We start from the raw sequence: 113,832 nt of genomic DNA, 5'->3' as shown, positions 1-113,832 counted from the left end.
AGACCTCCACGCGGATATTCTCAAAGTCATTCTCTGGCTGATACTGGCAATGCATGTCGCTGGCGCACTGGCTCATCATTTCTATTGGAAAACCAATGTGCTGCGGCGCATGACGATAGGTTGACCGATCGAGCAATTACACAGCAACGAAACGCCCGGCTCATCACCGGGCGTTTTTGATGTTGATGTCACCGCCGCTCAGGCTGCTTCAGTCTTGTCGAAATCCGTCGACACGGAGATCGCCCTTACCCGTGCCAGCAGCGCAGTGTCGGAGGCGATCTTGGCTTCGATGGCGGCGACCGTGTCGCTGCCGAGCGGCAGGCGGACGGGCGGATTTTCCATGTCGACGAAATCGATCAGCAGCTCGGCCAGTTTCTGCGGATTGCCGGGCTGGTTGCGGCTGATGTGTTTTGCCTTTTCGCGCACCACGCCGGCAGTTTGCGCATAATCGGCGATTTCGACCGGGCTGATGCTGAGCGAATTGCCTTCGAGGAAATCGGTGCGGAAATAACCGGGTTCGATGGCGGTGGCATGGATGCCGAGCGGGCTAAGTTCGTCAGCCAGCGCTTCGGTCAGGCCTTCGACGGCGAATTTTGCCGAGCAGTAGACGCCGAAGCCGGCTGAACTGCGATACCCGCCGATGGACGAGAAGTTGAGGATATGGCCCGAGCGCTGGCGGCGCATATGCGGCAGCACGGCGCGGGTGACGGAGAGAAGCCCGAAGACATTGGTGCGGTAGATTGCCTCGACCTCCTCAGCACTCGCTTCCTCGATGGCGCCAAGCAGGCCGAAACCGGCATTGTTGACCAGAACATCGATGCGGCCGAAGCGGGCAATCGCGGCCTTGGCGGCATCATGGGCCTGGCTCTCGTCGTTGACATCGAGTGCGACGGCTAGAAGGTTCGGATGATCGTCGAAACGTTCCGTCACCGATTTCGGATTGCGGGCGGTGGCGACGACGTTATCGCCCTTTGCCAAAGCCTTTTCGGTGATCAGGGCGCCAAAACCGCGGGATGCACCAGTGATGAACCATGTACGCATTTTGAAATCTCCTGTTGGTTGATGCCTTTCCGTTGATCGGCGGCTGAGGAGATTTTTACGCCAGCATGGCTGGTGAGATAATCGACTGGATTCTCTTCGAGTTGATGAGTAGAATTCAGTAATGGCAATCTTCTCCCCCACCGATCTGTCGCCGTTTCTGGCGCTGGCGCGACACAAGAGCTTTCGGCGCGCGGCCGACGAACTTGGCTGCACACCGTCTGCGCTCAGCCATTCGTTGAAGGCGCTGGAGGAGCGGCTGGATGTGCGGTTGTTCAACCGCACGACGCGCAGCGTGGCACTGACGGAGGCCGGCGAGAGGCTGCTTTCGCGCGTTGCCCCCGCCTTCCGCGATATCGAGGATGCGCTGGACGACCTCAACAATTTTCGCGGCACGCCGGTCGGGCGGTTGCGGATCAATGCCTCGCGGCCTTCGGCGCGGATGGTGCTTCTGCCGCTCGTCGCGCGGTTTCTGGAGGCGCATCCGAGGGTCGGCATCGAAATCGTCATCAACAACGAACTGGTCGACATGGTGTCGGAAGGGTTCGATGCCGGCGTGCGTTTCGGCGAGATCATCGCGCAGGACATGATCGCCGTGCCGATCGGTCCAAGGCAGCGGACCGCGATCGTCGCGACGCCCGCGTTTTTCGAGAAACATCCGAAGCCGGTAACGCCGGAACAGTTGAAATCCCTGCCCTGCATCGGCTTTCGTTTCGGCACCGGGCGGCTTTACGCCTGGGAATTCGAACGCGGCGGCGTGGAATTGTCGGTGGAGGTGGATGGCGCCCTTGTGCTCGACGATCAGGACATGATGGTGGATGCAGCACTTGCAGGTGCTGGCATTGCCTTCACCTTCGAGGATCAGGTGAAGGACCTGGTGTCGGATGGCCGGCTCACGCGCGTGCTCGAAGACTGGTGCCCCTATTATTCTGGCTTCTATCTCTATTACCCGAGCCGTCGCCAGATGCCGGCGGCCTTGCGCGCCTTCGTCGATTTCGTCAGGGCGGACAGAAATGGGCAATCCGCATGATACGCGGCAAACGCGCATAATTGCCGCAGATATCAGTTAATCTTGATTTCAACACAATCATGGATTACATAAGCTTCATCGGCATTGCTGATGAGCGCTTAACCCATGTGCTGCTCGCAATTGCCGCCGCTGCTTACAGCTTTTGACCACGGATGTACTGGCACTGGTGGATAAAGCGGCGATGAGAGAGGTCGGAGCAATATTGCCCCGGCCTTTTTTCGTTTTTACACCCGACGTTCTGAGGCCGATCAGGGCTTGATCACCGCCGCTATGCGTGGATCGTCAGCAAAATCGGCAATTGAAAATCCCATTCTCAGTAGCGGATGATTGCGGATCGCCTGTACGCCTGCCCGTGACAGGCGAATTCGCCATGTCTGCCGTTCTGATGGTTCAGGCGCAGCAAAGGCGGAGGCCATCAGCAGCGCGATATTCAACCCGCCCTCAGGATCGCGAACAGAACGGTAGACGATCGCTTCGGCATCGGCGCTGCGGGCGGTTTCAGCGAAAGCCTGGCAGGCAGAGTAGTCCTGTCGATCTTCCCAGGCCGCACGATCCCGATCGAATGGGGCTGTGGTGAGGTCCAGGATTTTGGCGCTGTCGATCAAGACCGCAAAGGCCGTATATTCGGCGGGATTGGACGGCAGCGGCGTGGCCGGAGATTCTGCGAAGAACAACAGCCGGTAAAACGCCATTTCGGCAATCGCGGTGGAAATCTCGAAGGCCGCGTAAAAGACTCCCGGTGTTTTGCCGGCGCGGCGAAAGCGAGAGCCATGCGGATAGGCCGCGCCGTAACGGAACGGCGTCTTCAAAAGATAATCCAGCCCTTCGCATTCCGGCGGATAGGCAGGCTTGGTTTCTTCCAGAAGGTTTTCCAGAAGCGCCTGCTCATCGACATGATCGACCAGCTTCATCGTCGAGACACGATGCTGCGCCTCGACGAGACGCCAGACAGTCGTGCTCAGCCGTCTGAACTCAGACGAGAGCGCGGCGGGCATCCAGATAGGCAAGGACATCAGTCAGACCGGAAATGGAGAGGATCTTGTCGGCGGGAATACCGGAGAGAGCCGTATTGTGGTTCTTCAGCCAGGCGCGCGCCACCTGCTCGTCGCCGCCGGTGATGGCATCGAGCGAGCGGAAAAGGCGGATCAGCAACAGCGCCAATTCAAAGGGTTTCGTCCCCTTTTCCAAGAGATGGTCCAGTCGCTTCATGCGCGACACGGATGCTTCCGACACCCCGACAATGCCGGCGAGCGTGCGGGCGCTGAGGCCAAGCCGGTCGGCAGCCGCAACAGTGGCCTTGGTCACCACCTGCGCTTCAGAGATGACGAGATCCGGCGTTTTCGATGCGTAAGCCATGGCATTTTTCCTTTCTCAAGAAATAATATAAACGATATCTTTCCAAAGACAATGGATTTGCAGATTTTCGCATGAGATGACCCGATGGCTTTTGGCTGGAGCAGCGAATAGTGTTTCGCCTATTATTCTAGCCAAGGATCAACCGATGCCATCTGTCGAATTGCTGATCACGTTCTTCATCACGACCGCGGTGTTTGCCTATATTCCGGGGCCTGCGATGCTCTATGCCGCCGCCCAGACGATGGCGCGCGGACGTAAAGGCGGGCTGATGGCAACGCTCGGCATTCATCTGGGCTGTTATGTGCATGTGGTGGCTGCCGCGGCCGGGCTTTCCGTTCTGTTTCATGCGGTGCCGACGCTTTATCTTGCGGTGAAGATGATCGGAGCGGGATATCTGATCTGGCTCGGCATCTCACTTTTCCGGGCGAAGACGAGTGGTGATCCTTCACTGCCCGTGATCGGCCAGAAATCTGCCCGCCGTGCCTTTCTGGAAAGCATCACGGTCGAGGTTCTGAACCCGAAGACGGCAATCTTCTTCATGGCCTTCCTGCCGCAATTCGTCGATGCGTCGGCCGCCTTTCCCGTCTGGCTGCAGTTCCTGATCCTCGGCGCGGTGGTGAACTTGACGTTTTCTTCGGCCGATCTCGTCTGCGTGTTTCTCGCAGGTGTCGTCGTCAAGGGCCTGAAGAAATCGGCTGCGGCACAAAGGATGATGCAGCGGGCCGGCGGGGCGGTCCTGATCGGGCTTGGTGCTCACCTCGCTCTGCAGCGGAATTGAAATGACAAAACGGCCGGAAGCCCCGAGGCTTCCAGCCGTTTTGAGAACATGGCCCGGATGCCGCCCGAAGACGGCACCCTACAGGCCTATGATGTTCAGGCAACCGTGACCGGAACTTCCGTGGCGGTGCGCATGGCGTGGCTGTAGGGGCAAACGATATGCGCCTTGGCGACCAGATCTTCGGCCTGTGCCTTGTCCATTCCGGGGATCGAAACGGAGAGCGAGACTTCGATACCGAAGCCGGTGCCGTCTTCACGCGGGCCGATGCCGACCGTTGCCGTCACCTTGGCGTCTTCCGGGATCTTCACCTTTTCCTTGCCGGCAACGGCCTTCAGCGCGCCGAGGAAGCAGGCGGAATAACCGACTGCGAAAAGCTGTTCGGGGTTGGTGCCGGTTGCGCCGTCGCCGCCGAGTTCCTTCGGGACTGTCAGCGTGACATCGAGAACGCCGTTTTCAGAGGCGCCGTGGCCTGCACGGCCGCCGGTGGCAGAACCCTTGGTGGTATAAAGAATGGGCATGTTCGTACTCCCTTCGGTTAAATCGTTCGCAATTCAATTGCGTGCAATAGATTTATGCGCATTGCATTCTGACGTCAAGCCTGCGAGAATAGATTATGAAAGAGATAGAGCACGGTTTCGTGATGACAGGGGCAGAGCCGAATAAAAACGATGAGGTCGAAAGCCGCGAGGCAGCAGCCGGCGGGCTGGATGCGATGCTGTGTTTCGCCATTTATGGCGCGGCGCATGCGTTTACGCGCGCATACAAGCCCCTGCTCGAACCGCTCGGACTGACCTATCCGCAATATCTGGTGATGATGGCACTCTGGGCGGAAGATGGTCAGAAGGTGAAGGCGCTCGGCGACAGGTTGGGGCTCGACTCCGGCACGCTCTCGCCGCTCCTCAAGCGACTGGAGCAATCCGGCCTCGTCAAGCGCAAGCGCGATGCGGAAGACGAACGGCAGGTGAAGATCACGCTGACGCCGCAGGGGCTGGAGCTGAAGGATCGGTCAGCCGGCGTGATGCAAGCCATCGGCAAGGCGACAGGATGCAGCCTCGAAGAGGTGGGAACGCTGAGGGCCGCGCTGGTGGGGCTGAAGGATCGGCTTGAGGGGGCGGAGGAGCGGTAGCACCGGCCCCTGACCGGGCCATCCAACCGTATCTTTGCGAACCGGATTTGACGACCAAGCTCGACCGATCCGTCCCTGGGGAGCTTGAACAGACCATCAAGTACGGGCGCCAAGCTTGCCGAGGGATATCTGCATATGTCGCGGACGGGTCGATTATTTGAGCTACTCGGCATACTGCGAGCACGCAGGATACCCGTGACCGCCCTCGATCTCGCGGATCGGCTGGGCGTGTCGGAGCGGAGCATATACCGGGATATAGATACGTTGCGCGCTTTGGGAGCGCCGATCGATGCACAAGCGGGCATTGGCTTTTGTCTGAGAGATGGCTACTTCCTTCCAGAATTCGCATTTTCACCGGACGAACTGGACGCGATCAAGCTCGGCTTGAGTTGGGTGCAGCAACGCGCCGATCCGGCGCTGGCACATGGCAGCGAAAGCGCATTGGCAAAGATCCTTTCCGTTGGAAAGGCAGCTTCTGCGACGAGCGATGAAGCGTCTGGCCTTATAACGGCGGCGCCATCGTCGGAGCTTGTCGACCCTCCACACGCCGCATCATTGCGAGAGGCCATTCGTCGGCAGCGCAAAGTCGAGATCAGCTATGAAGACGCTCATGGTTCATTGTCGGATCGCACCATCTGGCCGATAGCCATCGTCTATTTCGACGGTGTGCGGGTACTCGCCGCATGGTGCGAACAGCGATCGGCCTTCCGTCACTTCCGCATAGATCGGTTGCAACTGACAACCGTTTTGCAGGAGCGTTATCCCGGCCGACGACAATCGATCGTGAAACAGTGGCACGAACAGGATCGCGACTGGCGTTCACTCCTGACAGTTTCTGACAAATGAACACGCTATTCGTTTGCCGGGTGCACGCCCTCCGAGCAAAGTGTTTAAGAAAGATAAGCGAATGGCTGAATTGTCCCCAGCTGCAGTCGAGGTCTTCCTGAGTGAAGCCGACGACACGCCCATCGTGATGCTGAACCTGATCAACTTCAAACCCGATGGCGGACGGGAAAGGTATCGCCAATACCATAAGATGGCCAAGCCGATTTTGGCCCGCTTTGGCGCACAAATCCTGTTTGGCGGTGACGGCCTGCCTGTGCTCACCGCAGGGCCGGCAGCAGGGTGGGATGCTGCCGTGCTGGTTCAATATCCAAATCGGTCGGCATTCAAGAATATGGTCGCCGATCCTGAATATCAGGAGGCATTCAAGGTCGGAATTTCGGCCATTGCGGATATCGTGCTGCAGCCCATGAAGCAGATGCACGGCCTCATATAAGAGGAGCATTTGCGGTTGGCCCGGTTGGCTGCCCGCGCGGCTCAATCACCCTCCGGCATCCGCTTCGCCCGCAAGTCAGCCGTGATGCAAAGCCTGCATCACGGCTCGACCAAGTCATCACGCCGAAAATTTTACCATCACGCCGCGCTGGCGAAAATAGGCCTGCATGAGTTTGCGGCCGGAACGGTTGTTCTGCGAGATCTTGGCCGGATCGAAGACGGCTTCCTTCTGGCCGGCCTTTGCCAGAGCAGCTTTCAGAGATGCGATGTGGGTGTCGATATCGGCATTGTCAGCGTGGAGCGATTCATAGATGCGGTCGGTTGCGTCTTCTACGGTCAGTTCGGTCATGTTGCGCTCCTGCTTTTATTCGGCTGGCGCTTAACACATGTTTCGGTGCGATCCTAGAAATGTTCGCGTCGACTGACGTGCCGGAAAGAAAATCCCCGGCACGAGGCCGAGGATAATATCCTGAGAAGAGTTCCGTTATTGCCAGACCACGATGCGTGTCTTGGCGGGAACGCGTTCATAAAGGTCTACGATGTCCTGGTTCATCAGGCGCACGCAGCCGGAGGAGACGGCCTTGCCGATGGAGTTCCATTCGGGCGAGCCGTGCAGGCGGTAGAGCGTGTCCTGGCCGTTCTGGAAGATGTAGAGCGCGCGGGCGCCGAGCGGATTGTTGAGGCCGGGAGCCATGCCGCCGTTTTTGGCGGAATATTTGACCAGTTCCGGCTGGCGGGCGACCATCTCATCCGGCGGGGTCCATTTCGGCCATTTCTGCTTCCACTGGATGACGCCCTCGCCTGACCAGGAAAAGCCTTCGCGGCCGATGCCGACGCCGTAACGCATGGCAGAGCCACCCGGCTCGACCAGATAGAGGAAGCGCGAGGGCGTATCGACGACGATCGTGCCGGGGCGCTCGCCGGTCGGATCGACGACGCGCTGGCGATAATAACGCGGATTGATCTTCTGATAGGGGATGGCCGGGATGACGAAACCGCCATCTTGCACGCTGCCATACATCTGGGCCGCATCGGCATCGTATCCGGCCGGCTCCGGCGGCTGTGTGCTGATGCCGTCTCGATAGGTGATGACCTGCCCGCCATATGGCGTGGTCGAGGCACAGCCGGCAAGCGTCGAGGCTGCGCCCGCGCCGAGAAGAGTAAGGAAGCTCCGGCGAGAGAAAGAAGTGTCGAATGTCATGTCAGGGAGAACCATCCAGAGGAACGCGATAACGCAAAGCTTAATCGAACGATCTCGAAGGCGAAAGGTTCCAGCAGCATATGCTCCACCTCTAAGAGACGGGTCTGCGGCAAATCGGCAACGTTTACATTGACCGAAGGAACGCAAGAAGCCGCCTTGCGGGCGGCTCCAGGCTTATAATCAACGGATAATCGGTCAGGTAACGACGATCGGAGTGCCGTTCGGAACACGATCAAAAAGATCGATGACATCCTGATTGAACATGCGCACACAGCCCGAAGACGTGGCCTTGCCGACAGACTGCCAGTCCGGCGTTCCATGGACGCGATAGAGCGTGTCCTTGCCATCCTTGAAGATATAGAGCGCGCGGGCACCGAGTGGATTGTTGAGCCCTGGGGTCGCGCCGCCCTCGGCGGCAGCAAACTGGCGCAGGCCTGGATCACGGGTCACCATCTCATCGGGCGGCGTCCAGCGTGGCCATTTCGCCTTGCGCTGGATCACGCCGCGACCGGACCATGCGAAGCCGGCCTTGCCGAGCCCGACGCCATATCGCATCGCCTTGCCGCCCGGCTGAACCAGATAGAGGTAATGTGCACGGGTATCTACGATGATCGTGCCCGGCGCCTCGTTGGTGCGATAGTCGACTTGCGACCTCAGGAAACGCTGATCGACGCGCGAATAGGGGATCGCCGGAAGCGTGTGGTCGGCGTCGCGCGTGACGTCGTACATGGTTCGATAGACGGGGTTGGAAACAGGCAGGCCGTAGGTCGCGCCGAGATCGTATTTCTGGTGGAAATCCGACGGGTAGAGCTGACGCTTCTGCGGGATGGCGCCCGGCATTGGCGGCGGCTGGTTAGACGGAGGATCCTGATAGGGCGGGACGTGGAAAACCGGAGCCGTTTCCTGAACGAAAACATTCGGGTTCACGCGGCTGGTATCGGTGACGAACGGAACCTGGCAACCGGCGAGCGCCGTCGTTGCAATCAGTGCGGCCGCAAGACCGGTGGCGCGGCGAAACGATGAAAATGTGTTCGGCATAAAGACCCGCTCGAGCAGATGACGTCTATGTACACTCTGGCAGGTGGCGCTGGCGCGAAGCTGGTGTGTCTGGCGCAGCGCGCATTCCCGCGATCAGGAACGGTTCGAAACATGTTTAATCAAATTTAAATGCGCCCAGGCTAGATCTCACACGACGGTGCAAGAGGTTCAGCCGCGATGGGAGCGGTGGTGATCGTCATGTAATCGGTTCAGACAGCATCCCTGCGTATGACAGCATTTTCGCACGGGATCGCCCTTTCCCAATAGGAAGCGAAATGCAGTTCCTCGAAAATGCAAAAATCCGCACGAAGATCGTCGCGGTCATCGCACTGATGGGTGCAATCGCACTCATCGGGCTTTTCTATGTCAGCATGCAGTTCAAGAATGCCGACGAACGATACTCCTATTTCATTTCGCACGAGAGCACGGCTGCAACGCTGAATGCGCGCGCAACGGCCGGATTGCTGCAGATGGGCCTGCAGCTCGGCCTGATGCAGGTCAATGATCCGGCCTCGCCGGAATTTGCAGCTGCCGTGAAAAAATACGAGGGCGACCGCGACCTGATGAAGCAGCGCGTCGGCATGACCGTGGATCTCGTACCCACACGCCGCGCTGCCGCCGACGCCATATTGAAGGCAGTCGATGAATTCGACCAGCTGGGTCAGCAGGTCATCACGCTCGCCAAGAACGGCCAGGCGATCCAGGCACGCGCTGCCATGCGCGATGCCGGCGCCAAGGTCATGCAGGTCCTGCCGCTTTTCGCCTCCGGTAATGACGAGTTGATGAAGACGGTCGATGCCGGCACCGCCGAACTTCAGGCCGATACCAACGACACGATCATCACCGGCGTGATTGCATTGGGCATTTCGCTTGCCGTGCTTATCCTGCTTGGCCTCTACGTCGCCTCGCGCGGGATTACCGGCCCGATCGCTCGACTGAGCGACCGCATGGCGGAACTTGCTTCGGGAGAAACCAATCGCGAGATCCCTGGTCTCGACCGCCGCGACGAGATCGGCACGATGGCGCAGGCGGTTCAGGTGTTCAAGGACAACGCCTTGAAGACGCAGGCGCTTGAAAGCGAAGCGGAAGCACAGCGTAGCCTCACAGAAGAGCAGCGCCAGCGCAATGCCGAGGATGCCCGCATCCGTGCCGAAGCGATGGCTGAAGCCACGAATGGCCTTGCCACGGGTCTCAAGCACCTCTCCTCCGGTGATCTGACATTCCAGCTCAACCGGGCCTTCGCCCAGGAATTCGAAAGCCTGCGCGCAGATTTCAACGCCACAGTTTCGCAGCTGCGCGGAACGCTCGGTTCGGTCGCCCAGGCGACAAGCTCGATCGATTCGGGCTCGCGCGAGGTCAGCCAGAGCGCCGACGATCTTTCCAAGCGGACCGAACAGCAGGCCGCTTCACTGGAAGAAACCGCCGCTGCCCTCGACCAGATCACGACCAACGTGTCGAACTCGTCGAAGCGTGCGGAAGAAGCCCGCACCGTTGCTATCCAGGCAAATGAAAGCGCCCGCCAGTCCGGCGTCGTCGTTGCCAACGCGGTCAACGCCATGGAACGGATCGAGGAATCGTCCGGCCAGATTTCCAACATCATCGGCGTGATCGATGATATTGCCTTCCAGACCAATCTTCTGGCACTCAACGCCGGCGTCGAGGCCGCGCGTGCGGGTGAAGCGGGCAAGGGCTTTGCCGTTGTCGCACAGGAAGTGCGCGAACTGGCACAGCGTTCCGCCCAGGCCGCCAAGGAGATCAAGGACCTCATCGGCAAGTCGTCCGTCGAGGTCGAGACCGGCGTCAAGCTGGTCAGCGAAACCGGCACGGCGCTGAAGACGATCGAGACCTATATCGTCACGATCAACCAGCACATGGATTCGATCGCCACCTCCTCGCGCGAACAGTCGGTCGGCCTCGCGGAAGTCAACACCGCGGTCAACCAGATGGACCAGGTGACCCAGCAGAATGCAGCGATGGTTGAGGAAGCCAATGCCGCAGGCGCCACGCTGGCCACGGAATCGGGTCGCCTGCGCGAACTTGTATCGCAGTTCCAGCTCGGCCAGGGCTCGAGCGCAGGCTTCTCGCAACAGACAGGTGCACTGCGCCAGACGGCCTCGATGATGGCAGCGCCGGTGAAAGCCGCCTCGCGCGGCACGGCACCGGTCGCCTCGCCAGCACGCGGCATGGTCGGCAAGCTTGCCCAGGCCTTCGGCGGCGGTCGCAGCGGCGCTGCGGCGGCACCGGCAGCGGACAACTGGGAAGAGTTCTGATCATCAGATCAGCGACATGAAAAGAAGAGGCGGGATCAAGATCCCGCCTTTTTTATTGGCTCGACAAACGGCCCCGGCAGCACCCGCGATCAGGCAAACTGGTTGAAAAAATGGATGCTTTCGACAATGGCACCGGGGACGACACCGTTATGCGTGCCCGGTAGCAGTTTCTTTTCGATCGAGACGCTTGCCGATCTGGCCCGCTCCATCAGCAACTCATGGTCCTTGTCAAACGGACGTTCCTCGGAGCCGCGCAGCAGATATGTCGGGCATTTGAGGCTGGCGCCGAAACAGGCGGAGGAGCGCATGACGAATTCCGTCGGATCCTCAGGATCAAACGGCATTTCGTTCGAATATCGACCAAAATAGCGCCAGGCGCTGACACCGGCCGAGATCGGCGCGGCGGCGCGGAATTTGCGCGTCATCGAGGCCAGCAGCGCCAGCGTGCCGCCATTCGAATGACCGGCGATGAAGAAGCGATTGCGGTCTATTCCGGGCAGATTTTCCAGATAGGTCGCAGCCGCCAGCGCATCGGCGGTTTCATCGTAGAAGCCGGAGTAATAACCGGCCTGTCCGTTCTCCCCACGGAAGGACGGCAGAAGAACAACAAAGCCTGCTTCCCAATAGGGCTTCATCAGTTCCCAATGGCCGTCGCCGGTGGCATTTCCGCCGTGAAGGAAAAGCACTGCGGGTTTCAGTGTCTTCGACGGCTCGTAATGGGAAAGCCAGGCGATCAGCTGGATCGAACCATCCGGGCCGCCCGGATAGGTAACGCGTGTTGCACCCGGCGGTGTGCCGAGCGGCGGCGAGACTTCCGGCGACGGCCCCTTGCGCAGGAGAGAGGTGCGAAAATGTTTGCGCGCCTGCGCATAGTCCCGGTTTTCAAGCGGCGGGATATCCGGCGTCGGGAAGGGAGTGGCAGCGAGAGCACTTCTGGAAAGGGCACCGGCGGCGATGCCGGCAAGCACGAGGCGGCGGGTCACGATCATGGGCGAAACATCCGGAAGCGGAACGAACACATGGCACTCTTAGCAGACGATAAAATGCTGCGTGTCACATGTTCGTCAATGGGGCCGGAGGCGTTCAAGAAAACGAAAGCCGGACTGCCGCCCTATTTCCAGCTCAGATGATCGGCAGCCGAGCAGCCACGCGGTGCGCGGTCATCGCCAAAACGCTTCTGCAACTGGCCGCAGCCCCACTCGTTGAGCGGGCCGGGCATGACGTTATTGATCTCCATGCCGATCTGGTCGAATTGCGTCGGCGACGTGGTGACATACCAGGCCCAGTAACCGAGCGCAGCGACCACGACGAGAATGATGCCGACGAGAAGCGTCTTGAAGCCCTGCATCCATTGAAGTTTCTTCTTCGGTGCGGCTTGCGGCTCGATTTCATTGGCATCCGCCTCGGCGGCACGAATCGAAGCGAGTGCCGTCTCGCGCTCTTCTGCCGTCAGGTCAATGCGCTGAAGTCCGGCATCTATCATCACCGGCAGGGCCGTCTTTCCATGGCGGACGGCGGCACCGACCGGATTGCCCTGCGGATCAGTCAGGAACAGGGGCTCCTCATCGCGCCCAAACAGCGTGTAGGCCGTGCGCTTGGTCATGCCGGGCGCGAGCTTGTCCACATAGGTGACGAACAGGCGTTTGCGGCTCTTCTTCGCGGCAGTGACCGCGACCGGGATCAGCGTCAGTTCCGCCGGCCTGCATATCTGGCCGCGCACGCGCCAGACGCGGATCGCCAGAAACACCATTGCGCCGCTGAGAAGCACCATCAGGCCTCCAAGGACGGCGAAGGAGATGGCCCGGTTCCAGAGCTTTTCCAGGCCGAGTGTCAGCGTGGCGAGTTCGGGGCGATCGGCGGCGATGACGAGTTCAGTCATGTAGTCGCCGGAATGGATATCGACAAAGAAGAAATGCGTCTCCGTCTCATAAGCTCGCCCCTGGTAGCTATAGGCAAGCTTTGCCTCGCATTCGGTCATCACGCCCTTTCGCGTGGTGCACTTGCCGTTGCGGATGTCTCCATCCTGCAGCACGAGCGGGTTGCGGCTGATCTGATAGTCACGCCAAAGGCCCAGCCCCTGCCACCAGATGATGAAACCGGCAAGCACCATGATGACCGGCACGAACCAGAAGAAGCCGCGCGGCAGGGAAACCGCGCTGGACTTGAGAGATAGCGGGCGGCGAGGCAGTGCAATTTCAGGAATGGACATCGTATTTCTCAAATATGCGCGTTGGCGATCTCGCCCACGGGGCTTTGAAAATGCAAGGCGACACGGGAAAGCCGCCGGGCGGGACAAGCGGATTGGTGCGTCGCAGAAGGCGCAACCGCTGCGGCCAAAATAATCACCTTGGCGTGAGAGGCATCCGCTAACTGACGTCATGCACAATTTAAGCATGATCGAAAATTTCAGGTTTTCGCCTCGCGTGTCTCGATCATTGCGACAAGCGTTTCCAGCCGGTCGGCATCGCGCGGCAGCTTGTCCTGCCTGAGCCTTGCGATACGGGGAAAACGCATGGCGACGCCGGATTTGTGGCGGGTGGAGCGAGCGATGCCCTCGAAGGCGACTTCCAGCACGAAACCGAAATCGGGCGTTGCCTTGACCGCCCTCACTGGGCCGAAACGGTCGATCGTGTTGTCGCGGACGAACTTGTCGAGCACTTCCAGTTCCGCATCGGTGAAGCCGAAATAGGCCTTGCCGACGGGCACAAGCTGCTCCCCCTCATCCGTCACCGTCCAGACGCCGAAGGTGAAATCGGAATAATAGCTCGACCGCTTGCCGTGACCGCGCTGGGCGTAAAGCATGACGGCATCGATATTATAGGGATCGCGCTTCCACTTGAACCACGGCCCCTTGAGACGACCGGCCTGATAGGGACTGTCCTTGCGCTTGATCATCACGCCTTCGATGACCGGATCGGGCGGATCGGCTCGCAGACGGTCGAGTTCGCTCCAGTCGGTGAAAGGCACGAGATCCGAGAGGTCGAACCGATCGTGAGGGGCGTTTTCGATTACCTGCGCAAGACGATCGCGGCGGGTGAGAAAGCCCTGATCGCGAATATCCGCCTCGCCTTGAAACAGAAGGTCATAGGCGCGGACGAAGGCGGGATATTCGTCCATCATCTTTCCCGTCACCGTCTTGCGGTTGAGGCGCTGCTGCAGATCGGAGAAAGTTCGGGTCGGAGCGTTGGTCCGCTTCGTGCCGCCGACGAGCAATTCGCCATCGATGACGCCATCGAAATTGATCGCCTCGACGACATCCGGGAAAGCGTTGGTAATATCATCGCCCGAGCGGGAATAGAGTTTCTTCGTGCCACTGTAACTCGACATCTGCACACGGATGCCGTCCCATTTCCATTCGGCGGCATAGTCGGCAGGATCCAGCTTTTCCAGATCGCCGTCTTCCACGGGATTGGCGAGCATGACGGAATGGAAGATCGCCGGGGTGGCGAGAACCGGCTTGTCCGCCCTGCCCTCCAGCCAGGCGAACAGGCTTTCGTAGGGTGGTGTCAGGCCATGCCAGAGCGTTTCGATCTCGATGATGTCTTTACCACTCATATCGGCCAGCGCCTGTTTGGCAAGACGCGCGGAGACGCCAATGCGCAGCGACCCGGTGGCGAGTTTAAGGAAGGCGAAGCGGCCTGATGTGTCGAGCTGGTCGAGAAGATCGCGCACGGCCCCACGGACTTCGGTGCGGCCGAGCGAGTTCATCCGCTTGACGACCTCCGACAGACGGGGCTGCGGAGCGTGATCAGCAACGTCCTTGGCACCGCCATCCCAGACGAGCGAGATGGTTTCGGCGAGATCGCCGACATAGTCGTAGGAATAACGGAACAGGACCTCGTCCATCCGCTCCATGACCAGTTCGCGCAGCATCGCGGGCTTGACGCTTTTGAGATCCAGCGCGCCTGCAAGGGCTGCAAGGCCATAACCGCGATCGGGATCGGGGTTGGTGCGGAAATAATCGACGAGCAGGGTGAGCTTGCCGTTGCGGGACGGGGTCAAGACGAGGCGATCGAGGAGTGTGGCGAAGGGTTTCACGGGGAGGTTTTCCCATTCGCTGACGTCTTGCGGTTACGGCCCCCCTCTGGCCTGCCGGCCATCTCCCCCACAAGGGGGGAGATCACAAGTGGCTGACTCCTTGCCCAGCCCGAGTGCTTACGGGTGAAGGCCCGAATTGGCCGTCTCTTCTTTCGCTGATTTTGTTTAAGGCAAGCCAGTGCGCCCAGCTGATCTCCCCCCTTGTGGGGGAGATGGCCGGCAGGCCAGAGGGGGGTGTGCGCGTGGCAAGCGGCAGCCATCAATCTCCCTCATCCTCATAGCCCACCAGATGCAGCGGCCGGGCCGGAATGCCCTGTAGCTCGCACCACCTCACCAGCGCCTCCTCGCGGCCGTGGGTGACCCATACCTCCTCTGGCGCGATCTCCCTGATCGTGGACAGAAGTTCCGGCCAGTCACAATGATCCGAGACGACCAGCGGCAGCTCGACGCCGCCCTGTTTGGCACGCTGGCGGACCATCATCCAGCCGGAGGCAAAGGCGATCAAAGGTTCGTTGAAACGGCGCGCCCAGCGATCCTGAAACGCGGAGGGTGGCCCCACGACGATGGCGCCGGCAAATTCGGTCGGCTTGCTCTTTTCGATCGTGGCCGGACGGATGTCTCCAAGCTCGATCCCCTGCCCCTGATAATAGTCGCAGAGCCTAGCCAATGCGCCATGAATATAGATCGGGTCGGAATAGCCGTTGTCGCGGATCAGGCGGATGACGCGCTGCGCCTTGCCGAGCGCATAGGCGCCGACGAGATGGCTGCGCTCGGGAAACTGTTTCAGCGAGGTGAACAGCTTTTCGATCTCGACCTTCGGATCCGGGTGATGGAAGACCGGCAGGCCGAAGGTTGCCTCGGTGATGAAGACATCACAGGCGATCGGCTCGAATGGATCGCAGGTCGGGTCGATGCCGCGCTTGTAGTCGCCCGAGACGACGATGCGCATGCCGTCCTTTTCGATGAGTATCTGGGCCGAGCCGAGAACATGGCCGGCCGGCCTGAACATCACCTTGACGCCGTTGACGAAAATCTCCTCTCCCCATCCGGCCGCCTGTTCACTGCCTGCGAAATCCTCGCCGTAACGGATCGCCATGATGTCGAGCGTCTGATGGGTGGCAAGCACATGGCCATGGCCGGAGCGGGCATGATCGGAATGACCATGGGTGATCAGCGCCCGTTCGACGGGGCGGACCGGATCGACGTGGAAATTTCCGATGGGGCAGAACAGCCCGGCGGGGGTCGGATGAAGCAGAGCCTCGGGTTTCATGCCTATCAAGATAGGCGACAACCCGAGACTTTCGAGAGGCGTAGTTTCGAGGACCTCAGGCCGCAGCCTTTTCCTCTTTCGGCTGGCTTGCTGCCTGCATCGTCGGAAGCTGGATCGGCTTGAGGCAGAGGGCAGCGACGAGGCCGATCAGGGCGATCGATGCGGCCACGAGGAAGAGCGGCGAGAAGACATCGTGATAGACGGCCGCGACGGCCTGGCGCGATGCCTCGGGCAGAGTTGCCAGGATCTTTGGCGTCAACGTCTCGATATCGGGCAGGCCGGGGATTTCAACAGGATGGGCCTTCAAACCCGTGCCGATGATCGCACCGAAGAGCGAGATGGCGATCGAGGCGCCGCCCATGCGCATCAGCGCCACGGCGCCGCTTGCCGCGCCGACATCGCCACGTGGCACGGCATTCTGCACACCGATGATCGGCGCCTGCTGGCCGAAGCCGACCGACAGGCCCTGCAGGAACATGATCAATGCCACCATGACCAGAGAAACATCGTGGCCGATCTGCGAGAAGCAGAACAGCATGACGACGCTCATGGCGAGGCCGATGACAGTAAAGGGCTTGTAGCGCCCGGTAATCGAGATAAGCCTGCCGGCCGAGATCGAGCCGGTGACGATGCCGCCTGTCAGTGCGATGAAAAACAGTCCGGCGGCAGAGGGTGAAAGGCCGGTCGTCGTCTGCAGGAAGAGCGCATAATAGTTGACGAGGCCGATGCCGACCGAACCGGCGCAGAGCGAGATGATGAGGTAGAGCGAGAACGTGCTATCGCGGAAAAGCTTGAGCGGCACGATCGGTTCCGGCACCCGGCTTTCGACGAAGACCCAGAGGCAGGCGCAGACGATGCCGCCGGCCAGAAGAGCGAGCGACGCGGGTGCAACAAGCGAGCCGAAAATCTGGCGGCTGTCGGCAAAGGCGACGAGGCAGGTGATCGTCGCGGCCAGAACAGCTGCACCGATATAGTCGATCTTCGGCTGACGCGTCGGGCGGCGATAGGGCAACATCAGGACGAGACCGGTGATGACGATGACGCCGAGCGGCAGGTTGATGAGGAAGATCGAACGCCAGCCGAACAGATCGCTCATCGTGCCGCCGAGAACCGGGCCGAGGCTACCCGACGCCATGATCATCAGGCTGGAATAGCTCTGGTATTTGGCGCGTTCGCGCGGCTCGAAGAGATCGGCATTGATCGAAAAGATCGACACCATGATGCCGCCGCCGCCCAGTCCCTGAAAAACGCGGGCGGCAATCAGGCTGTCCATCGACCAGGCAAAACCGCAGGCAAGCGAACCGAGCGTGAAGATGACGATCGCCGCCAGCATGACGTATTTGCGGCCGAAGAGATCGCCCAGCTTGCCATAGATCGGCATCACCGCGCTGGTGGCGAGCAGAAAGGCGGAACTGACCCAGCCGAAACGTTCCATCTGGCCGAATTCGCCGACGATCGTCGGCAATGCCGTGGAAACGATCTGGTTGTCGAGCGTCGCCATGAAAAGCGCCGCCATCAGGAAGCAGAAAACGATCAATCGCTGGCGGTGGCTGGCAACCAGCGGGACGACGGGGGATGCGGGAGGTGTCATGGCGTATCCAGTGTGATCCGAATTTATGTGCCTTTAGCATATAATTGTCAATCGCACCCAGATGCGGGCGGCAGATAATTCTTGCCCGGATATACAGCTCTGCTATTTTCCTTCGCCATGACAAAGACAGTGACCGAAGAACACTCCTTTCAAGCCGCCGCCGATATTGCCCATATCAGCGAGGTGATGGGTAGGATGCGGCTGCTGATCGGCCGCAGGGTGATCAGCCGGACGCTGGTCGACAATCTTGCTCCAAGCCTCGAAATCTCACACCTGGATGCATTACGGGCAATGAACCGTATCGACGGCGAGGTCACGGTCGGTGCGATCGCCGATGTGATGCGGCTCGATCCTTCACGCGGGAGCCGGCTGGTCGCGGAACTGGTGACACAAGGGCTTTTGCGACGTGATGCATCGCAAGCTGACGGACGCCGGTCGATCGTCGTGCGCACGGAACTCGGCGACCAGCTGATGGCACAGGTCGACGCGACCAAACGACGGCTGCTTGCCTCCATGCTCGATGGCTGGAGTGAAGAGGAACTCAACGTCTTCGCCGGGCTGTTCGACAAGTTCGTCAGCAAGTTCGAGGAAACCTATCCGAACGAGAAGGCCGGCAGCCCGAGTGCTGCGCGTATCCTCACCAGCGCCTGACAATCACCCACAGATAGTCAGCCTGTCGCGGCCGAGTTCCTTGGCTTCGTACATGGCGCGGTCAGCGCTTGCCAGGAGATCCTCTGCAAGCTCGCCGTCCTCGGGATAGAAGGCGACGCCCATGCTGCAGGTCGCGCCGATGCTTTCTCCCTCAACCAAGACAGGTTCGGCAATGAGGGCCCGCAGCTTATCCAGACGCCGCAACACGCCGCTGCGGTCGCCATCCGGATTTGAGAAGACGATGGCGAATTCATCGCCGCCCAGCCTGACGATGAGATCGCTCGCACGGATACAGTGAGCCATGCGATCCGAAAGCGTCTTGAGAACTGCATCACCAGCTGCGTGGCCGTGGGTATCGTTGATCGCCTTGAAATTATCGAGGTCTATATAGGCAACCGTCACCTTGCGGCTTTCGCGCCGCGCCTCGTGCAGGCTGCGATTGAACTGGCTCCAGAAAAGCGTGCGATTGGGCAGGCCGGTGAGCGGATCGTGATGCGCCAGATGACGGATGCGGCGTTCGCTTTCTGAACGTTCGATCGCAATGCCGGCAAGATCGGTGGCGATCGCCATCAACTCCAGTTCAATCGTCGTCGGCTCGCGCCTTGTGGGCGAATAAAGCGCAAATGTGCCAAGCACGCGCGCCTCGGCACCGATGACGGGCGTCGACCAGCAAGAGCGAAAACCGAACAGGGAACCAAGCTCACGATACGGCTCCCAGAGCGGGTCGGCCTCTACGTCCGCGACTGTCACGAGCGTACCGGTCCAGGCCGCCGTACCGCAGGAACCACGACTTGGACCGATTTCGATGCTCTCGATGAGCTGCACATAGGAAGGTGAAAGACCGGGGGCCGCGCCTCCTGAGAACCGCTTGCGGTCCTCGTCAAGCAGCATTACGGCGCCCTTCACATCATGAAGCTGCGCCTCGATAAGCCGGACGATCGCATTCAGCACCACATCCAGCGGCTGACCACGCGCGATCATTTCCAGCAGGCGCGCTTGGCCGTGGCGCAGCTCTTCCTGCCGTTTTCGTTCGCTGATATCGCGCGAGATGCTGACCAGACCGACGATCTGCCCGGCAGAGTTCCTGAGCGCAATTTTCGAGATGGACAGCCAGAACGTCTTGCCGTCATGGCGGACGAGATATTCGTCCTGCTTCTCAACGGCCAAACCACTTTCCATCACCAGCTGCTCCATGGCGAAAAGCCGGTTGGCGGTCTCTCCGATGAAGACATCGAAATCGGTCTTGCCGATCAGGCTGGAGTAATCGCTGATATCGGCCGCACGGCAGGCTGCTTCGTTGGCGAAGACAAACCGGCTGCGGCGGTCCTTGATCGAAATGAAATCGGGCAACTGATCCAGCACCCTCAGCGCCGTCAGCTCCTGCAACGCCTCCGCAAGGTCCAGCGCGCAACCGCTGTCCATAACGGTGCGTCGCAATCGCTCGCACGCATCTTCCAATGCTTCCCTCGGTGTTTCCACCGTCATCTCATATGATAGGGGAATTACCATGTCCGTCTCCAAGCCCCCGAAACGTCCAGAAATTGCATGCCCCACGCAATACACCTTAAAAAGCAATTACTACCCCTTGCTTAATAAAATCGTGCGATGACATGTCTTGTTGAGATGATTGCAAAGTTTTTACCCGGATACGCAAATATTTGTGACGCAGGTCGATCACAGATACTGCAATGGGAAACTATTTATTGACGTGGTGAGGCAAGCTGGATGATTTCGAAACGTCGACTGTTGGCAGGGCTGGTCGCAGCAGCCTCGACTGCTGTTCTTGCACGGTCGGCGGCAGCCCGATCACCGGCCATCTCCAGCGGCGAATTGCGTGGCTCCATCGATGCAAGCGCCCATGGCGTCGCGCCGGGCGGAGGGGAAACGACGCGACGCAATCTCCAGCGGCTGCTCACCGAGGCTGCAGGGCGCAACATGCCTGTCTATCTGCCGCCCGGCGATTATCCGATGTCAGGCATCGATCTGCCCGATGGCACCCGCCTGATCGGGATTGCGGGAGCAACGAGCCTGATCCTTTCCGGCTCCGGCATCTTGTTGCGAGCCGAAAACGCCCGTCACATAGAACTATCAGGCCTGATCATCGATGGCGCGGGACGTGCGATTGCCGGAGACGCGCCAGCGCTTGCGCTGTTTCGCAACGTGGCGGACCTCGTCATCGAAAATTGCGACGTGGCAAATGGGGGCAAGACGGGGCTGCATCTGGAGGCATGCGGCGGCAGAATTACGCGCAACCGGATGACGCGCGCTGCCGAATACGGGCTTTATGCGGTCAATAGCGCCAATCTCACGGTCGTCGACAATATCGTCTCGGACTGCGGTAATGGCGGCATTCTCATTCATCGCTGGGAAAAAGGTCGGGATGGGACGATCGTTTCCGGCAATCGCATCTCGCGCACCGGCGCGGGTAATGGCGGCACCGGCCAGTATGGCAATGCGATCAACCTTTACCGCGCCGATGACGTGATCGTTTCCGGCAACCACATCGCGGATTCGGCCTTTTCCGCGATCCGCGCCAACAGCGCCTCGAACGCGATGATATCGGGCAATCACTGCAGCGCATCCGGCGAGACGGCGATCTACGCCGAATTCTCCTTCGAAGGCGCGATGATCTCGGGCAACTTGGTGGATGGCGCGGCCAACGGCATTTCGGTCGTCAATTTCAACGAGGGGGGACGGCTTGCCACCATCTCCAACAATATCGTGCGCAACCTGCGCCTGGTTGGCCCCTACACGGTCGAGGACCCGATCTTCGGCGTCGGCATCAGCGCCGAGGCGGATACGGCAGTGACGGGCAATGTGGTCGAGAACGCGCCCTATGGCGGCCTGGCATTCGGTTTCGGGCCTTACCTGCGCAATGTCACAGCGACCGGCAATATCGTACGCGACGCCGGGGTGGGCTGCGTCGTGACCGTGGTGGAAGGTGCAGGTGACACTATCATCGCCAACAACATCTTTCAGGGGGCGAGACGGGGCGCGATCATCGGGTACCGGTGGAGAGAAGCCTCGACCGGGGATCTGGCAAAGGGCGGCGCAGAGCGATTTTCGCATCTGACGATCGAGGGCAATCGGGTAAGCTAGAGATCGAGGTCGAACGTTTCGTCATCAGCATCGATATCGCGGCCGCGGTGATAGATACGAAGAATGGTGACCGTCTGTTTTTCGATATCAAACGCTATCGTCGCTTTATATCGATATCCCACCATGCGAATGCCGGGGCGAATATCGTCTCGCCGCATTCCTCGATGCGGGAAGGTAGCAAATCCCGCACAATAATTACGGATCTTGCCTACATATCCGCGCGCCGCAGCAACCCCCATTTCGGATGCCAGATATCGGAAAATTTCATCGAGATCTCTGATTGCCCGAGGCGAGAAAACGACGTCGTAGATCATGACTTCCGTTCTTCTTGAAGGAGTTGTGCCATTGTCGCATTGAGCCGGCGATCCACTTCTTCAATCGAAAGCGCTCGCTCCGGATGAGCTTTCATCTCATCGTATGCGGGTGCAACCTCCTCGACCAGCCACTTCTCGATTGCCGCGTCGCGGGCGATCAGGGTGCGCAGGCCGTCGCGAATGACTTCGCTTTCGGATGCGTATTCACCGGATGCGACCTTGGCCTTGACCATTTCCGCCATCTCGATCGGAAGCGTGATGCTGAGGGACTGGGTGGTACGCATGGAAGCTCCTTGAGGTTATCCGACACGATTTAATCCTATCGAAAACTTTCATGGGCGTCCAACGCAGGATGATCTTCCGTTCGTCACCGAACCTGCTTAGAGCACTTCTAGCGAAAATGAATTTCGCCAGAAGTGCTCTAATCATTTGTTTCACGCAATTCCGAACGCAAAACCGGTTCCCACTTTTGCTGGAATTGCTTTAGCTTCGCGCCAACTCATCAAGGAGATATCGATGCTGAAGATCTACGGGGTTTACCGTTCACGCGCGACGCGGCCACTCTGGCTTATCGAGGAAATCGGCCTGCCATTCGAGCTCGTGCCGATCATCCAGGCCTATCGCTTGGCTGACACGTCTGCCCCCGGCTGCCCGGTGCACACCCGCTCGGACGAGTTTCTTGCCGTCAATCCGATGGGATCGATCCCGTCGATGGACGACGACGGCTTCGTGCTGCATGAGTCACTTGCGATCTCGCTATATCTCGCCCGCAAATATGGCGGCGAACTCGGCCCGAAGAATGTCGAGGAAGAAGCACTGATGGTGCAGTGGTCGCTGTTTGCGGCAACCAGCATCGAGACGGATGCACTGAAAATCCAGTCGACCAAGGGCGACACGCCGGAAGGCATCGCAGCAATCGACGATGCGGCCGATTGCCTTGTCCGTCCTCTGGATGCGCTCGAAAAGCATCTCGAGACAACACATTATCTCGTTGGCGATCGGTTTACCGCCGCGGATATCAATGTCATCGAAATCCTGCGTTATGCACGCGGTTATCACCCGCTGTTCGACAACCGTCCATCGCTCAAGGCATGGTATGAGGCCTGCACCCATCGCCCCGGCTATCAGGCGATGTGGGCAAAGCGGAACGCCGAACCGGCAAATCCATAAGACTATTCAGGCTGCAAGGCCTCAAGCTCCTGCGTCAGCCATCGATGAAAGGCCTTGACCTTCGGTGGCTGGCGAATTCCGGCCGGCGTGACGAAATAATGGCCGAAGCCGGTCGCGGCGCGAACGGAAAAGGGCTCAACCAGCTTGCCCTGCGCCAGTGGATAATCGGCAAGCGTCTGCCAGGCGATCATCACGCCCTCGCCTCTTATCGTTGCGTCGAGGCAGAGCGAGGCCTCATTGAACACGTGACGAACCTGCATCTGCCGTCCCTCGAGACCCACACAACGAAGCCAGACATCCCAGGAAAACATCGCATGCCCGTCGATGATCGTGGGCAGTTCGAGAATGTCCTTCGGCTCGCGCAATTTCGCAGCAAGAGCCGGCGCACAGACGGGAAAAACGAGCTGGGGCAACAGCAGGTCCGCATCGACACCCTGCCATTTGCCGGCTCCTACACGAATGCCGATATCCACGCCATCGGTGATGAAATCCGCCAGGGCCGTGGTCGCATCGATGCGCAGGCGGATCTCGGGATGCAATGCCGTGAACCGGTCGAGCCGATGCACAAGGAAACGGGCTGCGAAGACCGGCGCCACGGAGATCGTCAGCAGCTTGTCATCCCGCGCTCGTCCGACGGCCACTGCTTCCGAAAGGCTGCGGAACCCGTCCGTCAATCGCGCCAGCATAGGCCTTGCCGTATCCAGCGGCATCATGCCTTTCGGCAGGCGTTGAAAGACAGGATGACCAAGCTGCGCTTCCGCCTTGATCACCTGCTGGCTGACGGCGCCGATCGAAACGCCAAGCTCTGCCGCTGCGGCCTGCAACGAGCCCAAACGCGCGACAGCCTCCAGTGCCCGGAGACCGTTCAGATGGACGAGATTCAGATTACTCATATAGAAAACCTATAACGAGTGCCTGATAATGTCGATTGTGGTGACGCCGAACGAAGCACATATTCAACCTGCAAATGAAACCACCATTTGCGAGGTGAATAATGAACCCCCTCAAGATTTTCTTGAACACGGTACTACAAACGATGTCGGCACGCTCGACGGTCGGGGCCTTCCGACCAGACGCTCTCGACCATCCTGACATTCGGGCGATGGATCTGCTGCAGCTCGCAGACCTGCCCATGCCCTATCTTCGGATGCCGGCACCGATGGTAGCCGATGCCGAAGCTCAGCCGGAAAGCATGCCACTCGCGCGCTGCGCATAAAGCGTTCACCGCAATTTGGGATGCAAACCGGTTGCTGCTTCTGCTTCAGGCTGCCTTTTCTTCCGCCAGTGCCTTCTGCACGGCGGGACGCTCCAGCATCATGCGGTAATGCGCGTGTACGCGCGGAAAATCCGCGATCTCCACCCGGTCGCTCTTCAGCCATCCGGACATCAGGAAGAGATAGGGATCGGCGGTAGAATAGTGATCTCCGAGCACATAGGGGCCTTCGAGCATGCCGTCCTCGATAATGCGAAAACACTCGCTCATCACCTGCGGCAGCTTGTTCTTCATGTCCTCGAATGAGGTTTCCTGATCGGCCCAGCGATAACCGCGCCGGCCATGTGCATGCGCAACATGCACGGTGGACGCCATGTAGGCGTTGAAGGCCTGCATCTTGGCAAAGAGGAAGGGATCGGCAAGCGGCGCAAGCCTCGCTTCCGGTGCCGCCTGGGCGATATAGCCGAGAATGGCAACAGTTTCCGTCACCACGCCCTTATCCGTGACAAGCGCCGGGACACGACCCTTGGGATTTATCGCCAGATAGGCTTCAGACCGCTGCTCGCCCTCCGCGAAGTTCAGCTTCTTCACCTGATAAGGCAGGCCGGATTCGGCGAGCGCAATGTGACTGGCAAGCGCACAACTGCCGGGCGAAAAATAGAACGTGTTCATCAACATCCTCCTGATCTGCAACAGTCATAACATGACAGGAGACGCAGACCAGTGCAGAGCGATGCCGATACGCTTCTATCAGGCGAACATGGCGTCGGTTACGCGGACATCACCGACAGGCATGCCGTTCCAGTTCTTCATCTGGCGGTTGGCCATGGCCATCAGCTTCGTCTGGGTTTCGCCACCCTTTTCGAAATAGCGGGAAATCAGCGCAAAGATCATCGCTTCGGCGGCGCGGGTCGTGCCGTCTTCGCATTTGACAGCCATGGCGAGGCCCTGGTCGGGAAGTGCTGCAACAAAAACGCCTTCGGCACCGGTCTTGGCAAAGATCTTGCCCGGAGCCACTTCCATCAGCTTCGTGCAGGCGCGATCAGTGCCGGCGACGTAAAAAGGCTCGGCCATGCAGGCATCGATCAGGCGTCGTGACGCCTTGGCACGCGATGCGGCAAGCCCTTCGCCGGTCAGCATTTTCGCGAAACCATGGGCCAGTCCCTTGAGCGGCACGGCATAGGTCGGGATGGAGCAGCCATCCGTGCCGCAATTGTCGGTGCCTAGCACTGCGCCCGTCAGGCTCTCCATGACATCGCGGATTTCGCGCTGCAGCGGGTGATCGTAACCGACATAATTTTCGACCGGCGCGCCGGAATGAACACAGGTGCAGACGAAACCGGAATGCTTGCCCGAGCAGTTGTTATGCAGCGCCGTCGGCTTATCGATGGTTCGCGCCTGATGGATCAGGGTTGCCTGATCGGAAGACCAGTGCGCGCCGCATTCGAGTGAAGAGACAGCGCGCCCGGCCTTCGCCAGCATGGATGCCGCCATTTCGACATGACGATCCTCGCCGGAGTGAGAGGCACAGGCAAAGGCGAGTTCGGCATTGCCGAAGCCATAGGCGTCCGCAGCACCGCTCTCGATCAAGGGCAGCGCCTGCATGGCCTTGCAGGAGGAACGCGGGAAGACGCCGGCCTCGGCATCGCCGAAGGAAAACACCGTCTTTCCGCTTCCATCGACAACCACACCCAATCCTCTGTGACGGCTTTCGACGGAAGAACCGCGGGTCACTTCAACGGTAACGGGATTTTGCATGGTCTGTCCTGATTTTGCTGGCTTCTATGGCAACAAGAGATTGGTGGCAGGCTCTTATCCTGTTCGCGGAAGACTTGCACGGGAAATGCTTATGAAATCGGTAAAACGTCTGCTGATCATCATCTTCATCGTCTACCTGCTGCCGACCTTCGCGTCTGCGGGGCTTTGGGCAATGAAGGATCATCCATCCGGGTGGAGTGCGGCGCGCTGGACCTCTGCGGGCATCCTGCCCAAGCCTGAGGATAACAAGGATGCGGCGATCTACATCTTCTCCGCCATGACGGGTGGGCTTAAAGGTTCTGTCGCCAGCCACGCCTGGATCGTCACCAAGGAAAAAGGCGCATCGGCCTATACCCGTTACGACAAGGTGGGCTGGGGATCGCCGATCCGGCGCAACCACCGGGCGCCCGACGCCTACTGGTATTCGAACGAACCGCAGCTGGTCGCCACGGTCACGGGATCGAAGGCCGAGTTACTGATCCCGAAGATAGAAGGCGCGATCGCGGCCTATCCTTATGCAGAACCCGGCGGCTACACGATTTGGCCCGGGCCGAATTCCAATACGTTCGTCGCCTATGTGCTGCGCACCGTGCCGGAAATCGGCGCCGTGCTGCCGCCGCATGCGGTGGGGCGCGACTATCTGCCGAATGGTGAATTCGTTCATCTGGACGAAGACCGGCGCGACCTTCATGTAACGCTGCGTGGACTTGCCGGTTTCTCGGTCGGCCAGCGCAGCGGTCTGGAAGTGCATTTTCTCGGACTTGTCGCGGGCTTCGATCTTGCCCGACCCGGCCTCAAGATACCGGCATTCGGGCGGATAGGCATCTGATCCGGCGAGTAATCCCACAAAAGCAAAACGCCCGCGTCATGGCGGGCGTTTTCATCGAAGTATTTGCCTGTTTTTCGATCAGAAACCGTGGGCGGTCCGAGCGAAGCTGCGGATCTCGTATTGGGTGATCCCGAGATCTGCCAGTTCGCGCGTCGTCATCCGCTCCAGTTCGGCAACCGTCCGACGGTAGTTGCGCCAATTCGTCAAAGTGCGTTTCACGTTCATGATGGTCCCCCTTTCCTGGGCTTTCGAAACGGCGGCCGGTTGGTGGCGCCCTCTTGTTTCGATGCGTTTGTTATACGCGCGAAGACCGTCTTGAAGTAGCACTCGATTAGCAGCACACCCTTGCCAAATGAGCAGGGATTTTTGTGATCTCGGTCAAAGCAACCGCGCTAAAAATAGGCATACCTGAAAGAATTAAGCTCAAAAAACTCGCATCAATTTTGCGAAGCCTCGCTGCGGGCATGCCGCGCGCGTATGCCTGCTGCAGAAAAGGAAAAGGGCCGCCGAGGCGACCCTTCCATGAAATCTGGTCCGTTCAACGAACCCGGCCCGTCTCTCGACAGTCCGAAAGAAGATGTGGTTCAGGCCGAGGGCTGCCCCGTCAAGACCGCCACCTTTCCATTGCCCGTTACGCAGACCGAAATCTCATTAGACATTGGATCACCTTCCTTTCACTACGTTGACGATGACTAGAAGGTAGGTGTCATACGCATGTCTTGCAAGGCAAGTTATGTAACGCTGCGCGAATATAAGTGCTTTGCAAAATCACCGATCCCGGCTTAGCATTCGCAAGCCTGAACCGGATTGTGATTCCTTCAAGCCACCTTTCCTTCCCCTATCTTCAGAACAATCTTGCCGATATGGCTGCTCGTTTCCATCAGCCTATGGGCTTGCGCAACCTGATCGAAGTCCAGCACCGAATGGATGACCGGGGCGATATCGCCCTGTTCCAGCAGCGGCCAGACTTCGGTGACGAGATCATCGCGAATGGCGCGCTTTTCGTCTGCGGTGCGCGGCCGCATGGTCGAGCCGGTCACCGTCAGGCGCTTGACCATGATGGGTCTCAGATCGATGGCGTCGGTCTTGGCTCCCCCTAAGAAAGCTATGATCGACAGACAGCCATCCTTGGCCAGCACGGAGAGATTTCTCTCGAAGTAAGCCGCCCCGATCATGTCGAGCACGACATCGACGCCCTGCCCTTCAGTCTCTGCCTTGATGACTTCGGCAAAGTCTTCCGACTTGTAGTCGATCGCTCTCGTGGCGCCGAGCTTTTCGCAGGCGTCGCATTTCTCCTTAGATCCGGCCGTTGCATAGACGGTTGCGCCAAAGGTCCTGGCAAGCTGGATTGCGGTCGTGCCGATGCCGCTTGAGCCGCCATGGATCAGCACGCTCTCACCCTCGGTCAGGCCGGCCATCTGGAAGAGATTGGCCCAGACGGTGAAGAAGGTTTCCGGCACGGCAGCCGCCTTGACCGCATCATAGCCCTTCGGCCAAGGCAGAGCCTGGCCGGCCGGCACTGCGCAATATTCTGCATAACCGCCGCCATTCGCAAGCGCACATACCTTGTCGCCTACCGAATATTCCGAAACGCCTTCTCCGAGGGCCACGACTTCGCCGGCGATCTCCAGCCCGAGGATCGGGCTTGCATCCTTGGGCGCTGGATAATTGCCCTGACGCTGCGCCACATCGGGGCGATTGACGCCCGCTGCCTCGACCTTGACCAGAATTTCGCCGGAACGCGGTTTCGGCAGCGGCCCGCGGGCAACCACCATCACGTCGGGGGAACCGAAGGACGGCAGGTCGATGAAACGCATCTCATTGGGAAGCGGCATAAAAGTCTCCTGTCAGCATGAGACCACTGACTTAGGACACGACCTCTGCCTTAGAAAGGGACCGGTGGATGTGGCCGGTCACTTTGTCTCACCAAAGGACGAGAAGACGAGACCGCCTTCGCTCTCCTTGGCAGTTGCCTTGACGGATGCGATCTCGACGCTGATGCGGCCGATATCATCGAGAAGCAGGCCCTTGGGCAGCTCCAGAACGCCGATAGAGCAGCGCAGCAGCGGGAAGTCCCGTTCGCGGCCCGAGCGGTCATGACCGCGGATCCTGCCGGAGGCTCGTTCTTCTTCGGAATAAAGCTCTATCACATCGCCGTGAAAATCCGACAGCAGGCGCTCGAGGATTTCGTCCAGCTCCTCGCGTGTCCAATCGCGGATGCCGATGAAGAAGTCGTCGCCGCCGATATGGCCAAGGAAGTCACCCTCCGAGAAGAAGTAACGCTTCATCAGCGCGGCAAACAGCGAGATTGCGTGGTCGCCCTTCTGGAAACCGTAGTGATCGTTGAACGGCTTGAAATTGTCGAAATCGCAATAGCAGAAAAAGCGGCTTTCCTCGTCGTCGCGGCCAGCTTCCTGCATGAAATCGCGTACCGCGCGGTTACCCGGCAGGCTAGTCAGCGGGTTCTGATCCTGCGCGATCTTCAGCTGCTTCTCGTTCACCACCTTGATGAGAGATGCGGCCGAGACGACGCCGGCATAACGCATGTTTTCGGTGAGGATGACGCAGGCACTGTTTTCCATGTTGGCAAACAGGCTCATCAGCTCTTCCGCCTCGGCATCCAGCCCGATGATCGGGGCGCGCTCGACGAAGTGAGCGATCGAGCGTTCATAGACCTTGTTCTTCAGAAGGTCGCGACCGAAGGGCTGATAGATGAATTCCTTCAGGTGGTATTCGTTGATGACGCCACGCGGTTCGCCATTGGCGTTCAGGACCGGAAAGAATGCCTGGCGCGGATTGCGGCGGAACAATTCGAATACAGAATCGATCGCGTCATTCTCGAAAACCGTCGGCAGTCTTTCGATCTGCTTGCGGATGAGGATCTCGTCCAGCGACTGGCTGGAACGGCGCGCACGGCCGATATCGGCAAGATGCGGAAAGGCCGGCTGCAGTTCGGTCAGGAAGGTCGTCGGCTTGGCGATGAAATAGCCCTGAACGAGATCGACACCATATTCACGGCAGGCCAGAAATTCGGATTCCGTCTCGATGCCCTCGGCAATGACCCGGATACCGAGCGTGTGGGCGATGTTGACGATATTCTTGACCAGATGGCGCTTGCGCGGATTGCGGTCGATAGCGGACACGAAATGCCGGTCGATCTTCAGGTAGTCGACGGGGAAGTCACAGAGCAGCTTCATCTCGCCGTGACCGACACCGAAATCGTCGATGGCGAGCTTGAAGCCCGCCTTGCGCATATCGGCCACCAGATCGGCAAATTCCGGTACGCTGGTGTTGTCGAAGCGTTCGGAGAATTCGAAACAGACCGAAGAAGGTGCGATCTCGGCCGCCCGCAGATGGTGCAGCACTCTTTCGAGGAATTCATGCCCCTGACGGATCAGTCGGACATCCAGATTGAGAAAAAGCGTGGCTGACGAATAGTCGGGAAGCGTCGCGAATTTGGCGAGCGCGCGGCCGGACATCATCTGCTCGAGCGCCAGAAGCTGGCCTGCCTGCTGGGCCTCGTCGAGCAATTCCGGCGGAGAGGAAAAGCCGATCCGTTCATGGCCACGCAGCAGGGATTCGTAACCGAAGACCGATCCTGTCGCCACTTCGACAATCGGCTGGAAGGCGTTTTCGAGAACTAGTTTCCCGAGGGTAACAAGCTGGTCGCCTGCATATCGCCGGACAACACCCGGTTCGAGAACAGCCGCAGACGACATACGCATTACTCCACTGCACGAGCGCTTTTCAAAATGCTCGAAAAAAGGCCTTAAATGACGTTGCGCAGGTTGCGGCGCTACCCGTCAACAATCCGTTGCTCCTCTATGAAAATCGCATGAAGGTTTTGTGACGACCTTCCGGTATTTGCTTAAAATTCAATGAATTACGAGGGATTATCCGATGTTTGGACAGTGTGCAGCAAGTGCCGGCGCGGAGGTTGACCAGTCTTGGACAACAGGTCCGACTTTAGGGAAATGCCAAGCACTGCCAAGCTGTTAACCGGCCAGCCTGACGCAATGACGGGACCGTCAAATGCCGCGATCACACTGATGGCAAACGCTACCCGCATTTCCGATGACTATCCAAATCTGCTGCGGCACTTGGTAGCGTCAATCGCGCGGATCAGACTGCATGATTAAGTGGCCGGGCGCGTTCAATGCGCTCTACGCATTTGGGATAGCGCGTTTCGCAATCATCGCTTGATCGAAAACAAGATCGAAAATAACTCCTTACATTGCCATTCCTGCCTACAGAGGTCCTGCCGCGATCATGTACCGCCCGAACTTTCTCATCATCATGGTCGACCAGTTGAATGGCACGCTGTTTCCCGACGGACCGGCGGAGTGGCTGCATGCGCCGCACATGAAGGCACTTGCCGCGCGCTCGGCGCGGTTTGCCAACAACTACACGTCCTCGCCGCTCTGTGCCCCTGCCCGCGCATCCTTCATGGCCGGGCAATTGCCGAGCCGGACGCAGGTTTACGACAATGCCGCGGAATATGTATCGTCAATCCCGACCTATGCGCACCATCTGCGCCGCGCCGGTTATTACACGGCACTTTCGGGAAAAATGCATTTCGTCGGGCCGGACCAGTTGCACGGCTTTGAGGAGCGGCTAACGACCGATATCTATCCGGCCGATTTCGGCTGGACGCCGGATTACCGCAAGCCGGGCGAGCGGATCGACTGGTGGTATCACAATATGGGATCGGTGACCGGTGCAGGTATCGCCGAGATTTCCAACCAGATGGAATATGACGATGAAGTGGCGTTTCTGGCCAACCAGAAGCTCTATCATCTGGCGCGAGAAAACGATGACGCGAACCGACGCCCTTGGGCGCTGACGGTCTCGTTTACCCATCCGCACGACCCTTACGTGGCGCGAAAAAAGTTCTGGGATCTCTATAACGACTGCGAGTATCTGATGCCGGATGTCGGGATGCTGGAGAGCCAGGATCCGCATTCGCAGCGCATCCTGAAATCATGCGATTATGCGAGCTTCGACATTACCGAGGAAAATGTGCGCCGCTCGCGCCAGGCCTATTTCGCCAATATCTCCTATATCGACGAGAAGGTCGGCGAGCTGATCGATACGCTGACCCGCACCCGGATGCTCGACAATACGTTCATCCTGTTCTGTTCCGACCATGGCGACATGCTGGGCGAGCGCGGATTGTGGTTCAAGATGAACTTCTTCGAAGGCTCCGCGCGTGTGCCGCTGATGGTGGCGGGACCGGGCATTGCCCCTGCCCTGCACAAAGCTCCCGTTTCCAATCTCGACGTGACGCCGACGCTTTGCGACCTTGCCGGGATATCGATCCGCGAGATTGCGCCGTGGACGGATGGCGAGAGCCTGAAGCCGGTGATCGATGGCGGTGAACGGACATCGCCGGTGCTGATGGAATATGCGGCCGAAGCGTCCTATGCGCCGCTCGTCGGCATTCGCGAGGGCAAGTGGAAATATATCCATTGCGAACTCGATCCAGAGCAGCTTTTCGATCTCGAAGCCGATCCGAAGGAGCTCACGAACCTTGCGGGCGACCCGGCTCATGCCGAAGTTCTCGCCGGTTTTCGCGCCAAGCGGGATGCCAAATGGGACATGGCGAAATTCGACGCCGCCGTGCGCGAAAGCCAGGCGCGGCGATGGGTAGTGTATGAAGCGCTGCGCAACGGCGCCTATTATCCGTGGGATCACCAGCCTTTGCAGAAGGCCTCCGAACGCTACATGCGCAACCACATGAACCTCGACAATCTGGAAGAGTCCAAGCGCTACCCCCGTGGGGAGTAAGGCGCATTGGGCGGAGACAAGAGTATGAAAGCACAGCCGAAAGCCAGCCACTTCATCGATGGCGAATATGTGGAGGATACCGCAGGCAGCGTCATCGAGAGCCTTTACCCCGCCACCGGCGAGGTGATCGCAAGGCTGCATGCGGCAACGCCGGCGATTGTCGAAAAGGCGATCGCAGCGGCCAAACGCGCCCAGCCGGAATGGGCGGCAATGAGCCCGACGGCGCGCGGCCGAATCCTCAAGCGTGCCGCCGAAATCATGCGAGAGAGGAACCGCGAGCTTTCCGAACTGGAAACGCTCGATACCGGCAAGCCGATCCAGGAAACGATCGTCGCCGACCCGACTTCGGGTGCCGACAGCTTTGAATTTTTCGGCGGCGTGATCGCGGCGGGCATGAACGGCCAATATATTCCACTCGGCGGCGATTTCGCCTACACGAAGCGGGTGCCGCTCGGCGTCTGCGTCGGTATCGGCGCCTGGAATTATCCGCAACAGATTGCCTGCTGGAAGGGTGCGCCGGCGCTTGCCGCCGGCAATGCCATGGTGTTCAAGCCGTCGGAAAACACGCCGCTTGGCGCGTTGAAGATTGCCGAGATCCTGATCGAAGCCGGTCTGCCGAAAGGGCTTTACAACGTCATCCAGGGTGACCGGACGACCGGGCCGCTGCTCGTCAACCATCCCGATGTCGCCAAGGTTTCGCTCACCGGTTCGGTGCCGACCGGCCGCAAGGTAGCGGCGGCGGCTGCCGGCCAACTCAAGCATGTGACGATGGAACTTGGCGGGAAATCGCCGCTGATCGTGTTCGACGATGCCGATATCGAGAGCGCCATCGGCGGGGCGATGCTCGGCAACTTCTATTCGACCGGACAAGTCTGCTCCAACGGCACCCGCGTTTTCGTGCAACGTAAGGTGAAGGACCAGTTCCTGTCGCGGCTGAAAGAGCGGACGGAAAAGATCACCATCGGCGAACCGATGAATGAGGCGACGCAGATGGGGCCGCTGATCTCTTTCGACCAGCGCCAGAAGGTGTTGAGCTATATCGACAAGGGCAAGACGGAAGGCGCGACGCTGCTTACCGGTGGCGGCATTCCGAACGATGTGACGGGGGAAGGTTATTACATTCAGCCGACCGTCTTTGCCGATGTGACCGACGAGATGACCATTGCGCGGGAAGAGATTTTCGGCCCGGTGATGTGCGTGCTGGACTTCGACGACGAGGACGAGGTGATCGCGCGGGCGAACGCCACTGAATTCGGCCTGTCGGCGGGGGTATTCACCGCCGACCTTTCGCGCGGGCACCGGGTGGTGGACCAACTTGAGGCCGGGACCTTGTGGATCAACACCTACAATCTCTGCCCGGTGGAAATTCCCTTTGGTGGATCGAAACAGTCCGGTTTCGGACGGGAAAACTCGCTTGCGGCGCTTGAGCATTATTCCGAGCTGAAGACGGTCTATGTGGGAATGGGCAAAGTCGAGGCGCCGTATTGAGGATTGAGCGGCTATTTGCTTGGTCGCTTACCCTTCTTTTGCAGCGTTTCCCCTAGCGGTGTGTCGGGTGACTTCGTCTTGCTCGGCTGCAAAGCTTTATGATCGGCGAAAAGCAACTGGCGCTCCGCCTGCACCGTGTCACCATCTGCGGCAATCGTATTGATCGCAATCCTCGCTCCGTGACGGCCGCGCCGATTAGATTGCGCTTTAAACAAAGGGATATTCTTTCGGGATGATTTGCTGTTCTCTCCGGAGTCGTTCCGGCCATCCTTCTCCAAAGACAATTGCTTGTCGCGAGGCGGCGACCGTCGCTCGCGTGTCTTCTGATCACTCATTGCATAACCTTCAGTTCAGCCCAACCTTGAAATCATACTGCCGCAATTGAAACAGCCAGGCCGCGTCAACCACTCTAGAACCGTCATCATAGCAGTTCGAGGATATTCATGCAGGCAGATTTCGTCATCATCGGTTCCGGCTCGGCAGGGTCTGCAATGGCTTACCGCCTCTCGGAGGATGGCCGGTATTCGGTTATCGTCATCGAGGCGGGTGGGTCGGACTATGGCCCGTTCATCCAGATGCCGGCAGCGCTGGCATGGCCGATGAGCATGAAGCGGTACAATTGGGGTTATCTCTCCGAACCCGAACCCAATCTCAACAACCGCCGCATCACCGCGCCGCGCGGCAAGGTTCTGGGCGGTTCATCCTCGATCAACGGGCTGGTTTACGTGCGCGGCCATGCGGAGGATTACAACCGTTGGGAGGAGCTTGGCGCGCGAGGCTGGTCCTATGCCGACGTGCTGCCCTACTTCAAGCGGATGGAGCACAGCCATGGGGGAGAAGAAGGCTGGCGTGGTACCGACGGGCCTTTGCATGTGCAGCGCGGGCCAGTGAAGAACCCGCTCTTTCATGCCTTCATCCGGGCGGGTGCCGAGGCAGGCTTCGAAACGACCGAGGATTATAACGGCTCGAAACAGGAGGGTTTCGGGCTGATGGAACAGACGATCCATCAGGGCCGCCGCTGGTCTGCCGCCAATGCCTATCTGCGGCCAGCGATGAAGCGGAAGAATGTCGAGATCGTCTATGGTCTGGCGCAGAAGATCGTCATCGAGAATGGACGAGCGACCGGTGTCGAGGTGTTGCGGCGCGGCGTGCCGGAAGTCGTTAAAGCCAACCGCGAGGTGATCGTGGCAGCCTCGTCGTTCAACTCGCCCAAGCTTCTGATGCTGTCAGGTATCGGGCCTGCGGCGCACTTGAAGGACATGGGTATCGAGGTGAAGGTTGACCGCCCGGGCGTCGGCGCCAATCTTCAGGACCATATGGAATTCTATTTCCAGCAGGTCTCGACCAAGCCGGTTTCGCTCTACTCCTGGCTGCCGTGGTTCTGGCAGGGGGTGGCGGGGGCGCAATGGGTGCTGTCCAAGGGCGGCCTTGGCGCCTCCAACCAGTTCGAAGCCTGCGCCTTCCTGCGCTCGCAGGCCGGCTTGAAGCAACCGGATATCCAGTATCATTTCCTGCCGGTGGCGATTTCCTACGACGGGAAAGCTGCCGCCAAGAGCCACGGCTTTCAGGCGCATGTCGGCTACAATCTTTCTAAATCGCGTGGCAACGTAACCCTTCGTTCGGCGGATCCGAAGGATGATCCGGTCATTCGCTTCAACTACATGAGCCATGAGGAAGACTGGATCAAATTCCGCCATTGCGTGCGGCTGACGCGCGAAATTTTCAACCAGAAAGCATTCGACGACTATCGCGGACCGGAAATCCAGCCCGGTGAAAACCTGCAGTCAGATGACGAGATCGACGCTTTCCTGCGCGAGCATCTGGAAAGCGCCTACCATCCCTGCGGCACCTGCCGGATGGGAAGCGCTGACGACCGACAAGCTGTCGTCGATGCGGAATGTCGCGTCATCGGAGTGGAAGGCTTGAGGGTCGCGGACAGTTCGATCTTCCCGCACATCACATATGGCAATCTCAACGGGCCTTCGATCATGACCGGCGAGAAGGCGGCAGATCATATCCTCGGAAAAGTTCCCCTGCCCCGGAGCAATCAAGAGCCCTGGGTCAATCCGCGGGCAGCACTCAGCGACCGCTGATGCAACCCGTCTCACCCTTTGGTTGCGCAGGAAATTGTTGCAATCTTAAATAGCGATAATATTCTCGCCTCAGTCAAAAGTTGGGGGCGAATCATGATGAGCAGGATCCTGGCGCTGGCGCCGGAAGAGTTTGTGCGTGCGCTTGCAAAGCAGTCGTACGTCTGGCGCGGAAGCGGCGGTTTTGCAGGAAAACGCCACCGGCGAGATCTCAGAAGGCGCTGGATCCGCCTTTACAAGAACAAGCGCGGCATCCAGTCGCTTGCCCGGTACAGTCGCCCGGAGATTGGTGGGCTTACTGCGGATATCGAGGTGTCGCCCAAATCGTCCGTGATCATTCTCCTTCCGGACAATCGCTATCTGGACGAACAGAGCGACAAGGCCGGTCCGGGTTCCGAGAACAAAATCATCTTGCCGCAAACGAGCCAGACGGATTCCCGCAAACAATTGCGGCGGCTGATGCATGTGGCGATGACGTCCCGATCGCAAACGACACTGGATCTCATCAACGCCTCCAACACCTATCGGCAGGCTCTGCCCGCGGTTGCGCGGGTTAGCCGCGGCGAGCGACTGTTTCTGCGCGGGGTCTATCTCGAAGCGCTGGGAGCGGTGATCCTGCCTCGACTGGAACAGCCGATGATCGATATCCTCGAGGAACAGGGCGTCGAGGTCGTTCCAAACTCGGAAATCCTGGTGCATCCGCCGGAGATCCGGGAGTTGCAAACTTCACCCGACTTCTGGCACCGTCGCATTCTTCCCAATCGAGGCGAGCTTCCCCAGGCATACCGGGGCAACGGCATCTCCATCGGCCTTCTGGACACAGGCATCGATGTCGATCATCCTGAATTTTCACACAGGAAAGGCGACCATATCGTCTACCGGCAGTTCGACCTCAACGGCGTCGAAGTGCCGGGCGCAAGCCCGCGGGATTTCGGCAGCCACGGAACACATGTGGCAGGCATATGCGCCGGCCAGAACGCCGGCATATCACCGCAGGTCCATCTCTCGGTTGCGGCCGTGCTGACGGAGCAGTCGGAGAACGGGGGATTGCGAGGCTACTTTGCGCAGTTGCTTGGCGGCCTGAACTGGCTCGTCAACGAAGCCGGCCCTCAAGGCGACGGCGTCCAGATCGTCAACGCATCGCTCGGCACACGAAACCTGACCCGAGAGGATATCAGCAGCCTTTACAAGGCGATCGGCAACGCTGCCGACCAGGGCGCGGTGGTCGTGGCGGCAATCGGAAACAACGGCAATCTGGGTATGGGCAACCATTGCTTTCCCGCCAAGCTTGAGCATGTCGTCGCCGTCGGGGCGATCGACAGGGACGATCGTGTCGCCGCCTTCAGCGACTGGGGGTATTCCTACGGCGATAGAGCGCGGCAAGCCCCGAGCAAACCGAATATCGTAGGACCGGGCGTGGATATACACAGTGCTCTGGCCGGCGGCGGCTACGCCTCCATGAACGGCAGCTCGCTCTCGGCGCCATGTATTTCATCAGCTCTGGCGCTCATTCTTGAGAAGTATCCGGAACTCACCGGCCAGCCTCGACGTTTGACGGAAACGCTGATGGAGTTTACTAGATGTAATCAAAATTGGGCCAATATAGCCCCAAGAGTGGGGCGTGGCTGCATTGACCTGGAAGGCCTGCTGCCATGACGCCGGCTCTTCCATCGAAAGGACTGACCATGCTGAATGCCAGAGTCAGGAATATCGTTTCGAACTCGTCGCCGCAGGACTCGATCGTTTTCATCGTCGAAGTGAATGCCGATCAGGAAATGTCTCAGGCCCGAGAGATATCGGATATCATGGCCCGCAAGGCGGCTTTGCGGGAAGTTTCATTGCGGGCCAAGGCACCGGTCATCGATGCCTTGAATGCCTATGAGCCGCTCGGACTGAAGGTCGTCAACCCCATGAACGGTTCGCTGCAATTGATCGCCCAGGGACCCGCAGCCGCCTGGGAACAGGCGATCGGCGAACATTCGGACCTGTTCGACGGACAGCAGGTCGATCTCCTGCCCAATGAAGCAAGCTTCGCGGCGATCTAAAGCACGCCGCGATGTTTCCGTTTCGCCTGCCGTGGCAACAACCGAATTTCACTGTCACATCACTGACAGAAGCTGGCTCAGTCGATCAACGATGAGTTGATTGAGCGCGCGGTAATCGCCGTCGAAATGATGACCTCCCTTGCGCGGCTGTATGTCGACACCCGGGATTTCACCCAAATCCGGGCAGGCCGTATCTTCTTCCTCAAGCCCATAGACGCACTGGATCTTAAGAGGCTCGATCGCTCTTAAGTCATCCACCGGATCACCATGCTTGCCGGCACCGGCATAACCGAGCCATCCGGTGACGGCGATTTCGAAATCGGCCTGATGCGACAGTGCCAGCAGCGACATGAGACGAACCGCATCCTGGTCATCTTTCGGCAACAGCCGGTAAGTGGCGGGCAGAATGTTGGCGCCGAAGGAATAGCCGATCAGAACGACATTCTCGACATTCCAGCGCTGGCGGTAGGTGGCGATGATGCGGGAAAGGTCGGCTGCCGTCTGTGCCGGCGTCTTTTCGTTCCAGAAATAGCGCAGGGCATCGACGCCGACGACCGGGATTCCCTCGTCCTTCAGATATGCCGCGAGTTTCTGATCGATATCACGCCAGCCGCCGTCACCGGAATAGATGATCGCCATCGTATTGCGGCGCGGCGCGGCCTCGATCGGCACAATCGGAAGGTCCAGCGGAGAACCGGTGGCCTCAGCGGCTGTCATCACGCTGCGTGAAACTGCAAGCAAAGCTTCCTCGGAAGCCTCGTCATCCGCAGTCACCTCGATGTCGGGGTGGGTGCGTTTCAGATCTTCGACATGCTCGCGCCCCGCCTTTGCGGCTTCGGGCGTGAATACGACGTCGATATCGTTCGGCAGCTCGCCTTCGGTCAGGCCATAGCGCATACCGCCATCGACCTGATTTTTCGGCGCCGGCGTGCAGAGTATTTTCGACAGGGCGATCGACGGATCCGGGTCGACCGCCAGCGTCGCGCCGATGGTGGAGAACGGTGTCTGGGCGGCAATCGCCAGAGCCAGTGATCCGCCGGCGCCGATGCCTGCCACAAGCGGAGCGCGATAGGTCGTCATGTCCCGGTCGCGATGGATCTGGCGGCTCAGTTCCTCGATATCGGAGACGAGATAGAGGCAGTCCCGCTTCTCTTCGCCAAGCCCGGCATAATAGTCGGGCAGATCGACGCCGACGACTACAGCACCATCGGCTGTCAGCGCATCCGACATGCGGTCTTCTTCGCGGCCCCAGCCATCGGCGTCCGACAGAAGCACGACGATGCCTTTTTCCTGCACCTGCGGGTCGCTGATGCGGGAGGTCGGCAGGCTGACGATTTCATTCTGAGCGAACTGCATGTGATAGAGTTCGACGGCACCGGCAACCAGCGTGAGCGCTGCAACGATAACCGGCAAAGCCCTCATCTGCGCAAGATCCCGCGCAACCCGCCGCCGATCAGCATCGTCACATCGAAGATGGAAGCGAGCGGAAGACCGCGGCCCGAAACGACGAGATAACGCGGCTGCCAGACCGGATCGAACTTCGACTTGAAAGCCTGCACGCCGCGGAAATTATAGAAACGCTCGCCGAACTCGAAGATCTCCCGGCCGAGCCGGTTCCACAGCGGCGCATAGTGATGATCCGCCAGGCCCGCGAGAGGCGCCATGCCGAGATTGAGCGTGCGGAAACCCCGCGCCTTCATATGCTCCATAATGCGCACGAAGAGCAGATCCATCATTCCGCGATGCGTCTCGGGAATGTGGCGCATGAGGTCGATGAAGGCATCGCCATGCTGCCCGGCTTCGAGAATGTTTGCAAAAGCGACGATGCGCCCTTCCAAGCGGATGATCGCCACCGGGCATGCCTTGACATAGGCTAGATCGAATGTGCCGAGCGAAAAACCCTTCTCCGAGGCATTGTGCGAGGCAAGCCAGGCACGCGAGACCGAGAGCAGCTCGTCTATGACCTCGGGCACCTCATCGGGTGAAAGCATGGAGAATTCCAGCCCGTCGCGTTCGGCGCGATTGATCGAGCGGCGCAGTTTCAGCCAGGCACCGCCCTTGAGGTCGAAACGGGTCAGGTCTACCACTGCCTGCTCGCCGAGCTTGTATGGACGCAGGCCGCAATCAAAGGCGTGCGGCAGGAAAGCTTTCGAAACCTGATAGAAGACCGGTCGGCTGCCTTGATGACGCGCCGTCGCCATGAACTTTTCAAGCAGGTTTGGCCACAGTTCCTGCGGGCCGACAGGATCGAACAGCGCGACCAGCGAGTGGCCGTGCCGGGCATACATGACAAACGCCTGCTCGCAATCGGAAAACAGGATCTGCTTGTCTCCGAGCCGGACAAGACCCGCGCTGGCATTCGGCTGGTTTGCAAGAATGGCCAGCGCCTTCGCCATATCTTCCGGCGGGGGGCCTTGCCGAAGGGCGCGCCCTCTGGATTGCGCTTGGCCAGCGCCGCGCAGAAAGCGCCCGAACAATGGCTGACGAGATGCCGAAACCGTATCGACTACAGCTTGGGATAGCAGCTCATGCTGCTTCTGTTGGCAGGTTTCATCGACATGAGCCGACATTTTAAGCCTATTAAAGACGTTGAACCGCAATTGCCTTAGCGTATTTGTATTTATCGAATCTTACGCCTTAAAGATGTAGCGGCTGCGACACATGAGCCGGATATACAAACCGATGCGGGCAAGACGACAGACGAAGCTTGGATGGAAATAGTATTCCAGCCCCTCCTTGCTCTTCGGACAGGGCTGGAACATCAACAAGCTCACGGACTCCGGCCGTAAACCGTCCGGCAGTTACTTGGTAAAGATCTTCCAGCGGGTCGGGCGGAAACGGGCTTCCGAACCAAGCTCGATCGGAGCATGCAATGGCACCTCCACTTCGACATGGAACGGATCGTGGCCGTTGTTGGCGATGTCGATCTCGGCAATACGGGTGCCGGCGAGACGGCGACAGGCAGTAACCTTGCCGAACAATGCGTCCTTCTCGTCGGTCAGGACCACGTCTTCCGGGCGGAAGAACAAGTCTCCGGCCGCATCGGTCTTTTCCGAAATGCCGATCGGCTCGCCCTGGAACAGAACCGTGCCATTCTTCACCTCGACCGGCAGATGCGAGGATTCGCCGATGAAGGAGAAGACGAAGGGCGACTGCGGGCGGTCGTAGACATCATCCGCTGAACCGACCTGCTCGATCTTGCCCTGGCTCATGACGACAACACGGTCGGCAAGTTCAAGCGCTTCTTCCTGGTCGTGGGTGACGAACACGGTCGTGTGGCCGGTGCGGTCGTGGAATTCACGCAGCCAGCGGCGCAGTTCCTTCCTGACCTTGGCATCGAGCGCGCCGAAAGGCTCGTCGAGCAGCAGGATGCGGGGTTCGATCGCCATGGCACGGGCAAGCGCCACGCGCTGGCGCTGACCGCCGGAAAGCTGGTTGGGATAGCGGTTTTCAAGCCCCGAGAGCTGCACCATGTCGAGCAGGTCGGAAACCCGCTTTTTGATCTCGCTTTTCGGCGGGCGGCTGGCGGACGGACGGACCTTGAGGCCGAAGCCGATATTCTGCGCCACGGTCATGTGACGGAACAGCGCGTAATGCTGGAAAACGAAGCCGACATTGCGCTCCTGAACCGAATGGCGGGAGGCATCTTCCTCACCGAAGAAAATCTGACCGGCAGTCGGGAAATCCAGGCCGGCGATCAGGCGAAGCAGTGTCGTCTTGCCCGAACCGGACGGGCCGAGCAGCGCGATCAATTCGCCCGAAGCGATATTGAGCGATACGTCATTCAGCGCGGCGAAACGGTCGAATTCCTTGCGGATATTGTTGATTTTGACTTCCATACGCGGGGTATCCTAGTGCCGGCCACCGGCAGCGCCGGCACCGAACCGAAGTTCGAGAAAGGTTTTCAAAGCGAGCGTGACGAGTGCCAAAAGAGCCAGCAAGGATGCCACGGCAAAGGCGGCGACCATGTTGTACTCATTATAGAGGATCTCGACATGCAGCGGCATGGTGTTGGTGAGGCCGCGGATACGGCCGGAAACGACTGAGACGGCGCCGAACTCACCCATGGCGCGAGCGTTACAGAGCAGCACGCCGTAAAGCAGGCCCCATTTGATATTGGGCAGCGTCACATACCAGAACGTCTGCCAGCCGGAAGCACCCAGAGACAGTGCCGCCTCCTCATCGCCGGTGCCCTGGTCCTGCATCAGCGGGATCAGTTCGCGCGCAACAAAGGGGAAGGTGACGAAGACGGTGGCAAGCACGATGCCCGGCACAGCAAACAGGATCTCGATGCCATAGCTTTTCAGCCAGGGGCCGAGAAGGCTGCCGCTGCCAAAGAGAAGAACATAGACCAGACCGGAGATGACCGGCGAGATCGAAAACGGCAGATCGATCAGGGTGATCAGAAACGCCTTGCCCTTGAACTCGAACTTGGCGATCGCCCAGGAGGCGGCCAGACCGAAGACGAGATTGAGTGGCACGGCGATGGCAGCCACGATCAGCGTCAGCCGGATCGCTGCCCAGGCATCGGGTTCCAGCAACGCTTCCTCATAGGTGACCCATCCTTCGCGAAAGGCTTCGTAGAAAACCGACACAAGCGGGAGGAACAGGAAGAAGGCGAGGAAGACGAGCGTCAGGGCGACGAGGATCAGCTTGGTGGAGAAGCTTTCGTCGGCCGGATTACGGAAGGAGATACGGCGATTATCAGACATTGCCATATCTCCTGCGGCTCCAGGCCTGGATGAGGTTGATCACCAGAAGCATGGCAAAGGAGATCAGAAGCATGATCGTGGCGATGGCGGTCGCGCCCGCATAATTGAATTCTTCCAGCCTGATGACGATCAGCAGCGGTGCGATTTCAGACACGTAAGGGATGTTACCGGCGATGAAGATGACCGAGCCGTATTCTCCGACACCGCGCGCGAAGGCGAGCGCAAAGCCTGTCAGAAGGGCTGGCGTAAGACCGGGCAGAAGCACATTGAAGATCGTCTGGAACCGGTTGGCGCCAAGCGTGGCAGCCGCCTCTTCCACCTCCTTGTCGATCTCTTCCATGATCGGCTGCACGGTGCGCACGACGAAGGGAAGACCGATGAAGATCAGCGCGATGACGATGCCGATCGGCGTGAAAGCGATGCGGAAGGGCATGAACAGCGAGCCGACCCAGCCATTCGGCGCATAAAGCGAGGCAAACGCGATACCGGCAACAGCCGTCGGCAGGGCGAAGGGCAGATCGACCATCGCATCGATCAGCCGGCGCCCGGGAAAGCGATAACGGGTGAGCACCCAGGCGAGCAGCGTGCCGAAGACGACATTGATCACTGCCGCGATAAAGGCCGTGCCGAAGGATACATAAAGAGCCCGGATCGTCCGTTCATCGGAGAGGATGGCAAAAAAGCCCGACCAGCCGAGTTCGGCCGTGCGCCAGAGCAGGCCGGCGATGGGGATGAGAATGATCAGCGACAGGTAGGCGAGCGAAAAGCCGAGCGTCAACCCGAAACCCGGGATGATGCTCGGCTGTTTCAATCTCCAGCCCGCCGTGGAAGCGGTAGCGGATGCGGTCATGCTTGGTTCCGAATTCTACGTTCAGGCCCGACATGGCAACGGTGCGGCAACAAACTACCGCACCGTGCCTCCAGTGTCACTTGAGTGATTATTTGGCGCCGGGCTTGTAGATCTGGTCGAAAATGCCGCCATCACCGAAGTGTTCCGGCTGCGCCTTCTTCCAGCCGCCGAAGAGCGGATCGTCAATGGTGACGAGCTTGATCGGAGGCAGCTGCTTCAACAGTTCCGGCTTCACCACTTCCGGCTTGGACGGACGATAGAAGTGCTTGGCCGCGATGTTCTGGCCTTCGTCGGAATAGAGATATTGCAGATAGGCTTCGGCGACCTTGCGGGTGCCCTTGGCGTCGACGTTGGCATCGACGACTGCGACCGGCGGTTCGGCGAGGATGGAGATCGGCGGCACGACGATGTCGAACGCATCCTTGCCGAATTCCTCACCGGCCAGATAGGCCTCGTTTTCCCAGGCGAGCAGAACGTCGCCGATCTGGCGCTGGGCAAAGGTGACGGTGGATCCGCGGGCACCGGTATCGAGAACCGGAGCGCGCTTGTAGAGGTCGCCGATATAGGCCTTGATCTTGTCCTGATCGCCCTTGAATTCTTCATTGGCCCAAGCCCAAGCAGCCAGATAGTTCCAGCGGGCGCCACCTGATGTCTTCGGGTTCGGCGTGACGATCTGCACGTCGCCCTTCACCAGATCGCCCCAGTTCTTAATGCCCTTCGGATTACCCTTGCGAACGAGGAAGACGATCGTCGAGGTGTAGGGCGAAGCGTTGTTGGGCAGGCGGGTGCGCCAGTCTTCCTTGATCTTGCCGGTCTTCTGGATGGCGTTGATATCGCTTTCCAGCGCCAGCGTCACGACATCGGCCTCAAGGCCATCGATCACAGAGCGAGCCTGCGCGCCGGACCCGCCATGCGACTGACGGATTGTGACATCCTCACCACCTTCCGCCTTCCAGTGCTTGGCAAAGGCGGCGTTGAAATCCTTGTAGAGTTCGCGTGTTGGATCGTAGGACACGTTCAGAAGCTGGCTCGCGGCAAAGGCCGGCGCTATGCTTCCTGCAGCGAGCGTCACGCCGAGCGCAAGCACTGCCAGCCGCTTTCCAATCCCATCGGTGAAGTTCAGCATAGAGTCTCTCCTGTGATCCTTGTCCCATGACCAGTGTCCCGTGATCATCGGGCCATTTGATATGGGCTAAACTCTATCGGTCAGGTCGTCTTAGTCAATTCACGGCGAAAAGAAGGCAAAACTGTTTCCCTCGGGCGGGTTCGCGCGACAAAGAATGCGTTCCATGAGCATGAGTTCACAGAACAGCAGCATCGGGAAAACACCGAACGGCAAAAACGCAATCCGGCCGAAATTCGTTCCGGAGGCTCGATTTCAACCCGGCGGAGCGTCGCGCCTGAGGAAAATCTCCGTATGGCCAACCGCTTTGGGCACGTCTCGGAAGGGTGGGCAGAAGTCGAAACCGCAGGCGCGATAGATCGAGATGGCATCGGTCATATAGATGGTGGTGTGCGCCAGCAGCGTGCTCTTCCGACGCGCTTCGACAGCATGGATGACCGCCCGCATCATTGCGCCGCCGATGCCTCTTTGCCGGAAATTGGGGGCCACGTAGAATTTGTGAAGTTCGTCGGCCGTATCGTCGAAGATGGAAAATGCCAAACATCCCGCCGGCTGGCCATCCCATGATGCCAGCAGCATTCCTGTCCCCGATTGCGCGTAACGCCGGGCAAGGCTTGCCGCAGTCTCACCGTGATAAAGATCCGTCACCAGTTGAGGATCGACGCCATGGGTCGCGGCCATGGCGATATCCCAATCCGCCAGTTCCCGGCATAGCGCCGCGGCGATCTCGAAGTCCTCCGGTGATTTTGCGATGGACACAGAAAACATGCCAGCCTCTCGACAAGGAGAGTACATTAGCATGCCCTGCTGCACGTAGGCAGACGCCAATATCAATTAAGCAAGAGGGCTTACGCCGTCAGAAGCTCTCTCACCTGAGCTGGCTTCTGTGTACCTTCGCCTGCCCCCTCGATCGCATCGGCAATCGTGGTGTTGAACAGAACGTCGCGGGTGGCGTCGGCTACACGGGCGAAGACATGGCGGATTTCGCACAGGTGTTCGCCATCGCAATCATCGCATTTGCGATAGGCGGTTTGCGACAGGCAGGGAAGCGGAGCGATCGGGCCGTCGACAAGCCGCAGGACTTCACCGAAGGAGATCGCGTCGGCGGGCTTCAGCAGTAGATATCCACCCTGCTTGCCACGGCGGCTCATGACGATGCCGGAGCGCTTCAGGTCGAGCAGGATCTGTTCCAGAAATTTCTTCGGAATGGACTGCTGGACCGCGATCTCCGAGATCAGCATCGGCTCATCCGGGTCGGCCTGCGCCAGAGCGGCCAAGGCTCGAAGCGCATATTTCGCTTTCTGGGATATCATCACGCAACCATCAACAGCAACGCCGCCGCGAGGCTTTTTTGCCCTCACGTCGCCGCTTCACACTTCGTATCCCTGCGCCTCGCGAATATCTTGGATGCGACATCCGCGGTCGCGTTCGTGCACACGGCTATGCCGCATCGCACACTCCGTTCTGGAGTACCGCAAACATGCAGAAAATACAAACCTATGCGGGCATCTGCTGCCGTAAAAACAGTCACATTTGGTTAAGGCGGCAGGTTTTCTGTGTAGGCCCGGCTTTCTAGAGATATTTGCTCCCCAGAACCGGCGGAAGAAACGGCTTTTCCTGTCATCAGCCCCTGCAAGTCGCAATACTACAGCACTTGCTGATGAAAGAAGAACCATGACCTCGCATGATGTGATTGAGCGTACCGCGTATGCAAAAGGCAACGAGAGCCTCGCCGAAGAATTGAACGTCAGACTTGCAAGCCTCGATCTTGCCGGCCGTCTTTCCGCTGCTGCCGAACTTGGCCACGCCGTTTTCACCACCTCGCTTGGAATAGAAGACCAGGTCATCACCGCCGCAATCGGTACGCATCGCCTTCCTATCGAAGTTTCCACGCTGGAAACCGGACGTCTGTTCCAGGAAACGGTCGCGCTCATCTCGGAAACCGAGGAGCGTTACGACATGACGATCCGGCGGTTTCATCCGCAACAGGACGACATCGATGCCTATGCCGCGAAATACGGCCTGAACGGTTTCTACGACAGTATCGAAGCACGGCACGCCTGCTGTCATGTGCGCAAGCTGATCCCGCTCGCCAAGGCGCTTTCGCAAGCGCAGGTGTGGGTGACCGGTTTGCGCCGCGGCCAGTCCGGCAATCGCGCAACCACACCGTTTGCCGAATATGATGCCGAGCGCGGCCTCATCAAGGTCAACCCGCTGGCCGACTGGGATATCGACACGATCAATGCCCATGTGACGGCTGAGCATATCCCGGTCAACCCGCTGCATGCCCGCGGTTACCCCTCCATCGGCTGCGAGCCCTGTACCCGCGCCATCAAGCCCGGCGAGCCTGAACGCGCCGGACGATGGTGGTGGGAAAACGACGAGAAACGCGAATGCGGACTGCATGTCCCGGAAAGCGCGTCTCAGCCGATACCGGCTTCAGCACCGCTCGCGAGTTCCATCGCCCGCTGAGGCCCAAATCCCCACTCTTTGTGTGTAACATTCAAAATCTACCGGAGACCGAAATGTCCCTGTCTGCACAGGAAACGGAAATCAGGAACCCACCCGTTTCCCGCCCGCCGCTCGATCCGCATCTGAAAGCCCTCGAAAACGAAGCGATCCATATCTTTCGCGAGGTTGCCGCGGAGTTCGAAAACCCGGTCATGCTCTATTCGATCGGCAAGGATTCATCCGTGCTGCTGCATCTGGCACGCAAGGCATTCTTCCCCGGCCGCGTCCCCTTCCCGCTTCTGCATGTCGACACGACCTGGAAGTTCAAGGAGATGATCGAGTTTCGCGACCAGATCGCCGAAAAATACGACCTCGATCTCGTGGTCCATACCAACAAGCGCGGCGCCGAAGAAAACATCACGCCGTTTACCCACGGATCGGCCTTCTATACCGACGTGATGAAGACAGAAGCGTTGAAGCAGGCACTCGATGCAGGCGGCTATGATGCGGCCTTCGGCGGCGCTCGTCGCGACGAGGAAGCCTCCCGCGCCAAGGAACGCATCTATTCCTTCCGCACGCCGGACCACAAATGGGACCCGCGCAACCAGCGGCCGGAACTTTGGAACATCTATAACGGCATGATCAAAAAGGGAGAGAGCGTTCGCGCCTTCCCGCTGTCGAACTGGACCGAGGTCGATATCTGGCGATACATCCAGGCGGAAGACATTCCGCTCGTGCCGCTCTATTACGCCGCCGAGCGCCCCTATGTGGAGCGCGACGGGATGATGATCCTGGCGGAAGATCCGCGGCTGGAACTCCAGCCCGGCGAAGAAATCCAGCACGGCATGATCCGCTTCCGCACGCTCGGCTGCTTTCCGCTCACCGGCGCGATCCGCTCGACGGCGTCCAACCTGGAAGAGGTGATCGCGGAACTGGAAATCGCAACCGTTTCCGAACGACAGGGCCGCGCCATCGACCGCGACCAGTCCGGCTCCATGGAAAAGAAGAAGCGCGAGGGATATTTCTAAGATGAGCGCCACAGCTACAGCCACAACTACGCCCGTCGCTGCTTCGGCGAATGTCATTCCCTTCGCCGAATCCGCCGCCCGCGTTTCGCGCGATACGCGGCCGCTGCGCCTCATCACCTGCGGCTCCGTCGATGACGGCAAGTCGACCCTGATCGGCCGGCTACTCTGGGACACCAAGGCGGTCAAGGAAGACCAGGCGGCGACGCTTGCACGCGACAGCGGCGCGCAGAACGATCTCGGCCTGCCCGATTTCGCGCTGCTGCTCGACGGCCTGCAGGCGGAACGCGAACAGGGCATCACGATCGATGTCGCCTATCGCTATTTCTCCACGGATCGCCGCTCCTTCATCGTCGCCGATACACCCGGCCACGAACAATATACCCGCAACATGGTGACCGGCGCCTCTACCGCCGATCTCGCCATCCTTCTGGCTGACGCCCGCGTCGGCCTGCTCGAACAGACCCGTCGGCACGCAACGATCGCGGCACTGATGGGCATCAGGCAATTCGTGCTGGCGGTCAACAAGATCGACCTGATCGGTTACGACAAGGCAGTGTTCGAAAAGATCGCGGTCGAATTCCGCGAATTCGCATTGGCACTCGGTGTGCGGCAGATAACGGCCATTCCGATGTCGGCGCTCAAGGGCGAGAATGTCGTTCTCTCCGGCGCTGACGCAATGCCCTGGTATGAGGGCCCGACGCTGATCGAAGCGCTGGAGCTTGCCACCAGCCGTTCCACCCAGGCCGGCGGTTTCCGCCTCCCCGTGCAACGTGTCGTGCGCCCCGGCGAGAGTTTTCGCGGTTATCAGGGTACGGTATCGGGCGGCGCGATCAAGCCGGGTGACTCGGTTGCGATCCTGCCTTCGGGCACCGTCGCGAATGTGAAGCAGATCGTCACCTTCGATCTCGTGCGCAATGCAGCGGTGGCCGGCGATGCGATCACGCTCGTTCTCGACCGGCAGGTGGATGTGGCGCGTGGCGACATCATTGTCTCCATCGACGGCCAGCCGATGACCGGCACATCCTTCGACGCGCAGCTCGTGTCGCTTCAGCCGGGCGGCATCGAGCCGGGCAAGCGTTACTGGCTGAAAAGCGGCTCGCGCCGGCAGCGGGTAACGATCGAACCCACTTCGCAGCTCGATCTTTCGACCGGCCAGTGGAAGCCGCATGCCTCGCTGCTTTCGATGAACGCGATCGGCAAGGTGCATCTTTCCTTCGAAGAACCGGCGGTGTTCGATGCCTATGAGCAGAACCGCGCCACCGGCGCCTTCGTCCTGATCGATCCCGACACGCTGAATACGGTTGCCGGCGGCATGGTTACCGCGAAGCGCGCAGATGTCGGCGGCATCCATCGCGGCAAGGAAGGTGAACAGCGCATCGTGCTTTCGCTGCCCGCGGATTTGGCCGAACAGCTGATGGCAAGTGAATTGTTCGCATCACGCCGCGACGAAGCGGAGATCAGGAGACTGACGGCCGCAGAAGCAGCCGAGTTCTTCTCCAATGCCGGAAGCGATATCTGACCGCAAGAATGTCATGAGGGCGGCGCAAGCCGCCTTCGTGTTACGACAAGTGCGTTGTAACTCTCAGCGCCAGTAGCTCTCAGATCACAAATTACGGAAACAAAAAAAGCCCGCGAAAGCGGGCCTTTTCATATGAGTTTGTTGTTTTGCAGCCGATAATGCTTCGGCTGAGCTGCTTCTGCTCAATGGCGCAACAAGTGGCTGCAGCTAGAAAACAAACATGTAGAGCAGAACGATTACAAAGATAGGAACTCCCATTGCCCACAATGCGATACCTTTAAGCATAGTCACCTCCATCGGTTTCGATGGGCTGATAACGCCGGCTCTCTTCAGCTGTTCCCAAAAATGAGAATACAGGACCTGCTGGTTCGAGATTAATCGATCTCGGACATGGTAATGGAGGCGGCAGCGAAAGGGTTTAAACAGACCGCACACATGCAAACTGGGACGTCCAGATCGCGCCGACAAATGCGTTCTTAAGCCCAAACGATAAAACAGTCCCCAATCGGTCCGTTTATCAGAAAAGGAATTCTGCGGAGAAAGTCTTTCGGGAGTTGAAACCTTTGCTCTGAAAGGCTTTTGACTGGTCGGAGTGGCAAGATTCGAACTTGCGACCCCCACGTCCCGAACGTGGTGCGCTACCAGACTGCGCTACACTCCGTGACCAGTGGCGCCTCTATAGAACAGCATTTTTCCTTCGACAAGCACCGTTTTCGAAAAAAATGTGACAAGGCTTAATTCGTTTGTCGCACCTCGTGGAACTGCCCTGAATCCGTTGCAAAAAAGCGGCGCTTCAAGAATTTGATGTCAAAGCCGTCCCGTGATCTCGCGGTGAGCCAGGAAAATCTGCTAGCTGGAACATGACATATGTCCCGCAGGCATTGCTTGGGGACCAGCCCATCACACAAGGATTTTCACGGATCATGAGCCGCCGCCTCATCGCATCGACCGCCCTTCTCGCACTTGCACTTTCCAGCTGCACGACCGTTACCATAACCGACAGCCCGATATCCAAGCGCTGGGTCGGCCACTCTGCCGGCGAGTTCTTTGCAAAATACAATCCGCCGCTCGATGACGTTACATCCGGTTCCAGCACAGTCTATAGCTGGCGCGGCGGCTACAAGCGCATCAAGCTGGAGAACGGCAAGAGCGCCAGCGTCAGCTGCTCAGCCAAGATCACCGTTTCCTCCGATTACACGATCCGCAATATCGAGATCACCGCCGACCGCCCCGGCGCAACCGGACCGAGCTACTGCGAGGAACTGTTGGCCGGCGCGTAACAGCACCTGTAGAGACTTGCGTAGCACCGCTCCCCGGACCGGTGCTACGCTTCAGAACACGCGCGATGGCTGCAAATCAGGGTAGCCGTCTGGAGCCGCCATTGACGGAATGCTTCTCTTCACGGTTTTCCCGGTTGCCCGGGCCCGCGAGTGAAACGTCGATGGCTAACGCCGGAAAATTGCCCTGATAAGTCCCATGGCGGACCTGCTGTGCGCCTGCAGGCGATAATTGATGACGCGCTTTGCCCGTTCGGATGAAAGCATGAAGGTTAGCGCAAAAAAGACTGTCATCGACAGTTTGACCTTGGCGGAATACGGATAGGTCCACAAAAGCGACAGCAGAAACAGGAGCTGGCGTAGCCCGACACGTGCGCTGTTTGCGATTGCCAGATAGAAGCTGCGTTCCTGATGAAAATAGGCGCGATTGGCGGTCACCAGGCGGGATCCGAGACCTGTCTTATCAAGAAGCGAGCGAAGATGCTCCAGCCGGTGCTCGAAACGCTCCGCCTCGCGCTTGAGCGGGATCGGGTTCAATTCACTGCTGAAACCGGAATCATTGCGGTCATGCACCCGGTAAAGGCCGAGCGGCCTCGAAAGACTTATGATGTCACCCATGAAAGGAGCCACGAACAGGATGACGCCATCGACAGCGCGTTCGTAATCCGCTCCTTCTATCAGTTGGCAGACATCCCTGCGAAACACATTTCCGGATGTCGGAGGGCTTGTGTAGTATCCGGTCTTCAGAACTTCCCGGACGAGCAGTTCCCTCTCACGAAAATCGGAAAGCGGTGGGACGGGACCGCTCATGATCCGCCGCCGCGCATCCATCCTCAGCAACGGGAACTGAAGTTTCGCCACATCCTTGTCGAGGTGCCAGAGGACTTCCGTCAGCGCGCCGGGCAACAATTCGTCATCGGCATCGAGAAACAGGACGAAAGGGGCCGTCGTCTCCTGTAGCCCGCGAAGGCAGGCGAGCCTTTGCCCGGCATTTTCGATATGGTACGCCCGGACGCCAGTTCGGCATATTTCGTCCCAGGAATTATCTGTCGATCCGTCATCGATGACGACCAGTTCACAATCCCGGCGACCCTGCCTCAAAACGCTTTCAATGGCATCGGTGACATAATCGGCATAATTCCAGCAGGTAACGATGACCGCCAATTTGGGAGAGCCGGCACCCCGCGTATCCATGGAGATGTTTTTGCCCTGACCCGCTACCATAGACTCAAGCGTTTTCAAGGCAATGTCGTCGGTCATGACCGTTGCCTGTTGATGATATAACCGACAAGATTGGCTCCGGCCCTGCGCAGCTGCTGCTCGGCGCTCTTGACGGCTTCCCGCGTCGTGCGACCCCACCGCGTCACGAGGACGACGACATCGGCTTGAGACGCAAGAGCCAGGGCGTCCAACGAACTATCCAATTCAGGAAGATCGATAATAACATCACCTTTCTGACGCGCCGCTTCAATGATCTCGCGGATGCGCGGGTGACGGAAATTGGAATAGATATTGGTCACCGCATCACGGGAGAGGACCGGCAAAATTGCAATCCCGTCCCGCTGCTCGAAAGTTATCTCCGCGATATCCGCTTCCGAAATTGCGGCATCTGCAAGCGATGCGAGCGGGCCGCCCGATACGCCCCTGGTCTGTTCACCGCACCAGAACACGGTTGCGGGACGTCCGCTGCGATTGAGCATATCTGCAAGGTTGAGCGCGAGCGCCGATCCGCCCGCGTCACGGGAATAGCCCGCCAGCGCGATCACGGCGTTCTTGTCGGCCTTCTTGTGGGTATAGGAGATATCGATCAAGGTACGCAGATCACGGATGGCCGCCGCGTGGCGCCGCATCCGCTGTCCGGCCCCGACCCGCGTCGCAAGCTGCAATCGGCCCCCGACCTCCGGTATCTGAGCCATGCAAGGCATCGTGGTTTCAGTTTCCAGATCCTTGGGACTGCGGACCTTGCGATCGAAAGCAATGCTCATGGCCAGCGCAGCCATACCGAAAAACAATCCCAGCACGCCGCCGAATGCCACGATAAGAGAGGTTTTTGGACTTGACGGAGCAAGAGGGGGAAGTGCGGCGCCAGTGATCTTGGCATCGGCATCCGGTGTCGCGGCCTTTGGCAGCGTGCCTTCCTTCATCGCCTGCGTGGCCGTCGCGATCTGGGCGGATAATGCATCAAGTCGCCCCTGCAGGGTTTCCGTTCCGGCGCTGGCAACCTGTTCCTTCGAGGTGACGGATTGCAGGATGTAACCGGAGATGATGGCATTGGCGACACGCGCGGGCTGGGTTGGGTCCGTGGACCAATAACCGACCGCAACAACATAGGACTGGCCGACGCGGCGTGCGGACACTCTCTCAACGAAGTTGGCGAAGGCAACACGCTTGAGATTTTCTTCCGGGCTTTGGGTGAGCGTGGTGGCGTTATTTTCCGCGGGCTGTCCCGAGAAAGTCGACCGGACCCACTCGATCGGGCCGGTAATGGCCGACTTGAGCAAGCTCACAGGCTGGGGCGCAAGCTCCGGGCTTTCATACAATTTCAGGCTTTCGAAAACTGCCGAGAGAAGCCGCTCCGAGAGAATGATCTGCAGTTCACTTTCGGCGCTGTTCAGATCAAGCCCCTGCTGCAATATCGAGCTGGCATTGGCGAACTGGCGCGGTTCGAGCAAGATCGTGGCTGTCGCATCATAGGTGCGCGGCAGAGAATGCGCGTAAAGCGCTGCGGCAATGACACCTGAAAACATGCAGGCAAGCAGGCGAAGCTTGTATCGCCACGCTATGACAAAAACCAGTTTAAGGAACATGACAGGGCCATCGACCCTGTTATCCTTTGCCACGTTATCTATAGGCCAGATGCGCGACGCTCGCTCGACGGGACCAGGTCTGTCAAAAGTCATCGTGCGGCACCTCCGCCAAGGCGCTCGAGTTTGGTGGGCGGAACATCCAGAGAGGCCGCTCTTTCCGGGTTGATTTTACCGCACAGAAGATCAGCCAAGGCTGCTAGATTTCCCTTTACCCTGCCACGCCGGTCGATAAACGGTTCCGGGGCCACGGACTTTGCGAAATTCATCGACATGTTGCGCCAGATCTGGCCGATCGCCTGTTTGGTCGTCATCGTTCCCTTCCGACGTAGATAAACGGGGTTTATTACCTGCGAATATCCCAAGCGCTGGCCACTGACCCGGCCGACCTTCACTCCCATGTGAACACCATAGGCTTCGGCGCATTTGACCAGGTCCCCGCCCTTTTTCGCCAGCGATGCACCAAAGTCGCGATCCTCCAGCCAGCCATAAAGAACGAGACGCTCGTCGAAGCGATTATCGCCTATCGCCGATACTCTGTACGCCATGTTGCAGCCGTAGGGGCTGAAGGGACGCTCCCAGACCGATCCCTCAGTCGCAGGGGCCTCTTCGACAAGCTTGACTGCCTCAGTAAAGGGTATGCCCGGCCCCTTGATACCATCGGCGACCACACGCCCGGTAAAGCCCACCACACTGCTTTCGTCCGCAAAGGCGCGCGCCGCGGTGGCAAGCCAGTTCGGGTCGGCAACGAAATCGTCGTCCAGAAACACGAGAACGTCAATTCCCGTTGGCAAATGATCCAGAGCGTTGTTGCGCTGGGCCGGCAAGCCCGCCTTCCCGGTGAGCACCTCTACACGATCATCATCGGCAAGATCTCCAGCATCACTGCTATCCACGCAGGAAAGGATTACCCGCTCGGGCGCCAATGTCTGCGTTTCCAGAAGGTGACGGACGGTCTGCGACACGACTGCCGGACGACCGCGGGTGGCGATGGCGACAGCAACCCTGGCAATGGGCGGCGCTGCCGGCGCAGGAGGCGCCAGGCGGACCGTCGGCTCGTCAAGCAGTTCGCAATATCCTGCAGCGGTCTCACGCCAGGAGAATTTCTGCATCTGGACGAAACCCTTCGCACGCAGGTCGTCCATCAGCGAAGCCGAGTTCCTCAGGGCCTCGACATAAGCTATCCATTGAGCCGGGTCGAAGGGCGAAGCCATCAGCGCGGCATCGCCACAGACTTCGGCCATGCTCGAATGGTAAGACGATATGACCGGGCATCCCAGTGCCATCGCCTCCACGACGGGCAAGCCGAAACCCTCATTCAGGGAGGGAAAGGCAAGACACAGGGCACGTTTCAGAAAATAGGCGATGTCGTCATCGGAAACCCGACCGGCCATTATGACATTGTCGTGCTGCCCCGCCGCGCTTTCGCTGAAAATACCGAAATCCCCCCCGGCAATGACAATATCTATTCCAAGCCTATCCAGTTCCGCGGCAATCTTGGACAGAAGCGCCAGGTTCTTGTGCCTGGCGCGGGATCCAAGCGCAAAAACATACCGGCGAGACCGCGCTGCGATCGCCTGAACGATCCCCGGCGCGATGGTGGCCGCGTCGGCATTCCATTGCAGGACATGTTCGTAGCCGTTCGGCAGGACGGCGATATCCTTTGCCTCTATCGGCAGGTAGCGGGCAAGCTGGCGCGCCGAGGCATGCGAAACCGTCGCGATCCGCATCGCCCGTCTGGCGAGCACCGGCTGGATGGACTTGTAGGCCGTCCGGAACGCCAGACTGTAGCTGTCAGGCGCTGCAAAAACGTTGCCGTCATGGATACAGACGATCTGGTTCTTCTTGGCGACAGGAGCCGTATTGCAGAGATTGAGCAAGGGGCCACGCCATTTCCAAGGCAGAACGCATTGTTCCCACGCATGGCCGTTGAGGCGGCTGGCGACTTCAATCCGCGAAAAGGCGTTCAGACCTGGATCGGCAGCGCCGGAAGGAACAAGAAGCGAAGCGACCGCCCCGCCACCGCTTGCCTCATCGAGGGCCTTCAGCACATTCAAGGCGTAGCGCTGCACGCCGGTTGGCGTCTGGGTCAGAAAGCGGCCGTTGACTGCGAAACTATCCTTCAGGCCCATCGATAAATTCCAACGCCTTCCCTGCCACAGAAACTATTGTTGAAATCCTATTCCAGTAAAAATACCGGATACTTCAATAACAATAGCACGATAAATTCAAGTTTCAGCACTGAAGAGTTGAAATAGTTAATCCAGAAGGGAATACACCCCGATTTTTCGACGATATATTACCAGACCCAACCAGCGCTCGAATGATGCCCGCAATGCCAAAAGGCATTACTCCTCAATAGCTTCCACGCGCATTCAACACGGCGGGTATGGTCTTGGCCATAATCACCAGATCGCCGACAAGACTGCGATTGGCGACATACAGCGCATCGAGCTGCACGCGCTTGACATAATCTGCATCGCTTCGCCCGCTAACCTGCCACAATCCTGTCAGACCCGGACGCACGCGAATATAATCGGCGTAGTTCTGGCCATAATAAACCGTCTCGCTGGGAACGATCGGGCGAGGACCGACAATGCTCATATGGCCGAGAACAACGTTCACGAGCTGCGGAATCTCGTCAATGCTGCTCTTGCGCAGAAAAGCGCCGAACGGCGTGATGCGCGGATCGTTCTTCAGCTTGCGCGTCGCCGCCCATTCCGCCTGCTCCGCAGGATTATCCGCCAAGTATTTTTCAAGCAACGCTTCGTTATTGTTGACCATGGTGCGAAACTTAAGACATGGGAACATACCCCCGCCTCGCCCAATCCTGCTATGAGCTATGAAGATTGGCCTTCCCTGTATCAGCAGCAATACGAGAGATGTTATAAATATTAATGGTATAAGAACAAGCAAAGCCGTCAAAGACAAAAGAATATCTAAAGCACGCTTTGCAAATAAAGATAGCCTAGGAGACAGCCTTAACTTGAATTTGTCGAAAACAAATAATCGCTGAATGCCACTTTCGCCGGCGTTTACATTGACGTCACGCATTGACGCACTCCATATCAGCAGATGTGATTAAAGGTCAGTCGATTTGCATGCACTGCGTAGCACTGTTAATCATTGCTAACAAATGCTTAAAAGTTTGACAATATATTTATTGACTGTAGTCTATTGAAAAATGTTAGAAACTCCAGGAAGTCTTTAGTGAAACTTTCCGGACCGTTCTCCCTTAGTTCTTCTTTGGAACAACCGAAATTACAGGTTTATCCTCAGAACTCTCGGAACTAATACGATTTATAGAATATAACGATTCTCGTGAGGTGGTTCATGCGTGTGGCAATTATCCACTATTGGCTCGTCGGAATGCGAGGCGGCGAGAAAGTCCTTGAGGCGATCTGCAAGATTTACCCTCAAGCTGACATTTACACACATGTATATGACAAGGCTTCCATATCAGCTGCGATCAATTCACATACAATTTATCCGACGTTCATCAATTCTTTGCCGTATGCAAAGCGTATGTATAAAAAATACCTTCCCCTGATGCCGATGGCTCTGGAGCAGCTGGACTTAAGTCAATATGATCTTGTCATCAGTAGCGAATCCGGCCCTGCCAAGGGCGTTATTCCGAATTCTCCGGCCGTTCACATCTGCTATTGTCATTCTCCGATGCGATACGTCTGGAATATGTATCACGAATACTATCGGAAGTCAGGTATAATGACGCGGCTGATGATGCCGCCGCTCGCGCATCGCCTCCGGGCGTGGGATATCGGAACGGCAAGCCGGGTCGATCATTTCGCCGCCAACTCGGTCACAGTCGCCAACCGGATCAGAAGCTATTATCGCAGGGATGCGGATGTCATCCACCCGCCTGTCGACACTCAGGCTTTCCGCCCGGTGCCCATGCAGGAGGTCGGCGACTATTATCTGATGGTCGGCGAACTCGTCGGCTACAAGAGGCCGGATCTGGCTGTAGAGGCCTTCAATCTGATGAAGAAAAAACTCGTCGTCATCGGCGGCGGCGAGATGCTGGACTATCTTCGCAAGATTGCCGGCCCGACAGTGACGATCATGGGCTCACAATCCTTCGACGTGCTGAAGTATCACTATGCACGGTGCAGAGCCCTGATCTTTCCGGGCGAAGAAGATTTTGGTATAGTCCCTCTGGAAGCCATGGCAAGCGGTCGTCCCGTCATCGCATTTGGGCGCGGCGGAGCAACCGAGACGGTTATCGATGGCAGGACAGGCGTTTTCTTCAAGGATCAAACCGTCGAGACGCTTATCGACGCAATTGATCGGCTGGAGCGCATGGACTTCGATCCGGCCGATGCCGTGACACGTGCCGCAGATTTCGCCACACCTGTGTTCATCAGGAAATTCAGTAACTTTGCGTACAAGGCGCTTGGCACAGAGCCGCCGCCGGCCGTGAGACCCGCACAGATAGCATGACACAGGTGAAATAGCCGAAGGAGCATAGGGAACGTGAAGCATACCAATTCCTCCTGCCGCCGTAACCGCAAAGCATTCTTTTCCTTCTCCGCAGGTGCCGCGATAGTTGCGCTTGCCTCGGGCATGCTCGTATCGACCATCGGGCAAGCCCTTGCAGCCACCTATCTTCTCGGTCCGCTCGACGTATTGAAGATCCGCGTTTTCGAATGGCGGCCGAGTGCGGGTATCGCATATGAGTGGGTGCCGCTGACGGGAGAATTTACGGTTTCGGCCTCCGGAACGCTTTCACTGCCGATCGTGGGTACAATTCCGGTCGCCGGCAAGACGCCAGAGGAAGTTTCCGAGATCATCGGCGAGCAACTTCAGGCCCAGATCGGTCTTCAGAAACGGCCGAATGCATCGATCGAAATCTCCAGCTACCGGCCATTTTTCGTTACCGGCGCAGTTGGGACACCCGGCAAGTTCAATTTCCTCCCCGGCCTTACCGTAACCCAGGCGCTCAGCATGGCTGGAGGAAGCGGAAGCGTTGACCCTCGGGTCATGGAGGTCCAGCGCGAGGCCCTTGTGAACCAAGGCACGATGCGGGAGCTTGAAGCAGAGCGGCTTGGTCTCCTGGCGAGACAAGCCCGCGTGGATGCCATGCTGGCGAAGAACGTCAAGATCAGCTTTCCGCGCGAACTGACGGAGCGCTCGTCCCAGACCGCAGTGATGCAGGTGATGCGAAACGAGCAGGCGCTTCTGGACAGCCGCCTGCGCTCTATGGATTCCGATCTTACCGCGCTGGAACAGTCCAAGGTTCTTGCCAAGAACCAGATCGAAGGACTTAAGCAGAAGGAAGCGTCGCTGACGAAGCAGATCGATCTCGCCAACAAGGATCTGAGCTCGGTCAACAAGCTGGTATCACAAGGGCTGACCGTGTCATCACGCCAGCTTGGCGCGAACCAGAATCTCGCGGATCTCGAGAGCCGCAATCTCGACGTATCGCTTGCACTTTTGACTACTCAGCAGGATCTGACGAAACTCGACCAGGACGCATTGGCCGTCGTGGAGAAGTTCAAGGCATCCGCACTGATGGAAGCATCAGAGCTCAGAGACAAGCTTGCAGCCAATGACGAGAAGATGAGAACCTCGCAGGCACTGCTCCTGAATATCGAGATGCGCGTGCCGGCGGCCCTATCCGCGCTGAATGCCGAAGGCCGCCCGCGTACGATCACGAAAATCAGCCGCACGATCAACGGCGCGACGGAGACATTCGTGGTCAAGGACGACGATGCCGTTCAGCCCGGCGACGTCATTCGTGTCGAGCCTCAACAGAATGCGGTGACGCAAAACGGGGGCGCCTCGCAATAACCGGCATCAACCCTAATAGAGAGGAAAACTCGCCACGGCAGTGCTCGGGGCTTGATCGAACACGCATAGACATGCGATATTAATATTAGAGAATCCTAATTAAAATTGAGTAATGAATGGCTATTTGGGTCCTGATCCTTTCTGCCGCCATTGGCGCCGTTTGTGGAATCTGGCTTCATGTCGTTGTCTTTACTATACTTTCCGTGTTTGTTGCGATTGTCTATCTCTTGACCGCAGTCCTGTCGGGACTTTCATTGGCATCTACCTTCATATGGATCATGATGCTGAGCACTGCGCTTGGCGCTGGCTATATTGCCTCTCATTTCGTACGCTACGTGGCCCATAGCCGGGCACATAAAGCCAAGCACCGGCATTCGGAGCTGGAATCTGGCACCAAATATCTTCACGATCAGCAACACCCCTGACCAGCGCGGCAGATAGCCGAAGGCGTGTTCGGGCCGGATGCGGATAATTTCGGCCTATTCGAAGCAAATATTCAAATTTCGCAATTGAATTCCATCCCATGCGCCTGGGATATACTAAGTCTTCATACGACAATCAAATATACGTATCGACGTTTATTTTCGATGGACGCCGTGTCTATCGCTAGTATAACCTATCAATACATACAGAAAAACTGAATAACCGATGATCAATCTATGGAGCATTCACCTCCCTTTCACGAACATCGGGAAATACGGATAATAAAAACGGATATATCCAAGCGATCATCCCAGAGCCGCTGACCTGCCACGACACACTCAACTTCCTTGAAGATAGGATCGGACATGTCGAAGCTGCCGCGTAGAACATTCGTCAAGGCATCGGTACTGGCAGGGGCCGGGGTGATGCTGGGTGGCCGGGCGCTGGCAGCAAGTGACCCGACCAGCGGACGCCGCCTGATCTTTGACGAGCAATTCAGAACGATCGACTGGACGATCTGGGAAGCCGGGCGGAAAGCCACGACATTCGATCCGGGCTTTTACGGTAATTCCGCCTTTGCCCGTAGCACCGGCGAGGAGGGCTTCAATCCTTACGCAATCGTCGACGACGACGCGACGGCAAACGGCAAGGCGCTGCAGATTTCGGCAAAATATATCGGACGGCAAATGTCCGTGCCGCATTATTACGGCAACGGGGATCCTCAGAAGCAATGGATTTCCGGCAATCTTCAGACTGCCCGCGGAGACGGGACAATTCTCAAGGGATGGCGGACCGGCTACTTCGAGACCCGGATGATCTTTCCCAAACATCCGCTCACATGGCCCGCCTTCTGGCTGATGAATGGCCGCAGCATTCTTTTCCCGAAAACCAGCATCGAGATCGATGTTGTCGAGCAGAAGGGGTTCGAGCCGACGAATTACGGTGCCTACCTGCACGAATGGGGCCAGCCGGGAGAACGGCACGCCGAAGTCGGCGTCAGGACACCGGTCGACATGACGACGCAATATTGTCGCTACGGGATGCTGGTGACCGAGAGCGAATGCAGGCCGTATTTCGAACGTGAGCCGGTGATCGATCCCGCGAGCGGCCGGCCGACCGTCTGGCCGATCGGGCGCGCTGCAGAAATCAAGGCCAATAACGATCTCTTCTGGCCGCTCGTGACCCTCGCGCTGCGTGCGGACGTGCCTTACCCGGACCCCTTGCTTCCCGAACACATGGAGACATCGATGCGAGTGGACTATGTGAAGGTCTATGCGTGAGCAGGCACCGGCGCGAAAGACGTCTCACGCTCTTCGGCCGGCACCGCTGTCGCAAGCCCTGCCATGACGAAAAACAAAAGCCCGGTATCCACGGTTGATCCCGATACCGAAGCGCCGATGAGAAGACAAAGGCAGCCGTTGCGGCCGGCAAGCCGGACATCACTGTCGAAGGTCCGCGGCGTTCCCCGCCTGGTGTAAAAGGCAGACAAAAAGAATAGGCCGAAGAAAATCACACCCGGAATGCCGACATTGGAAAGAAGCGCAATAATGAAGCTCGATGTGCGGGATGTGCCCAGCCCGACGCCGAGGCCATAAGAGTTGATAAAATTGCTCCAGCCATAGGCATTCCACATGCCCCGTTCGATGCCGGATGCAGAGTTCGCCTTGCTGAACAGCAGAAGATCAAAATAGGCATAAAGCTGGCGGAAAAGATCCTCGTTCATAACGATCATCATGCCGATGAGGACGAGGATGATCGGCGCGAAAAGGACGACGCCGCCACTGATCCGCGTGCCGGACTGGCCGCCGCAGCGGAAAAAGCAGGTCATGTAAAGGATTGCGAGGCACACCGGCAGACCGAACAGGCCGGCGGACGAAGTGGATCTGATCACCATGATCGATGTCAGCAGGAAGAGAAAACCTGTCAATTTGCTGTAGCGCCCGCAAATGCGCATCGTTCCGGCAAAACCCACCACGCCCAGGCTGACACCGGCGAATGTGGAAGCTTCCGGCCAGGAACCGACAACGCGCTTGACGCCGGCGACAATCGCCTCGTCATGGAACGCATAAGGTGCGTTTCGGATATAGCTGAAGAGTTCCTGGATCGGGGTTCCGTAGGTGACGAGATCGGCAATACCGAAGAGCAGGTTGGCGGAAGAGAAGGCCAAGACGGTACCGGTCGCCGCGCGAAACCCTGCCATGGTAGAGGCCATCGCAACGATCATGACGAAGGTCACGATATTGGCGGTGTTGTAGATGGCCTGGGTGAGATTGCTGGAAACCGGACCGAGCGGCACCGCGCCGCCGGTCTCGGGATATTCCGACGAGCCGAGCGGAATGATGTTCATCGTCTCCGCCCACAGCCTCGGAGCGAAAAACCCTGCAAGCACGCCATAGGTCAGAAGGCAGAGAAGCCAGAAAGCAGGTTGCGGAAAGGCCAGCGCGTTGAGTGCGACCTTCATCTTCTCACGGTAGGAGAGCGTTGCGAGCGCCAGGAAGCCGACGAAGAGATGGCCGGGCTGAATGCCTGCCCCGCCGATCATCACCGCAGCCGCTCCGCCGAATATGGTCATCACGCCGAAGGCAATCGCTGTGGCGCGATAACCGGATATCAGGCAGAGGATGCCGACGATAAGTGTGAAAACACCAACGGGCGGGATACTCATCGCAGCAACCCCGCCTTTGTGGTGAAGTGAGTTTGGCGCGCCGTCGAGCGAGTGCGTTTCCGCGTTTCCTCAAAACGCGAGATCGCTCCATCTCCCTGTTCTGACGCAATTCCGGCCGTAAAACCGGTTCCAACCTTGAAGCGAATTGCTCTACTCCTCGACAGTTCCGGTTAGCCCGAGCGCTGCACGCGCGGCTCGTTCACCGCTCAGGAAGGCGGCGTCGGTCCAGATATAGCCCCACTGGCCGAAGCGGCCGCAATATTCGATGTCCACCTCGTCAAGATAGGCATGCACGGTTTCGACGGCGGCTTTTCGGTCAAGATCGAAGATTACGTTGCCAAAAGGCAGCATGATTGCGCTCTTGTGAATGATCTCGGCGCGCGACTGCACGATGCCGGACTTTATCAGCGCATCGATGGCCGGTTCGATCCACTCGTCCGGGCTGCCGGTCAGCGGCCGGTATTTTTCGCTGAAGTAGATTTCCGCCTGCAGAGCCCCACAGCCATCGGGAACGCTTTTCTTTGAAAGATTGCCGCGGTAGCTGACGCGCGCGAACGGGATGTCCTCATCGTAGAAATAGGACCATTGCGGCTTGGTCTCGATCGGGCGATTGAGCCCGATATTGACGACCACGACCTGGGTGCAGGCGAGCTTCGCTGCGGCTTCGCGAACGTCATCCGGCACACCCTTGATCAGCGGAATGACGATCGGGAGAGGCAGGGACGAAATCAGCTTCTTGAAATCATGCGTCGTGCCGTCCTTGAATGTGAGCTGCTTTTCCTTCGTGTCGATCGCCGCGATCTCGTGGTCGCAGAGCACTTCGGCCTTGTCGTAAAAGCCGCTGATGAAGGATTCGAAGCCGCCTTCCGTCGGATAACGGAACTCATTGACGTAAAAAACGTCGAGCGGCTCGTGTTCGAGCGCGCCGCGCAGCACCTCTTCCAGATTGGGGCGATAGAGACGCGGCCCCAGCCAGTCCGTCGACATGTTGCTGGCATCCGTGGTGTGATACTTGCGAGTGTAAACTGCCGGGAAGGTTTCGGCGAAGGTCTTGCCGAAGGCGGCCAGCAGCCAGTCTTCGTAATTGGTGATCTTCGGGTTTTCGATCTGGCGCGCCTCGATGAAATCCTTGATGCAATTGACCACCAGCTCGGCCGGCAGGCCGTGAAGGTTGACCTGGGCGGGATGCTTGATCCAATGCCCCTGCCAGTAGTTGTTGCAATAGACATTGCCGACCTCGAATTTCTGGCCGGTCGATTCAGCAAACAGATCCTTCACGCGGGGATTTTTCGTGAACGAGATATGCACGCCCTCGTCGAAGACGAAGCCGTCACCATTGCCGAAGCTCGAGGTCAGGCCGCCCGGCCTGGAGCGCTTGTCGTAGATCCTGGCCCGTATGCCATTGGCAAACAGAACGTTGGCGGCGCCGAACCCGGCCATTCCGCTGCCCAAGATCGCATATCCCTGATGCTCCATCATCGTTCCCTTATCACCACTCGTCTCTTTTGGTCTCGGCGCTTCAGTTTACCCAGCGAACATCGTCGGACAGACGTCCCGCATCCATGAGGCGTTCAAGCGTGGTCAGTCGCTTGGCCGCAGCCGGAATGACTTCACGTCCCGCCTGTTTTGCACTCGTCAAACCGTCGACCAACCGCGTGATCGATTCAGACAGGGAGACAGCCGGCTGGTGGTCCGGGGCTGCCTTGGCATAGCGGGTGAAATCCACCTGATAGGAGCGCAGATCCGGCAGTGCGTCCTTGTTGATCGACACGCGCGTTCCGGGGATCGCCTGGGCGACGGCCTCGGCAAGCTGGAAGACCTGATAATTGTTCTCGTTGCGGCCGGCATTGATCGACACGAAGCGGCCGCCATTGTCGCTATCGCGCTTGATTGCCCATTCCATGGCTCGCGCCATGTCCTTGACATCGATCAGCGGGCGCCAGGGCGTGCCGTCGCTCAGGACCTTGATCTCGCCGGTCGAAAGGGCCGTCGCGACGAAATCGTTCAGCACCAGATCCAGTCTCAACCGCGGGGACTGGCCGCATGCGGTGGCGAAGCGCAGGCAGGTGATCGCCATGTCCGGCGCTTCCAGCTGTTCCAGCGCCTGTTCGGTGGCGATCTTGGACCTTGCATAGGCGGTCAGCGGTGTCAGCGTGTCGTTTTCCTTGCGTGGCCCACCCTCGGCAAAGCCGTAGACGCTGCAGCTGGAGGCAAAGACGAAGCTCTTCACACCTGCCTCAGCGGCTGCCGTGGCGATATCGACGCTGGCGCGGTAATTGATGCCTTCCGTCTGCTTTTCGAAACGGGCGCCGATCGGATCGTTGGAAAGAGCTGCCAGATGCACGACCGCATCCACGCCTTCGAGCAATTCCACCGGAAAGTCACGGACATCGCCGAAGACCTGTTTGTCGAGCACACGCTCGGGAAATTCATCGGGCAGCGTCAGGCATTGGGCGAAATAACCGGTATCGAACCCGATAAGCTCCGCGTCCGGCCAGACCGAGCGAAAATGTGCTGCCACGACCGGGCCGACATAACCCATATTTCCGGTGATCAGGATACGCATATACGAACCGCCTCTATCTTGTGGTTGTGGTTGTCGAAAGAACGGTGACGGCGGGGCTCGCCCCGACCACCTTTTCAAGCTGCACCGGCCGGTAGCCGATCTGGGTGACCGTGCGTATCAGCATGCCGTAACCCGCCCTTCGGGCTTCGCGCGGTTTGCGCATTGCGCTTGCGGCGCGCAGGAGATGCAGGCCATTGCGAATATTGGCGGCGAGATGGCTGACCTTGCGGCCGCCATCGGTTATGCCGCCATAGATCAGTTTCGGCTGCGGCACGCCCCGGAACGTGCTTCTGACCTCCCTCAGGTCGCCCTCCGGGTTCATGCCCAGTCTCTCGAAGGTCTTGTAGACGGCGCCGGTATAAAGCGGCCTCGTGTGCAGGATCGGCGAGGCATCGATGAAGGCGGCGCGATAGGCCGGTTTTGCCATCATCATGGTCCAGATATCATCCAGCCCCCAGCCGGTCGGCCAACGGGCAAGGATGGGAAGGAGCGTGCGCAGATAATCCGTGCGGATGATCGGGCACATCGGTTCGACATAATTCGAATATCGCAGCGTGAAACCAGGGCAATGCGCCGTGACCGGATAGGAAATATGGCTCGACGGGAGGAGTGACGGCTGGCCTATATCCAGATCGTTCGACGTCATGAGGTCGAACAGGTTCGACAGGCCATTCGGCTCGAACAGCAGGTCGTCATCGGGAAACATGATGTAGTCGTAGCGGTCAAGCAGATCGGGATTGGCCCGCAGGTAGCGACAGGCGCTATCCCATTTCGTGCCGGTGTCGACGGAGAGCGGAAAGTCTCCGTCATCGAGATCCGACTGCTGCTCGTCATAAGTGCTCAGCTGCAGATCCCAGTTTCGCGACGCCTTCGGCTCGACCAGCCAGTTGCGATGCAGCGACAGGCGGCCGACGCGTGCGAATACGAGGTTACGGACTTTGTTGGCGTCAGACATCAGCCCACCTCGATCTCCTGAGGATAGGGAATGGCTTTGAGGAAGGTTCCGCCCTTCTTCTTGTAATCCGCCTGCTGGGCGACGATCTCGTCGGCAAAATTCCAGGGCAGGATGAGCAGATAATCGGTCGGCGCGGTAACCAGCTCCTCGACCGGCCGGATCGGCAAGCGGACGCCGGGCATGAACTTGCCTACCTTGTGGGTGTTGCGGTCCACGACATAGGAGATCGTACCGGCTGGCAGATCGGCATAGTTCAGAAGCGTCGCGCCCTTGGCGGCCGCGCCATAGGCGGCGATCGTCTTGCCTTCTTCACGGAAGGCACCGAGCATCTTCCGCAAGTCATCACGGATGCCGGAAACGCGCAGGCCGAAATCACGGTAGCAATCGAAGCCGGTCAGGCCCATCGCATCTTCTTCCGCCTGCATCTTCTGCAGCCGTTCAGACTTGCCCTCGGTCTTGGAGACCCGCAGACGCAGCGAGCCGCCATGGATATCGAGTTTCTTGGCATCGTTGAGATAAAGCCCATGACGGCCCATCAGCGGTTCGAGGGCTGCCAGCGAATAATAGAAGAAATGCTCGTGGTAGATCGTGTCGAAGGCGCAGGTTTCGATCAGATCCTTGACGTAAGGGAATTCGAATTCGGCAATGCCGTCATCGGCCAGCAGAATGGCGAAACCTTCGACGAAATAGTTGATGTCGTTGACATGGGCGAGCACGTTATTGGCCAGCATGACCGACGCACGCTTGCCTTCGGCAACCAGCTTCGTTGCCACGTCCTTGCCGAAGAAATCGATGACCGTCGGCACGCCGATCTCGATCGCCGCCTTGGCCGGGCCGCCGGCAGGATCGATGCCGAGGACCGGAATGCCGTGCTCGACGAAATTCTTCAAAAGATAACCGTCATTGCTGGCAATCTCGACGACAAGATTGTCGGCTCCCAGACCCCGTTCCTCGATCAGATCGAGTGCGTGTTCGCGGCTATGAGCAAGAAGGGCCGGAATGAAGGACGAGAAATACGGATAATCCTGGCCGAAGAGGATTTCCGGCGGCACATCCTCGCTGACCTGCAAGAGGCCGCATTCTTGGCAGAGCACCACTTCCAGCGGAAACAGCGGCTCCAGAACGCCGAGCTGTTCGGGTTCGAGCAGCGCGTTTGCAAGCGGCTGATTGCCGAGATCGAGGATCGTATCGAGATGATTTCCGCCGCAGGACCTGCAGGCTGTGATACGGCCGGACTTCGGCGTTGATGCTTCCACCTGAATGCTTGCGATAGTCATGGCCGAACCTCCGTGATTAATTCAGCGTTCAAACATAGATCTGCGGCTGCACGTATTCTGGAAAACGGCGCCTTGGCGCGTTCCGCGATATCGAGGAGCGAGCGGTTGCCGTCGCACTGGTTCAGGACCCAGAGCAGGTCCATCTGCGAGGCACCGCCTGCTTCCTTCTGCCCGGCTATGGCGCGATAAAGCCCGCGCCGCCCGAGTTGTGGTTCGCCCCTGCCGTCGACGCGGCGATAGGTGGCATTCCGCTGAAGCAGCTCGATGAGATCCACCAGAAGGTGGAAAGACTGGTCGAGCGCCTCCGATGTGACGAAGTCGCAATTGTCGAGCGAGGTGTGATATTCCGGAAAAGTGCCGTGGATGGCACGCATCAGGCAGCCAACCGGAAGGGCGATACCAGGGGAGCCGTATTGCCGCTCGTCGTATCCATAAGGCGAGAATTCGAGCATTCCGAACGCATGCCCGCTATGCCGCAACACATGCTCGGCCGCGAGATCGACCACCGCGCCGTCGACAGTCTTCTTGTAATGGAACGGTCCATCGTCACCGATGCAGGTCAGGACAAGGCCGTGGGTGATGCGGTCGAGATGATCCTCGTTCTGCGCCAGCCAAGTGATCGCGCCAATGGTGGCCGGCAGGAAGAGGAAACGGATGCCGAAGCGGCGCTTCGGCTGCGCCAGGAAATGTCTTGCGAGCGCAGTGGCAACGACGATGCCGGACAGGTTGTCGTTGGCGAGGCTCGGGTGGCAGACATGCACGGAGATCAGGATCTCCTGATCTGTCTCGCCGGGAATGAGGAACTCGCCATAGGTCAGCGCGCCATCGGCCAGCGCGCTATCGATCTCGACCTCGTAATCCTCGTCCGGCATCGTCTGCCAGAGCGAATGCGGCAAGCAGAAGCCCCAGTTCTCGGCGTAATAGGAGGTGCGGTATGGGATGGCCTCCGGCTGGTCTGGCAGCGTGTGGATATGCGCGGCCAGCTGCCCGCGGGTGAACGTGCCGCGGACGGGCACGCTGTAACCGACGACATGCAGATTGTTATCGGCAAAATCGACGAGCACACGGCCATCGAGCGCCTTGATCGACGCTGCCCGGATGTTCCATTCGCGCGGCACATCCCAGTCGAAGACCTGCGTGCCGGTGGCAACTTCGTGGATATCGAGCGGGATATGCTGCTTCACTGCCTGCAGCGTTGCGCGCACGCCATTCCCCGTCAGGCTGCGTGGCAACGGAAAAAGGGTGCGAAGCAAGGACATCATGTCGAGCGGCGGCAGGATGCCACCGTCGTCATTGCCTGCAGTCTTGAACACACCATCCAGCATCATGCGGCGCTCCGTTGAAGCCAGGGCATTCTCGCCAGAAGATCAGGCCATTCCCGATCCTTGTCGGAGATTTCCGTCACCGGCTCCGGCCATTCGATCGACAGGAGCGGGTCATCGTAACGCGCTCCGTCATAAAGTTCCGGGTAATAGGCATCACCCATCAGGTATTCTACGATCGCGTCCTCGCTCAGCGCCTGAAACCCGTGGGCAAAACCGGCCGGAATGAACAGCATCCTTCCATCGTCGGCACCGAGTTCGACATGGAAGCTCTCTCCCAATGTCTTCGATCCCTCGCGAAGGTCGACGATCACGTCATGGATACGCCCATGACTGCAGCGGACGACCTTGGCATCAGCATGCGGTGCCCTTTGAAAATGCATGCCGCGAACAGCGCCGCGCGTTTTCGTCAGGGACGTATTTCCCTGAATGGGCGTGAACGCGACACCGGCATCATCAAAAAGCTTCGTGCACCATGTGCGGGCAAAACTGCCGCGGCTATCGCCGTGAACCTTCAGATCGATAAGTTTCGCATCCGAGCCGCCGAGAGAGGTGAAGTTCATGACGCCTCCTCAAGCCTGCGGCTACCAGACTTTCCACTCAGCCGAACGGGATGCCCACATCTCGTTAAGCACCGTCTTGTCCCGCAGCGTATCCATCGGGTGCCAGAAGCCACGATGGCGATAAGCCATAAGCTCGCCCTGCTTGGCCAACTCGTCCATGGGACCTCTCTCCCACATCACTTCATCGCCTTCGATCAGCCCGAGCACGGACGGGTTGAGGACGAAGAAACCGCCGCTGATCCAGGTCCCGCCATTCTCTGGCTTCTCATTGAAGGACTGGACGCGCGGATCCTCGTCTTCCAGATACATGGCACCGAACCGGCCGACCGGCTGCACGGCAGTCACGGTTGCGCTTTTGCCGTGGTCCTTGTGGAATTTCAAAAGCGCGGTCAGGTCTATGTCACCGACGCCATCGCCATAGGTCATGAAAAACGGCTCGTTGCCGAGAAGATGCCGAACCCGGGCAAGCCTGCCGCCGGTCATCGTATCTGCGCCCGTATCCGCCAACGTGACGCGCCAATCTTCGCAAGGCGGGTCGAGATAGGTAACTTCCGATGTTGCAAGATCGAAAGTCACGCTCGATCCACGCATACGCAGGTCTTCAAAGAACTTCTTGATCAGATGCCCCTTGTAACCGCAGCACACGATGAAGTCTTTCACGCCATGAGCGGCGTATATCTTCATGATGTGCCAGAGAATTGGCTGTCCGCCTATCTCAACCAAAGGCTTTGGTACAGTCGACGTCTCCTCGGAAAGTCTTGTTCCAAGACCTCCCGCCAAAATTACAGCTTTCATAGTAAAACACGCCACCCGCTCTGTGAGAGCCGCAAATGGATCTCACATTGAAATACTAAGGATACTCGAATGCTGGCAATTTCACGTGATGACCCAAGCAAAACATAAATTAACGGAGCGAGCAAGAGTTTTTATTTATTGTTAAGCTTTAAAGAAGAACTCGACAGTAATAAAAATATCATCCAGACAATTGGGTCAGGTTATCCATCACTCGACAGATATTGATGGCCATCCCGCTTCCGCTGCGACTGCTTTGGCAGCCAGACACCCATCAGACGCCAGAGCCGGAAGCCTTGCCCTTGAGCACGTGACGACGTCAGCGTGCGTCAAACAGCTCAAAGCGGCCACCGCCGAGCTTAAGCCTCAAGCCCAGAGCCAGCAGCGTTACGCCGTAAGCTGCCGCGCCGAAACCTGCAATCAGGACCATCTCAAGGAAATCGGGGATTTCCAGACCGGCGAACTGCATTCGCAACCAATAGACGGCAACGACCATCACGGCGCCGGCCACCGCAACCTTCCACAGATTCCGGATCTGCCGCCGGAACCCGAGATTGAGGAGCTGCCGCAGCTGAAACACGTAATAGGCCCCCATTACGGCGGCCATCAGCAGCCTTGCGTAGATAACGCCCTCGATCGAAAAGAAATAGAAACCGGTTGTGACAGCGATCGTGCGGAGGATGAAATCGATCAGATTTATCCGAAACAGAAGATCCGGACGATCAAGGGCAAGACTAAGAGAAATCAGCGTCTGGAAATAGGGCACCGGCAGCATGGAGATGGACAGCAAGGCCAGATAAGGCGCAGCCTCAGCCCATTTCGGCCCGAGCAGAAGATTAGTGACCAGATCCGCAGTCAGGGCGATGCCGAGCGTGGCAGGCACGCAGATCAGCATGGCGATGCGGATTGCCTTCAGAAATGCCTGGCCGACCCTTGCCCGGTCCGAACTCATCTTCGAAAATGCAGACATCAGAGGCTGCAGAGCCGGGCCGATAAAGCTTTGCGTCGGTATCAACGAAACGTCATTCGCCACCGTATAGCGGCCAAGCAAAGCTTTCGGAACATAGGCGCCGATCATCAGCCGGTCATATTGCCAATTCAGTGCAGACACGACCTGCGAGGCGGTGAACCAGCCCATGAAACCGGCAAAATCGCCAAGACGCCGAAGAGAGAAAGCGGGGCGATAGCGGGCAAAAACATATGACATCATTGTCGTGACGCTTGCCGCGACGACATAGTTGGCGACCAGCGCCCAATAACCGCCCTCCGTATAGACGATGACGATAGCGGCGATCAGGCCGCAGACCTTACTGGTCGTCTCGGCAATAAAGGTCGGACGGAAATCGATATTGCGGGCGAAGTAGACCATTGCCGGACTGTAGAGCCCCTTGACCACCGTGCCGATCGCCAGAATACAGACAACGGGTACCAGTTCCGGATCACCATTGATCCAGGAATATGGCCACGCGCAGCCGATTGTGAGTGCGGCAACAGCGATGCCTCGCAGAACGGCAAGCGTGAAGCCCGTATCCAGATGCTGCTTGTCTATTGTGGGAAGGCGCACGAGCGCCTGGGTAACCGGCACCTCCAATATACTGTCGATAATCAGCACCAGCGCCATGGCCAAAGCCGTGACGCCGAAATCGGCAGGCACGAGCAGGCGCGCCAGGATGAGAAGATTGACAAAGTCGACAACGCGGCCGAACAGGCGCGAGAAGATCAGCCAGGATGCGCCTCTTAGCGTGGCAAATGCAAGCATGGACGACCCAACCCTCAAACAAAAGAGACGTCAGCAAGCCTTCGAGAATAAGGCTCACTTATCTGGAAAACGTCCTTCCGTCCGAAGCGACGAACCGGCACAGAGGACGTCATAAACGCGAATTCAACCTAGTCGAAGCGGAGCGTTTCCGATCGATAAATGCCGACAATGCCGATAAAGAGCGCAAACAGACTTTTCGACTAAATCAACGATACACACAAACAGACGATAATCTATACTGAAATCAAAGATATCTCGAAATACGTCGTGAATTACGAATTATTAAATCTAAATTTATTGCGCATTTCCTGCATTGACACGCCAGTAATTATAGTGCGGATTTGATGTATGTGATATTTATTGAAAGTATTGTCAGCCTCCTAGCCAACTATGAGGGAGAATCGATGCTTGATTCTTACAAGTTGCAGCCGGAAACGGCATCCGAGGCTGACGTCTATGATGCAATCATCCTGGGCGCGGGCATAACCGGCCTCGTTGCTGCATCGGTACTCCTTCGACAAAACAGCGCGCGCATTGCGATTATCGACGAATATCAACACATTGGCGGGAACCACATCGACTGGTCGGCCAATGGCTTCACCTTCGACATCGGCAGCCTGATCTTTCAGGATGACTCTCCACTGCTCAAGCATTTTCCGGAACTGCTCGAACATTACGTTCATATCCATCCGACTTGGGGAAGGCTCAATCCTCAGAGGCAGGTTACGCGCTACCCGATTTCGATCGTTGATGACATCCTTGGCGCCGGGCCGGTTGGCATCTGCCGAATTGTCCTCTCCATCATCCATGCGCGGATCTGGCGCCGTCGGCTGCGCAACGCCAAGGATTTCGCCAGGTTCTGGATCGGCGGCTACCTGCTCAAGCGTTCGGGGCTGGAGAATTATATGGCGCGCTTTTACGGCGTTCCACCCGAACATATCGACCTGGAACTAGCCGAAAAGCGCATGATGTGGATCAAGGAGCACTCGTCGCTGCGAGGCTTGCTCCGGAAAATGCGCCAGAGGAAATTGCCGCATCTAAAGAACAAGCAACTGGCAAGACCGAAGGAAGGCTATGCGGTCCTTTACGAGCCAGCCAAGAAAGGCCTCATCGAAAACGGGGTCACCTTCAGGCTTGGCACGCCGATATCCAAGGTGGCCAAGGACGATGAACAGTTCATCGTAACGCCAGCACAAGGCAAGACAATAGCGGCTGCGCGAGTGATCTCGACCATGCCGATCAACATCATGCTTCGACTTTGCGGGCTGGAACAGGAAAAGTCGCTGGAGACAATCACGCTTATCAGTCTCTATTTCAGCTTCTCGGGCGATCGCGGGTTTACCCAATCCATCCTTTACAACTTCTCCTATGAAGCAGCATGGAAGCGGCTGACGATCTATTCCGATTTCTATGGCCGCAATGACGGCCGCGAATATTTCGCTGTCGAGGTCGTCAGCAACGACACGATCACCAGCATTGAACTTGCAGAAGCGGAATTCAGGGCGCATGTTGCCAGCAACGCCATATTTAACGGCGACCTGAAGCTGGAGGGCGGCCAGGTTCTTAAAAACGCCTACCCGATCTATACGCACGGCGCGCCGGCGGAAGCTGCCCGGCAAATCGATCGGCTGAGACAGTTCGGGATCGAATCCTTCGTACGCCACGGCGCATTCAACTATCAACCTACAGCCAGAGTTTCGACATTGGAAGCGGAACGGGCTTTGGGCTACCGTCACCCGGAACCCGCAGATAATCTGGACCGTCGGGAACGGCACGACAAGAGACTTGAGCTTATTCCATGTAAAAGCGGATAGTAATCAAACATGCGTATCATGCATCTTCTTAACCACACCTACCGGCTGAACGGACATGTCCATGCAGCAGTCGATCTCGCATGCGAGCAAAGAAGGCTCGGTCATGAGGTGTGCATCGCCAGCGGCGGCGGCGATTTCGACGAGCTGCTGGCAAGCAACCATGTAGCAACCCGCATCGTCGATCACGAACGGAGACTGCTGACGGTCGTCCGCTCGGTCGCGACATTGAAACGTCATGTCAACGAGTGGAAACCTGACGTAATCCATGCGCATATGATGACGAGCGCCGTATTGGCCTATCCGGTCTGCAAGCTGTCCGGGATTCCGCTGGTCACCACCGTTCACAATGAATTTGAAAAAAGCGCCATCCTGATGGGGCTCGGCACCCGGGTGATCGCCGTCAGCGAATCCGTCAGTCGCTCCATGCAGCAGCGCGGAATTTCGGCGAAAAAGCTGCATGTCGTGCTCAACGGCACGATCGGCACTGCACGTTTTGCCAACAGGCAAGCGGCTCCTGCCGATCTTGCGCATCCGAGCATCCTATTCGTTGGCGGGTTACACCCGCGCAAGGGGGTCGTGGACCTCATACAGGCGTTCAAGATTGTTCACGCCACATATCCCGCAGCGCGGCTTTTCATCGTCGGCAGCGGCCCTATGGGCGAAGAATACCGGGAACTGGCGAGGCAGACGGGCTGCGGTGACGCAATCACCTTCGTCGGCTCGCTCGACGATCCCTATCCTTACATGCTGGCGGCCGACATATTCGTCCTGCCGTCGCTTGCCGATCCTGCGCCTCTGGTGATTTCCGAGGCGCGCGAGGCGCGCTGCGCCATCATTGGGACAAAGGTCGACGGGATTCCGCAGTTGCTGGAATTCGGCGAAGCCGGCATACTCGTGCCTCCATCGGCACCGGAGATGCTGGCCGCAGCCCTTGCCAACCTCCTTGCCGATCCCGCCACTCTTCGCGAATGGCAGGAAAAGAGCCAGATTCGCATCGACAACCTGACCATAGAACGCGTCGCCCTGGAAACGACGGCGGTCTACCGGTCCGCCATGGCAAAACCGAAATTCATCGGCGCGACGCGTCAGGCTGTCTGATCCATATTTTTCGGCGACCACCCTATCCCGCTCTGAAGCAAGGACGCGGCAGGTTTCACTCACCTGCCCCCACAAACTGTGCCTTTTCGCTTGAGCAGCAGGCCTAGAACCCGAAGCGATCTACATTTCCTCCGACGAAACCTCGCCGACAGCCGCTACAGGCCAGTCGGCAAGCTATTGATTCATCGAATTAATATTTTTACTTTGCCGCGCGACCGATTTTATTTGCAGCGCAGCAATTAAACTTGAATCAATAAATATGAATGCTCTTATTCACATTAATTAATTTTCGTTTAACATGACGCTGCAAATACAATGCAAATAACTCCGACAGATACCCGCTCAGCAGGCATAGTTCAGAATCTATAGTACTGAGGCTAGGTTCGATGATCACGCGTAGCAAGAGTATTGACCAACAGGGCCAGTTAAAAGCGGCAGCAGAGATGGCGTTCAACAAGCTGACGCCGACAATATTCCACGAACAATGGTGGCTGGAAGCTGCCACACGCGGGCGGGTCGATTTCGTCGAGGTGACCGATGGCGGACGAACGGTCGGGCGCCTTCCCTATATGGTCAATTCCCGATACGGCCTGACAAGCAGCAACATGCCGACGCTGACGCATTTTCTCGGCCCCGGCATCGATGACGGCGGCGGCAGCGAAGCCAATCGCTATGTCAAACGCCATTCGATCACGCAGGAACTTATCCGCAAACTCCCGCCGCTTTCATCCTTTCGTCAGAAGATGCATCGCGGCGTATGTGACGCCCTGCCCTTTCAGGCACAGGGCTACAATGTCCAGGTTCAGTTCACTTTCGAAATAGAGCCCTACCCGGACGCCGTGATCTGGAAGGCGATGCGCGACAAGACACGCAATGTCATCCGCCGGGCCGCGGAGAATTTCGACGTTCACGAAAGTTCGGATCCGGAAGCCTTCTTCCACCTTTCTGCGGCACATCTCGAAGAAAAGAGCCTGCAGGCCAATATCGATTTCGGCGTTTGCAAGGAAGTCGCGATCCAGGCGGTGAGTCGCGGACGCGGCCACATCTGGGTCGCACGAGAGAGCGCAACCGGCAGGCCGAAGGCGGCGATTTTCTGTGTCTTCGACAACAGCACTTATTATTACCTGATGTCGACCCGCGCACCGGATGCCGGCAACGGCGTCGTACCGCTTCTGCTCTGGAACGCGATCCAGTCTGCGGCGGCTATGGGCCGTGTCTTCGATTTCGACGGGATCGTCAACGCGGGCTCGATCCTGCTGTTCTCCGGCTTCGGCGGCAAGACATCGCCCCGTTATATCGTTACCAAGGCCAGCATGCCCTATCGCGTGCTGCGACAGATTCGGCGGATGGATTCCTCGGTCACCAACACATTTTGCTGAAATATGGCTGGGGCGCCAGGATTCGAACCTGGGAATGCCGGTACCAAAAACCGGTGCCTTACCGCTTGGCGACGCCCCAACACTTCCGTGACCGCATGAAGATGCCGCACGGCAGGCGCTTCCTCTAGCAAAGCTTTATCCCGCCCTCAACGGCTATCTTCGTTCATCCGGCTATTTTCCTTGCGATAGTTTTTGGAATAAAGCGGGATATGGCGAAGGAAAAGGCTAGCAAGACGCAAGGCATGGCAAGCGATATCGATTTCGACACCGAATTCTCACCGGACTACGGCCATGCCGTTCCGATTGCGCAGGACGTTCAGCGACTGACCGTCAACAATCCCTCCCCCTTCACTTTTTACGGCACCAACAGTTATATCGTCGGCAAATCCTCGCTGGCCGTCATCGATCCCGGCCCCGACAACGAAGCGCATTTCGATGCGCTGATGCGGGCCATCGACGGTCGGGAAGTCAGCCATATCTTCGTCAGCCATACGCACAGAGATCATTCGCCGCTGGCAGCGCGCTTGAAGGACGCCACGGGTGCATTGACGGTAGCAGAAGGCGCACATCGCGCGGCGCGGCCATTGCATGAAGGGGAGATCAATCCTTTTTCGGAAAGCGCCGATACGGATTTCCTGCCGGATATCGCGATTGCCGATGGGCAGGTGATCGAAGGCGATGGATGGGCGCTTTCGGCCATTCACACGCCCGGCCATACGGCGAACCATTCCGTCTTCGCGCTGAAGGATAGCGGCATCGTGTTTTCGGCCGATCACGTGATGGCCTGGGCCACAACGATCGTTGCGCCGCCGGACGGATCCATGGCCGATTTCATGGCCTCTGTCGAAAAGCTGCTGGCCCGCAAGGACAGGATCTATTTTCCCGGCCATGGCGGCCCGGTGCGCGAGCCTGCTTCATTCCTGCGGGGTTTGCGGACCCATCGACGGATGCGGGAGCGAGCCGTGATGGAACGCATTCTGGCCGGCGACAGACTGATCGCCGACATGGTCAAGGCCATCTACGTGAAGACAGATCCCAAGCTGCATGGCGCGGCGGCGCTTTCGGTTCTTGCCCATATCGAAGACCTTCTTGAAAAAGGGAGGGTAGCAACCGATGGGCCACCCTCGCTGCACGGGATCTATCGGCCGGCCTGATAGAATTGCCTGTCGCTTTGCTTACGCAATCCGGTTGCGATTTTAGAGCATTTCCGCCTTTCTTCGAAATGCGAAACGGCTCTATCGCTTTGTTTTAACGCAATTCCGGACGCAAAACCGGTTCCTACTTTTGCTGGAATTGCTCTAGCCGCCTGAGAGCCCGAGCAGTTCCGCGTCGAGGCGGTCGAGAAAATCCTCGGCGATCTCCGCACCGAAACCGAGATCATGCGGCCCATAGCGAGAGACGACACGGATATCGACAAAGGTCGTTTCGGCATCCTCGCGCAAACGGATAACAACATCGAAACGCAATCCGGCAATCAATGTGCGGGTCGCACCCTGCAACACGACCTCGGTCGGATTGCCGACAGCGCCGTCCAGTGATGGTTCGGGCCGTGGCAAAGGCACTGGCGCGATATCCGGGACCGGCGCCTGGTCATCCTTCGGCGCGCTTCGCTCGGTCCGGTCAGGCTCGACCAGCGAAAGCCCGTCGGTCTTTGCAATCGCAATTCTTGCGGATAGGGATGCCTTGCGGACGCCATCATAAACACGGTCAAGCGCACCCTCATACCGCCTGCCGATCAAACCCGGGTAAGCTGCGAACTGGGCACGCCGCTCGCCTGCCTCAGGCACCGGGGGTCTGGGAAGCCAGCGCTGGGCGAAATGCAATTCGGAGATAAAAGCCGGCGGATCAGCCAGATCGGTGGAAATGTCGTAGATTGCCGGCTTGGTATAATATTGCACGGCCCCATAAATGACTGTCCCAAGCGGCAATGCCGCATAGATCAGCCCCTTCGTGGCCGCAACGCCACCATCGGCCCCGACCTGCCATAAGCGGACAAGGCCAACGAGCGAAAGCGGCAGGGACACGGCTGCGATTGCTGCGGACAGGAACAGAAGCGCCAGGAAATCCGGTTCGCTCAACGGGCCGAAACGATGGGCAAGAGCCACAATCACGAACAGCAGCAATGCCGACAAAGCCAACCGCCGGCCAAGATAGGCGGATTGGGAAACGGGCCGGACGAAACGGACAGTCATTTTGCGGCGCAAGCTCCGGACGAAACAATCAAGCCTGTGTAGGACAGGTGTCGGAAGAATGGAATCTCAAAGCATCGTGGGCCACTGCCGACGCCTTCCGCTGCCGGTTTTTCCACCTCGATTTTTTTCATGCCCCGCGCATTTTATCGTCGAATGCTCTACATACCTGTTCGCGGCTCGTCCGTGCGACCTGATGGAGCATGACCATGCGTCTTTCCCGAATTCTCATTCCCTCGGCACTGCTTCTCATTCTGGCCTCATGCCAGACGATGACGCCGGAGGAGCGGCGAGCGGCCGACGAGCGCACATGCGCAGGCTACGGTTTTCGCGCCAAAACGGATGCCATGGCGCAATGCCTGCTCGATCTGGAACTCGACCGACGCGCACAGACCCGCTCGATGATGGAACGCAACGACCAGATGTTCTGGCGCCCGCCGATCGTGGTCGAACGGCGCGTGATCGTGCACAGGCCGTAAGACCCGCTACTGCCTGTACTGCAACTCTATCCTGATCCCTTCCGGGCCATAGACGAATATCTGGCCGATACCTGCACCGGGTATCTCATCGTGTTCGAGACGATAACCGGTGGCCTTTGCCCGGCTGATCGCATCATCCCGATCAAAAAAGGCGAAGGCTGCGTGGTTGAGCATGCCTTGCGGAAAATCGTCATCGCGCTCCACGACATTGAGGTGAATGGCCGGATGGCCTTCGAGATAGAGCCAGTGGCCCGGCATGCCGAAAGGCGGGCGATACCCCTCCTCCACGCCGAGAAGCGTCGTCAAAAAATCGATCATCACAGCCGCATCGCGGGTGTGGATGTTGACATGATCGAGATTCGGCATCCGCCCCTCCCCAGGTTTTCCCCCGGGGGCATACTAACATGAGCGGCCAAGCTCACGCCATCCTCAGCGCCCTTCCCCACTGAAGGGTCAGGCGTTGCGCTTGGCGATAGCGGCCTGGGCTGCCGCGAGGCGCGCTACCGGCACCCGGAAGGGCGAGCAGGACACATAGTCGAGATCGGCATTCTCGCAGAAATGGATCGATGCCGGATCGCCGCCATGTTCGCCGCAGATGCCCATCTTGAGATCGGGCTTGGTCTTTCGCCCGCGCTCGGCGGCAATCTGGATCAGTTCGCCGACGCCATCGAAATCAAGCGAGACGAAGGGGTCGTGCTCGATGATCCCTTTTCGCTGATAGGTCGGGATGAAGGTTGCCGCGTCATCGCGCGACATGCCGAATGTGGTCTGCGTCAGGTCGTTGGTGCCGAAGGAAAAGAATTCGGCGGTTTCGGCAATCACATGGGCGCGGATCGCGGCGCGCGGCAGCTCGATCATCGTGCCGGCCAGATAACCGATCTGCATGCCGGTCTCTTTCCAGACAGCATCGGCGACGGCATCGATGACGCCCCTGACATAGTCGAGTTCGGCTCTGAGACTGACGAGCGGCACGAGGATTTCCAGTTCCACCGGCTCGCCGGTTGCCTTGGCCGCCTCGGTTGCGGCCTCGAAAATGGCGCGCGCCTGCATTTCGGCGATCTCGGGATAGGAGATTGCAAGGCGACAGCCGCGATGGCCGAGCATCGGGTTGAATTCGTGGATCGCATCGATGCGCCGGGCAAGAAAGTCGGGAGACATGCCCATGGCACGGGCGACATCGTCGATCTCGGCTTCCGTCTTGGGCAGGAATTCATGCAGCGGCGGATCGAGCAGGCGGATGGTTACCGGCAGGCCGTGCATGATGGTGAAAAGCTCGGTGAAATCAGAACGTTGCAGCGGCAGGAGTTTTGCCAGAGCAGCACGGCGCGCCGCCTCGTCTTCTGCAAGGATCATCTCGCGCATCGCGTGGATGCGGTCACCTTCGAAGAACATGTGCTCGGTGCGGCAAAGACCGATACCTTCCGCCCCGAAGGAGCGGGCCGAGCGCGCATCCTGAGGGGTGTCGGCATTGGTGCGGACCTGCATCCGGCGCGCCTTATCGGCCCAGGCCATCAGCTTGCCGAAATCGCCGGAGAGTTCCGGCTGCTGCATGGCGACGCGGCCCTTGAGGATCTGGCCGGATGAACCGTCAACGGTGACGATATCGCCTTTTCTGAGCGTCACGCCACCGGCTCCGGTCAGGGTTTCGTTGCGCAGATCGACCCGCATCGAGCCAGCGCCTACGACGCAGGGGATGCCCATCCCGCGCGCGACGACCGCCGCGTGGCTGGTCATGCCGCCGCGTGTCGTCAAGATTGCTTCGGCCGCGTGCATGCCGTGAATGTCTTCCGGGCTGGTCTCGATGCGCACGAGCACGACACGCTTGCCTTCGGCTTCGGCCGCAACCGCCTGTTCGGCGGTGAAAACGATCTCGCCGGTCGCCGCTCCCGGCGAAGCCGGAAGGCCGGAGCCGATCTGGTGACGGGGAACGCGCGGATCGATGGTCGGGTGCAGCAACTGATCCAGCGACGGCGGGTCGATGCGACAGACCGCCTGTTCTTCCGAGATCAGCCCTTCCTCGACCATTTCCACGGCAACCCGCATGGCGGCCTTGGTCGTACGCTTTCCCGTACGCGTCTGCAGCATCCAGAGTTTTCCGCGCTCGACGGTGAACTCCACATCCTGCAGGTCCTGATAATGCTGTTCGAGACGATCGCAGATGCCGCGGAATTCCTGAAACGCTTCGGGCATCAGCTTTTCCATCGACGGCTTTTCAGAGCCGGATGCAAGCCTGCCTTCCTCGGTGATCGACTGGGGCGTGCGGATGCCGGCGACGACATCCTCGCCTTGTGCATTGGCGAGAAACTCACCGTAAAGTGCCTTTTCGCCGGTGGATGGATTGCGGGTAAAGGCAACGCCGGTGGCAGAAGTCGAACCGAGATTGCCGAAGACCATGGCCTGGACGTTGACGGCCGTGCCCCAGGTTTCGGGGATGCGATGGAGCGTGCGGTAGGTCACGGCGCGGGCGTTGTGCCAGCTGGAGAAAACCGCTGCGATCGCCTTCCAGAGCTGGACATGCGGGTCCTGCGGAAAACTCTCGTCCAGTTCGTCCTCGATCAGGCGCTTGTAGAGCGTGACGATATGCTGCCATTCGACGGCCGACAGATCGGTATCGTGCTGGCGACCGAGGCGGCCCTTCTCGTCTTCCAGCACCTCTTCGAAGATTTCGTTGTCGAGGCCCATGACGACATCGGCATACATCTGGATGAAGCGACGATAGCTGTCCCAGGCAAAACGGGCGTCTCCGGCATCATGGCCGAGCGCCTGCACCGTTTCGTCGTTGAGGCCAAGATTGAGGACCGTATCCAGCATGCCGGGCATGGAGGCGCGCGATCCGGAACGGACGGAAAGAAGCAGTGGCCTTTCACTGCCGCCGAAGATGCGTCCGGTTTCCTTTTCAACCGCTTTCAGCCCGGCCAGAACATCAGCCTTCAGGTCGTCGCAGATCTTTTTGCCATTGTGGAAAAATTCGTGGCAGCAGTCACAGGTAATGGTCAGCCCCGGAGGGACCGGCAAGCCAAGGCTCGCCATTTCGGCGAGATGTGCCCCCTTGCCGCCCAGCAATGCGATATCCACCGCGCCGCCTTCTGCCTTACCACCGCCGAACCAGTAAACCCGTTTTGCCATTCCTGCCTCCCCGCGCATTTTTCTCTGAAATTCAGAGCTTTTGCAACAGCTTGGGAAATCATGGAGGCAGGATTATGTGCGCTGCAGCATTATGCAACAGGCAATTTGGCGCAATTTGGAGGTAAGCCCGAAGACGGGAGAGATAAAAGCTTTGCGGGGCCGGATCACACTCGGCCCCGCAAAGCCTTCCGCGTAGGACAGGAAACCCACGCGGGGGGTACATATTCGCCGAATGGCCTTTGCGCCCAAAGACGCCCCCCAGCCCCCGCCGAATCCGTAATTCTGCATAGCCATATACCACATCCCGCGCATCCCCTATATGGGTGAAACAACGTATATGTGACTACAATCAATTATGGCGCAAAAAACTCTCGTTTTTTTAGCTCGCCTCACGCAGCAGCTCGGCGGTCTGGAGATCGACCGAAACCAGCTGGGAAACACCCTGCTCCGCCATTGTCACGCCGAAGAGCCGGTTCATGCGTGCCATGGTGATCGGATTATGGGTGATGATGACGAAGCGAGTCTCGGTCGAGGCCGCCATTTCATCCATAAGGTTACAGTAGCGCTCGACATTGTGGTCGTCGAGCGGCGCATCCACTTCGTCCAGAACGCAGATCGGAGCGGGATTGGTAAGGAAGACGGCGAAGATCAGCGCCATCGCCGTCAATGCCTGTTCGCCGCCTGAGAGAAGCGTCATCGTCTGCGGCTTCTTGCCGGGTGGGCGGGCGAGGATTTCAAGCCCGGCTTCCAGCGGATCCTCGGATTCGATCAGCTGCAATTCTGCCGTACCGCCGCCGAAAAGGTGGGTGAACAAGCGCTGAAACTGGGTGTTGACCACATCGAAAGCGGCAATCAGGCGCTCGCGACCTTCCTTGTTGAGGCTCTGGATGGCACCACGCAGCTTGCGGATCGCGTCGACCACGTCGTCGCGCTCGCGGATGAGCGTCGCAAGCTTGTCGGAAAGTTCCTTCTGCTCCTCGTCGGCACGCAGATTGACGGCGCCGAGCCGCTCGCGCTCCATTTTCAGGCGGTCGACCTCGCGTTCGATGGCGCGGATATCCGGAACAGGCTGGCCCGGCTGCAGGCCGGTGAGGCGCAGGACTTCCGGCGGCGAGACATTCAAGGCCTCGCGAATACGCTGTTCGCTCTCGTGGCGCCTTTCGGCTGCGGAAACCAGTCGCTCCTCGGCACGCCCGCGTTTTTCGCGCACATCGGCAAGCTCAGAAAGAGCGGTTGCGGCACGCTGGTCCGCTTCGCGCTGGCGAGTTTCAGCAATGACCAGTTCGTCAGCTGCGAGTTTTCGCGCATTCTCCGCCTTTTGCAGTTCGGACATCAGGCTGCGGCGACGATCGTCGACCTCTTCGGGCGCGGCTTCCAGCTCGACGATCTCGTCACGCGCCTCTTCCTCGCGCTCGCGCAGGCTGTCGACATGGGCGGCGGCGCTATCGGCGCGGGCCTTCCAGGACGAGCGTTCCTGGGCGATGGCAGCGATACGGCGCTTGCGGGCTTCGAGTTCCCGGCTCAGGCCTTCGTAGCGGGCACGCGCTTCGGCCAGCCGGCCACGATCGGTTGCAACAGCGGCCTGCTGGTCACGCAGGCGATTGTCGAGATCCGACAGGTCCGGGGCATTTTCGAGTTCGATACGGGCGTTTTCGCCCTGAACATCGACATCCTCAATCTGCGTATCGACCTGATTGAGCGCCTCGGTGACCACATCGCGGCGACGCATGAGATCGCCTGAGGCGCGTTCCGCAGCGGCCAGCGCCTCACGGGCATCGGCAACCTGACGTGTAGCAAGCCGCACCCGGTCGCGAGCATCGGCTAGCAGCCGCTCGCTCGTTGCGATCTCGGCGACGGCATCCGCGAGCAGGCTTTCGCATTCGGCCAGAACATCCCGGGCTTCGTCGATCTCGGCTTCGAGTTCGGAAAGGCGGTTCTTCTGCGACAGGCGCAGTGCAGCCGCTCCGGGCGCTTCCGATCCAGTGACATGGCCATCCCAGCGATAGACAGCACCCTCTTTGGTCACAAGCCGCTGGCCGGGCTTCAGCGATGCCATCAGGCTCTGCGCGTTACCGGCAGAGGCGATCCCGATCTGCGCTAATGCGCGGGTAAGTTCCGGCGGGGCCGTAACACGGGCCGACAGCGGCTCAACGCCATCCGGCAGGCGCGGATCGTCGGAGCTGTCACCGGTCACCGACCAATAACTGGGGGCCGCGTCATCGACCGGGCTTTCGAGATCGTCCCCGAGAGCTGCACCAAGTGCCGCCTCGTAACCGCGCTCGACATGGATCATTTCGGCAACCGGTACGTAGTCGCCTGAGGCGGCGCCGGCAGCGAGCATCTTCCTGATCGTGCGGGCTTCGGTCTCCAGCCCGTTGACCTTGGTCTTTGCATCCTCCACCGGACGGCGCGCGGAGACTTCCGCAGAGCGGGTGGAGTTGAGTGCGGCTTCGGCCTCTTCGGCAGCGGCAGTAGCATCCTCCAGCGCCATCTCGGCGGCTTCGACCAGTTCCGCCTTTTCCTCCGGGTCATCGAGTGCGCCGAGCCGTTCGGAAACGGCATCGAGTTCGGCCGCCGCATCCTGCCGCTGGCGATCGAGGCGCTGGCGACGTTCTGAAAGATCACGGATCAGACGTTCGAGCTGGTTGCGACCGGCGGCGGCTTCGGCGCGCTCACCGGTGATCGTCGCCAGCAGTTGCTCGCTCTCAGTAAGGGCTGCGCCTGCCGCCTCGAATGCTTCGCCGAGATCGGCGCTTTCCGCACCACTATCGGCCAGCATGTCGTTCAGCTCGGCTTCTTCCTCGTCCAGTTTTTCAAGGAAAGACGTATTGTCGGCGGCGAGCTGTTCCTCGCGGCGAATGTCTTCGGCCAGTTGCGCCAGGCGCCGGGTCAGCTCGTCGCGGCGCTTGAGCAGTCGCCCGGCCTCCTCTTCCAGCTGGCTTCGAGCGATCTGCAGGCGCTGCAGGGCGGCACCGGCTTTCGCCTCCTCCTCGCGCAGTTCCGGCAGTTTGAGGCTGGCGACGGCCTGATCCTTGGCCGCTTCCATCTGACTTTGAGCCTTTTCGGCAACCGTGACGGTGATCTGGTTGAGCGCGGTCTGGGCTTCCAGTTCAGCCTGCTCGGCCTCGACCCAGCGGATATGCAGAAGCATCGCCTCGCGGGCGCGGATATCGGCGGAAAGCGACTTGAAGCGGTTTGCCTGTCGGGCCTGACGTTTCAGGCTTTCGATCTGGCTTTCCAGCTGGACGACGACATCTTCGAGACGCTCGAGATTGGTCTCGGCGGCGCGCAGGCGAAGTTCCGCCTCGTGGCGGCGCGAATGCAGGCCGGAGATGCCGGCGGCCTCTTCCAGCAATTGCCGGCGAGCCTGCGGCTTGGCGTTGATGAGTTCGCCGATCCTGCCCTGCCCGACCATGGAGGGCGAGCGGGCGCCGGTCGAGGCATCTGCGAAAAGAAGCTGCACATCCTTGGCACGACTTTCCTTGCCATTGATGCGGTAGACGGAACCGTTTTCGCGCTCGATCCGACGGGTGACCTGGATCTCGTCGGCGTCGTTAAAAGCTGCCGGTGCTGTACGATCGGAATTGTCGAGATAGAGGCCGACTTCGGCGGTGTTGCGGGCCGGTCGATTGCCGGAGCCGGAGAAGATGACGTCGTCCATGCCGGACGCGCGCATGTTCTTGTAGGAATTTTCGCCCATCACCCAGCGCAGCGCTTCGACAAGATTGGACTTGCCGCAGCCGTTCGGCCCGACCACTCCGGTCAGGCCGCGCTCGATGAAAAATTCGGTCGGTTCGACAAAGGACTTGAAACCGACGAGGCGCAGCTTGTTGAACTTCATGCTGCGCCCCTCACTCTCCCGATGGAGAGAGCGTTATCAGATGCTGTCGAAAAGCGCCGACATGGATTCAACCGACATGTCCCCAGAATACTTCTTCCCGTTGATCAGGAAGGTCGGCGTGGAGTTGACGGCGAATTCATCCGCGCCACGCTTCACAGAAGCATTGATTTCATCGAGAAGCTTCTGGTTCGTCAAGCAGGCTTCGAAAGTCTGCTGTGTGTAACCGGCAATCTTGACCGTCTGCATCAACGCGTTGCGGACATCCTTGTCGGCCGGGGCCGCCCAGGCGCGCTGCTGCTTGAACAGCATGGAGACCATCGCGAAATACTGTTCCGGCGTTGCCAGTTCTTCCGGCTTCTGCGGGTTGCTGCGTGCCAGCATGAAGGCGGCAGTTGCGACCGGATCAAACGGGAATTCGCGGATGATGAACTGCACCTTGCCGCTATCGATATACTTGGTCTTGATCGGGTCGAAGGTGACGTTGTGGAAGTTTGCGCAATGCGGGCAGGTCATCGACATGTATTCGATGACCTTGATCGGGGCATCGGCACTGCCGAGCGCCATTTCCGGCAGGGTGCCGGGCTTCAGCGCTGCAGCCATGTCGACATCGCCCTGCGATTCCGGCTTTTCCTGAGCGAGAGCATCGGTAACGCTGAGCGGAAGGGCAAGAGCGAGCGCTGTGACGGCCACACCGCCGAGAAGCGCGCGTCTGGTCATGGTCATATCGTTCAAAAGCATAGGACACCCGTTTGAGAGCAAATAAAGAAAGATTGGAACCTCCGTATCCCGGCGCTCAATCCTCGGCAAGTTGCCGATAGGTAACTTACTTCAAAGAATTGTGACGAAAGCTGGGAAAACCTGGGCTTAAGCCCGGCTTCACCTCAACGTGTGCGCTTTTGCTGCATCACTGCGGTGCCCAAACGCTCGACCGCCTTGCGCAGCGCCTCGCTTTCGATGCCTTCCATCATGTCGTGCAGCTTGCGGGCCGGCTCGCCCTTCAAGGGGCGCGGCGTCCGCGGATGCTTGAGTTGCGGCGAGACCGGTTTCTGGACGATGCGGATCTGGCGCACGGCCGGAAAACCGAAGAAGCTGTTGATACGGCCGATCAGTTCGCCCTGGGCGTGGGTGAGAAACAGCGCACGTGCGCCCTCGCAGGCAATCGTCAGCACGCCGGGCGTATAACCATCGTCCCGGTAACCGTCATTGCGGGCCCAGGTGATCTTTTCCGGCCGGGTGCAATCGGCGAATTCTTCGCCGGCGATTTCGTCCCAGGAACCGAGAAGCGCCGTCGAGATGCCGGCGCGCTTGGCCAGCACCGGATCGATGATGCCATTGGCGATCTCGGCGATCTGGTTTGCACCCTTGCGGATAAATGGCGTCTTCTTGGATGGATAATTCATCGCTGGATAACCGGCCCCACAGGCTTGAGCCGTCCTTGATGCCGGCGCATTCATCTTCCAAGTATAGGGCACACACCCCTAAAACGGCAAACGATGCTCGATACGTTATCCCCGATACCCACGCTCACCCATGCACATAAGCTGCTTTCCTGGTATGACCGCCATCACCGGGAACTACCGTGGCGCGTCAGCCCGTCGGCGGCGAAGGCCGGGAAACGGGCCGATCCCTATCATGTCTGGCTGTCGGAAGTGATGTTGCAGCAGACGACCGTTCAGGCGGTCAAACCCTATTTTACAAAATTCCTGGAGCGCTGGCCCAAGGTAACCGATCTGGCGGCAGCGCCTTCGGAGGACGTGATGGCCGCCTGGGCGGGGCTCGGATATTACGCCCGCGCCCGCAACCTGAAGAAATGCGCCGAAGCGGTAGCCAACGACCATCACGGCATATTCCCTGATACGGAAGAGGGACTGCGCGCGCTTCCCGGTATCGGGGACTACACGTCCGCAGCTGTCGCCGCCATCGCCTTCAACCGGCCGTCGGCCGTCATGGACGGTAATGTGGAGCGGGTGATTTCGCGCCTCTATGCGATCGATGCGCCACTACCCGGCTCCAAGCCCGAGATGAAGGCAAAGGTGCGCGAACTGACGCCGACCGACCGGCCCGGCGATTTTGCCCAGGCGATGATGGACCTGGGGGCCACGATCTGCACGCCGAAGCGCCCTGCCTGCGCGCTCTGTCCCTTTCGCGATGACTGTCTGGCGCTGGCGGAACACGAGCCGGAGCGTTTTCCGGTCAAGGCGGCAAAAAAGGAAAAGCCGGTCCGCGTCGGCGCTGCCTTCGTCGCCGTGACAGAGAATGGCGAGATCTTGCTGAGACGGCGCATCGAAACCGGCCTGCTCGGCGGAATGACGGAAGTGCCGACCACCGCATGGACAGCGCGGATCGACGGCGGAACCGACATCGACCATGCACCCTTCGACTCGGATTGGCATCCGTGCGGCGCCATTACCCACGTCTTCACCCATTTCGAACTGAGGCTTTCGGTTTTCCGCACGCGGGTTCCTGCCGGTAAAGAGCCGACAGGCTGGTGGGTGGCTGTCGAAAAGCTCGATGACGAGGCTTTGCCGACTGTCATGAAAAAGGTAATCACTCAGGCTATTCCGACAGCCTTTGCAAAACACTGACCGCAGGAAACATCATGGCAGACAAGATCGACCACATCGTCTTCGATATCGGCAAGGTTCTCATTCACTACGATCCCAACCTGCCGTTTTCGCGCATCATTCCCGATGCCGAAGAGCGGAAATGGTTTTTCCAGAATGTCTGCACACATGACTGGAACCTGGAGCAGGACCGCGGTCGCAAGTGGGAAGACGCAGAAGCTCTGCTGATTGCCCAATATCCCGAGCGGGAAGAGCATATCCGCGCATTCCGCAAATACTGGCCTGAAATGGTCTCGCATTCCTATGACGACAGCGTCGCCATCATGCTCGGGCTGATCGACAAGGGCCATGACGTGACGATGCTGACGAATTTTGCGGCCGACACGTTTGTCGAGGCGCGCAGGATGTATCCGTTTCTCAATGCGACGCGCGGTATCACCGTCTCGGGCGAGATCGGCCTGATCAAGCCGGATGTGGCGATCTACGAGCGGCATGCGAAGGATTTCGGCCTCACCCCCGAAAACTCGATCTTCATCGACGATACGATGGTGAATGTCGAAGGCGCACGCGCTGCAGGCTGGAAAGCCGTGCAGTTTACCAGCGCCGAGAAGCTGAAGCAGGATCTCATCGCTCACGGCATCGATGTCTAAATAATAGCCGCTTGGCACAGCTATCGTCAGCAGGCGATGGCTGTGCTGCGCACGCGACCGATGACTTCGAGTTCGGCCGATGCAGTCTCACCGAGTTCCTGCGGCGGATAGGCGGCATTGTTGTCGGCTAGAAGCTGCAGCCCTCCCCCGACCAGACGCTGCACACGGCGGATGATCAGGCGATTGTCGATCCGCAATGCATAGATGCCACCATCGGCAAGATCACGGTCTCCGGTATCGACGAAGACCGGCGACTGGTCGGCGATCGTCGGGAGCATGCTGTCTCCCTCAGCCAGCAATGTGGTGACGGTGTCCGGATCGAGACCCAATCTCGCCCAGTAGTTCTCGATCGCTGTTGCTGCCGCAGTCGTCGATGGCCTGATCTCGTCATAGCCGTGGACATAAGGCTGAGAGGGGTTGTCCATCAGGCCGGGCGGCGCGACGAAACCAGATGATGTTACCGGTGCGGCGAGACTGATGCGTATCGCGTCATCTTCAAACGACCATTCGCCCCCGAGATAACGAGCGGCGATACCGGCCTTTTCCGCCATCAATTCCAATTTGGCAAATGTCGGATCCTTCTTGCCGTGGCGGTAGTTGTCCAACGTATTGTCGGCCAGTTCTACAGCTTCGGCAGCCTTTGTCCGGCCGCCCAGCATTTCGCAGAGCACCAGAACCTTGAACGATGTGGCGCGGCGCAGAGGATCCAGTTCCAGCTTTGCCCATCCGCGCGAAAACTTGGCCAGCTTGGCCTCTATCTTCGCCGCGACATCCCCCTCGAGTGGAATTCTCATTTCAGCCAAAACCCTGAGTAGAAATCAGTTTACAGGTGAAAATATTTTTACTAGTCTGCGGATGATTTTCCCAATCGCAGACCATGACTGCAATCCAGATTAGTTGCCGCAGTCACAACCGCAAGTCGATTTCGCATATTTAAGCTGCTCACCTTAGCAACAGGTGACCGGAAAGCCATGTGCCAGCTCATAGCGACGCCGCCCTGATGCCTTATCCCGAAAAGCTTGCCCAGACTTTGGAGACGTCCGAAGAAGACTTTACCCGAAACTACGCCTTCGACATGGAGGACGGGCTGCGCAAGTCTGTCACACTTGCCCGGACCGGCAGAAGCCTCAAAGTGGAGATCATCTATGTGGATGGAGCCGTGGTGGATACGACCACGGAGACATTCGAGGCCGATGGATCATTGCGGATCAGCGTGACCGAGAACGGCGTCTATCTGGCCAGCTACTGCGCTCTTCTGGCCGACCGCGTCCGGCTTCGCCGGACCCGCTTCTTCTGAAACGACAAATGAATATGGCGTCCGGGTACAGCCACCCGGACGCCATTATCCTCTTCCAGGACTAGAGGTACAAAACCGGAAGAGGAACTCTCAGATCTCGGCCAGGTTGGGGCTAAGGACTGGTGGTTCAGTCCAGCTTGGCGAGATCGTTGCGGATGACGACGCGAAGTTCATCAATGGGACGCAAGGACTGGCCGTCGTCGAAGTGCCAGAAGGTCCATCCGTTGCAGGCATCAAAGCCCTGTACCTTTGCGCCGAGCCGGTGGATCGAGCCGGCATCACCGCCGGATGCCAGGGTTCCATCGGCGCGGATGATCGCGCTGTGGCGGCGCTTGGCATCGGTCAGCACCTGGCCGGGCTTTAGCAGACCGGCTTCGATCAACACGTTGAAGGCAACGCGCGGCTCGGCCTTCTTGCCAGTCATGACGGTCAGTTCCGCCTTACCGAGGGGCTCTACCGCTTCGATACGGGCAGACGCTGCGTCGATATAATTCTGTTCGCGCTCGATACCGACGAAGTTGCGGCCGAGGCGCTTTGCGACGGCACCGGTCGTGCCGGAACCGAAGAACGGGTCGAGGATGACATCACCCGGCTTGGTCGAAGCCATGATGACACGGGCGAGCAGCGCTTCCGGCTTCTGGGTCGGATGCACCTTCTTACCGTCCTCACCCTTCAGACGTTCGCCGCCCGAGCAAATCGGGAACAGCCAGTCGGAGCGCATCTGCACGTCGTCGTTCGAGGCTTTCAACGCATCGTAATTGAAGGTGTAGCCCTTGGCCTTGGCGTCGCGGCTGGCCCAGATCATCGTTTCATGGGCGTTCTGGAACCGGCGGCCCTTGAAGTTCGGCATCGGGTTGACCTTGCGCCAGACGATATCGTTCAGCAGCCAGAAATTCAGGTCCTGCATGATCGAGCCGACGCGGAAAATGTTGTGGTAGGAGCCGATCACCCAGATCGTGCCGGCCGGCTTCAGCACGCGGCGGCAGGCGAGCAGCCAGGCGCGGGTGAAGGCGTCGTACATTTCAAACGAGGCGAACTGGTCCCATTCGTCATCGACGGCATCGACGACCGAATGATCCGGGCGGTGCAGCGTGCCGCCGAGCTGGAGGTTATACGGCGGGTCAGCGAAGATCGCGTCGACGGAATGATCCGGGAGCGCTTCCAAGGCTGCAACGCAATCACCCTTGATGATGGAGTTAACCCATGCGTCGGGACGGACCTGATGCTTCAGGTCAGACAGCGGAAGAACAGCAGCCATATCACACTCGCTACGCTATACATAAAACGAATTTATCGACTGTTATGGTTACCCAATCTGGTTACCAAATGCTGAAGCTGCTGAATTATTTCGGGAAAACTTTGAGGAAACGCCGCTATTTTGTTAATGTAGCTCTCCGTTCACGGCTCCTTGCGGGTAGTCCAGCTCGGCGTCCTGACCCCATTCTCCGGAGAATCGCCTGAAGGTTACGGCCGCAAGCGGCCCGGCGGTCATCAGGCCGAAATCGAAGTTCGAGCGCCGATCCGACGCCAGCACATATTGGCGATGCACCCTGAGGAAATCCAGCTTGATCCTCTTGTAACGATCGGCGAACAGCATGTTCTTGATCCTCAGGAAAACCAGACGCGGCTGAGGCGCATCCGGGTGGCCGGTCAGAGCGGTGACCGAGGATTTGTAGAAGCTGATGACATCGGTCAGGCACTGGACTTCGAGCCAGGTGACATTTTTTGCACCGGCGATTAAGCCGACACGGGCACGAAGGACGCTTGCCGAGCGCAGCAGCGCACATTGAAGCGTGGCGCCGCCAAGGGTTACGAAGACCACACGCTTGCCGGCGAACAGCTCTGGTTCCCGCTCAAGCAGAAGGCCGATCGTCTGGGCCGCCATGCTGGAACCCATGCTGTGGGAGCTGATGACATATTCATCGGCCGGCAACTCGAAGGCCTGTCTTGCCGCTTGGGTGGAGGCCTCTATCCAGTCGTTGACGATGGCGTTGTCGAGGCGGGACACGGCAACTGCCATCTCCCAATCGGAAAACAGATGCAGGGTGTGGAACCGGTCCGACCAGGGAATGAACAACTTTGCGAAAAAGAGGTAGCCAAGGGCGATACCGAGCGGGAGCTGCCACAGGCCGAGGCCCAGCCAGAGCGGATAAGTCGCCAGCGCAAGGCTGATCCCCATGCCGAGGCCGACCAGAAGAAACGGGAAGATGAAGAACAGGCCGAAACGCCAGGCATGGCGGAAATAACCGAAGGCACCGCCTTCGATGACAACGGCTGCAGCACTGCGGAAACCTTGTGCCAGACGGGTGACCAGCGGACGCGCGCCCAGATGATCGACGATCGCGCCGTGATCGAAGACGAAGAAACGGCTCGATGTTCGCCAGGCATCTTCCGGGCGGCTGGTTTCGATGTCGAAATAGGCTCGCCCGTCCTCTTGCTGCAAAGTGCCGACATCTGCATCAAGCCCCCAGAGTTCCGCAGTCCTCTGCATCGCCCTTTCATAGCGGGTCCGGTGCCTTTCCGCGTCAAGCGGTTCAAATCCGGGAAAATGCAGGACGACGCGCCGCTTCACGCGCGCGGATGACGGTATTTCGGGCACTCAATTTTCTTTCGACGACAGGCGGCTGCAGGTCGGAATGCAATGATATCAACCCTGTGGCGAGATTAAGGTGGGGTGGCAGGCGCTCTCTCGAATGCCTGCCAGTATTGCGGGCTTTCCCGTCAGATCGCGAAGCCACCCGCGATATCGAATATACCGCCGGTCATGTAGCCGCCGTTCGGGCCGGCAAGATGCGTGACGAGCGCCGAGACTTCCTCAAGCGTCGCAATACGACGGATTGGATGCATGTCCAGCAGCGCTTCCGGCACCTCGTCGCCCAGAGCGCCCTTGGCCATGTCGGTGGGCATGACGCCGGGCTGCACCACATTGACGGTGATGTTGCGCCTGCCCAGATCGCGCGCGACGCCCTTGGCATAACCGAGAAGCGCCGACTTGCTGCCTGCATAGTCGGCAACACCCGAAACCGGTATGCGGGTGCCAAAGAGCGAACCGATGAAGATGATGCGCCCGCCATCCGTCAGGACCGGGGCGGCGGCGCGGGTCGCGGCGACCGATCCCAAGACGTTGATCTGCCACTGGCGATCGAGATTGACCGTATCGAGGGCGGGATCATCGACAGTCTTGCCCTGAACTGCAATCGCCGCGTTGTTGACGAGGATATCGAGCTTGCCGAAATGCGCGATGACCTTGTCCACCAGCGGCTTGGCGGCTGCCATATCCGCCTGGTCGCTTTGGATCGCAAGCGCACGGACGCCCTTTGACTTCAGTTTCTCGACCACAGCCTCCGCCTTTTCCGCAGAGGCGACGTAACTGATCGCAACGTCAGCACCCTCGTCCGCCAGCGCTTGCGCTATTGCCGCGCCGAGGCCGCGAGAACCGCCCGTAACGAGGGCAACCTTGCCCTTCAATGTCTTCGACATGGGTAACCTTTCCATAAAAACGAAGGCGTTTCCGAATGTCGGGAGACGCCTGGCTGATTTACGTAATGGCCATTACGATAACGATCGGTATGAAATTTGACCTCAGGCGTCAAGCTGTTTAATAACGGTCGTTACGAAATGTGGTTGAGTTGATCGAATGGGACGACATCGCGAATTTGACGTGGAGAAGGCGCTGGATGCGATCCTGTGCGTCTTCTGGAGCAAGGGTTACGAGGGAACATCGTATAGCGACCTTACAGAGGCGGCAGGCGTTGAGAGGCCTGCCCTTTATTCCGCCTTCGGCAACAAGGAAGCGCTGTTTGCCCAAGCGCTCGACCGCTATTACGAACGGTATCTCGACTACATCCCGGATGCGCTTCAGAAACCGACGTCGCGGGAAGTCGCCGCTCACATGCTGTACAATGCGATCGATCTCAACACGCGATATCCCAAGCATACGGGCTGTTTCAACATCACCGGCCTGCTGGCCGGGTCGGATGGTGCCGAACCCGTGCGGCAAATGCTGATCGAGGTGCGCGCGCGCGGCGAAGCGCTGTTTCGCGAGCGCCTGGAGCGGGCAAAGGCGGAAGGCGACCTGCCCGAGACGGCCAAACCCGATGCGCTGGCGGCGTATCTGATGGCCGTACTTCACGGCATGGCTGTACAGGCCAAAGCCGGGTTCAGCCGCGAGACGCTGGAAGCGGTTGCCGAACAGGCACTTGCCGCATGGCCAACCAGAGGCTCGTAACCTTGGGAAGCAGGGCCCGTCGCCCAGGAACGTCAGGGTTCAAGAGGCTGCGGTTTCGCCCCACTTCGATGCCGGAGCGGCATGGCACCCGGTTCGCAGGGCTAAGCTGAATGCCTTGTAATGGGGATATCAAGCAGGTGCCGGCGCAATGCGAACGCCCAGCCGGCAAAATAACCGATCGAGCCTCCGGATAGCGCAAAGCCCGCCATGGTAAGGATTTGAGCCCCATCAGGGTTGAGTGCAAGCGCGACAGCAAGCGCATAATGCAACGCGAACAGTGTCAGGTTCCTGACGAGAGGCACGATGCTTCCCGAGATCGTCACGTTACGGCGTGATGCGTCCCGAGCGATCACCCAGGGGCCGGTAACGATGCCCGGCAACGCGAAAAGGAGGATTGCACCGAGCCAGATGGCGACCAGCTTGATGTCCAGTGCCAAGCTTCCGATCAGAGGCCAGATGCCCAGCAAGATGAAGATAAGCGGGACGATCAGAAGTCGCCAAAGTGGACGTTTTCTCGTCCTTGTCGCGGCCACCCCCTGCCAGACAAGATAGGCAAGCACGAACCACACATAGACCGGTGTATGAGCCAAAATCTGAAATGCGCCGGCCATATAGTTTATCCAAAATTCACAAAACAATCAGGCAGTTTGCGACACATGACGAGGCGGCAATCACAGCCGAATTCTCCAGTCCGCGGCCGATGAAAAACATAACCTATGCGCAGGAAGATGATGCCCGCATATGCCAAACAGCCAGTTTCCGCCCTTGCCTAGCGTGGACGGCTTTCCTATTCAGGGCCTTGATTTGGAACAGCAGGGAATGGAAAAACCATGGACAGTATCACGATAGCCCTGGTCCTGCTGCTTGCCGTCATCCTCAGCGGCACGATCTCCAGGCTGCTTCCGCTGCCCGTTCCACTGCCGCTGATCCAGATCGCCTTCGGGGCTGCGATCACCGGGATCACCGGCGATGGTGTGGTGCTGGAACCGGATATCTTCTTCCTGCTGTTTCTGCCGCCGCTTCTGTTTCTCGATGGCTGGCGCATTCCGAAAGAAGGGCTGTTCCGCGACAAGGGCGTCATCCTGGAACTGGCGCTCGGGCTCGTGGTGTTCACGGTTGTCGGCGTCGGGCTTTTGATCCACTGGATGATCCCGGCCATGCCGCTTGCGGTAGCCTTTGCGCTTGCCGCCATCGTATCGCCGACCGATCCGGTCGCAGTCTCGGCGATTGCGGCGCGCGTGCCGATCCCTCCCCGGTTGATGCACATTCTCGAAGGGGAATCGCTGCTCAACGACGCCTCCGGCCTTGTCTGCATGCGGTTTGCCGTTGCGGCAGCGGTAACAGGCAGCTTCTCGCTGACGGACGCGCTGGGCACGTTTCTTTGGGTCGCGATCGGCGGCATTCTTATCGGCTTCGGCGTGACGTGGCTTGTCGTGCGGATAAAGGACACCGTTTCCCGCAAGCTCGGCGAAGACCCAGGCGCGCAGATCCTGATCAGCCTTCTCATTCCCTTCGGCGCCTATCTGGTTGCCGAACACCTGCATTGTTCCGGCATTCTTGCCGCTGTCGCCGCCGGCATTACCATGAGTTATGCCGAACTGCGGGGCAAAGCGCTCGGCATTACCCGCGTCAGGCGCAATGCCGTGTGGGATACGGTGCAGTTTGCGCTGAACGGCATCATCTTCGTGCTGCTCGGCGAGCAGTTGCCGGGCATCATCTCGGGTGCGGCACGCGTTGTCACCGAGACCGGGCATGTAGACCCAATCTGGCTGATCGCATACGTGATCGCGATCAACGCAGCGCTTGCCGCACTTCGTTTCGTGTGGGTGTGGGTATCGCTGCATTTCACCCTGTTCCGCGCCGCCCGCCGTGGACAGGAGATCCACAAGCCGCATTGGAAACTGCTGGTCGCCACCTCACTTGCCGGCGTGCGCGGCGCCATCACGCTTGCCGGTATCCTGACGCTGCCCTTCTTTCTCGATGACGGCATCACGCCCTTCCCGGCCCGCGACCTTGCGATCTTCCTTGCGGCCGGCGTGATCATCTTCTCGCTGGTTGCGGCCAGCGTCGGCCTGCCTTTCCTGCTGAAGGATCTCGAACTTCCACCCGAGCCCGACCATCACCAGGAAGAGGATACGGCGCGTATCGCCTCGGCAGAGGCCGCAATCCGAATGATCGAGAAACTGCAGCACGCGATGAGCGAGGGCCGCACGGATGCCGATCTCTATGGCGAAGTCGGCACTCGGCTGATGGAACTCTACCGACAACGTATCGACGGGCGCTCGAAGATCGGTGACGAGGCCGAAGAGGTCCGGCGGATGGAAGAGGTGGACAAGCGGCTGCGGCTCGCAGCACTGCGTGCCGAGCGCGACGAGATCTTTCGCCTCAGCCGCGCCCGAAAGGTCTCCGAGGAGATCGCCCGCAAGCTCATCCGCGAGATCGACCTTGCCGAGGCGCGCTACACCGTCTGACCAGGCTTATGCCGCATGCACCTGCCGGCTATCCGCCGGCGCGTCGTCGCGCTCGAACATACCGTAATCACGCAGGACATGACCGATCCGCAGTCGGTAATCGGCGAAGATGCCGTTACGCCCGGCCTGCTGCGCGGCGCGATGTGCCTCGACATTACGCCATGCCTTAACCGCGTCTTCATCGCGCCAGAAGGAGAGCGAGAGAAGCTTACCGCGCATCGTCAGGCTCTCGAACCGTTCGATGGAGATGAAGCCATCGATCTTTTCAAGCTCGGCGCGCAAATCACCGGCCAGATCGAGATAACGGTGGCGTTCGCCCATATAGGGCACAACTTCGAAGATGACGGCGATCATAGTTTTTCAAAAGCTCCATGCGGCAGAGACATATTTTTCAGAAAGATGCGGTCTTCCTTGAGTATGAAACGTTCGCGCTTGGCGAATTCGTAATTCTCCCGGCCAAGCGAATCGACGGCCAGCCGGGCGCGATAGGCCTCGTAGGCCGCCAGGTTCTCGATATTATAGATGCCGTAAGCGATGTTGGCCGATCCTTCGTGCGGACCGAAATAGCCGATCAGATCGGCACCGTTGCGCGGGATCGACTGGCCCCAGGCGCGGGCATATTGTTCGAAACGGTCGCGTTTGAATGGGTCGATCTCGTAACGGATGAAACAGGTGATCATGGCATTTCCCTTGGCTTCGTTTTCCTCGTGACGGGGTGTTTTGCCATGCTGGTTAGCGAGAATGCTTCGATAGCGATCGAAGTATCGATTGCAAAAACATGCTAGAAGCTTTCGCATGAACGAAGGTCCAGACATTGCCCAGATCGCCGCTCTGATCGGCGACCCCGCCCGCGCCAACATGCTGGCAGCACTCACCGGTGGGCGGGCGCTGACCGCGACCGAGCTTGCAGCCATTGGCGGGATCACGTTGCAGACGGCGAGCACACATCTTTCCAAACTTGAGGCCGGCGGGCTTTTATCCCAGCGCAAGCAGGGGCGGCATCGCTATTTCGCGCTGGCCGACGAAGCGGCAGCCCGGTTGATCGAAACGATGATGGGGTTTGCCTCAAGCCGCGGACATCTGCGTTACAGGCCGGGACCAAAGGACCCGGCGCTCAGAAAGGCGCGCGTCTGCTACGATCACCTTGCCGGCGATTTCGGCGTGCGGATGCTCGACAGTTTCGTCTGCCATGGCGAGATCGCATCGGATGGGGAGAACCTTTCGGTGACGGAAAAGGGCCGCGCGCAGCTCTCAGCCTTCGGCATCGATTTATCAGCCCTCGCCTCCAGCCGCCGCCCCTTGTGCAAATCCTGCCTCGACTGGAGCGAGCGCCGGTCGCATCTGGCAGGCACGCTCGGCAAGGCGCTGCTTGCCCATATGCTCGCCCAGGGCTGGGCGCGACGCAGCGAGGAGAGCCGTGCGGTACTCTTTTCGCCCGAAGGCGAGCGGAGGTTTTTGCTACAGTTCCCGCTCGATACCCCATATTGAAGTGAGCAGCCTCCCGCCCCGATTGACCCAGCCATGCGACCGTACTGGTTGAGCTTCCGGCACCCATCCGCTAGAAGGCGGCTGACGTCTTAAAAGGGTATATCTCCATCATGAGCGGTTTCGACCTCATCCTCTTCGATTGCGACGGCGTGCTCGTCGATTCCGAAATCATTGCTGCAAGGGTGGAATCCCAGCTGCTGACGGAAGCCAGTTACCCGATCAGCGTCGAGGAAATGGGTGAGCGTTTTGCCGGCATGACCTGGAAGAACATCCTGCTTAGCATCGAGAAGGAAGCCGATATTCCGCTTTCCGCCTCGCTGCTCGACAAGTCGGAAAAGCTGCTCGATGCCCGGCTGGAACGCGATGTGAAGATCATCGAGGGCGTGAAGTTCGCACTTGCCCGGCTGACGACACAGCGCTGCATCTGCTCCAATTCCTCCAGCGCACGGCTGGACATGATGCTGACCAAGGTCGGCCTCAAACCCTATTTCGCGCCGCATATCTATTCGGCCAAGGATCTGGGACCGGATCGGGTCAAGCCGAAGCCGGACATCTTTTTGCATGGCGCGCAGCAGTTCGGTGTCGATCCGTCGCGCTGCCTGGTGGTCGAGGATTCGACCCATGGCGTCCACGCTGCCAGAGCTGCGGGCATGCGGGTCGTCGGCTTTACCGGCGCATCGCATACCTATCCGAGCCACGCTGACCGCCTGACGGATGCGGGTGCCGAAACGGTGATCTCGCGCATGCAGGACCTGCCGGCTGTGGTTGCCGCACTCGGCGAATGGGCCGACGCGATCTGATTTCTAGAAGTCTACGACGAGACTTGCCTTTGCCGCATGGGCGGCAAAGGAGTGGGCGAACTCGCCCGAATAGCTGAGCTTAACCCGTGCCGTCTTGGAGATCTGCGCGGTGAGTGAAGCCTCCAGCACGGCCGTATCGCGCGGCAATGAGACGCCTTCAATGACGAAGGGGCTGCCGGACGAGAAGGCAAACCGCGAGGATGGCGTCAGATCGCCGATCACGTGACGCCAACCCAGCATGCCGGAAAAGGTCGCCGGCAGATCCGCATTGCCGATATCGGCGGACCATCTGAGGCCAAGGGTGGTCAGCGTCACGTCATCCGTGTTGCCATTTGCCGAAAGCGCTGCCGCACCGCCTTGTTCGCGAAAACCATCGGTTTCGAGATTGATATGGGCGAGATTGGCAAAAGGCTCGAGCGTGGCGGCACCGACTTTCTCGCGCCAGCCGAGATCGGCAAAAACCTGCCGCGTCGCGCTCTGGTAATCGGCTTCAAGCTGGTCCTCGAATGCGCCGAAAGCGATATTCCGTTCGGTAGAGATATCGTTTCTTGAATAGATCGCGCCCGTCGTGAAGTTGAGCCTTCCCCAATCGGCCGCAGCATAAAGACCGGCGCTGTAACTGTCCCAGTCGGCATCGGTGCCCGCAGACGCATTCGTGTAACCGAACAGGCCGCCGATACGCCAATGCTCCGAGACATCGGCGTCGATGCCGGCAAACAGGCCCGCGATATGGCCATTCATATCTGCAGCATTGCCGTCGCTGTCGAAGCGGTCGGTCGCGGCGATACCGGTCATCCAGAAACTTGCGCCGCCTTCGGTTTCCTTAACCGGTACATTGCCGTTGATCCGGTCGATCACCGCCTCGCGGGCAAGGCCTGCCTGCTGCAGCAACTGGCTTTTCAGCGAGGCATGCAGCTCGCCGCTCAGTTGCGAAAAGGCATCGCGGGCACCGGTAGCGTTCAGCGGAAGCACGCCGAGGAAGACGGAATTGGTGGCACCGAGAGATTGGACCGCCTCGGCCGTCGCGCGCGTATTGCGCGTCTCCGTCACATCGGCGAAATCGACGTCGTTGCGGTAAAGGCCCAATGTCACCGTGGTCGGGTCGTAGCTGAGGATCGGCGACAGGAAGGCCAGATCGGAATTGACCTCATCGAAGGTGCCGGTGACGCTGTCGCCGGTCAGGATCGTGTAGGTGGTGGCCAGAGAATAGGTGCCCGACCCGGCCAGGACATCAACCGTGCCGCCGTTTATCGTCACGCTTCCGGCGGCATCGAGGCGGTCGGACAGGCCGGATGCATCGGTTTCAACCTGATAGGTAGAGCCCTTTTCGAAGGTGACATCGCCGTTCACTGCAACGGTCGCGATACCTGGACCCGGGGCGAAGGTGCCGCCGGAGCCAACGGTCAGCCCGCCGATCGCGCCGGAGCCGGCCAGCACGCCGTCCGAGCCGATACCGATCGTGCCGCCGATGGTACCGTCGTTGACCAGCGTGCCATCGACTATGGTCGCGTCGCCGGTGATCGTGCCGGTATCACTATTGGTGAACGTGCCGCCGGTATTGGTGAGCGAGGCAATCGTTCCCGCATTCGAGGCGCTGCCGGCATTGGTGACATCACCCGCCGTCGCGCCCGAGTTATTGACGAAGCTGGCTGCTGCCGCAACATCGACATCGGTGACGACGAAATTGTTGACGAGCGTGCCGCCGGATACCACGGTGTTACCGGTGATCGTGCCGCCATCGTTGTTGGTGAAAGTGCCGCCGGTGTTGGTCAGCGAGGCGATCGTGCCGGCGTTCGAGGAATTGCCGGCATTCGTCACATCGCCTGCCGAGGCACCGGTATTGTTGACGAAGATTGCAGCGGCGGCCACGTCCACATCGGTAACGACGAAATTGTTGGTCAAAGTACCGCCGGAAATCACCGTCGTTCCAGTGATCGTGCCGCCGGCATTGTTGGTGAAAGTTCCACCAGCATTGGTCAGTAAGGCAATCGTGCCGGCATTCGACGATGTGCCGGCGTTGGTGACGGCACCTGCAGTCGCGCCCGAGTTGTTGACGAAAATCGCCGCAGCCGCGACATCCACATAGGTGACGACGAAATTATTGGTCACCGTCCCGCCGATGACGTTCGTATCGCCGGTAATCCTGCCGCCGCTGTTGTTGGTGAAGGAGCCGCCCGTGTTGGTCAGCGACGTTATCGTTCCGGCATTCGACGACGTGCCGGCATTGGTGACATTTCCTGCCTCAGCGCCAGAGTTGTTGACGAATTCGGCAGCGGCCGACACATCGACATCGGTTACGACAAAATTGTTGGTGAGCTTGCCGTCGTCGATGGTCGCGGTGCCGGTGATCGTGCCGTCGTTGACCGTCTCGCCGCCGGTCATATGCAGGTTGCCGTCCAGCGTGCCTGAATTGGCGAGATTGCCGCCACTCATCCCGACATCCGAGGATAGCCTTCCGCCAGTGGAGATTTCGATGCGCCCCGGATCGGCAAGGCTGGTACCGCCGGCCGCCGAAAGATCGGCGTCAACATGCAGCGTGCCGCCGGAAACATCGACCGTGCTGACGGTCGTATCCGTCGAGACGGTCGGTGCGCCGGAACCAATTGCGGCACTGCCGGTCGCACCGGGTGCTGCCGGTGTCCAGTTGGCGCCGTTGGAGAAGTCATTATCGGAGGTGCCCGTCCAGGTGGATTGCGCCGAGGCGGCAGCCGGCAACAGCCAGGCCACCGAGACGATAGCCGTGTATAGCTTGAGACGCCGTTTCGCGCCCGCCGAGATCGCCGGAGCAGACATTCCCACCTCACGCAGGGCAGTTCAGGGCGAAGCACCCTTAATGATCTGCTAATATGAGTTAAGGAATTATGGTTAACGGAGCCTTAATGGCGACCGTTTCCCGCAGCGGCTGGCGGTTCTTTCACAAGGTCGAAATCAGGACCGGCGCGGCTTCTTGGCCGGGCCGGTGTCGAAACCGAGACGAACGCGGGTGAAACGCGTTGCGCCGCCTGCATTGTTCGGGATCTGCACGTCGGCCTTGGAGAAGATGAACTGTGTGCCGCCCACCGGGATCTCGACCGGGAAGGCCACCTTCTGCGAATAGAGCACGTTGTCACCATCGACCACCTCGACCAGAACCGGCAGAGTGACGGAACCCGGCGTGCCGGCAGGTCCCTGCACGACACGGCCCTGGGCGATGAGATTAATGGTCATCGTGGTTTCGTTTGCCGTGCACTGGCGCGTCGCGTCGTTGAACGAGGCCTGGTAGAGAAGTTTGTCAGGGTTATCCTGCCCGCCGCGCGCATAGGAGCGATAGACGGCATCCTGGTCACGCATAACCACCTGTGGGCAGTAGGCCTGCACGACAGCCTGAACCGGCTGGGCATTGGCAGGAGCAGCGTTGGAACTCAGATCCAGTCCCTGCGAAGCAGAATTGCAGCCACCTAAGCCAGCCACCAAAGACAACGTCAGAAAACCGCGAGAGAACTTGCCAACCACGTTACTCAACCCTTTGCAGCCTCGTTTCCGATACGGTACCGACCCGGCATTTTCCGGTCTTTCACCGCCGATTTCGATAGTCTATATCAGCGGTCAGAACAAAAATCGATTAGGGATTCAAGGTCGTGGAATACATTTCTACCCGTGGTACAGCACCCGCTCTCGGCTTTCGGGATGCGCTCATGGCCGGGCTTGCAAAAGACGGCGGTCTGTATGTCCCGCGCAAATGGCCTACCCTTTCGAAAAAACAGATCCGTGCCCTGCGCGGCAAATCCTACCAGGAAGTTGCCTTCGAGATCCTGTCGCTTTTCGTCGATGGCGAGATTGCCGATGACAAGCTGAAGGCCATGATCGACGAGGCCTATGCCACTTTCCGCCACCCGGCCGTGGTGCCGCTGGTGCAGGTCGGGCCGAACGATTTCATTCTCGAACTCTTCCACGGCACGACACTCGCCTTCAAGGATGTGGCGATGCAGCTGCTTGCGCGCCTGATGGATCACGTTCTTGCCGAACGCAACGAACGCGCGACAATCGTCGGCGCCACATCGGGCGATACCGGCGGTGCAGCGATCGACGCCTTTGCCGGCCGCGAGCGCACCGACATCTTCATTCTCTTCCCGCATGAGAAGGTCTCGCCGGTGCAGCAGCGGCAGATGACCTCTTCTTCCGCGTCCAACGTGCACGCGATCGCTGTGAAGGGCAATTTCGACGACTGCCAGAACCTCGTCAAAGAGATGTTCAACGACGCTGCCTTCCGCGACAAGGTCAGGCTTTCGGGCGTCAATTCGATCAACTGGGCGCGCATCATGTCCCAGGTGGTCTATTACTTTACAGCCGCTGTTTCTCTCGGCGGACCGGACCGGAAAATCTCGTTCACCGTGCCGACCGGCAATTTCGGCGATATCTTTGCGGGATATGTGGCCAAGAAGATGGGCCTGCCGATCGATCGCCTCGTCATCGCCACCAATGACAACGACATCCTGGCCCGCACGCTGAAGACCGGCCGTTACGAGATGAAGGGCGTCAAGGCGACGACCTCGCCTTCGATGGACATCCAGATCTCATCCAATTTCGAACGCCTGCTGTTCGAAGCCTATGATCGCGACGACGCAGCAGTGCGCCGCTCGATGGACGGGTTGAAGCAATCCGGCTCTTTCGAGATCAAGGAAAAAGCGCTGAAAGCGATCAAGCGCGAGTTCCGCGCTGGACGTGCTACCGAACGCCAAGTTGCCGCCACGATCCGCGAGACGCTTTCGGCCACCGGTTACCTTCTCGACCCGCATACGGCGACCGGGGTATTCGTCGCGGCGAAGAATGCCAAGCCATCCAGCCCGATGGTAACGCTGTCGACGGCGCATCCGGCCAAATTCCCGGCTGCGGTAAAATCCGCTTGCGGAATTGATCCGGCGCTCCCATCATGGTTGTCTGATCTTATGCAAAGGGAGGAGCGCTTCGATATACTTGAACCGGAGCTGAAAGCCGTCGAGACCTTTATCGGCAGCAACGCACGGACCAAGTAACGGCGCGCCGGAAAGACATAGTATGAATGTAGAGATTACCCGGCTCCCCTCCGGGCTGACTGTCGTCACCGAAAGCATGCCACATCTGGAAAGCGTGGCACTCGGCGTGTGGATCAAGTCGGGTTCTCGCAACGAGACCGAAGAAGAGCATGGCATCGCCCACCTGCTCGAGCACATGGCCTTCAAGGGAACAGCACGGCGCAGCGCCCGCGACATCGCCGAGGAGATCGAGGATGTCGGGGGAGAGCTGAATGCGGCGACCTCTACAGAAACCACATCCTATTATGCGCGCGTGCTCAAGGATCATGTGCCGCTGGCGGTCGATATCCTTGCCGATATCCTGACGGAGTCGGAATTCGACGAGGAAGAACTGCGCCGCGAAAAGCACGTGATCCTGCAGGAAATCGGTGCGGCCAACGACACGCCCGACGATGTGGTCTTCGACAAATTCTCCGAAGTCGCCTATCGCGGCCAGACGATCGGTCGCGCCATCCTCGGCACACCGGAACGGGTGAAAAGCTTCACGCCGAGTCAGATTCGCGGCTACCTTTCGCGCAATTATACGACCGACCGGATGTTCGTGGTGGCCGCCGGTGCGGTCGACCACCAGACCTTCTGCAAACAGGTGGAAGAGCGTTTTGCCGGTCTGCCAACTTCGCCCAGCGCACCGCCCGTCTTTGATGCTGCACGCTATATCGGCGGCGATATTCGTGAGGAACGCGACCTCATGGATACACAGGTCCTGCTCGGTTTCGAGGGCAAGGCCTATCACATGCGCGATTTCTACTGTTCGCAGATCCTCGCCAATATCCTTGGCGGCGGCATGTCTTCGCGCCTGTTTCAGGAAGTGCGTGAGCATCGCGGCCTCTGTTACTCGGTTTATGCCTTCCACTGGGGCTTTTCCGATACCGGCATTTTCGGCATTCACGCGGCAACCGGTGCCGACGATCTGCCAAAGCTGATCCCGGTCATCATCGACGAGTTGCACAAGTCTGCCGACACGATCCATCAGGTGGAAATCGACCGGGCTCGCGCACAAATTCGCGCGCAGCTGCTCATGGGTCAGGAAAGCCCGGCCGCCCGCGCCGGCCAGATCGCCCGGCAGATGATGCTTTATGGTCGCTCTATCCCCAACGAAGAGATGATGGAGCGTCTCGCAGGCATTACCACCGAGCGGCTGACCGATCTGGCAGGCCGCCTGTTCTTCGACACCGTACCGACCCTTTCGGCCGTTGGCCCGATCGAGAAGCTCGCGCCGATGTCCGATATCGCCTCGGCTCTATCCTCACCTGTCATCAAGGCAAAAGCCGCCAGCTGAACAGAGGCTCCGAAGCACAATGGGTAGATCGGTGTTTCGGTTTCTGTCCCGTCAGCCGGACACGCCCGAGTTATCCGGACCTCAGCATCTTTTGAGGCTGCCGCATAATTCCGATTACAAGCAATGGTATCGGCTGCGTTCCGAGAGCCGCAGCTTCCTTCAGCCGTGGGAACCGACCTGGCGGGCCGACGAACTGACGGAAAGCTCGTTTCGCGCCCGAATCCTGCGCGCAAACCAGGAATGTGCGTCCGGTCTCGCCATGCCGATGCTGCTTTTCCGCAAGGACGACATGACCCTGCTCGGGGGACTTACCATCGGCTATATTCGCCGGGGTGCAGCACAAAGCTGCATGATCGGATATTGGATGGGTGAAAAACATGCGGGCCAAGGCCATATGTTGGCCGCATTGAGAGTGGCAATCCCGTATATCTATGGCGGACTTCAGTTGCACCGGATCGAGGCAGCTTGTATTCCGGACAATTGGAAAAGCATGCGGCTTCTAGAAAAAGCCGGCTTCGAGCGGGAAGGTCTTTTGCGGAAGTATCTCAAAATAAACGGCGAATGGCGCGACCACATGATGTTTTCCCGGTTGCCGGAAGACGGCGAATTCGGGAAAATGGTCGGACCATGATTGACGGTATGCGTTTTAGTTCTGCGTATCGGGCCTTTGGCCTGAAGTTTCTGCTGATGATGATCGTCGCCATTCTGGCCTTCGGGCTTAACGGTGCGCGTGCCGCCGAGCCGGTGAAAATCTCGCGTGACGACACGGCGCTCGACCTGACGGCCACGACCGACATCTATACCAATCAGGGTGAGGCTTTCCAGGTTTCCACGGCGGCGGGCGGTGACGGGATTCGGCGACGCATCGAAGTCAGATCCAGCAATCCTGGGCATCAGGGCGACTGGGCGGTTTTTGCACTTTCCAACGTCTCGGAAGAACAGCTGGAGCGCGTCATCGTCGCACCGCATTTCCGCCTTGTCGGATCGAAGGTGTTCTGGCCGGATCTCGGTTCGCAGCGTATTACCGCGATTACTCCATCGGAAGGTTTCTCGCTCGATCGTCTGCCGAGCCCCGATGCAGACGTGTTCCGCATCACGCTCAATCCGGGATCGACGATCACGTTCGTTGCCGAACTGGCCAGCCCTTCGCTGCCGCAAATCTACCTCTGGCAGCCGGACGCCTACAAGGATACGGTCAATTCGTTCACGCTCTATCGCGGCATCGTGCTTGGCATTGCGGGTCTTCTGGCGGTGTTTCTGACGATCCTGTTCGTCGTCAAGGGTACATCGATGCTGCCGGCGGCAGCAGCGCTTGCCTGGGCCGTGCTCGCCTATATCTGCGTCGACTTCGGCTTCCTCGACAAGCTGATCACCATCACATCCAGCGACCAGCGCATATGGCGTGCGGGTGCGGAAGTGGCGCTCGCCTCGTCGCTCGTCATCTTCCTGTTCACCTATCTGAACCTCAACCGCTGGCATGTGCATCTGGGTTACGCGACGCTTGCCTGGGTCGTCGGACTGGTGCTGCTCGGCGGCGTGGCGATCTATGACCCTTCCGTTGCGGCCGGTATCGCCCGGCTTTCCTTCGCGCTGACGGGTACGGTCGGCATCCTGCTGATCATCTATCTCGGCTTCAACCGCTACGACCGGGCGATCCTGCTGGTGCCGACCTGGACGCTGATCCTCGTCTGGCTGTTCGGCAGCTGGCTGACAGTGACGGGACAGCTCGACAACGACATTATCCAGCCGGCGCTGGGCGGCGGTCTGGTTCTGATCGTGCTACTGATCGGCTTCACTGTGATGCAGCACGCCTTTGCCGGCGGTGCTTACCAGCAAGGACTGTTTTCCGACCTGGAGCGTCAATCACTGGCGCTGACCGGCTCCGGCGATACCGTGTGGGACTGGGATGTCGCACGTGATCGTGTCGTCACGACGCCGGATATTTCAGGCCGTCTCGGGCTTGAGGCCGGCGCCATGCATGGCCCCGTGCGCAATTGGGTTCCCCGCCTCCACCCCGACGACCGCGACCGGTTCCGCGCCACGCTCGACGTGCTGCTCGAACATCGCCGCGGCCGCCTGCACCACGAATTCCGCATTCGCGCCGAGGATGGACATTTTCACTGGCTGCAGATCCGTGCGCGGCCCGTGCTTGGCTCGAACGGCGAGATCATCCGCTGTGTCGGCACGATCGTCGATGTGACCGAACAGAAAAACTCGGTCGAACGGCTGTTGCAGGATGCGTTGCACGACAACCTGACAGGCTTACCGAACCGGCAGATCTTCCTCGATCGCCTGCAGGGCGTTCTGACGCTTGCCGCCAGCGGCGACACCGTGCGCCCGACCGTGATGGCAATCGATCTCGATCGCTACAAGCAGGTCAACGACAGCCTCGGGATTGCGGCAGGCGACAACATGCTGATCGCGATCACCCGGCGCCTGCGCCGCCTGATGAAACCGCAGGATACCCTGGCGCGGCTTGCTGGCGACCAGTTCGGCCTGATCCTGGTTTCCGAGCGTGACCCGGCAAAGATCGCCGATTTTGCCGAGGCCGTATCGCAAGCCATCATGGTGCCGATCAACTATGCCAATCGCGAGATCGTACTGACCGCCTCGATCGGGCTTGCGTCCTTCGTCGACCAGCAGGAAAGCGCTGCAGGGCTTTTGGCGGACGCGGAACTTGCAATGTACCGGGCAAAACGCGGCGGCGGTAACAAGGTGGAGCCGTTCCGGCCGATCTTCCGCACGTCCGGCACCGACCGGCTGCAGATCGAAACGGATCTTCGCCGCGCATTGGAGCGCAAGGAACTGTCGCTCGCCTATCAGCCGATCATATCGCTGAAGGACGGCGAGATCGCTGGCTTCGAGGCGCTGATGCGATGGGAACACCCCAAGCGTGGCAGCATCCCGCCTGCCGAATTCATTCCGATCGCCGAAATGTCGGACCTTATCGGCCCTCTCGGCGTGTTTGCAATGGAGCGTGCTGCATTGGACCTTGTTTCATGGCAGGAGCAGACCGGTGAAGTGCCGATCTTCGTTTCCGTCAACCTGTCTAGCGCACAGCTTTTGAATGCGGACCTTTATAACGATGTCAGGGCACTGATTTCGAAGACTCAGGTCAATCCGCACCAGTTGAAGCTGGAGCTGACCGAATCCCTGATGATGGAAAACCCGGAACAGGCTCGCCTGATCCTCGCCAAGCTGAAAGAGACCGGCCTCAGCCTTGCACTCGACGATTTCGGCACCGGTTATTCCTCACTCGCCTACCTGACGCAGTTCCCGTTCGACATGATCAAGCTCGACAAGACGCTTGTCAGCGACATGAGCGAAAAGGGCTCAATCCTGCTGCGCTCCGTTATCGCCATGGCCCGCGGACTGGAAATGACGGTCGTCGCCGAGGGCATCCAGACGGATGAGCATGCGATGGAGCTTGCCAAGATGGGCTGCCACTATGGCCAGAGCTACCTGTTCGGCCCGCCCGCCACCAGCGAAGCCATGCTGCGGTTACTGAAGGAACGGTTTCCGCTGACGAAACGGGCGTAACTTCCCCAGGTCCCCCTCCGGCCTGCCGGCCATCTCGCCAACACGCGGGGAGAAAATCCGTGGCACGCTCCCTACCGCAATTGTGGTCCGACGAGGCGGTCGGGTTAAACCCTCTCCCTTGTGGGGAGGGTTGGGAGGGGTCGTTTCCGCCCTACCGTCTCAACACCAGATCATGCACGAATTGCAGCTTTGCCGTCACGGCCGGCGTCAGGATGAACGGATAAAGGTCAGGCACCCCCATCGAGCGGTGGATACCGTTGATCGCCAGGCTGAAGGGGATCCAGGCGGACACGAGCTGTTCGGCGCTGTCGGCGCGATAGGGATTGAAATCCACTTCCGCCGATAGTTCTTCGTGCCTGCGCGGGTCTATCGACATGCCGTAGGCTCGTGCCGTTTCCAGCGTGTCGACTATATGGACGTAGTGGGCGAAGCTCTCGGCGAAATCCTCCCATGGATGCGAGCTTGCATAGGTAGAGATGAAGAATTCCTGCCAGTTCGGCGGCGGGCCTTCCTCGTAATTGCGTTTGAGCGCCTCGCCGTAATCGACGGTCTCGTCGCCGAATACCGCGCGAAATTCATCCAGCCTGCCGCCGTCGCGGACCATCTTGTCCCAGATGTAATGGCCGGTCTCGTGCCGGAAATGGCCAAGCATAGTGCGGTAAGGTTCGTTCATCGACACGCGGATCTGCTCACGCGTCGCATCGTCCGCCTCGGCTGCGCGGATTGCGATAAGGCCGTTTTCGTGGCCGGTCAATGCGGCCTTTACCGTTCCGTCGGCTTGGATCTCGTCAACGAGAAAATCGAAAACGAGACCGCCTGCAGAATCCTCATCGCGGTTGATGCGCGGCAGGTTCCATTTCAGCATGGAATAAAAGAGGTGACGCTGAGCCTGGCTGATGCGCCGCCATTGCCGCAATCCCTCTTCGGTGGAGGCATCCGGTACCAGACGGTTATGGCGGCAGGCCGGGCAAAAGGGATTGGAATCGTCCGCGAGAACCGTCCAGTTGCAGATATCCATGCCGGCATTGGCGCAAAGCCGGACCTTCCGCTGCGGGCTGGCGAATAGCGACCAGACCTCCTCGCCTTCGACAGGCTGCAGCGCATGCATGGCAAGCGCCTCCGGCACGAAGGCCAGGCGGGAGCCGCAATTCATGCAGTCCCGGTTGTCGAAATGAATAGGCTGTCCGCAGTGATCGCAATCGTAGAGGCGCATGGGCTGGTCCGCATCGATGGAGGGGAATAGAGAAAACCTGCTCCGGCAGTGCCGAAACAGGTTTATCAAATGACTGGAGATCATTTTTCGGACTATGCCGTCCGACATTACCGGGATTTGGTCAGGTCCCAGACATCACATGCGGTCAACGAAATCCTTGCCCGCTTCCTTGATCTTGCCCTTGGCCTGCTGAGCATGGCCCTTGGCTTCCTGGGCGTTGCCCTTCGCCTTGAGCTTCGGATTATCGGTCATGTCACCTGCGGCCTGCTTGATCTTACCGGCAACTTCGTTGCCCTTGCCTGCCATCTTATCGCTGGTGCTACCCATTCCTTGTTCTCCTTATCTCTCTCGACGTTGTTCAACGCCTTGCGATAATAGAACTCTGAAGGGTGGATATCGTTCCACCGAAACAGATCAGGCATGTCCTGCTTCGGTCGAGAGCATTTCCGGGCTGACGCCCATAAGGGCAAGCGCGCGTTCGTATTTGGCATCAACGCAAGGATCGAAAATGATGTCATCCTGCGATGCGCAATTGAGCCAGCCGTTATTGCTGATTTCGGCCTCAAGCTGTCCCGGCCCCCATCCGGCGTAGCCGAGAAGCAGAGTTGCCCGCGTCGGCCCCCGGCCTTCCGCGATCGCCCTTAGAATATCAAGCGTTGCGGTGAGTGAAATCTCGTCACTGACAGGGATCGAGGACTCGCAGGAAAAATCGTCGGAATGCAGAACAAAGCCCCTGCCCGTTTCCACCGGACCGCCGTAAAGAACCGGGAAATAACGCGCCTGTTTCGAAAGAAAGGCGGTGTGAGGTTCCTCGACGATCTTCAGATGTTCAAGTACGTTGGGGAATGAGAGTTCCTGCTGCCTGTTGATGATGAAGCCCATAGCACCGGTTGATGAATGAGCGCAGATATAAACAACACTGCGAGCGAAACTACCGTCCTGAACACCGGGCATGGCGATCAGGAACTGGCCGTCGAGAAATCCGCGTTCACGCTTGTCTTTGAGCGCCGTAATTCCCATCGAGCCTCCCGTGTGCCTTTAAAGCGCCGTATGGCGGCGGCCGCATCAGGCGACCCTTCCAAGGCAACATGGGGCAGTCTACGGGATCATTCAACCGAAAATGATTGGTTTTCATCAGACGTGGCTGGCGAGCATGGGATTGCTGGGATAAATCCGTTCTCATGATCTCGACCGCTTTCACCACCCGCCGCCTTTTCATCGCCATCCCACTTCTGCTTGCCTCTGCCTTCATGCCGGTCTCAGTACAGGCAGAAACGACCGACTGGGTAAGCAATGAAGGCGGGCGAATGCGGATCGTGGCGCTGGCGCCCGATGCGCGCGGCACCGTGCGCGGCGCGCTGCAGATCGAGCCCAAGGCAGGCTGGATCACCTATTGGCGCGAGCCGGGCGATGCGGGCATACCGCCGCATATCTCGTTTCCCGAGACATCCGGCGTCAGCGTCAGCAAGATTTCCTATCCGGTGCCGCGCCGTTTCGACAATGGTGACGTGCGCGATATCGGCTATGATACAGCCGTCAGCTTTCCCTTCGAGCTTTCGGTGACGAACCCGAACCAGCCATCGGCAATCACGGCCTCCGCCTTTATCGGCATCTGCCGCAATATCTGCATTCCATTTCAAGCCGAATTCAACCTGGGACTCAAGGCAGATGGCGGCACGTCCTTTGCCGAGGCGATGATCATCAACGATGCGGAAGGCAAGCTGCCGGAACATCCGTCCGACGATTTTGCCGTCACGCATTATTCCGTTTCCTCCGATGGCGACACGCTGCGGCTGCGGCTGCAATTACCCAAGGACGCACCGAAGAAGCCGCAGGTGATCGTCACCGGGCCGGAAGGACATGTGCTGTTCAACGAGACCAAGGGCGAACGCATCGAAGACAGCTATTCCGTCGAGATGCCGGTCGGCAAGCTGCCGAAAGGCTATGACATGAAGGGTAAGCACTGGGGCATTCTCGTGCTTGCCGGCAAGCGCGCCATGGAGACTTCGCTCGCCTTCGAGTGAGCCTTTCCGGGCGCCGCATGCCGTGATCGCAAACTGGTCGACAGTTCTCCCTGCCCTCTCTTGTCTTGTCATTCGCCAACTTTATAGTGCCGCGAACGATCGCATGGGCGATCATTGGCAGGAGAGACGACATGACGATCGCAGTGGGCGAAAAGCTTCCGGAAGCAACATTCAAGGAAAAGACGGCAGATGGCCCGGTGGAAGTGACGACCAGCGGTCTTTTCGCCGGCAAGAAGGTCGTGTTGTTTGCCGTACCCGGCGCCTTCACGCCGACCTGCACGCTCAACCATCTGCCCGGTTACATTGAAAACCGCGATGCCATTCTTGCACGCGGCGTCGATGATATCGCTGTCGTTGCCGTCAACGATTGGCATGTGATGGGTGCCTGGGCGCAACAATCCAACGCGCTCGGCAAGATCCACTTTCTCGCCGATTTCGACGCCTCCTTCACCAAGGCCATGGGCCTCGACATCGACCTCTCCGGCGGTGGGCTCGGCGTGCGCTCGAAGCGTTATTCCATGCTGGTCGAGGACGGCGTGGTGAAGTCGCTCAACATCGAGGAAAGCCCCGGCCAGGCCACCGTCTCGGGTGCCGCGGCGATGTTGGAACAGCTTTGATCTAACTGACGGGATTTGTAGAATGACGAAGGGCGCCAGATGGCGCCCTTTGCATTGTGAACTAAATTGGTGTGGCTACGCTGCGAGATCGTAGACGATAAGGCCGGACAGGCCACCATCGGCGGAGGCGACGATACGTTCGGCGACGGCAAGATGATCCGGAGCCGCGAGATAGGTATCACGCGCCTCCGGACTTTCGAATGTCACGATAAAGCCATCGAGAAAGCCACCGCTCAAACCTTCGGACGATATGTTCGGACCGAATTTAACATCAACGATGCCCGAAAGCGTGTTCTGAAGGCCTGCGATCGCCGCGTAGATTTCCTGTTTTT

The 113,832-nt window shown here is 59.0% G+C and carries 104 protein-coding genes, 2 tRNA genes and 1 pseudogene (2 of these 107 running past the window's edge); 43 read left to right on the top strand and 64 right to left on the bottom strand.

The annotated features are described in order from the left end of the window. Positions 1-124 carry the 3' portion of a cytochrome b gene (locus tag JZX87_RS05515; RefSeq protein WP_206824592.1) on the top strand. The gene continues 377 nt to the left of window position 1, outside the view, so only the last 124 of its 501 coding nucleotides appear in the window; its start codon lies off the left edge, out of view; it ends in the stop codon at positions 122-124. Between the two features lie 74 nt (positions 125-198). Here the strand turns inward: JZX87_RS05515 and JZX87_RS05510 are convergent, their stop codons facing one another. Further along, positions 199-1,041 carry an oxidoreductase gene (locus JZX87_RS05510; RefSeq protein ID WP_206824365.1) on the bottom strand — a complete coding sequence of 281 codons (843 nt, stop codon included), beginning with the start codon at positions 1,039-1,041 and terminating at the stop codon, positions 199-201. 121 nt (positions 1,042-1,162) lie between these two features. Here JZX87_RS05510 and JZX87_RS05505 point away from each other — a divergent pair, with 121 nt between their 5' ends. Then, positions 1,163-2,068: a LysR family transcriptional regulator gene (locus JZX87_RS05505; protein WP_206824364.1), complete on the top strand. Its 906-nt coding sequence runs from the start codon at positions 1,163-1,165 to the stop codon at positions 2,066-2,068. A gap of 248 nt (positions 2,069-2,316) precedes the next feature. Here the strand turns inward: JZX87_RS05505 and JZX87_RS05500 are convergent, their stop codons facing one another. After that, positions 2,317-3,081, bottom strand: a complete 765-nt coding sequence (locus JZX87_RS05500) for an RES family NAD+ phosphorylase (RefSeq protein WP_206824363.1) — start codon at positions 3,079-3,081, stop codon at positions 2,317-2,319. After that, positions 3,041-3,424, bottom strand: coding sequence for an MbcA/ParS/Xre antitoxin family protein (locus JZX87_RS05495; RefSeq protein ID WP_148143990.1), 384 nt, complete (start codon positions 3,422-3,424; stop codon positions 3,041-3,043). The genes JZX87_RS05500 and JZX87_RS05495 overlap by 41 nt, the downstream gene beginning before the upstream one ends. A 145-nt stretch (positions 3,425-3,569) precedes the next feature. Between JZX87_RS05495 and JZX87_RS05490 the strand changes: the two genes are divergently transcribed. Further along, positions 3,570-4,202, top strand: a complete 633-nt coding sequence (locus JZX87_RS05490) for a LysE family translocator (protein ID WP_206824362.1) — start codon at positions 3,570-3,572, stop codon at positions 4,200-4,202. A 95-nt stretch (positions 4,203-4,297) separates the two neighbouring features. Here JZX87_RS05490 and JZX87_RS05485 read toward each other — a convergent pair whose 3' ends face one another. Continuing rightward, positions 4,298-4,720, bottom strand: a complete 423-nt coding sequence (locus tag JZX87_RS05485) for an organic hydroperoxide resistance protein (protein WP_148143992.1) — start codon at positions 4,718-4,720, stop codon at positions 4,298-4,300. A 194-nt stretch (positions 4,721-4,914) separates the two neighbouring features. Between JZX87_RS05485 and JZX87_RS05480 the strand changes: the two genes are divergently transcribed. From JZX87_RS05480 to JZX87_RS05470, 3 genes are all read left to right on the top strand, one after another. Continuing rightward, entirely contained in the window at positions 4,915-5,328 is a 414-nt protein-coding gene (locus tag JZX87_RS05480; protein ID WP_286194188.1) for a MarR family winged helix-turn-helix transcriptional regulator, read from the top strand. A 135-nt stretch (positions 5,329-5,463) separates the two neighbouring features. Continuing rightward, a complete protein-coding gene (locus tag JZX87_RS05475; RefSeq protein WP_206824361.1) occupies positions 5,464-6,174 on the top strand; it encodes a helix-turn-helix transcriptional regulator in 711 nt (236 codons plus the stop codon). A gap of 61 nt (positions 6,175-6,235) precedes the next feature. Next, positions 6,236-6,607 carry a DUF1330 domain-containing protein gene (locus JZX87_RS05470; protein WP_206824360.1) on the top strand — a complete coding sequence of 124 codons (372 nt, stop codon included), beginning with the start codon at positions 6,236-6,238 and terminating at the stop codon, positions 6,605-6,607. A gap of 117 nt (positions 6,608-6,724) precedes the next feature. On the opposite strand, the gene JZX87_RS05465 is transcribed toward JZX87_RS05470, so the two are convergent. The 3 genes from JZX87_RS05465 to JZX87_RS05455 all read right to left on the bottom strand — a co-directional run bounded on the left by JZX87_RS05465 (position 6,725) and on the right by JZX87_RS05455 (position 8,845). After that, complete coding sequence (locus JZX87_RS05465; RefSeq protein WP_148143995.1) at positions 6,725-6,955, bottom strand: hypothetical protein; 231 nt, start codon at positions 6,953-6,955, stop codon at positions 6,725-6,727. A gap of 135 nt (positions 6,956-7,090) precedes the next feature. Then, positions 7,091-7,807 carry a L,D-transpeptidase family protein gene (locus JZX87_RS05460; protein WP_148143996.1) on the bottom strand — a complete coding sequence of 239 codons (717 nt, stop codon included), beginning with the start codon at positions 7,805-7,807 and terminating at the stop codon, positions 7,091-7,093. A 195-nt stretch (positions 7,808-8,002) separates the two neighbouring features. After that, on the bottom strand, positions 8,003-8,845 hold the full coding sequence (locus JZX87_RS05455; protein WP_148143997.1) for a L,D-transpeptidase: 843 nt from the start codon (positions 8,843-8,845) through the stop codon (positions 8,003-8,005). 275 nt (positions 8,846-9,120) lie between these two features. Here JZX87_RS05455 and JZX87_RS05450 point away from each other — a divergent pair, with 275 nt between their 5' ends. Beyond that, on the top strand, positions 9,121-11,115 hold the full coding sequence (locus JZX87_RS05450) for a methyl-accepting chemotaxis protein (protein WP_148143998.1): 1,995 nt from the start codon (positions 9,121-9,123) through the stop codon (positions 11,113-11,115). A gap of 89 nt (positions 11,116-11,204) precedes the next feature. Here JZX87_RS05450 and JZX87_RS05445 read toward each other — a convergent pair whose 3' ends face one another. The 5 genes from JZX87_RS05445 to JZX87_RS05425 form a co-directional block, all read right to left on the bottom strand. After that, positions 11,205-12,104 (bottom strand): alpha/beta hydrolase family protein, encoded by a 900-nt coding sequence (locus tag JZX87_RS05445; RefSeq protein ID WP_206824358.1) that lies wholly within the window; start codon positions 12,102-12,104, stop codon positions 11,205-11,207. Positions 12,105-12,226: 122 nt separating this feature from the next. Next, positions 12,227-13,324 (bottom strand): hypothetical protein, encoded by a 1,098-nt coding sequence (locus JZX87_RS05440; RefSeq protein WP_210348982.1) that lies wholly within the window; start codon positions 13,322-13,324, stop codon positions 12,227-12,229. 197 nt (positions 13,325-13,521) lie between these two features. After that, entirely contained in the window at positions 13,522-15,153 is a 1,632-nt protein-coding gene (locus tag JZX87_RS05435; RefSeq protein WP_206824356.1) for a cisplatin damage response ATP-dependent DNA ligase, read from the bottom strand. 259 nt (positions 15,154-15,412) lie between these two features. Next, positions 15,413-16,423 (bottom strand): ligase-associated DNA damage response exonuclease, encoded by a 1,011-nt coding sequence (locus JZX87_RS05430; RefSeq protein WP_206824354.1) that lies wholly within the window; start codon positions 16,421-16,423, stop codon positions 15,413-15,415. Between the two features lie 55 nt (positions 16,424-16,478). Further along, positions 16,479-18,014 (bottom strand): MDR family MFS transporter, encoded by a 1,536-nt coding sequence (locus tag JZX87_RS05425; protein ID WP_206824352.1) that lies wholly within the window; start codon positions 18,012-18,014, stop codon positions 16,479-16,481. A 129-nt stretch (positions 18,015-18,143) separates the two neighbouring features. Here JZX87_RS05425 and JZX87_RS05420 point away from each other — a divergent pair, with 129 nt between their 5' ends. Further along, on the top strand, positions 18,144-18,665 hold the full coding sequence (locus JZX87_RS05420) for a MarR family winged helix-turn-helix transcriptional regulator (RefSeq protein ID WP_353654163.1): 522 nt from the start codon (positions 18,144-18,146) through the stop codon (positions 18,663-18,665). Positions 18,666-18,668: 3 nt separating this feature from the next. Here JZX87_RS05420 and JZX87_RS05415 read toward each other — a convergent pair whose 3' ends face one another. Beyond that, positions 18,669-20,174: a diguanylate cyclase domain-containing protein gene (locus tag JZX87_RS05415; RefSeq protein ID WP_206824349.1), complete on the bottom strand. Its 1,506-nt coding sequence runs from the start codon at positions 20,172-20,174 to the stop codon at positions 18,669-18,671. Between the two features lie 216 nt (positions 20,175-20,390). Between JZX87_RS05415 and JZX87_RS05410 the strand changes: the two genes are divergently transcribed. Next, positions 20,391-21,764 carry a TIGR03808 family TAT-translocated repetitive protein gene (locus JZX87_RS05410; protein ID WP_206824347.1) on the top strand — a complete coding sequence of 458 codons (1,374 nt, stop codon included), beginning with the start codon at positions 20,391-20,393 and terminating at the stop codon, positions 21,762-21,764. Here JZX87_RS05410 and JZX87_RS05405 read toward each other — a convergent pair. Continuing rightward, entirely contained in the window at positions 21,761-22,078 is a 318-nt protein-coding gene (locus JZX87_RS05405) for a type II toxin-antitoxin system RelE/ParE family toxin (RefSeq protein WP_206824346.1), read from the bottom strand. The genes JZX87_RS05410 and JZX87_RS05405 overlap by 4 nt on opposite strands. Continuing rightward, a complete protein-coding gene (locus JZX87_RS05400; protein ID WP_206824345.1) occupies positions 22,075-22,362 on the bottom strand; it encodes a ribbon-helix-helix domain-containing protein in 288 nt (95 codons plus the stop codon). Before JZX87_RS05400 ends, JZX87_RS05405 begins: the two co-directional genes overlap by 4 nt. Before the next feature lie 232 nt (positions 22,363-22,594). On the opposite strand from JZX87_RS05400, the gene JZX87_RS05395 reads away from it, so the two are divergent. Next, a complete protein-coding gene (locus JZX87_RS05395; RefSeq protein WP_206824340.1) occupies positions 22,595-23,248 on the top strand; it encodes a glutathione S-transferase family protein in 654 nt (217 codons plus the stop codon). A gap of 2 nt (positions 23,249-23,250) precedes the next feature. On the opposite strand, the gene JZX87_RS05390 is transcribed toward JZX87_RS05395, so the two are convergent. Next, positions 23,251-24,141: a LysR substrate-binding domain-containing protein gene (locus JZX87_RS05390; protein WP_206824339.1), complete on the bottom strand. Its 891-nt coding sequence runs from the start codon at positions 24,139-24,141 to the stop codon at positions 23,251-23,253. Between the two features lie 101 nt (positions 24,142-24,242). Here JZX87_RS05390 and JZX87_RS05385 point away from each other — a divergent pair, with 101 nt between their 5' ends. Beyond that, complete coding sequence (locus tag JZX87_RS05385) at positions 24,243-24,464, top strand: hypothetical protein (RefSeq protein WP_206824338.1); 222 nt, start codon at positions 24,243-24,245, stop codon at positions 24,462-24,464. 45 nt (positions 24,465-24,509) lie between these two features. On the opposite strand, the gene JZX87_RS05380 is transcribed toward JZX87_RS05385, so the two are convergent. Continuing rightward, the gene (locus JZX87_RS05380) at positions 24,510-25,133 is read right to left on the bottom strand and encodes a glutathione S-transferase family protein (RefSeq protein ID WP_206824337.1); all 624 of its coding nucleotides are present in this window, start codon (positions 25,131-25,133) and stop codon (positions 24,510-24,512) included. A 78-nt stretch (positions 25,134-25,211) separates the two neighbouring features. Further along, complete coding sequence (locus JZX87_RS05375) at positions 25,212-26,219, bottom strand: asparaginase (RefSeq protein WP_206824336.1); 1,008 nt, start codon at positions 26,217-26,219, stop codon at positions 25,212-25,214. A gap of 91 nt (positions 26,220-26,310) precedes the next feature. On the opposite strand from JZX87_RS05375, the gene JZX87_RS05370 reads away from it, so the two are divergent. Beyond that, positions 26,311-27,048: a DUF3750 domain-containing protein gene (locus tag JZX87_RS05370; RefSeq protein WP_206824335.1), complete on the top strand. Its 738-nt coding sequence runs from the start codon at positions 26,311-26,313 to the stop codon at positions 27,046-27,048. A 78-nt stretch (positions 27,049-27,126) separates the two neighbouring features. On the opposite strand, the gene JZX87_RS05365 is transcribed toward JZX87_RS05370, so the two are convergent. The 3 genes from JZX87_RS05365 to JZX87_RS05355 all read right to left on the bottom strand — a co-directional run bounded on the left by JZX87_RS05365 (position 27,127) and on the right by JZX87_RS05355 (position 30,767). Next, complete coding sequence (locus JZX87_RS05365; protein WP_148144014.1) at positions 27,127-27,273, bottom strand: DUF1127 domain-containing protein; 147 nt, start codon at positions 27,271-27,273, stop codon at positions 27,127-27,129. Positions 27,274-27,866: 593 nt separating this feature from the next. Continuing rightward, complete coding sequence (locus JZX87_RS05360) at positions 27,867-28,883, bottom strand: NAD(P)H-quinone oxidoreductase (protein ID WP_206824334.1); 1,017 nt, start codon at positions 28,881-28,883, stop codon at positions 27,867-27,869. 78 nt (positions 28,884-28,961) lie between these two features. Further along, positions 28,962-30,767, bottom strand: coding sequence for a bifunctional diguanylate cyclase/phosphodiesterase (locus tag JZX87_RS05355; RefSeq protein WP_502711295.1), 1,806 nt, complete (start codon positions 30,765-30,767; stop codon positions 28,962-28,964). A 550-nt stretch (positions 30,768-31,317) separates the two neighbouring features. On the opposite strand from JZX87_RS05355, the gene betC reads away from it, so the two are divergent. Further along, positions 31,318-32,835: a choline-sulfatase gene (gene betC / locus JZX87_RS05350; protein ID WP_206824331.1), complete on the top strand. Its 1,518-nt coding sequence runs from the start codon at positions 31,318-31,320 to the stop codon at positions 32,833-32,835. A 24-nt stretch (positions 32,836-32,859) separates the two neighbouring features. Then, positions 32,860-34,323, top strand: a complete 1,464-nt coding sequence (betB, locus tag JZX87_RS05345; RefSeq protein WP_206824330.1) for a betaine-aldehyde dehydrogenase — start codon at positions 32,860-32,862, stop codon at positions 34,321-34,323. Between the two features lie 11 nt (positions 34,324-34,334). Here betB and JZX87_RS05340 read toward each other — a convergent pair whose 3' ends face one another. After that, positions 34,335-34,658: a hypothetical protein gene (locus JZX87_RS05340; RefSeq protein ID WP_206824329.1), complete on the bottom strand. Its 324-nt coding sequence runs from the start codon at positions 34,656-34,658 to the stop codon at positions 34,335-34,337. A gap of 108 nt (positions 34,659-34,766) precedes the next feature. Between JZX87_RS05340 and betA the strand changes: the two genes are divergently transcribed. From betA to JZX87_RS05325, 3 genes are all read left to right on the top strand, one after another. Then, complete coding sequence (betA, locus tag JZX87_RS05335) at positions 34,767-36,416, top strand: choline dehydrogenase (protein ID WP_206824328.1); 1,650 nt, start codon at positions 34,767-34,769, stop codon at positions 36,414-36,416. Positions 36,417-36,509: 93 nt separating this feature from the next. Further along, the gene (locus JZX87_RS05330) at positions 36,510-38,069 is read left to right on the top strand and encodes a S8 family peptidase (RefSeq protein ID WP_206824326.1); all 1,560 of its coding nucleotides are present in this window, start codon (positions 36,510-36,512) and stop codon (positions 38,067-38,069) included. Positions 38,070-38,098: 29 nt separating this feature from the next. Further along, complete coding sequence (locus JZX87_RS05325) at positions 38,099-38,458, top strand: hypothetical protein (protein ID WP_206824325.1); 360 nt, start codon at positions 38,099-38,101, stop codon at positions 38,456-38,458. 54 nt (positions 38,459-38,512) lie between these two features. On the opposite strand, the gene JZX87_RS05320 is transcribed toward JZX87_RS05325, so the two are convergent. The 8 genes from JZX87_RS05320 to JZX87_RS05285 all read right to left on the bottom strand — a co-directional run bounded on the left by JZX87_RS05320 (position 38,513) and on the right by JZX87_RS05285 (position 46,456). Then, the gene (locus JZX87_RS05320) at positions 38,513-39,880 is read right to left on the bottom strand and encodes a virulence factor family protein (protein ID WP_206824324.1); all 1,368 of its coding nucleotides are present in this window, start codon (positions 39,878-39,880) and stop codon (positions 38,513-38,515) included. Further along, a complete protein-coding gene (locus JZX87_RS05315) occupies positions 39,877-40,854 on the bottom strand; it encodes a GNAT family N-acetyltransferase (protein ID WP_246435925.1) in 978 nt (325 codons plus the stop codon). The genes JZX87_RS05320 and JZX87_RS05315 overlap by 4 nt, the downstream gene beginning before the upstream one ends. Before the next feature lie 405 nt (positions 40,855-41,259). After that, positions 41,260-42,297 carry a sulfate/molybdate ABC transporter ATP-binding protein gene (locus JZX87_RS05310; RefSeq protein ID WP_183822868.1) on the bottom strand — a complete coding sequence of 346 codons (1,038 nt, stop codon included), beginning with the start codon at positions 42,295-42,297 and terminating at the stop codon, positions 41,260-41,262. Between the two features lie 12 nt (positions 42,298-42,309). Then, a complete protein-coding gene (cysW, locus tag JZX87_RS05305) occupies positions 42,310-43,170 on the bottom strand; it encodes a sulfate ABC transporter permease subunit CysW (RefSeq protein WP_148144026.1) in 861 nt (286 codons plus the stop codon). Further along, positions 43,163-44,020 carry a sulfate ABC transporter permease subunit CysT gene (gene cysT / locus JZX87_RS05300; RefSeq protein WP_206824322.1) on the bottom strand — a complete coding sequence of 286 codons (858 nt, stop codon included), beginning with the start codon at positions 44,018-44,020 and terminating at the stop codon, positions 43,163-43,165. Before cysT ends, cysW begins: the two co-directional genes overlap by 8 nt. 88 nt (positions 44,021-44,108) lie before the next feature. Further along, positions 44,109-45,146 (bottom strand): sulfate ABC transporter substrate-binding protein, encoded by a 1,038-nt coding sequence (locus JZX87_RS05295; protein WP_206824321.1) that lies wholly within the window; start codon positions 45,144-45,146, stop codon positions 44,109-44,111. 252 nt (positions 45,147-45,398) lie between these two features. After that, positions 45,399-45,911, bottom strand: coding sequence for a GNAT family N-acetyltransferase (locus JZX87_RS05290; RefSeq protein ID WP_286194163.1), 513 nt, complete (start codon positions 45,909-45,911; stop codon positions 45,399-45,401). An 80-nt stretch (positions 45,912-45,991) separates the two neighbouring features. Beyond that, a complete protein-coding gene (locus tag JZX87_RS05285) occupies positions 45,992-46,456 on the bottom strand; it encodes an RrF2 family transcriptional regulator (protein ID WP_183822872.1) in 465 nt (154 codons plus the stop codon). A 361-nt stretch (positions 46,457-46,817) separates the two neighbouring features. Here JZX87_RS05285 and JZX87_RS05280 point away from each other — a divergent pair, with 361 nt between their 5' ends. The 3 genes from JZX87_RS05280 to cysN are packed head-to-tail and all read left to right on the top strand — an operon-like array spanning position 46,818 to position 50,141. Next, positions 46,818-47,615: a phosphoadenylyl-sulfate reductase gene (locus JZX87_RS05280; RefSeq protein ID WP_206824320.1), complete on the top strand. Its 798-nt coding sequence runs from the start codon at positions 46,818-46,820 to the stop codon at positions 47,613-47,615. 53 nt (positions 47,616-47,668) lie between these two features. Then, a complete protein-coding gene (gene cysD / locus JZX87_RS05275) occupies positions 47,669-48,622 on the top strand; it encodes a sulfate adenylyltransferase subunit CysD (protein ID WP_148144031.1) in 954 nt (317 codons plus the stop codon). 1 nt (position 48,623) lies between these two features. Beyond that, positions 48,624-50,141: a sulfate adenylyltransferase subunit CysN gene (gene cysN / locus JZX87_RS05270; protein ID WP_206824319.1), complete on the top strand. Its 1,518-nt coding sequence runs from the start codon at positions 48,624-48,626 to the stop codon at positions 50,139-50,141. A gap of 584 nt (positions 50,142-50,725) precedes the next feature. On the opposite strand, the gene JZX87_RS05265 is transcribed toward cysN, so the two are convergent. Further along, positions 50,726-50,802, bottom strand: a tRNA-Pro gene (locus JZX87_RS05265). A gap of 262 nt (positions 50,803-51,064) precedes the next feature. On the opposite strand from JZX87_RS05265, the gene JZX87_RS05260 reads away from it, so the two are divergent. Further along, on the top strand, positions 51,065-51,421 hold the full coding sequence (locus JZX87_RS05260) for a hypothetical protein (protein ID WP_148144033.1): 357 nt from the start codon (positions 51,065-51,067) through the stop codon (positions 51,419-51,421). Positions 51,422-51,586: 165 nt separating this feature from the next. Here JZX87_RS05260 and JZX87_RS05255 read toward each other — a convergent pair whose 3' ends face one another. From JZX87_RS05255 to JZX87_RS05240, 4 genes are all read right to left on the bottom strand, one after another. Further along, the gene (locus JZX87_RS05255) at positions 51,587-52,678 is read right to left on the bottom strand and encodes a glycosyltransferase family 2 protein (protein WP_286194162.1); all 1,092 of its coding nucleotides are present in this window, start codon (positions 52,676-52,678) and stop codon (positions 51,587-51,589) included. Next, on the bottom strand, positions 52,675-54,318 hold the full coding sequence (locus tag JZX87_RS05250; RefSeq protein ID WP_183822882.1) for a Wzz/FepE/Etk N-terminal domain-containing protein: 1,644 nt from the start codon (positions 54,316-54,318) through the stop codon (positions 52,675-52,677). The genes JZX87_RS05255 and JZX87_RS05250 overlap by 4 nt, the downstream gene beginning before the upstream one ends. Then, the gene (locus JZX87_RS05245) at positions 54,315-56,354 is read right to left on the bottom strand and encodes a glycosyltransferase (RefSeq protein WP_183822884.1); all 2,040 of its coding nucleotides are present in this window, start codon (positions 56,352-56,354) and stop codon (positions 54,315-54,317) included. The genes JZX87_RS05250 and JZX87_RS05245 overlap by 4 nt, the downstream gene beginning before the upstream one ends. Before the next feature lie 223 nt (positions 56,355-56,577). Next, complete coding sequence (locus tag JZX87_RS05240; protein ID WP_206824318.1) at positions 56,578-57,276, bottom strand: sugar transferase; 699 nt, start codon at positions 57,274-57,276, stop codon at positions 56,578-56,580. Between the two features lie 315 nt (positions 57,277-57,591). On the opposite strand from JZX87_RS05240, the gene JZX87_RS05235 reads away from it, so the two are divergent. The 4 genes from JZX87_RS05235 (at position 57,592) to JZX87_RS05220 (ending at position 61,733) form a co-directional block, all read left to right on the top strand. Beyond that, on the top strand, positions 57,592-58,680 hold the full coding sequence (locus JZX87_RS05235; RefSeq protein ID WP_148144103.1) for a glycosyltransferase: 1,089 nt from the start codon (positions 57,592-57,594) through the stop codon (positions 58,678-58,680). A gap of 33 nt (positions 58,681-58,713) precedes the next feature. After that, positions 58,714-60,030, top strand: a complete 1,317-nt coding sequence (locus JZX87_RS05230; protein WP_353654162.1) for a polysaccharide biosynthesis/export family protein — start codon at positions 58,714-58,716, stop codon at positions 60,028-60,030. A gap of 116 nt (positions 60,031-60,146) precedes the next feature. Continuing rightward, positions 60,147-60,455 carry a hypothetical protein gene (locus tag JZX87_RS05225; RefSeq protein ID WP_148144041.1) on the top strand — a complete coding sequence of 103 codons (309 nt, stop codon included), beginning with the start codon at positions 60,147-60,149 and terminating at the stop codon, positions 60,453-60,455. A gap of 363 nt (positions 60,456-60,818) precedes the next feature. Then, positions 60,819-61,733: a LamG domain-containing protein gene (locus JZX87_RS05220; protein ID WP_148144042.1), complete on the top strand. Its 915-nt coding sequence runs from the start codon at positions 60,819-60,821 to the stop codon at positions 61,731-61,733. Here JZX87_RS05220 and JZX87_RS05215 read toward each other — a convergent pair. From JZX87_RS05215 to JZX87_RS05175, 9 genes are all read right to left on the bottom strand, one after another. Beyond that, positions 61,724-63,118, bottom strand: coding sequence for a hypothetical protein (locus tag JZX87_RS05215; protein WP_183822892.1), 1,395 nt, complete (start codon positions 63,116-63,118; stop codon positions 61,724-61,726). The two genes, JZX87_RS05220 and JZX87_RS05215, sit on opposite strands and share 10 nt — an antisense overlap. A 150-nt stretch (positions 63,119-63,268) precedes the next feature. Then, on the bottom strand, positions 63,269-64,594 hold the full coding sequence (locus JZX87_RS05210) for a protoporphyrinogen/coproporphyrinogen oxidase (RefSeq protein WP_286194186.1): 1,326 nt from the start codon (positions 64,592-64,594) through the stop codon (positions 63,269-63,271). A 43-nt stretch (positions 64,595-64,637) separates the two neighbouring features. Beyond that, on the bottom strand, positions 64,638-65,684 hold the full coding sequence (locus JZX87_RS05205; protein WP_148144044.1) for an NAD-dependent epimerase/dehydratase family protein: 1,047 nt from the start codon (positions 65,682-65,684) through the stop codon (positions 64,638-64,640). 13 nt (positions 65,685-65,697) lie between these two features. Beyond that, the gene (locus tag JZX87_RS05200) at positions 65,698-66,639 is read right to left on the bottom strand and encodes a DUF707 domain-containing protein (RefSeq protein WP_206824314.1); all 942 of its coding nucleotides are present in this window, start codon (positions 66,637-66,639) and stop codon (positions 65,698-65,700) included. Continuing rightward, entirely contained in the window at positions 66,639-67,916 is a 1,278-nt protein-coding gene (locus tag JZX87_RS05195) for a class I SAM-dependent methyltransferase (protein WP_206824311.1), read from the bottom strand. Before JZX87_RS05195 ends, JZX87_RS05200 begins: the two co-directional genes overlap by 1 nt. Further along, the gene (locus tag JZX87_RS05190; RefSeq protein ID WP_353654161.1) at positions 67,913-69,244 is read right to left on the bottom strand and encodes a DUF4910 domain-containing protein; all 1,332 of its coding nucleotides are present in this window, start codon (positions 69,242-69,244) and stop codon (positions 67,913-67,915) included. The genes JZX87_RS05195 and JZX87_RS05190 overlap by 4 nt, the downstream gene beginning before the upstream one ends. Next, positions 69,241-69,801: a dTDP-4-dehydrorhamnose 3,5-epimerase gene (rfbC, locus tag JZX87_RS05185; protein ID WP_206824309.1), complete on the bottom strand. Its 561-nt coding sequence runs from the start codon at positions 69,799-69,801 to the stop codon at positions 69,241-69,243. The genes JZX87_RS05190 and rfbC overlap by 4 nt, the downstream gene beginning before the upstream one ends. Before the next feature lie 21 nt (positions 69,802-69,822). Beyond that, positions 69,823-70,596, bottom strand: coding sequence for a glucose-1-phosphate cytidylyltransferase (gene rfbF, locus JZX87_RS05180; RefSeq protein ID WP_148144048.1), 774 nt, complete (start codon positions 70,594-70,596; stop codon positions 69,823-69,825). A 316-nt stretch (positions 70,597-70,912) separates the two neighbouring features. After that, positions 70,913-72,352, bottom strand: a complete 1,440-nt coding sequence (locus tag JZX87_RS05175) for a lipopolysaccharide biosynthesis protein (RefSeq protein ID WP_183822900.1) — start codon at positions 72,350-72,352, stop codon at positions 70,913-70,915. A 404-nt stretch (positions 72,353-72,756) separates the two neighbouring features. Between JZX87_RS05175 and JZX87_RS05170 the strand changes: the two genes are divergently transcribed. From JZX87_RS05170 to JZX87_RS05160, 3 genes are all read left to right on the top strand, one after another. After that, on the top strand, positions 72,757-74,166 hold the full coding sequence (locus JZX87_RS05170; RefSeq protein ID WP_206824306.1) for an FAD-dependent oxidoreductase: 1,410 nt from the start codon (positions 72,757-72,759) through the stop codon (positions 74,164-74,166). 9 nt (positions 74,167-74,175) lie between these two features. Next, positions 74,176-75,264 carry a glycosyltransferase family 4 protein gene (locus tag JZX87_RS05165; RefSeq protein ID WP_148144051.1) on the top strand — a complete coding sequence of 363 codons (1,089 nt, stop codon included), beginning with the start codon at positions 74,176-74,178 and terminating at the stop codon, positions 75,262-75,264. A gap of 386 nt (positions 75,265-75,650) precedes the next feature. After that, positions 75,651-76,643 carry a GNAT family N-acetyltransferase gene (locus tag JZX87_RS05160; protein WP_246435931.1) on the top strand — a complete coding sequence of 331 codons (993 nt, stop codon included), beginning with the start codon at positions 75,651-75,653 and terminating at the stop codon, positions 76,641-76,643. A 4-nt stretch (positions 76,644-76,647) separates the two neighbouring features. Here JZX87_RS05160 and JZX87_RS05155 read toward each other — a convergent pair. Continuing rightward, a tRNA-Gln gene (locus JZX87_RS05155) sits at positions 76,648-76,722 on the bottom strand. 163 nt (positions 76,723-76,885) lie between these two features. On the opposite strand from JZX87_RS05155, the gene JZX87_RS05150 reads away from it, so the two are divergent. Further along, positions 76,886-77,797, top strand: coding sequence for an MBL fold metallo-hydrolase (locus JZX87_RS05150; RefSeq protein ID WP_206824575.1), 912 nt, complete (start codon positions 76,886-76,888; stop codon positions 77,795-77,797). Positions 77,798-77,941: 144 nt separating this feature from the next. On the opposite strand, the gene JZX87_RS05145 is transcribed toward JZX87_RS05150, so the two are convergent. Next, positions 77,942-78,835, bottom strand: coding sequence for a DUF1499 domain-containing protein (locus tag JZX87_RS05145; protein WP_206824304.1), 894 nt, complete (start codon positions 78,833-78,835; stop codon positions 77,942-77,944). A gap of 206 nt (positions 78,836-79,041) precedes the next feature. On the opposite strand from JZX87_RS05145, the gene JZX87_RS05140 reads away from it, so the two are divergent. After that, on the top strand, positions 79,042-79,311 hold the full coding sequence (locus JZX87_RS05140; RefSeq protein WP_183822906.1) for a hypothetical protein: 270 nt from the start codon (positions 79,042-79,044) through the stop codon (positions 79,309-79,311). 6 nt (positions 79,312-79,317) lie between these two features. Here the strand turns inward: JZX87_RS05140 and JZX87_RS05135 are convergent, their stop codons facing one another. The 5 genes from JZX87_RS05135 to JZX87_RS05115 form a co-directional block, all read right to left on the bottom strand. Continuing rightward, positions 79,318-79,677 carry a VOC family protein gene (locus tag JZX87_RS05135; protein WP_206824302.1) on the bottom strand — a complete coding sequence of 120 codons (360 nt, stop codon included), beginning with the start codon at positions 79,675-79,677 and terminating at the stop codon, positions 79,318-79,320. An 87-nt stretch (positions 79,678-79,764) separates the two neighbouring features. Continuing rightward, positions 79,765-82,437: a pyruvate, phosphate dikinase gene (gene ppdK / locus JZX87_RS05130; RefSeq protein ID WP_206824300.1), complete on the bottom strand. Its 2,673-nt coding sequence runs from the start codon at positions 82,435-82,437 to the stop codon at positions 79,765-79,767. A 379-nt stretch (positions 82,438-82,816) separates the two neighbouring features. Continuing rightward, positions 82,817-86,278: a chromosome segregation SMC family protein gene (locus JZX87_RS05125; RefSeq protein WP_206824299.1), complete on the bottom strand. Its 3,462-nt coding sequence runs from the start codon at positions 86,276-86,278 to the stop codon at positions 82,817-82,819. A 36-nt stretch (positions 86,279-86,314) separates the two neighbouring features. Continuing rightward, on the bottom strand, positions 86,315-87,016 hold the full coding sequence (locus tag JZX87_RS05120) for a DsbA family protein (RefSeq protein WP_206824297.1): 702 nt from the start codon (positions 87,014-87,016) through the stop codon (positions 86,315-86,317). Between the two features lie 143 nt (positions 87,017-87,159). After that, complete coding sequence (locus tag JZX87_RS05115; protein WP_148144058.1) at positions 87,160-87,678, bottom strand: DUF721 domain-containing protein; 519 nt, start codon at positions 87,676-87,678, stop codon at positions 87,160-87,162. Positions 87,679-87,771: 93 nt separating this feature from the next. Between JZX87_RS05115 and mutY the strand changes: the two genes are divergently transcribed. Continuing rightward, the gene (gene mutY / locus JZX87_RS05110; RefSeq protein ID WP_206824295.1) at positions 87,772-88,863 is read left to right on the top strand and encodes an A/G-specific adenine glycosylase; all 1,092 of its coding nucleotides are present in this window, start codon (positions 87,772-87,774) and stop codon (positions 88,861-88,863) included. A gap of 14 nt (positions 88,864-88,877) precedes the next feature. After that, positions 88,878-89,492 (top strand): HAD family hydrolase, encoded by a 615-nt coding sequence (locus tag JZX87_RS05105; protein WP_206824293.1) that lies wholly within the window; start codon positions 88,878-88,880, stop codon positions 89,490-89,492. A 26-nt stretch (positions 89,493-89,518) separates the two neighbouring features. Here the strand turns inward: JZX87_RS05105 and JZX87_RS05100 are convergent, their stop codons facing one another. Continuing rightward, on the bottom strand, positions 89,519-90,286 hold the full coding sequence (locus JZX87_RS05100; RefSeq protein WP_183822919.1) for a S24 family peptidase: 768 nt from the start codon (positions 90,284-90,286) through the stop codon (positions 89,519-89,521). 179 nt (positions 90,287-90,465) lie between these two features. Between JZX87_RS05100 and JZX87_RS05095 the strand changes: the two genes are divergently transcribed. Next, positions 90,466-90,789, top strand: coding sequence for a hypothetical protein (locus JZX87_RS05095; protein ID WP_206824292.1), 324 nt, complete (start codon positions 90,466-90,468; stop codon positions 90,787-90,789). A gap of 127 nt (positions 90,790-90,916) precedes the next feature. Here JZX87_RS05095 and JZX87_RS05090 read toward each other — a convergent pair whose 3' ends face one another. The 3 genes from JZX87_RS05090 to JZX87_RS05080 form a co-directional block, all read right to left on the bottom strand. Then, on the bottom strand, positions 90,917-92,047 hold the full coding sequence (locus tag JZX87_RS05090) for a site-specific DNA-methyltransferase (protein ID WP_183822923.1): 1,131 nt from the start codon (positions 92,045-92,047) through the stop codon (positions 90,917-90,919). A gap of 123 nt (positions 92,048-92,170) precedes the next feature. Further along, positions 92,171-93,280, bottom strand: coding sequence for a hypothetical protein (locus tag JZX87_RS05085; RefSeq protein WP_286194160.1), 1,110 nt, complete (start codon positions 93,278-93,280; stop codon positions 92,171-92,173). 230 nt (positions 93,281-93,510) lie between these two features. Continuing rightward, a complete protein-coding gene (locus tag JZX87_RS05080; RefSeq protein ID WP_183822925.1) occupies positions 93,511-94,269 on the bottom strand; it encodes an SDR family NAD(P)-dependent oxidoreductase in 759 nt (252 codons plus the stop codon). A 157-nt stretch (positions 94,270-94,426) separates the two neighbouring features. Here JZX87_RS05080 and JZX87_RS05075 point away from each other — a divergent pair, with 157 nt between their 5' ends. Next, on the top strand, positions 94,427-95,017 hold the full coding sequence (locus tag JZX87_RS05075; protein ID WP_183822927.1) for a TetR/AcrR family transcriptional regulator: 591 nt from the start codon (positions 94,427-94,429) through the stop codon (positions 95,015-95,017). A 101-nt stretch (positions 95,018-95,118) separates the two neighbouring features. On the opposite strand, the gene JZX87_RS05070 is transcribed toward JZX87_RS05075, so the two are convergent. Further along, complete coding sequence (locus JZX87_RS05070) at positions 95,119-95,628, bottom strand: DUF6622 family protein (protein WP_206824290.1); 510 nt, start codon at positions 95,626-95,628, stop codon at positions 95,119-95,121. Positions 95,629-95,847: 219 nt separating this feature from the next. On the opposite strand from JZX87_RS05070, the gene JZX87_RS05065 reads away from it, so the two are divergent. Then, on the top strand, positions 95,848-97,488 hold the full coding sequence (locus tag JZX87_RS05065) for a Na+/H+ antiporter (RefSeq protein ID WP_206824288.1): 1,641 nt from the start codon (positions 95,848-95,850) through the stop codon (positions 97,486-97,488). Between the two features lie 6 nt (positions 97,489-97,494). On the opposite strand, the gene JZX87_RS05060 is transcribed toward JZX87_RS05065, so the two are convergent. Next, positions 97,495-97,842 (bottom strand): antibiotic biosynthesis monooxygenase family protein, encoded by a 348-nt coding sequence (locus JZX87_RS05060; RefSeq protein WP_206824286.1) that lies wholly within the window; start codon positions 97,840-97,842, stop codon positions 97,495-97,497. Then, entirely contained in the window at positions 97,839-98,168 is a 330-nt protein-coding gene (locus JZX87_RS05055; protein WP_183822935.1) for an NIPSNAP family protein, read from the bottom strand. The genes JZX87_RS05060 and JZX87_RS05055 overlap by 4 nt, the downstream gene beginning before the upstream one ends. A gap of 115 nt (positions 98,169-98,283) precedes the next feature. Between JZX87_RS05055 and JZX87_RS05050 the strand changes: the two genes are divergently transcribed. Together JZX87_RS05050 and JZX87_RS05045 are read left to right on the top strand one after the other, a co-directional pair. After that, a complete protein-coding gene (locus JZX87_RS05050; protein ID WP_148144069.1) occupies positions 98,284-98,976 on the top strand; it encodes an ArsR/SmtB family transcription factor in 693 nt (230 codons plus the stop codon). 110 nt (positions 98,977-99,086) lie between these two features. Next, positions 99,087-99,776, top strand: coding sequence for an HAD family hydrolase (locus JZX87_RS05045; protein WP_206824284.1), 690 nt, complete (start codon positions 99,087-99,089; stop codon positions 99,774-99,776). Positions 99,777-99,779: 3 nt separating this feature from the next. Here JZX87_RS05045 and JZX87_RS05040 read toward each other — a convergent pair whose 3' ends face one another. Next, entirely contained in the window at positions 99,780-102,569 is a 2,790-nt protein-coding gene (locus JZX87_RS05040; protein ID WP_206824282.1) for an autotransporter outer membrane beta-barrel domain-containing protein, read from the bottom strand. 135 nt (positions 102,570-102,704) lie between these two features. Further along, a complete protein-coding gene (locus JZX87_RS05035; protein WP_148144110.1) occupies positions 102,705-103,268 on the bottom strand; it encodes a PilZ domain-containing protein in 564 nt (187 codons plus the stop codon). Between the two features lie 125 nt (positions 103,269-103,393). Between JZX87_RS05035 and thrC the strand changes: the two genes are divergently transcribed. The 4 genes and pseudogenes from thrC to JZX87_RS05015 form a co-directional block, all read left to right on the top strand. Further along, complete coding sequence (thrC, locus tag JZX87_RS05030) at positions 103,394-104,788, top strand: threonine synthase (protein WP_206824279.1); 1,395 nt, start codon at positions 103,394-103,396, stop codon at positions 104,786-104,788. A 22-nt stretch (positions 104,789-104,810) separates the two neighbouring features. Continuing rightward, positions 104,811-106,106 carry a M16 family metallopeptidase gene (locus JZX87_RS05025; protein WP_148144073.1) on the top strand — a complete coding sequence of 432 codons (1,296 nt, stop codon included), beginning with the start codon at positions 104,811-104,813 and terminating at the stop codon, positions 106,104-106,106. Positions 106,107-106,125: 19 nt separating this feature from the next. Continuing rightward, positions 106,126-106,737, top strand: coding sequence for a GNAT family N-acetyltransferase (locus JZX87_RS05020; protein WP_183822942.1), 612 nt, complete (start codon positions 106,126-106,128; stop codon positions 106,735-106,737). A gap of 98 nt (positions 106,738-106,835) precedes the next feature. Beyond that, a pseudogene (locus JZX87_RS05015) lies at positions 106,836-109,646 on the top strand (EAL domain-containing protein); the annotation flags it as partial. A gap of 151 nt (positions 109,647-109,797) precedes the next feature. Here JZX87_RS05015 and JZX87_RS05010 read toward each other — a convergent pair. The 3 genes from JZX87_RS05010 to JZX87_RS05000 form a co-directional block, all read right to left on the bottom strand. Continuing rightward, positions 109,798-110,859: a zinc-binding metallopeptidase family protein gene (locus tag JZX87_RS05010; protein WP_206824277.1), complete on the bottom strand. Its 1,062-nt coding sequence runs from the start codon at positions 110,857-110,859 to the stop codon at positions 109,798-109,800. Positions 110,860-110,994: 135 nt separating this feature from the next. Then, the gene (locus tag JZX87_RS05005) at positions 110,995-111,186 is read right to left on the bottom strand and encodes a CsbD family protein (RefSeq protein WP_148144076.1); all 192 of its coding nucleotides are present in this window, start codon (positions 111,184-111,186) and stop codon (positions 110,995-110,997) included. Positions 111,187-111,273: 87 nt separating this feature from the next. After that, positions 111,274-111,879, bottom strand: coding sequence for a YqgE/AlgH family protein (locus JZX87_RS05000; RefSeq protein ID WP_206824275.1), 606 nt, complete (start codon positions 111,877-111,879; stop codon positions 111,274-111,276). Positions 111,880-112,040: 161 nt separating this feature from the next. On the opposite strand from JZX87_RS05000, the gene JZX87_RS04995 reads away from it, so the two are divergent. Continuing rightward, positions 112,041-112,883, top strand: a complete 843-nt coding sequence (locus JZX87_RS04995; RefSeq protein WP_206824274.1) for a protein-disulfide reductase DsbD domain-containing protein — start codon at positions 112,041-112,043, stop codon at positions 112,881-112,883. A gap of 131 nt (positions 112,884-113,014) precedes the next feature. Then, positions 113,015-113,500, top strand: coding sequence for a peroxiredoxin (locus JZX87_RS04990; protein WP_148144079.1), 486 nt, complete (start codon positions 113,015-113,017; stop codon positions 113,498-113,500). 75 nt (positions 113,501-113,575) lie between these two features. Here JZX87_RS04990 and JZX87_RS04985 read toward each other — a convergent pair whose 3' ends face one another. Further along, on the bottom strand, positions 113,576-113,832 hold the 3' portion of the coding sequence (locus JZX87_RS04985) for a Dabb family protein (protein ID WP_148144080.1). Its footprint extends 52 nt past the window's final position; 257 of the gene's 309 nt are visible here — the last part of the coding sequence; its start codon lies off the right edge, out of view — the gene reads right to left on this strand; its stop codon occupies positions 113,576-113,578.

The organism is Agrobacterium sp. Ap1, assembly GCF_017313375.1.
GTDB lineage: Bacteria > Pseudomonadota > Alphaproteobacteria > Rhizobiales > Rhizobiaceae > Neorhizobium > Neorhizobium cellulosilyticum.
The sequence above is the reverse complement of the archived record's forward strand: the minus strand, read 5'-3'. Positions and strand labels throughout refer to the sequence as shown.

Coding starts and splice junctions, on each gene's coding strand:
- JZX87_RS05510 (WP_206824365.1), bottom strand. CDS start 1,041: ATGCGTACATGGTTCATCACTGGTGCATCCCGCGGTTTTGGCGCCCTG.
- JZX87_RS05505 (WP_206824364.1), top strand. CDS start 1,163: ATGGCAATCTTCTCCCCCACCGATCTGTCGCCGTTTCTGGCGCTGGCG.
- JZX87_RS05500 (WP_206824363.1), bottom strand. CDS start 3,081: ATGTCCTTGCCTATCTGGATGCCCGCCGCGCTCTCGTCTGAGTTCAGA.
- JZX87_RS05495 (WP_148143990.1), bottom strand. CDS start 3,424: ATGGCTTACGCATCGAAAACGCCGGATCTCGTCATCTCTGAAGCGCAG.
- JZX87_RS05490 (WP_206824362.1), top strand. CDS start 3,570: ATGCCATCTGTCGAATTGCTGATCACGTTCTTCATCACGACCGCGGTG.
- JZX87_RS05485 (WP_148143992.1), bottom strand. CDS start 4,720: ATGCCCATTCTTTATACCACCAAGGGTTCTGCCACCGGCGGCCGTGCA.
- JZX87_RS05480 (WP_286194188.1), top strand. CDS start 4,915: ATGCTGTGTTTCGCCATTTATGGCGCGGCGCATGCGTTTACGCGCGCA.
- JZX87_RS05475 (WP_206824361.1), top strand. CDS start 5,464: ATGTCGCGGACGGGTCGATTATTTGAGCTACTCGGCATACTGCGAGCA.
- JZX87_RS05470 (WP_206824360.1), top strand. CDS start 6,236: ATGGCTGAATTGTCCCCAGCTGCAGTCGAGGTCTTCCTGAGTGAAGCC.
- JZX87_RS05465 (WP_148143995.1), bottom strand. CDS start 6,955: ATGACCGAACTGACCGTAGAAGACGCAACCGACCGCATCTATGAATCG.
- JZX87_RS05460 (WP_148143996.1), bottom strand. CDS start 7,807: ATGACATTCGACACTTCTTTCTCTCGCCGGAGCTTCCTTACTCTTCTC.
- JZX87_RS05455 (WP_148143997.1), bottom strand. CDS start 8,845: ATGCCGAACACATTTTCATCGTTTCGCCGCGCCACCGGTCTTGCGGCC.
- JZX87_RS05450 (WP_148143998.1), top strand. CDS start 9,121: ATGCAGTTCCTCGAAAATGCAAAAATCCGCACGAAGATCGTCGCGGTC.
- JZX87_RS05445 (WP_206824358.1), bottom strand. CDS start 12,104: ATGATCGTGACCCGCCGCCTCGTGCTTGCCGGCATCGCCGCCGGTGCC.
- JZX87_RS05440 (WP_210348982.1), bottom strand. CDS start 13,324: ATGTCCATTCCTGAAATTGCACTGCCTCGCCGCCCGCTATCTCTCAAG.
- JZX87_RS05430 (WP_206824354.1), bottom strand. CDS start 16,423: ATGAAACCCGAGGCTCTGCTTCATCCGACCCCCGCCGGGCTGTTCTGC.
- JZX87_RS05425 (WP_206824352.1), bottom strand. CDS start 18,014: ATGACACCTCCCGCATCCCCCGTCGTCCCGCTGGTTGCCAGCCACCGC.
- JZX87_RS05415 (WP_206824349.1), bottom strand. CDS start 20,174: ATGGTAATTCCCCTATCATATGAGATGACGGTGGAAACACCGAGGGAA.
- JZX87_RS05410 (WP_206824347.1), top strand. CDS start 20,391: ATGATTTCGAAACGTCGACTGTTGGCAGGGCTGGTCGCAGCAGCCTCG.
- JZX87_RS05405 (WP_206824346.1), bottom strand. CDS start 22,078: ATGATCTACGACGTCGTTTTCTCGCCTCGGGCAATCAGAGATCTCGAT.
- JZX87_RS05400 (WP_206824345.1), bottom strand. CDS start 22,362: ATGCGTACCACCCAGTCCCTCAGCATCACGCTTCCGATCGAGATGGCG.
- JZX87_RS05395 (WP_206824340.1), top strand. CDS start 22,595: ATGCTGAAGATCTACGGGGTTTACCGTTCACGCGCGACGCGGCCACTC.
- JZX87_RS05390 (WP_206824339.1), bottom strand. CDS start 24,141: ATGAGTAATCTGAATCTCGTCCATCTGAACGGTCTCCGGGCACTGGAG.
- JZX87_RS05385 (WP_206824338.1), top strand. CDS start 24,243: ATGAACCCCCTCAAGATTTTCTTGAACACGGTACTACAAACGATGTCG.
- JZX87_RS05380 (WP_206824337.1), bottom strand. CDS start 25,133: ATGAACACGTTCTATTTTTCGCCCGGCAGTTGTGCGCTTGCCAGTCAC.
- JZX87_RS05375 (WP_206824336.1), bottom strand. CDS start 26,219: ATGCAAAATCCCGTTACCGTTGAAGTGACCCGCGGTTCTTCCGTCGAA.
- JZX87_RS05370 (WP_206824335.1), top strand. CDS start 26,311: ATGAAATCGGTAAAACGTCTGCTGATCATCATCTTCATCGTCTACCTG.
- JZX87_RS05365 (WP_148144014.1), bottom strand. CDS start 27,273: ATGAACGTGAAACGCACTTTGACGAATTGGCGCAACTACCGTCGGACG.
- JZX87_RS05360 (WP_206824334.1), bottom strand. CDS start 28,883: ATGCCGCTTCCCAATGAGATGCGTTTCATCGACCTGCCGTCCTTCGGT.
- JZX87_RS05355 (WP_502711295.1), bottom strand. CDS start 30,767: ATGTCGTCTGCGGCTGTTCTCGAACCGGGTGTTGTCCGGCGATATGCA.
- betC (WP_206824331.1), top strand. CDS start 31,318: ATGTACCGCCCGAACTTTCTCATCATCATGGTCGACCAGTTGAATGGC.
- betB (WP_206824330.1), top strand. CDS start 32,860: ATGAAAGCACAGCCGAAAGCCAGCCACTTCATCGATGGCGAATATGTG.
- JZX87_RS05340 (WP_206824329.1), bottom strand. CDS start 34,658: ATGAGTGATCAGAAGACACGCGAGCGACGGTCGCCGCCTCGCGACAAG.
- betA (WP_206824328.1), top strand. CDS start 34,767: ATGCAGGCAGATTTCGTCATCATCGGTTCCGGCTCGGCAGGGTCTGCA.
- JZX87_RS05330 (WP_206824326.1), top strand. CDS start 36,510: ATGATGAGCAGGATCCTGGCGCTGGCGCCGGAAGAGTTTGTGCGTGCG.
- JZX87_RS05325 (WP_206824325.1), top strand. CDS start 38,099: ATGCTGAATGCCAGAGTCAGGAATATCGTTTCGAACTCGTCGCCGCAG.
- JZX87_RS05320 (WP_206824324.1), bottom strand. CDS start 39,880: ATGAGGGCTTTGCCGGTTATCGTTGCAGCGCTCACGCTGGTTGCCGGT.
- JZX87_RS05315 (WP_246435925.1), bottom strand. CDS start 40,854: ATGGCGAAGGCGCTGGCCATTCTTGCAAACCAGCCGAATGCCAGCGCG.
- JZX87_RS05310 (WP_183822868.1), bottom strand. CDS start 42,297: ATGGAAGTCAAAATCAACAATATCCGCAAGGAATTCGACCGTTTCGCC.
- cysW (WP_148144026.1), bottom strand. CDS start 43,170: ATGTCTGATAATCGCCGTATCTCCTTCCGTAATCCGGCCGACGAAAGC.
- cysT (WP_206824322.1), bottom strand. CDS start 44,020: ATGACCGCATCCGCTACCGCTTCCACGGCGGGCTGGAGATTGAAACAG.
- JZX87_RS05295 (WP_206824321.1), bottom strand. CDS start 45,146: ATGCTGAACTTCACCGATGGGATTGGAAAGCGGCTGGCAGTGCTTGCG.
- JZX87_RS05290 (WP_286194163.1), bottom strand. CDS start 45,911: ATGTTTTCTGTGTCCATCGCAAAATCACCGGAGGACTTCGAGATCGCC.
- JZX87_RS05285 (WP_183822872.1), bottom strand. CDS start 46,456: ATGATATCCCAGAAAGCGAAATATGCGCTTCGAGCCTTGGCCGCTCTG.
- JZX87_RS05280 (WP_206824320.1), top strand. CDS start 46,818: ATGACCTCGCATGATGTGATTGAGCGTACCGCGTATGCAAAAGGCAAC.
- cysD (WP_148144031.1), top strand. CDS start 47,669: ATGTCCCTGTCTGCACAGGAAACGGAAATCAGGAACCCACCCGTTTCC.
- cysN (WP_206824319.1), top strand. CDS start 48,624: ATGAGCGCCACAGCTACAGCCACAACTACGCCCGTCGCTGCTTCGGCG.
- JZX87_RS05260 (WP_148144033.1), top strand. CDS start 51,065: ATGAGCCGCCGCCTCATCGCATCGACCGCCCTTCTCGCACTTGCACTT.
- JZX87_RS05255 (WP_286194162.1), bottom strand. CDS start 52,678: ATGACCGACGACATTGCCTTGAAAACGCTTGAGTCTATGGTAGCGGGT.
- JZX87_RS05250 (WP_183822882.1), bottom strand. CDS start 54,318: ATGACTTTTGACAGACCTGGTCCCGTCGAGCGAGCGTCGCGCATCTGG.
- JZX87_RS05245 (WP_183822884.1), bottom strand. CDS start 56,354: ATGGGCCTGAAGGATAGTTTCGCAGTCAACGGCCGCTTTCTGACCCAG.
- JZX87_RS05240 (WP_206824318.1), bottom strand. CDS start 57,276: ATGCGTGACGTCAATGTAAACGCCGGCGAAAGTGGCATTCAGCGATTA.
- JZX87_RS05235 (WP_148144103.1), top strand. CDS start 57,592: ATGCGAGGCGGCGAGAAAGTCCTTGAGGCGATCTGCAAGATTTACCCT.
- JZX87_RS05225 (WP_148144041.1), top strand. CDS start 60,147: ATGGCTATTTGGGTCCTGATCCTTTCTGCCGCCATTGGCGCCGTTTGT.
- JZX87_RS05220 (WP_148144042.1), top strand. CDS start 60,819: ATGTCGAAGCTGCCGCGTAGAACATTCGTCAAGGCATCGGTACTGGCA.
- JZX87_RS05215 (WP_183822892.1), bottom strand. CDS start 63,118: ATGAGTATCCCGCCCGTTGGTGTTTTCACACTTATCGTCGGCATCCTC.
- JZX87_RS05210 (WP_286194186.1), bottom strand. CDS start 64,594: ATGGAGCATCAGGGATATGCGATCTTGGGCAGCGGAATGGCCGGGTTC.
- JZX87_RS05205 (WP_148144044.1), bottom strand. CDS start 65,684: ATGCGTATCCTGATCACCGGAAATATGGGTTATGTCGGCCCGGTCGTG.
- JZX87_RS05200 (WP_206824314.1), bottom strand. CDS start 66,639: ATGTCTGACGCCAACAAAGTCCGTAACCTCGTATTCGCACGCGTCGGC.
- JZX87_RS05195 (WP_206824311.1), bottom strand. CDS start 67,916: ATGACTATCGCAAGCATTCAGGTGGAAGCATCAACGCCGAAGTCCGGC.
- JZX87_RS05190 (WP_353654161.1), bottom strand. CDS start 69,244: ATGATGCTGGATGGTGTGTTCAAGACTGCAGGCAATGACGACGGTGGC.
- rfbC (WP_206824309.1), bottom strand. CDS start 69,801: ATGAACTTCACCTCTCTCGGCGGCTCGGATGCGAAACTTATCGATCTG.
- rfbF (WP_148144048.1), bottom strand. CDS start 70,596: ATGAAAGCTGTAATTTTGGCGGGAGGTCTTGGAACAAGACTTTCCGAG.
- JZX87_RS05175 (WP_183822900.1), bottom strand. CDS start 72,352: ATGCTTGCATTTGCCACGCTAAGAGGCGCATCCTGGCTGATCTTCTCG.
- JZX87_RS05170 (WP_206824306.1), top strand. CDS start 72,757: ATGCTTGATTCTTACAAGTTGCAGCCGGAAACGGCATCCGAGGCTGAC.
- JZX87_RS05165 (WP_148144051.1), top strand. CDS start 74,176: ATGCGTATCATGCATCTTCTTAACCACACCTACCGGCTGAACGGACAT.
- JZX87_RS05160 (WP_246435931.1), top strand. CDS start 75,651: ATGATCACGCGTAGCAAGAGTATTGACCAACAGGGCCAGTTAAAAGCG.
- JZX87_RS05150 (WP_206824575.1), top strand. CDS start 76,886: ATGGCAAGCGATATCGATTTCGACACCGAATTCTCACCGGACTACGGC.
- JZX87_RS05145 (WP_206824304.1), bottom strand. CDS start 78,835: ATGACTGTCCGTTTCGTCCGGCCCGTTTCCCAATCCGCCTATCTTGGC.
- JZX87_RS05140 (WP_183822906.1), top strand. CDS start 79,042: ATGCGTCTTTCCCGAATTCTCATTCCCTCGGCACTGCTTCTCATTCTG.
- JZX87_RS05135 (WP_206824302.1), bottom strand. CDS start 79,677: ATGCCGAATCTCGATCATGTCAACATCCACACCCGCGATGCGGCTGTG.
- ppdK (WP_206824300.1), bottom strand. CDS start 82,437: ATGGCAAAACGGGTTTACTGGTTCGGCGGTGGTAAGGCAGAAGGCGGC.
- JZX87_RS05125 (WP_206824299.1), bottom strand. CDS start 86,278: ATGAAGTTCAACAAGCTGCGCCTCGTCGGTTTCAAGTCCTTTGTCGAA.
- JZX87_RS05120 (WP_206824297.1), bottom strand. CDS start 87,016: ATGCTTTTGAACGATATGACCATGACCAGACGCGCGCTTCTCGGCGGT.
- JZX87_RS05115 (WP_148144058.1), bottom strand. CDS start 87,678: ATGAATTATCCATCCAAGAAGACGCCATTTATCCGCAAGGGTGCAAAC.
- mutY (WP_206824295.1), top strand. CDS start 87,772: ATGCTCGATACGTTATCCCCGATACCCACGCTCACCCATGCACATAAG.
- JZX87_RS05105 (WP_206824293.1), top strand. CDS start 88,878: ATGGCAGACAAGATCGACCACATCGTCTTCGATATCGGCAAGGTTCTC.
- JZX87_RS05100 (WP_183822919.1), bottom strand. CDS start 90,286: ATGAGAATTCCACTCGAGGGGGATGTCGCGGCGAAGATAGAGGCCAAG.
- JZX87_RS05090 (WP_183822923.1), bottom strand. CDS start 92,047: ATGGCTGCTGTTCTTCCGCTGTCTGACCTGAAGCATCAGGTCCGTCCC.
- JZX87_RS05085 (WP_286194160.1), bottom strand. CDS start 93,280: ATGCAGAGGACTGCGGAACTCTGGGGGCTTGATGCAGATGTCGGCACT.
- JZX87_RS05080 (WP_183822925.1), bottom strand. CDS start 94,269: ATGTCGAAGACATTGAAGGGCAAGGTTGCCCTCGTTACGGGCGGTTCT.
- JZX87_RS05075 (WP_183822927.1), top strand. CDS start 94,427: ATGGGACGACATCGCGAATTTGACGTGGAGAAGGCGCTGGATGCGATC.
- JZX87_RS05070 (WP_206824290.1), bottom strand. CDS start 95,628: ATGGCCGGCGCATTTCAGATTTTGGCTCATACACCGGTCTATGTGTGG.
- JZX87_RS05065 (WP_206824288.1), top strand. CDS start 95,848: ATGGACAGTATCACGATAGCCCTGGTCCTGCTGCTTGCCGTCATCCTC.
- JZX87_RS05060 (WP_206824286.1), bottom strand. CDS start 97,842: ATGATCGCCGTCATCTTCGAAGTTGTGCCCTATATGGGCGAACGCCAC.
- JZX87_RS05055 (WP_183822935.1), bottom strand. CDS start 98,168: ATGATCACCTGTTTCATCCGTTACGAGATCGACCCATTCAAACGCGAC.
- JZX87_RS05050 (WP_148144069.1), top strand. CDS start 98,284: ATGAACGAAGGTCCAGACATTGCCCAGATCGCCGCTCTGATCGGCGAC.
- JZX87_RS05045 (WP_206824284.1), top strand. CDS start 99,087: ATGAGCGGTTTCGACCTCATCCTCTTCGATTGCGACGGCGTGCTCGTC.
- JZX87_RS05040 (WP_206824282.1), bottom strand. CDS start 102,569: ATGTCTGCTCCGGCGATCTCGGCGGGCGCGAAACGGCGTCTCAAGCTA.
- JZX87_RS05025 (WP_148144073.1), top strand. CDS start 104,811: ATGAATGTAGAGATTACCCGGCTCCCCTCCGGGCTGACTGTCGTCACC.
- JZX87_RS05020 (WP_183822942.1), top strand. CDS start 106,126: ATGGGTAGATCGGTGTTTCGGTTTCTGTCCCGTCAGCCGGACACGCCC.
- JZX87_RS05010 (WP_206824277.1), bottom strand. CDS start 110,859: ATGCGCCTCTACGATTGCGATCACTGCGGACAGCCTATTCATTTCGAC.
- JZX87_RS05005 (WP_148144076.1), bottom strand. CDS start 111,186: ATGGGTAGCACCAGCGATAAGATGGCAGGCAAGGGCAACGAAGTTGCC.
- JZX87_RS05000 (WP_206824275.1), bottom strand. CDS start 111,879: ATGGGAATTACGGCGCTCAAAGACAAGCGTGAACGCGGATTTCTCGAC.
- JZX87_RS04995 (WP_206824274.1), top strand. CDS start 112,041: ATGATCTCGACCGCTTTCACCACCCGCCGCCTTTTCATCGCCATCCCA.
- JZX87_RS04990 (WP_148144079.1), top strand. CDS start 113,015: ATGACGATCGCAGTGGGCGAAAAGCTTCCGGAAGCAACATTCAAGGAA.